Genomic DNA, 115343 nt, shown 5'->3' with positions numbered 1-115343 from the left:
GCATCCTGCAGGAACACGTCCTCGCGTCGTTGAGCCGTGCCGCCATCGGTTTCGCGTTCGGCGTGGTGATCGGAACGGCCCTGGCCGTCGTCGCCGGTCTGACGCGGTCCGGTGACGCCCTGATCGACGGGCCGATCCAGCTCAAACGTGCCATCCCGACGCTCGGCCTGATCCCACTGCTGATCCTCTGGCTCGGCATCGGCGAGACGTTCAAGATCGTGATCATCGCGCTCGGTGTCGTCGTCCACATGTACATCCAGACGCACAACTCGTTGACGTCGATCGACAACCGCTACGTCGAACTCGCCGAGGTCCTCGGGTTGTCCCGGGCCACGTTCATCCGCAAGGTCGTATTGCCGGGTGCGATGCCGGGATTCTTTCTGGGACTGCGCCTCTCGGTGACCGGTGCCTGGCTCACCCTCATCGTCGTCGAGGGAATCAACGCGGTGACCGGTCTGGGGAAGATGATGTACAACGCGCAGAACTACGGACAGTCCGACGTGATTCTCGTGGGGCTCGCGGTCTACGGCATCTTCGGTCTCCTGTCCGACTCCGTCCTCCGCTACGTCGAAAGGCGGTCGCTGTCATGGCGCAAGACGCTCGCCGGCTAGAACCCGCCGCCGTGCAGGTGCGATCCCTCGTCCGCGGATTCGGCGACAAGACCGTCCTCGACCGCCTGGACCTGGACATTCCCGAAGGCCAGTTCGTGGCCCTGCTCGGCAAGAGTGGGTCCGGCAAGAGCACGCTGCTCCGGGCGCTCGCCGGCCTCGACTACGACGTCGAGGGCCGCGACGGAACCCTCACCGTGCCCGAGGAGGTGTCGGTGGCGTTCCAGGACTCACGGTTGCTGCCGTGGCTGAGGGTGCTGGACAACGTGACGCTCGGACTGGGCCGCACCGGCACGAGCAAGGGTGCGGCGGCCCTCGCGGAGGTGGGCCTCGCCGGTCGGGAGAAGGCGTGGCCCAGCGAATTGTCCGGCGGTGAACAACAGCGTGTGGCGCTGGCGCGAGCGCTGGTCCGCGAGCCCGAACTGTTCCTGGCCGACGAGCCCTTCGGGGCCCTCGACGCGCTGACCCGGATCAAGATGCACGCCCTCTTGCAGGAGTTGATCCGTCGCCACCGCCCGACCGTCCTGCTCGTCACCCACGATGTCGACGAAGCGATCGCGCTCGCCGACCGGGTGCTCGTTCTCGACCGCGGGCAGATCGTCGTCGACGAGATCATCGACATCCCGAAGCCGAGAGCGCTCGGCGACAGCAAGTTCCACGAGTTTCGCAACACGCTGCTCGGCGCCCTCGGCGTCGAGGTAGCGGCACAGTAAGGGAGTTACACCATGAGTTCGTCCCCACAGCGCCGGCTCCATCTCAACGCATTCCTGATGGCGATCGGCCACCACGAGGCCGCCTGGCGCCTGCCCGAGAGCGATGCGAACGCCAATCTCGATATCAAGCATTACATCTCGTTGGCGCAGACCGCCGAACGCGGAAAGTTCGACTCGGTGTTCCTCGCCGACAGCCCGGTGCTGTTCAGCAATCCGGAACGCAGGCCGAGCGGCAAGCTGGAGCCGACGATCATCCTCACGGCGATCTCCGCGGCCACCGAGAAGATCGGCCTGATCGCGACCGCGTCGACCAGCTACAACGAGCCGTACAACCTGGCGCGGCGGTTCGCGTCCCTCGACTTCGTCAGCGGCGGACGCGCAGGCTGGAACATCGTCACCACGGCCGGCGCCGATGCGGCGCAGAACTTCGGGCTCGACGACACTCCCGCACACCGGAGCCGGTACGAGCGGGCCGCGGAGTTCGTGGAGGTGTCCACCAAGCTGTGGGACAGCTGGGAGGACGACGCCATCGTCGCGGACAAGGAGGTCGCGATCCATGCCGACTCCGCCAAGGTGCACGTCATCGAACACGAGGGCCGGTTCTTCAAGGTGCGGGGACCACTCAACGTGCCGCGGTCGCCGCAGGGATACCCGCTGCTCGTGCAGGCGGGATCGTCCGAGGACGGAAAGGATTTCGCCGCCCGGTACTCGGAGGCCATCTTCACCGCCCAGCCCACCCTGGACGAGGGGAAGGCGTTCTACGCGGACGTCAAGGACCGTGTCGCGAAACTGGGCCGGGACCCCGAGCAGGTGCTGATCCTGCCCGGCATCGTGCCGGTCATCGGGGACACCGAAGAGGAGGCCCGCGAACTCGAGGCCGAATTGGAAAGGTTGATCTCGCCGGAATACGCCCGCAAGCAGCTGGCGCAGCGGTTCAATCTCGAACCGGAGCAACTCCCGCTCGACGAGCAACTTCCCGAGGACTTGCCATCCGAGGACGAGATCGAGGGCGCGAAGAGCCGGTACACGCTGATCGTGGACCTCGCCCGCCGCGAAAAGCTCACGGTCCGGCAGCTGATCGGGCGACTCGGTGGTGGTCGCGGTCACCGCACGTTCGCGGGCACCCCGCTGCAGGTGGCCGACACGATCGAGTACTGGTTCCGGAACGGCGCCGCCGACGGTTTCAACATCATGCCCGCGGTCCTCCCGTCCGGGTTGGAGAAATTCGTCGACTCCGTGGTCCCGATACTGCAGGAACGCGGACTCTTCCGCACCGACTACACCGAGACCACGCTGCGCGGGCACTACGGTTTGCCGCGGCCCGCCAATCAGTTTGCGGTCGAGAAGGATTCCACGCTGGTGTCTGCGCAGTGACGACGGGAGCTCCGGGGGAGAACGCCGGCTGGCTGCGGTACCTGTTCGGATACTGTCTGCGTCAGCGGCGCAATCTTGTTCTCGCGTACGGGGCGGCGGCGGTGGCGGCCGCCGCTACCGCCACCATTCCGCTGGCCGTCCGGCACGTGATCGACAATGCCGCGGTAGACACGAATCATGCACTGGCGCCGTGGATCGCGGTGCTCATCGCCCTCGCATCGCTCCGTTTCGCCGCCGCCTACACGCGACGGTACCGGTCCGGGCAGCTGTCCCTCGGGGTGCAGTACGACCTGCGGGGCGACGCCTTCCGATCCCTGCTGCGGCTGGACGGCGTCAAGCAGGACGGACTGCAGACAGGGCAGGTGGTCAGCCGGTCGATCTCGGACATCACGCTGATCCAGATGCTCCTGCAGTTACTGCCGCACATGGCAGGGAACCTGCTGATGTTCGCGATCTCCCTGGCCGTGATGGCCGTGCTGTCGCCGATCCTCACCCTGGTCGCTCTCGCCGTCCTGCCTGCGCTGTGGTTCATCTCCATGCGTAGTCGCGTCGACCTGTTTCCCGCCAACTGGCACGCCCAGGAACAGGCAGCGATCGTGGCCGGGGGAGTCGAAGCCGCCGTCACCGGGGTGCGCGTCGTCAAGGGATTCGGCCAGGAAGGCCGCGAACTCGAAGACCTCGAGAAGCGGGCCGGCGACCTGTTCCGATCCCGGCTGCGCGTCGCACGCCTGACCAGCCGGTACAACCCTGCACTGCAGGCGGTCCCGATGCTCGGGCAGGCACTGGTCCTGGCGCTCGGAGGATGGCTCGCGCTGCACGGCACGCTGTCGCTCGGCACGTTCGTCGCCTTCACCACGTACCTGGCGTCGTTCGCCTCGCCCGTGCGACAGCTCGCGACGCTGCTGACCGTGAGCCAACAGGGCCGGGCGAGCGTCGAGCGCGTCCGCGAGGTGATCGACAACGCCCCGGCAGTCACGACCCCACCCGGCGCCGTGGACCTGCCAGATGGGCCGCTCGAGGTCGTGTTCGACGACGTGGCCTTCGGATACGATCCGTCGAACCGCCTACTCGACGGACTGTCGCTGCGGATCGCACCGGGGGAGACGGTGGCGGTCGTCGGTGCCGCCGGGTCGGGAAAGTCGACTCTGGCCATGCTCGTTCCGCGGTTGTACGACGCCGACGCGGGTGCGGTCACCGTCGGGGGGATCGACACCCGCCGGCTGTCGCTCGAATCGCTGCGCTCCGCGCTCGGCGTCGTCTTCGAAGACAGCTACCTGATGTCCGAGACAATCCGCGCCAACGTGTCCTACGGCCGGCCGGATGCCGACGAGACACTGGTGCGTGAGGCGCTCCGAGTGGTGCAGGCGGAGGAATTCGTCGACGCGCTTCCGGACGGGCTCGACACCGTCGTGGGGGAGCAGGGGGTGACGTTGTCGGGTGGTCAGCGGCAGCGGATCGCCCTCGCCCGGGCATTGGTGACCGATCCGCGGATCCTGGTGCTCGACGACGCGACATCGGCGGTCGACGCCCGTGTCGAGGCCGCCATCCACCACGAACTGTGCGTCGCGACCAGCGAACGGACCACCCTGATCATTGCGCATCGCCGGTCGACGCTCGCGTTGGCGGACCGCATCGCGGTCCTGGCGGACGGTCGCATCGTCGATGTGGGCACGAGCGCCGAACTCGACGAGCGGTGCCCGCTGTTCCGCGCGCTGCTGTCGAGCGCGGACGACGTGACCGCTCCGGACCCGTCACCCGACCCGCCGGACGTCGACGGTGTCACCGCCGAACTGTGGCGCCGGGAGGACGGCGACGAGGCATCCGGGATGTTCGACGCCAGAGCCGCAGCGGCTTTCGCGACCGCGGCCGCGGGCGCCAGTGGACCGTCGCGCGGAGGCGCGTCGGGCGGAATCCTCTCGTCGGCGCCGCCCAGCCCCGAAGTCATGGCTCGGCTCGACGACCTGCCGCCACTCACAGGCGACCCGGACGTCGCCGCGGACGAGGCCAGGGCCGCCGACCCGGCGTTCGGGCTCGGCTCGCTGCTGCGGCCGCTTCTCCTGCCGCTGGGCGCGGGCTTGGCGCTCGTCGGGCTCGACGCCGTCGCGCAGATCGCGGTGCCGGTCCTCGTCCGTACCGGGGTGGATCGGGGAGTGCTGCAAGGCGCCCGCGACCTGCTGCTGCTCGCGGCGGCCGCGACCATTCTGGTGGTGCTGCTGGACTGGGCCGTCAACATCGCCCAGGCGCGGGTGACCGGGCGGACGGGCGAACGGCTGCTGTACACGTTGCGGGTCAAGACGTTCGCGCAACTACAGCGGCTCGGTCTGCAGTACTACGAACGAGAACTGGCCGGCCGGATCATGACACGCATGACCACCGATGTCGACAGTCTGTCCAACTTCCTGCAGACGGGTCTGGCCACGGCGGTGGTCAGCGCGCTGACGATCTCCGGTGTTCTCGTGGCACTCCTGGTGATCGATGCGGAACTGGCTCTCGTGCTGGTCCTCGTGGTGCCCATCCTCGTCGCGGCCACCGTGGTGTTCCGCCGGAAGTCCGTGCCCGCCTACGCGGAGGCCCGTGATCGGGTCGGGATTGTCAACGCCTATCTGCAGGAGAATGTGACGAATATCCGCGTCACGCAGGCATTTCGGCGCGAAGACTACAACGCGGTCCAGTTCGCCCGGCGGGCCTGGGACTTCCGGGAGTCGCGGCTACGGGCCCAGCGGTACATGGCTCTGTACTTTCCGTTCGTCGAGTTCCTGTCGGTGGTCGCGACCGGGCTGGTGCTCGCGGCCGGTACGGCGCGGATCCATGCAGGGTCACTCACCGTCGGCACCCTGATTGCCTTCGTGCTCTACGTCGAACTGTTCTTCGCTCCCGTGCAACAGCTTTCGCAGGTGTTCGACGGGTATCAGCAGGCGGTGATCGGGCTGGGCCGACTGCGCGGGCTGATGAGGACACCGACCACCACCCCGCAGACGGACGATCCGATCGTCCTCGACCGCATCCAGGGCGGAATCGTGTTCGACGACGTCCACTTCGCATACGAGTCCGGCAAGGGAGAGGCCCTGCGAGGGGTAGCGCTTCGCATCGAACCGGGCGAGACGGTCGCCCTCGTCGGTCAGACCGGCGCGGGCAAGTCGACGGTGCTCAAGCTGCTCGCCCGGTTCTACGACCCGACGGAGGGCGCGGTGCGGGTGGACGGCATCGACACCCGGTCGCTCGACCTCGCGTCGTTCCGGCAGCGACTCGGTGTGGTTCCGCAGGAGCCGCATCTGTTCGGCGCCACCGTCCGCGACGCCGTCGCCTACGGGCGCCCCGACGCGTCGGACGCGCAGGTGGAGGCCGCCAGCCGAGCGGTCGGGGCGCACGAGATGGTGTCCGGGCTCGCCCTCGGATACCTGCAGCCGATCGGGGAGCACGGGCGCAACCTGTCGGCCGGACAACGCCAGCTGCTGGCACTCGCCCGCGCCGAACTGGTGGACCCCGACATCCTGCTGCTGGACGAGGCCACGGCGTCACTGGACCTGGCCACCGAGGACCGCGTCCGGCTCGCGACCGAGAACCTGTCCCGGCGGCGCACCACCGTCGTCGTGGCGCACCGGTTGAGCACCGCGGCGCGAGCCGACCGGGTGGTGGTCCTCGACGGCGGACGGGTCGCGGAAGTCGGGACGCACGAGGAGCTACTGGAACGAGGGGGCGTCTACCGCGAGCTCGGGGACGCCTATGCGGCTTCGCCGCCCGTGAGTACTTATTAACCGCCGGACGTTAATAAGTACTCACGGGGCCGGAGGCCACGGTCAGGCGCCGATCGACGCCTTCATCATCGGCAGCATGGCCCACAGCTGGTCCTGCCAGTATCCCCAGCTGTGGGTTCCCGTCGCCGGAAAGTCGTAGTGCGCGGGAATGCCGAGGGTGTCGAGCCGCACCTGGAACGCACGGTTCTGGGCCAGCGCGATGGCCTCGAGGCCCATGCCGGTTCCGACGTTGAACACGTCGATGGCTGATTGCGGCTGATCGTGCGGGCCCGGGAGGCCGGCGCCCGCCGAGATCCACATCGGTAGTCCGCGCAGCAGCGGCGCGGCGACGAACGGATCGTTGCGGAGCCACGCCGGATCCCACGGCGGACCCCACATGCAGTCGGAGTTGTAGCCGCCGGAGTCGAGCATCGCCACCCGGATCGCCTCACGCATGCCCGGCGCCGACAGGTTCAGGTACCCCGACATCGAGCCGGCGAACGTGAACTGGTCGCGGTGGTAGGCGGCGAGGATCAACGCCGCGTTGCCGCCCATCGACAGTCCGGCGATGGCGTTGCTGGTGCGGCTGATGCCGTAGTTGTTCGCCAGGAAGTCGGGCAGGTTCTGGGTGAGGAACGACTCCCACTTGTAGGTGTACGGCTGACCGTTGGTGTTGCTGGGCGCGTACCAGTCCGTATAGAAGCTGGACTGCCCGCCGACCGGTTCGACCACGGTGATCCCGTGATCGGACAGCCACGCGGCGTTGGTCTCGTGCTCCCACCCGCTGACGTCGTTGGTCGCGCGGAGGCCGTCGAGGAGGTACAGGGCCTTGTTGCTGCCGTTGTTCGCGAGCCACATGCGTACCTTGATCTGCCCGACCCCGCCGGGGGCGTCGACCCAGTGCTCGCGCAGACGGCTGTACGGGTCGGCGGACGCCGTTCCGCCGCCGACGAGGACGAACGCCAGCGGCAGGATCACCACGGCAACCATCAGCCGGACGACGCTTCTTAACCAACCATGTGACGGCTTCGTTGCAGTGACAATCACGGTTCTGCCTCCTGGTAATCGTCCCCGGCCAGGTACATACCAGCATCACGGTATTGCGCGCCCCGGAATTCCTCGGCGTTTGCGCAGAATCGTTATCTGACCCGTGAGTACTTGTTAACCGCCCGTGGTTAACAAGTACTCACGGGTCAGACGACGCGGGCGACCGACGTGATGCGGTGGAGGGTGAACCGCCGGACCGCGCCGCTCGCCGGGTCGAACGCGTCGAGCTGACCGCCGCCGACGCTCACGGGATCGACGATGCGGTGCGTCGCCACGCCCTGCGCGTCGACGTACCCGATGGTCACGCTGGTGCGTTCCCGCGCCGCCGCGTTGAGCAGGGCGATGGTCGCGGCGCTGCTGGCGCGCGACCCGTCGGACCGGATGCTGCCGGAACCCTTGGCCGACGCGGCCAGGTCACCTGCGCGGAGAGTTCGGACGACCGCGTCGAGCTGGGCATCCGTGGCGACGGCCGGGGTGCGGCCGGCGGGAGCCTTGCGCCGGGTCAGGACCCGGGCGCCGCGGGGACGCAGGTCGACCAGGGCGCCGGACGAGTCCTCGCCTGCGGGCGCGAAACCGGCAGCCCGCAGTTCGCCCAGTACTTCCCGCAGCGGTGCCTGCGACACCGCGACCGTCGGAGCCAACGCGCGCAGGGCCAAAGATGCAGCGACCGGCGACGCCAGGACTTCCGCGAGCAGCGTGGGGTCCTCGCAGCGGACGAAGGACGCCGCGACTCCCGCCCGGAGCCGGCCGTGCCGTCTCGCGACGTCGTCGATCAGATACGACAGCGACTGCGGAACGGGTGTGCGCGACCGGGTGGCGAACAGGCTGTGCAGTTCGGCTGCCGTCATCCCGACGTCGAGGGCGCGCCGGACGCTGTCTTCGCTGATCCGGTACATCGACGCCGCACCGGCGGATTCGATGTCCGCGACCAGGGTGATCTGCTCGAGCAGCTCCGGTGTCAGCGGTCCGGGGGCGACGACGGTGAGGTCGGCCTGGACGAGGACGTGGTCGACGGGTTCGGGCAGCGACGCGTGCATCTCGGCCTCGGCGTCGCCGCCGTGGAGCAGTGCGCGTCCGGGTGAGCTGAGTGCCCCGCGGGCGACGAGTCCGAGCGTCGCGGCCTCGTCGAGGGTGCGATCCACCGCGTGGACCCGCAGCCGGGCACCCCAGCGGGGGCGACGCCACGCCAGCAGTCGGCTGACCTCCGCGGGATCCGCCGAGTGTCCGCTGCCCAGCTCCGCCAGCAGTCCGAGGATCGCCTGCCGGTCGCGCGGTGCCGACGGCGCGCGCACTTCCTCGGACAGCGCGGCGACCGGTTTGTCGTTGGCGTCGCGCATGCCGATGAACCACGCCATGCGCGGCAGTTCCAGCCACGCCGCGGCCAGAGCGTGCCACCGCCGGGCGACCGGCGCCGTGAGCCAGTTGTCGACCGCGGTGGTCGGGGCCCAGTAGTTCTCCCCGCTGTCGGTCGTCGGGGCCGGGTCCGGGGTGCCGCTCGCGATCAGTCCCGCGGCCGAGAGAAGTTCGACGAGCAGGCTCAGCCTGTTCTCGTCGATGCCGGACGTCTTGGCGATCCGCCGCAGTTCGCGGACACCGAGACCACCCGCCCGCAGCGCGGGCGCCGGGACCTCGCCGAGAGCCTTGACGACGTCCTCGCAGTGGCGAACCAGTTCGAGCGCTTCACCTGCCGCGGCGGCATTGATGTCGGCCGGCTTGTGCTTGCGGCCGGTCACGGTGGGAGGGGCCAGCGAGGTGGGGTCGAAGACGGCCTCCCCGCGCAGGACCTGCCGCACCTGATAGGGCAGTTCGACGGTTTCCTCGTCGATCCACCGCAGCAGCCCGGCGGCGAGGAGCCGCTGCACGGGACGGTCGGGGGGTGTTCCGGGGGCCGCGTCCCGGGTCCGTCCGATCGAACTCGACTTCGACAGGGTCTCGAGGATGTCCCGCTCGACGCTCTGCAGTCCGGCCAGCGCGGCCGTGATCCCGGGTTCGTCGAGCGTCTCGACGGGTTCGGCGCTGCGCCCGACCCGCCACGGGATGGTGGCCACGACAGCGGGAACGATGCGCAGCGACGTCTTGTCACCCCAGACGATCCCCACGGACCGCAGGCCGTCCAGCGTGGCGTCGACGGTCTTCTTCGTCGCCCGCGACCCCACCGCGTCCTGCAGGGTGGCCCGCGGCACGGCGACCTCGTCGGCCCGTTCGAGCGCCAGGAGTTCGAGGATGCCGAAGTCCAGCGACGTCAGGTTGTCGGCCGCGCGGGCCACCGATGCCCGCTGTTCGGCGCGGCCGGCGAGGACGACGATCGTGGCCGGCGGTGGGACCGCCAGGTCGGGGCGCTTGTGGAGCAGATCCGTCAGTTCGGCGTCGCTGCGCGCGGCCAGCCAATCCGCGAGGGTCGCGGCGCCGCGGGGGGAGGCAGCGGTGCCGTTGGTGCTCGCGGTGGCGTCGTCGGTGTCGGTCATCGACTATCAGATTAGAGACCTGGGCTGTACGTCGCCGAACGCTCCTGTCAAAATGGCACCGTGGCTAACAATTCGAAGAAGCAGTACGTGGATCCAGGGTGGCCCGAAACCGCCGATGGAGATAGCGCCGTGACCGAACTGTCGTCGAGCCGTGCGGGCGGATTGTCCCCGTTCGGCGAGGACACCGAGTTCCCGCTGCCGGCGGACTCGCTGCCCTACGCGCATCCGCACACCGTGATCAACCGCTGACCCGACGACAGAAGAGGGGCCCTGCACCGGATCGGTGCAGGGCCCCTCTTCTGTGAATTGCGGGGGATTACTGCGGGAGCAGTCCCTTGTTCGCGTCGATGAGCTGCAGGATCTGGGGATCGATCGCGATGCCCTGAGCCTTGACGGCCTCGATCGCGTTGTCGACGACACCGGCGTACTGCGAGGTGCCGTTGGTGCTGGGGACGCCGCCCGTGAGGTCGGGGAGTGCCGGCGCCGCGGGGGCCTCGGGCACGGTGGCGGGGGCGTTGCGCTGGGTGGGTGCGCTGCTCAGGCCGAGGCTCGAGGAGCAGGACGGCCATGCGCCCCAACCCTGGGAGTCGAGGACCTTCTCGGCGACGACGATCTGCTCTTCACGCGAGGCCTGGTTGGCGGTGGCGGCGTACTGGGTTCCGCCGTGTGCGTTCCAGGTGCTCGGGGAGAACTGGAGTCCGCCCTGGAAGCCGTTTCCGGTGTTGATGCCCCAGTTTCCGCCGGACTCGCACTGCGCGAGGCGGTCCCAGTCGGAGTCGGGTGCCGCGTTCGCGGTGCCCGAGAAGGCTGCTCCGGCGACGCCCATGATGGCGCCGGTGACGGCGACCTTGGCGACGGTGCGGCCGGTGGTGGTGGGCTTGCGATGGCGTCCGCTCATAGTGGTCGAGATCCTCTCCACACGCGCCTGCGAGGTCAGCTGTCGGGTTCGGGCTGAGAGGTCGCCCGGCCTCGCCTCTCCTGGCTGGAGAGGGTCTGGCTTCACCCCAAGATCCGAGTGTGCGAGGCACATTCGGACCGGTGTCCGTCTGAGAACTTGCGTTCCCTGGAGGACTTTGGGTCCCCCGTCCTCGTCCCTGGAATGCTTCGTCGGGACTCCGGTACCCGCGGGACGAGGCTTGGCGCGGCGGGCCGGATGTGGCCGATGTTTCCTCGGCCGGTGACGACGGTAACGGGCCGAGGCCGCAGTGTCACCATTTGATAACGCGGAGTGTCTTCGCCTGTTGCGGGGCCTCATTGGGCGCGCAGAGACTCTTCCCAGCTAGTGGGGACAAGTCGTGCGTATCGCCGAGCCGTTGCCCTTCCGTTACCGGGCCGTTATGTGAGGAAGCTCACATCACTGGGGAGCGTCGACGATGTCCTTGCCGAGGGGCATCAGCGAGATGGGAATCATCTTGAGATTCGCGACCGCGAGCGGGATCCCGATGATCGTGATCGCCATGGCGACTGCCGTCACGACGTGCCCGATCGCGAGCCACAGACCAGCGATGACGAACCAGATGACGTTACCGATCAGCGAGGCCACACCGGCCGTCGGCTTGTCGACCACGGTCTTCCCGAACGGCCACAGTGCGTAGACGCCGACTCGGAACGACGCGATGCCGAACGGGATCGTGATGATCAGGATGCAGCAGAGGATTCCCGCGACGAAATACCCCAGCGCCAGCCACAGACCGCCGAAGATCAGCCAGATGATGTTGAGCAGAATTCTCATGATCGTCCCATCGGTCGGTGGTCGGGTGTGTCAGCGCGAGCGTCTGCCCTGCCTCAGTGCCGCGACGATTCCGAGGAGGAATCCGATCGGGCACGCGAGGGCGATGAGATAGAGAACGAGGCCCGGTTCGGAATCGGAGAGCACCGGGGTCAGGAAGATCGCCACGATCGCGACGAAGCCGATCGCGAAGAGGGCGAGCGCGACGCGCAGTAGTCCGTCGCCCCTCCGGGGCGTGTGAGGAGTGCTCGAAGGAGTCGATTCGTGGGCCACACCAGCAACGATAGTGCCTGGAAACCCGAATGCCGGAGGGGGTGTCTGCAAGGTAGACTGTGGGCACTGCGCGTCCCGCACCAGAGGTGGGGCGCGCTGTTTTGCATACCAAGTGCAACCAACTGCACTCCAAGTGATGAGCGGGTGAACGCGGTGCCGACCGGCAAGGTGAAGTGGTACGACGTCGAAAAGGGCTTCGGCTTTCTGTCGCAGGAGGAGGGGGAGGACGTCTATGTGCGTTCGTCCGCTCTTCCCGAGGGCGTCGAGGGCCTCAAGGCCGGCCAGCGTGTCGAGTTCGGCATGGCCGCCGGTCGACGCGGACCCCAGGCGCTGAGCCTGAAGGTGCTCGACCCGGCGCCGTCGCTGCGTCAGAACGCCGCGCGTAAGGAGCCGTCCGCCAAGAAGCACACGCCGGACGAACTCCACGGCATGGTCGAGGACATGATCACGCTGCTCGAGGCGAAGGTCCAACCCGACCTGCGCAAGGGCAAGTACCCGGACCGCAAGACCGCCCAGCGCATCTCCGAGGTGGTCCGCGCCGTCGCGCGCGAGCTCGACAGCTGATTCGACCGACGAACAAAGGCCCCGCGCTTCGGCGCGGGGCCTTTCTTCGTGAGGGGTCGTTCTAGGCGGTCTTGATCGACCAGGCGGCCCGGGCCTGCGTGAGCCCCTGCTCGTCGATGACGGCGGACGGCAGCTGGATCTCGACGCCCGCCAGCTGCAGGTCCTCCGAGGACGGCACGGTCACGGCGCGGGTCTCACCGGCGCGGTGAGCCTGTTCCTGGACGATGACCTGTCCCGACGCGTCCTGGTAGACGACGAGCATGCGCCACGGCGCCTCGACGATCTCCTGCGGCAACGACAGCTGCAGCGCGGATCCGGGCGGCACGTCGAGTTCGGCGAGGTCTCCGGTTGTGCAGTCCTCGAGATACAGGTTGCAGTACGCCAGCGGGGGGACCTGCTCGGCTCGGTTGTGCGCGAAGGCCGTGATCTCGGGCAGGCGGGGCGAGGAGTTGCGGACGAGTGCGTACAGGACTCCGACGAAGGCCACCAGGACCACCATCAGCCCCACTGCAATCAGTGCCAGGATCTTCTTGGTTCGCGCCTGCATTCTCACTTACTTCACATTTCCTGTCGATCGGTCGGCCCGGTGGGTCGAGTGGGGCTCGGTCACTTCTTGTTCGGCCAGGTCGGGACGTTTTCCGCCGAGCCCGGGCAGGAGGGTGCTCCCGCGGTAGGTGAGGACGGTCTGGACGAGCCCGATGGTCATGACGGCAGAGACCACGGAGAATCCGATCCAGTATTCGGTGGGCAGGAGGACGCCCAGCGCGCCGCCCACCACCCAGCTCAGCTGTAGGACCGTCTCCGATCTGCCGAATCCGGACGCGATCGATTCCTCGGGCAGGTCGTGCTGCAGCGAGGCGTCCAGCGACACCTTGGCCAGGGCGCTGGCCGCCGACGCGACGAGGGTTGCCAGGGCGGCAGTCAGCAGGTTGTCGGTGATCGCGGCGAGGACGGCGATGATCCACACGGCACCCGTGCAGCGCAGCACGATGAGGGCGGGGCGGCCGAGCTTGATCCGGGCGCCTGCGGCGTTGCCGGCGAAGTTGCCGATGCCTGCGGCGGCGCCGACCAGGCCGAGCATGGCGGCCTGCACGAGCGGCTCGTGGTCGGTTCTCGACTTCGCGACGAACGCGATGTACAGCGTGAGGAACCCGGTGAGCACGCGGATGGTGCTGTTTCCCCACAACCCGGTGATGACCGCGCGGCCGAGCGGTTGCCTGCGTTTACCGGATTTCGCGGTGGCAGGCGCCTCGGGCTGCAGCACCCGGGTGCGTCCCAAGACCTCGGTCGGGTGTTCGTCGCCGTGGTACGTGAGGGTGGCGGGGACCTCACCCTCGGTGACCTCGACCCACGACGGGATCCGCATGCTGAGGTATGCGCCGAGTGCAGTGATGACGGCCGCGAACCACAACGCGCCGACGGACCCGGTGGCCATGGCGAGACCACCCGCGAGGGCGCCGGCGCCGATGGTTCCGCCGAGAAGTCCGAACACGGTGAGCCGGGAGTTGACCCGCACCAGGTCGATCTCCGGTGGCAGCACACGTGGTGTGACCGCACTCTTGAGCACCGAGAAGGACTTGCTGAGCACCATCATTCCGAGGGCGGCCGGATACAGCACCCAGCTGTCGAAGTTGAAGACGAGAACGATCGCCAGGATCGTCCGGAGGCCGAACGACGTGGCCAGTGCGACGCGTCGGCCGTGCTGGAGCCGGTCGAGCATCGGACCGATCAGCGGAGCGATGACGGCGAACGGGGCGATGGTGATCAGAAGGTACAGCGCGACCTTCGTCTTGTCCTCGCCCGTCGCGGCCGAGAAGAAGAGGGTGTTCGCCAGGGCGACGGCGATGGCCGCGTCGGTGGCGTTGTTGGCCATCACCGCATAGGTGAGCGCGGTCAGACCCGACTTGTCCGCTCCGTCCGCCTTGGCCGCGCGATGGAACGTCGCGATGCCCTTGTTGGTCAGTTCCCGGCTGCGCATCGCCGCGACCCGGGTGACGGTGAGTTTGCGCGGCATCGGCGGCGCCTTGGGGGCGTCGGCCCGCTCCTCGTCGGAACGGGGACGCTGCCCGCCGCCGACCGGATGGAGGGGTGGGAGCGGTGTGCGTCGACCTCCCGAGCGTGCGGCCGGCGGGTATTTGTCGTAGCCGGGATGAACGGGGGGCCCGGAATTCTCGTCAGGAGCCCGACCGCCGTCAGGCTCGTAGGGTTCGCGCGGTCCGGTCACTCCCTAATTCTGTCCTAGTCGGGAGACATGCGACCACAGCAACCCCGGCCAATGCTGGTCAGATCGGCCTGTCAGGGAACGAACCGCACCTCGAACATGCGCGGCCAGTACTTTCCGGTGACGAGGAAGCGGTCCGTTCCCGGGATCTGGGCGATGCCGTTGAGGACGTCGACGTCCCGCGGGCCCGGCGGAAGCGCGTCGCGGAGGGCCGAGGCGTCGACCTCCGCGGTGACCCGCCCGTCCGAGGGATCGATGCGGACGAGGGTGTCGGTGGTCCAGACGTTCGCGTAGATCGCGCCGTCGTCCGCGCAGTCGAGTTCGTTGAGGCGGGACAGGGGGCTTCCGTCGTGCACTGCCTGCACGGTGCGCCGGGGTTCGAACGTGACCGGGTCGCGGAACGTGAGGGTGGGTGAGCCGTCACTGGTGACGAGGGCGTCGGGCAACGCGCAGATGCCCCACCCTTCGCCGTCGAACGGGACCCGCCGCTGTTCGGCGAGTGTCGCGCGATCCCGGGCGACGGCCACCCCGTCGCGCCACGTCAGCTGCCAGACCGTGCCGCCGTTCACCGTGATGCCCTCGCCGAACAGGGGCGACGGCAGGTCCGCGCGCGCCCGGACGGTGCCGCTGTCGAGGTCGGTGGCCTGTACCCAGGACTCACCGGGGCGACCGGTGCCCTCGAGCAATTCGGCGCCGTCGATCTCGAGTCCCTGGGTGAACGCATTCGGGTCGTGGTCGAGGGTGCGGAGGATCTCCACGCGAAGGTCCGCGCCGGACGCGCCCGTCGCCACGGGACTCTGCGGGGAGCACGCGGTGACCATCCACGCCACCGCGAGCAGGGCTGGGACGAGGTGCCTCCGGCCGGTCATCGGACCAGCATGACAGCCCAGGTGGGCACGCACTTGCGGTGGTGCGGCAAACTGGTGGTGTGAGTGTTGCTTCTTCCGACGAGCGCGCAGTGGCGCGTCCCGTACTGACCGACGCCGTCGAGCTCGCCCGAACCGCCTTGGTCCAACTGCAGGAAGGGGGAGTCGGCGACTACCTGGGCGTCACGTCCGAGGACGCGTGCGCCGCGACTCACCGTTTCGTTGCGGACCTTCCGGGCTACCGGGGCTGGCAGTGGGCGGTGGTGGTGGCTGCCGATCCCGAAGCGGACCACGCCACCGTCAGCGAGCTCGCCCTCCTCCCCGGACCCGATGCGCTGGTCGCACCCGAGTGGATTCCGTGGGATCAGCGCATTCGCCCCGGCGACCTGTCCGCGGGCGATCTGCTGGCACCGCCGGCCGGGGACCCCCGCCTCGTCCCGGGCTATGTGGCGACGGGTGACCCCGAGATCGACGAGGTCGCCCTCGAACTCGGCCTGGGTCGCAAGCAGGTGATGAGCCTCGAGGGTCGCGTCGACGCTGCCGAGCGCTGGCACGACGGCGACTACGGCCCCGATTCCGAGATGGCCAAGGCCGCGCCGTCGACGTGTGGGCTGTGCGGCTTCTACCTCCCGCTCGCCGGTTCGCTGCACGCGTCGTTCGGGGTGTGCGGCAACGAGATGGCCGCCGACGGGCACGTGGTCGACGCCACCTACGGTTGCGGCGCCCACTCCGACACCCTGCTGCCCTCGGGTGCCGGTTCGCCGCAATTCGCCGCCTACGACGACGGGGCCGTCGAGATGGTCGAGCGGGCCGTCGCCGAGACGGAGAACGAGCCCGAAGCCGCTGCCGAGGTCACCGAGGCCGAGGAATCCGCATCGACCAGCTAGCCGATCCTTTCGGCACCGCCGCCCTGAGGGATTCGACGCTTCTGGCGTGGCGAACGTCCCCGACCCGTCTGCGGGAGGATGCGGCGGCCGAATCCGATCTGGCGCGCGCCGGCTACCGTGACCGGCTCCTCACCGAGCTGGCGCAGAATGCGGCCGACGCCGCCGCCCGCGCCGAAGTGCCCGGCGAGCTGTCCGTGCAACTCGACGGACGTGTCCTGAGCGTGTCCAATACGGGCACCCCGCTGGACGAGCCGGGAGTCCAGGCGCTGGTCGCGTTGCGGGCGTCGAACAAGTCCGGGACGACCGTCGGCCGCTACGGCGTCGGTTTCACGGCGGTGCTGTCGGTGAGCGACGAGGTCGAACTGCGGTCGACGTCCGGTTCGGTGCTGTTCTCCGGGGAACGGACGAGGTCGGAACTCCGGGCACTCGACGGTGCGGACCCGGGAGCGGACGTGCCCGCCCTGCGGCTGGCGTGGCCGACGGAGAACCGCCCGGCCGCAGGCGCGGCGTCGGAAGTCGTGTTGACGCTGCGCGAGGACGTGGACGGTGAGTCGATGCTCGCCTACATGGCCCGCGAGGCGCCCGACCTTCTGCTCGAACTGCCGGCACTCGTCTCGATCACCGTGGGCGACAAGCAGTTCCGTCGCCGCGAACGACCACTCGATTCCGGGTTGACCGAGGTCGCGATCGGCGACGACCGCTGGTGGCTGTACGAGTCCGGGCGCGCACGCTGGCTCGTCCCGGTCCGTGACGGCGTCGTCTCACCCGTGACGGAGGACGTCCTGCGTGCGCCCACCCGGTCGGACGAGGAACTGTCGATACCCGCGATCCTCGTCGCGGACATCGCCATGCAACCCGACCGCAGGCGCATCCTGCCCGGCGCCGCGATCGCCGAGTTGGCGTCCGGATACGCCGAGTTCGTGGCCGCCGTGCCGCCCGAGCAGCGACTGTCGCTGGTTCCCGTTCCCGCATTCGCACGCAGCGAGGTGGACTCGGCGTTGCGCGACCACCTCGTCACCGAACTCCGGGAGCAGCCCTGGCTGCCGACCGTCGGCGGCACGAACAAGGCCCCGACTCGGGCGTCGGTGGTCCCCGGGCTCACCGAGGAACTCGCCGAACTCCTCGCCGAGATCGTCGACGGCCTGGTCGTCCCGGATCTGTCCGGGCCGCGCTGGGCACCCGCGCTGGCCGCCGTCGACGCCCACCGCCTCGGCCTGGCCCGCCTCACCGAACTTCTCAGCGGCATCGAACGCGCACCGTCCTGGTGGCAGCGCCTGTATGCGGCGCTCGAACCGCTGGCTGTCGACGCCCTCGCGGCGGAGGAGCTGGCGTCGATCCCGGTTCCGCTGTCCGACGGACGCACGGTGACCGGTCCGCGAACGGTGTTGCTGGGGCACGACATCGACGGTGTCCTGGGGGTCGACTGGACGCGGCTCGTCCACCCGGATGCCGCGCACCCGCTGCTGTCGAGGCTCGGCGCGAAGACCGCCACGGCCGTCGACCTGCTCTCGGATCCGGCGTTGCGGGCCGAGATCGAGGACCTCGACCCCGACGACGCGGCGGCGGCAGAAGAACTGTCGACCGCGGTGCTGGCACTCGCCGGGCGCGTCGACCCCGGCACACTGCCGTCGTGGCTCGGACAGCTGCCCCTCCCGGATGTCGACGGGGAGCTGCGCGGCGCGGACGAATTGCTGTTGCCCGGAGCGCCTCTCGCCGAGGTCCTGGTCGACGACTCACCGTTCACGGGCGTGGACGCCGCGTTCGCCGAGCGGGTGGGGGAGGACGCCCTCCGCGCGGTGGGCGTCGGCTGGGGCTTCACCGTGCTGCGCGCCGAACTCCCCACCGGCCCCGACCACGACCTCGACGACGAGGACCGCTGGTGGGACACGCTCGACGACGACCCCGACGAGATCGGGGCCGTGCGCGACCTGGATCTGGTGGACGAGGACCGCTGGCCCCGGGCACTCACGATGCTGGCCCGGGACCCGTCGGCGCGTCCGCTGCTCGCCGACCGCGCCGGGTACACGGCCTGGTGGCTCCGTCACAACGCGGAGGTGGACGGTCAGGTGCTCGGTCTGCTCCGCGATCCCGCCGACGAGACGTTCGCCGGACTGCTCGACCCCGTCGAGCACCCGGAGTCCGCCGTGTTCGCGGCGGCCCTGGCGCCGTCGACGGTCGACTCTCCCGAACTGGCACAGCTACTCCTGGATCGACTGGCCGATCCGGATCGCGAACCGAGCCCGGCGGTGATCGCGCGGGCGCACAGCCTGCTCGCCGCGGCCGCGCATTTTCTCGACCTCGAGGAAATTCACCTGCCCGAACACGTGCGCGGCCTGACGGGCGCACTCGTCGACCCCGGCGACGCCCTGGTGCTGGACGCACCGTGGCTGGCCGCCGCGGTGCCGCGCGAGCGTCTGGTGGTCGGGAGCCTGGACACCGCCGAGGCTCTCGCCGATCTGCTCGACCTCCCCCTCGCGTCCGCGGCGATCCGTGGCACCGTCACCGGCTCCGGCCGTGCATCGTCGTGGGATCGCGAACCCGCCGCGGTGCTCGCCTTCGCCGCACTGGGCCGCGACCTGCCGCACGGTCCCGTCGTCGTCCATCCCCGGCTCACGGTGAAGCTCACGGGCGCGGTCGACACCGAGATCGCGGTCCCGTGGTGGGTGGACGAGCAGGGGACCACCCATTGCTCCGAGTCGTGGGCCGAAGGCACGTGGGGCGCCGCCGGTGTCGTTTGACCAGAGCGTTCTCGACAGTGCCGTCGGGGACCGCACACCGTGGTTGATCGACGTCGTCACCGTCGTCACGCACAGCGGCGGAACGGTCGCGGCCTGGATCGTGTCCACCGTCCTGACGATCGCCCTCCTGCTCCAGGACCGTCGGCGCGAAGCAGTCCTCGTGGCCGGCGCGATGCTGTCGGGTCTGGCCGTGATGACCACGCTCAAGAATCTGTTCGAGCGGCAGCGCCCGCCTCTGCCGGATCGGCTGGTGGAGATCTCGTCGTTCTCGTTCCCGTCCGGCCACGCGATGATGACCGCGATCCTCGCGAGCGTTCTCGTCGCCGTGACCCTCCGGGTCGTGCTGGTGGGGCACGTCCGGATCGCGCTGGTCTTCCTGCTGGTGCTGTACACGCTGGCAGTGGGGCTGTCGCGCGTCTACCTCGCCGCGCACTGGATGACCGACGTCCTCGCCGGGTGGGCATTCGGTGTGCTGTGGGCGGCGTTCTGGATCCTGCTGACCCGCACCCGGCCCCGCCGCGCCCTGACCTCCAGCGAGATCTAGAGCAGTCCCTGCTGTGCCCCGCGGCTGCCGCGCCGGGCCGCCCGCCGCTGCAACGCGAACAGTCCGTAGCCGAGGAATCCGACGACGACCCCCGCTATACACGTCGGAAGCGCATCCGACCACCGGTCGCCCGTGACGATCACCACGACGATCGCGACCGCCCACGCCAGCGTTCCCAGTATCAGCGCAGGTCGCGGGTCGGCGAGGCGCTGAGTGAGGGGTGGGCGATCTGCGGATTCGTTCACCGAATGAACGCTACCCTCGCCGTGGTGCCCTAATCTCCAAGGGCGACGCGCGACTTCTGGCGATGGGGACTGAACAATGGGTGCTGCTCCGAAACTGCTCGACAACTACTTCAAGATCACCGAGCGTGGTTCGACGGTAGGCGCGGAGGTCCGCGGCGGAGTGGTGACGTTCGTCGCGATGGCATACATCGTGGTGCTGAACCCGCTCATCCTCGGCAGCTTCTCCGCCGACGACGCCGTCGCGAAGACCGACGTCCTCGGCAACATCCTCCCGGTCAACCAGGTGGCCGCGGTCACAGCCCTGGTGGCGGGACTGATGAGCATCGTGTTCGGGGTCGTCGCGAACTATCCCTTCGCGATCGCGGCGGGCCTGGGCATCAACAGTCTTCTCGCCGTCACCATCGCACCGCAGGTCACCTGGCCCGAGGCGATGGGCCTCGTGGTGATCGACGGTGTCATCATCGTCGTGTTGGCGCTCACCGGATTCCGGACGGCCGTCTTCAATGCCATTCCGGCCGAGCTCAAATCCGCCATCGCCGCCGGTATCGGCATGTTCATCGCGTTCATCGGTCTTGTCGACGCCGGGTTCGTGCGGCGCATCCCGGACGTCGCGGGCACCACCGTCCCCGTCGGCCTGGGCATCAACGGATCGATCTCCTCCTGGCCGACCGTGACGTTCGTGTTCGGTGTGCTGCTGATGGGTGTTCTGGTGGTGCGCAAGGTGCGCGGCGGTCTGCTGATCGGCATCGTCGTCACCACCGTGCTGGCCGCGATCATCGAGGCCGTCGCCGGCGTCGGACCGTCGCTGGGCGTGAACCCCCAGGGCTGGAACCTCAGCGTCCCGGCCGCTCCCGATGTGCTGGCGGAACTTCCGGATCTCAGCCTCGTCGGCGACGTCAGCATCTTCGGCGCGTTCACCCGCATCGGCGTACTCGCCGCCAGCCTGCTGGTGTTCACGCTCGTGCTCGCCAACTTCTTCGACGCCATGGGCACGATGACCGGGCTCGGCAAGGAGGCCGGTCTCACCGACGAGGACGGCAACCTGCCCAACATCGGACGGGCCCTGGTCGTCGAGGGCACCGGCGCCATCGTCGGTGGCGGCGCATCGGCGTCGTCCAACACCGTGTTCGTGGAATCCGCCTCGGGTATCGCCGAGGGCGCCCGCACCGGACTCGCGAATGTGGTGACGGGACTGCTGTTCCTGGCCGCGATGTTCCTGACCCCGCTGTACTCGGTGGTGCCGATCGAGGCCGCCGCGCCGGCGCTGGTCGTGGTGGGCGCAATGATGATCGGTCAGGTCCGCGACATCGATTTCACCCAGTTCTCGATCGCGCTGCCCGCGTTCCTCACCATCGCCGTCATGCCGTTCACGTACTCGATCGCCAACGGCATCGGCGTCGGATTCGTGTCGTGGGTCGTCCTCAATGCTGCGAGCGGTGGTATCAAGAAGATTCACCCGTTGATGTGGGTGGTGGCGCTCCTCTTCGTGGCCTACTTCGCGGTCGGTCCGATCACCGACGCAGTAACGTAAACGGCGGCCGATCGGTCCCGTATTGTCATTCCCGTGACCACGGATACGCGAGCACTCGCCAGCGACCTTTCCCTGGCTGTCGTGCGCCTCACGCGTCACCTGCGTGGGCGCCGCGTCGACGCCCAGGTATCGCTGACCCAGCTGTCGGCTCTGGCCACCCTTGCCCGCGACGGCGCCATGACGCCGGGCAATCTCGCGGCGCGTGAGAAGGTGCAGCCGCCGTCGATGACCCGGGTCATCGCTTCGCTGGTCGAACTGGGGCTGGTCGAGCGGGCACCGCATCCCACCGACGGACGGCAGATCATCGTCACGCTGTCGGACGCCGGTCATGCGCTGATCGCCGACGAGACCCACGCCCGTGAGGCGTGGATGAACGAGCGGCTGTCCGGGCTCGACGAGGCTCAGCTGAAGACCCTCCGCGACGCGGTCGGCATCATCACGTCCATCGTCGCCGACTCGGAGTAGCCCGACGCGGCTGCGCGGAAACCCCTTGCCGGAGAACGTAGCCGGCATCCGAGGTGGTCCGGCCACCGATGTCCACCCCGGGCCGGTCGATGGTGCGCCGGGTCCGGGAGCAAGATGGATGTGTGCCGCCCGAATCCGAGACCACCGACTCAGCCCAGCCGAAGACCGGCATGTTCGCCGCTCTCCGCACCCGGAACTACCGGTTGTGGGCGTCGGGGCAGATCGTCTCCCTCGTCGGCACGTGGATGCAGCGGGTGGCGCAGGACTGGCTCGTCCTGACGTTGTCGAACGGCAACGCGCTCGCGGTCGGCATCGTGATGGCGCTGCAGTTCGGCCCAACCCTGTTCCTGTCCGTGTGGGGCGGCGTCCTCGCCGACCGGTACGACAAGCGTCGCATCCTGATCGCGACGCAGGTGTCGATGGCGTTGTGCGCGCTGGTGCTCGGGCTGCTGGACGTCGGCGGGCTGGTGGCCCTGTGGCACGTCTACCTCATCGCGTTCCTGCTCGGCTGCGCGTCGGCGATCGACGCGCCGACGCGGCAGTCGTTCACCATCGAGATGGTCGGCAAGGAGTCCTTGCCCAATGCGATCGCCCTGAACTCCATGACGTTCAACACGGCTCGCATCATCGGCCCGGCGATCTCCGGTGTGCTGATCACCCTCATCGGCACGGGGTGGGTGTTCCTGCTCAACGTGGGCACGTTCACCGCGGTACTGATCGCCCTGCTGATGATGAATACCCGCGAACTGTTCACGGCGCCCCAGGCGGAACGCGGGAAAGGACAGGTCCGCGAGGGTTTCCGGTACGTGTGGGGCCGCACCGACCTGCGGGTGCTGATGGTGGCGGTGTTCATGGTGTCGACGTTCGGGCTGAACTTCCCGATCAGTCTCGCCGTTCTCGCCCGCAACACATTCGATCGCGGCGCGGACGCGTACGGACTGCTGTCCACGACCCTCGCCGTGGGCACGCTGGCCGGCGCCACGATCGCCGCGAAACGCAAGACCCCGCCGCGGCTGCGCACATTCCTCGGGGCTGCGGCCGCATTCGGCGCCTTCGAGATCCTGGTGGGACTCATGCCCACCTACGTGCTGGTCGCGATCATGCTCGTCCCGACCGGCGCGCTCACTCTGACGTTCACGACGGCGGCGATGAACATCCTGCAGATGTCCGTGCCGTCCGAGATGCGCGGCCGGGTGATGGGCATCTACATGCTCTGTTTCCTCGGCGGCACCCCGCTGGGCAGCCCCGTTCTGGGATGGCTGGCGGACGTCCTCGACCCTCGCGCCCCGCTCGTGATCGGCGGCGCGATCTCCCTGGTGAGCGGGATCGGCGCGGCCCTGTACCTGATGCGGCACCAGCGGGTGCGGGTGACGGTGCGCAGGCCGGACGCCGGCAGCTATCTCCCGGTGATCGAATTGCACAACGTTCTCGAACCGCACCCCGTGGTGGTCTGCGACGCCACCGAGCAGGCCGTGGAAGCGAGCCGCGACCCGCGGTCCTGACGGCTGCCGGAACCCTTCAGACGCCGACCGCCGTCGCCACGGCCCGCCGAGTCAGCACTCTCGCGAGGTGGCTGCGGTACTCGGCGTCGGCGTTGCCGTCGGTGACCGGGTCGGTACCCTCGGCGGCGTGCTCGGCCGCCGCCCGGATCAGCTCCGGGTCCGCGGCATTGCCGACGAGCGCGTCCTCGACGCCGCGAGCCCGCACCGGCACGGACCCCATGTTGGTCAGTGCCACCCGGGCCTGCCGGATCGTGCCGCCGTCGACCTGGATCGTCGCGGCCACCGCCACGATCGACCACGCCTCCGCGACCGTGTTGAACTTCTCGTACCGCGCCTCCCAGCCGGTGTGCTTGGGAACCCGCACGTCCACGAGGATCTCGTCCGGTCGCAGCGTCGTGGTGTAGTAGCCCTCGAAGAAGTCGGCGACCGGGATGCTCCGCCTGCCCGCGGTACCCACGGCGGTCAGGGTGGCGTCGAGTGCCAGTGCGGGGGCGCAGAGGTCGCCCGCCGGATCGGCATGCGCCAGAGCGCCACCCAGCGTGCCACGGTGCCGGATCTGCGGATCGGCGACGGTGCGGGTGGCCTCGACGAGCAGCAGTGCGTGCTCGTGGACGAGCGGGTCGCGGATCAGGTCGTAGTACGTGGTCATCGCGCCGATCACGAGGCTGTCCCCGTCGTCGCGGACACCGCGCAACTCACCGATCCGGCCCAGGTCGACGAGCGTGCTCGGCGAGGACAACCGCAGCCGCAGCACCGGCAGCAGGCTCTGGCCGCCCGCGAGTATCTTGGCGTCCTCCCCGGCCTCGGCGAGCGCGGCCACGGCCTGTTCGACGGTGGTCGGGGCCACGTAGTCGAAGGTCGACGGAATCATCGGGCACCTCCCTGAGCGGACTGGATGGCGTTCCAGACCCGCATCGGTGTACACGGCATCTCGACGTCACGCACCCCGAACTGGCGGACGGCGTCGAGGACGGCATTGACGACGGCCGGCGTGGACGCGATCGTCCCCGCTTCACCGACTCCCTTGACGCCGAGCGGATTACCGGTGGCGGGTGTCTCGGTGCGGCCCGTGGTGAACGTCGGCAGATCCGCCGCCGACGGCACGTGATATTCGGCGAAGGAACCCGACAGCAGGGTGCCGGACTCGTCGTACACCGCCTCCTCGTACAGGGCCTGCGCGATGCCCTGGGCGAGTCCGCCGTGCACCTGCCCCTCCACGATCAGCGGGTTGACCACGTGCCCGATGTCGTCGACGCACACGTAGGAGCGGATGCCGACCTTCCCGGTCTCGGTGTCCACCTCCACCGCGCACAGGTGCGTGCCGTGCGGGAACGAGAAGTTCTCCGGGTCGTACGCGGCCTCGGAATCCAGATTCGGTTCCACACCCTCGGGCAGGTCGTGCGCGGCGAACACGGCGAGCGCGACATCGGCGATGCCGACCGCCTTCTCGGTGCCCTTCACCCGGAACCGGCCCTCGGTGAACTCGAGATCGTCCTCGGCGCACTCCATCAGGTGCGCCGCGATGGGCCGGGCCTTCGCGATCACCTTCTCGGCAGCCTTCACGACGGCGATCGCGCCGACCGCCAGCGACCGGGAACCGTACGTGTCCATGCCACGCGGCGACGTCTGGGTGTCGCCGTGCAACACCTCGACGTCCTCGAACGGAACCCCGAGCTGATCCGCGACCACCTGGCTCCACGCGGTCTCGTGTCCCTGGCCGTGCGCCGAGGAACCGGTGACCACCTCGACCTTGCCGGTGGGCAGCATCCGGATCGCCGCGTGTTCCCAGCCGCCGGCCCCGTAGGCCAGGGCGCCGAGGGTGCGCGACGGCGCCAGACCGCACATCTCGGTGAACGTGGACACCCCGATGCCGAGTTGCACCGGGTCCTTCCGCTCGCGGCGCTCCGCCTGCTCGCGCCGGAGCCCGTCGTAGTCGAACAGCTCCCGCGCATGCGCGGTGGCCGCCTCGTAGTTGCCGGAGTCGTACGTCAGGCCCGCGACGGTGTCGAACGGGAACTCCTCGTGGGTGATCCAGTTCTTCGCCCGCAATTCCAGCGGATCCAGCGACAGCTCGGTCGCGAGTTCGTCCATCATCCGCTCGATCGCGAACGTCGCCTCCGGGCGCCCCGCCCCGCGGTACGCGTCGGTGGGCACCTTGTCGGTGAACACGTTGGTGCACGTGAAGTGATACGCCGGGAACTTGTAGATGCCGTTGAACATGAACGCGCCCAGGATCGGCACCCCCGACGTGACCAACCGCAGGTACGCGCCCATGTCGGCGAGCAGTTCCACCTTCATCCCGGTGACGGTGCCGTCGCGGCGGGCGGCCAGGGTCAGTTTCTGGATCTGGTCGCGCCCGTGATGGGCCGCGACCATCGATTCGCTGCGGGACTCGGTGTACTTGACCGGTTTGCCGAGTCGCCGTGCGACGAGCAGTGCGATCACTTCCTCCGGCGTCACCTGGAGCTTGCCGCCGAAACCGCCCCCGACGTCCGGGGCGACGACACGCAGCTTGTGCTCCGGGATGTCGAGCGTCATCGCCAGCATGAGCCGCAGGATGTGGGGGATCTGGGTGGCCGACCACATGGTGATCTGGGCGCCGGTCGGGTCGACCACCACCGAGCGGGGTTCCATGAACGCCGGGATCAGCCGCTGCTGCCGGAACGTCCGCTCGACGAGTACCTCGGCGTCGCGGATGGCATCCTCGACGTCACCGCCCGTGCCGGCCTCGGCGGAATCGAAGGTCCAGGTGGCGCTGACGTTCGTCCCGAGATCCGGGTGCACGAGGTCGGCGCCGTCGGCGGCCGCGGCCGCGAGATCGAGCACGACCGGCAGTTCGTCGTACTCGACGTCGATCGCCTCGAGTGCGTCGTGCGCCTCGTAGGCGCTGCGCGCCACCACGACCGCGACGGCCTCGCCGGCGAAGTTCACACGGTCGACCGCGAGCGACGGGGCGGGCGGCGACTTCATGTCCGGGGTGATCGGCCAGGCGCACGGCAGGCTGCCCTGCTCGCCGGCGAGATCGGCGCCGGTGAGGACCGCGACGACACCGGGCATCTCGCGGGCGGCGGAGGCGTCGACACCGGTGATGCGGGCGTGCGCGAACGGGCTGCGCAGGATCGCCAGATGCTGCATGCCCGGCAGCACCAGGTTGTCGGTCCAGCGGGTGCGGCCCGTGACCAGATGCTCGTCTTCCTTGCGTGTGCGGGCCTTCCCGATTTCCGGTTCGGCGGTGGCGGTCATCGCACACCTCCCTGCGCGGTGTCGGTCTTCGGTGCATCCGCCGTCGGTGTTTCCGCGGTGCCGCCGCCGCGCAACCGCTGCGCCGCGTCCTGGACCGCGCTGACGATGTTCTGGTACCCGGTGCAGCGGCACAGGTTGCCTTCCAACCCCAGCCGGACCGCCCGTTCGTCCGGGTCGGGTTCCTCGGCGAGCAGGTCGAGAGTCTGCATGATCATGCCGGGGGTGCAGTAGCCGCACTGCAGGGCGTGGTTGTCGCGGAACGCCTGCTGCACGGGGTGCAACGTCCCGTTCCGGGACAGACCTTCGACGGTGAGGACGTCGCCGCCGTCGGCCTGCACGGCGAGCACCGAGCAGGACTTGACGCTGTGACCGTTCAGGTGAACGGTGCACGCCCCGCAGTTTCCGGTGTCGCAGCCGATGACGGTGCCGACCTTGCCGAGCCGGTCCCGCAGATAATGGACGAGGAGCAGTCGCGGCTCCACCTCGTCCGTGTATGCCGTTCCGTCGACGGTGACAGTGATGCGCATCGCGCCTCCAAAGCCGGGAGCCTCAGGTGATACGTCCTACTCTGCGCCGACGGAGCGCGAACAACACCCGAAATCGTGGAACCGGTTCCGGATCGGTCACGTTCGGCGCGCGACCTCGAGCAGTTCCTGCAGTGTCGCGAGACTGTGGCCGGCGAGGAGACGATCGACGTACGGCAGCGCGGCCGCGATCCCGGACTGCACCGGCTCGTAACCGTCCGCGCCGGCGTGCGGATTCACCCACAGCACGGTGCGGGCGAGCCTGCGCAGCTGAGCCATCTGCTCGGCGAGCAGGGCCGGGTCACCGCGCTCCCAGCCGTCGGAGAAGATCACCACGACGGCCCCGCGCGCCACACCGCGCCTGCCCCAGCGGTCCAGGAACGCGCGCAGCGTCTCCCCGAGACGGGTGCCGCCCGCCCAGTCGGGCACGGCCCGGCCCGCGGCGGCGAGCGCCACTTCCGGGTCGCGGACCCGCAGCGCCCGCGAGAGCCGCGTCAGCCGAGTACCCAGGGAGAACACCTCGGTGCCTGCGGGGTTGCCGCGGGCGACGACGTGCGCGAAGCGCAGCAGCGCATCGGCGTACGGGCTCATCGACCCGGAGACGTCGATCAGCAGCACCATCCGTCGTGGCCGGGTGGCCTTGCGGTGGTGGCTCGGCCGCACCGGTTCGCCGCCCGCCGCGAGCATGCCCCGCACCGTGCGCCGCGGGTCCACGGTGCCCCGTCGGGCCGGACGCATCCGGATAGCCGGGCGGGTCGGGGGCCGCGGGCGCAGGGAGGCGATCAGCTCGGCGAGGTGCGCGCGCTCGGCCGCGGTGAGGCCGGCGATGTCCCGGTGGCGCAACACCTCGGTGTCGTCCGCGGCGACCCGCAGGTGCGGCGCGTCGCCACTGGTCTCGCCGCCGTCCGTCGTGGTCAGAGCCGCGGTCCTGGTGCGGCGAGGCTGTTCCCCCGACCGCGGCGTGCGCGCCGGGACGGTACCGCCGAACCAGCCCGCGAACGCCGAGTCGTACCGCGGGATGTCGTCGGGACCGCGGCACAGCGTCGCGCGACCCGCCCAGTACACCTGACCCGGATCGCCCACATCCACCTGGCGCAGGGCCCGCGTGAACGCGGCGACGGCATCCGACGCGACCGACAGCCCCGCCGCCGCGAGGACATGCGCGAACCCGGCGATGCCCACGAGCGGGTCGCCGATGCCCGGGGTCGTGGACATGGTTCTCACCCCGCCAGGAGCCGGTCCAGTCCGGCACGGGCCACCCGTTCGAGGTCCTCGCGGTACTTGAGGACCGCGCCGAGCGTCGCGGCGGCGGTCTCCGCGTCCAGTACGTCCCGATCGAGTTCCCGCAGTGCGCGGGCCCAGTCAAGAGACTCCGCCACCCCCGGCGGCTTGAGCAGTTCCATCTCGCGCAGGGAGCGGACGGCCCGGGCGACCTGGTCGGCGAGTTCGGCCCCGATTCCGGGAATGCGACGGCGCAGGATCGCGACCTCCCGCGCCAGATCGGGGTGTTCGAGCCAGTGGTAGAGGCAGCGGCGTTTGAGGGCGTCGTGCACCTCGCGGGTGCGGTTGGAGGTGAGCACCACCAGCGGCGGTGTCGCCGCCCGCACCTCGCCGAGTTCGGGGATGGTGACGGCATTCTCGTCGAGCACCTGCAGCAGGAACGCCTCGAACTCGTCGTCGGCGCGGTCGATCTCGTCGACGAGCAGCACACACGGGGCTTCGGTGAGGGCCCGCAGCAAGGGGCGCGCCAGCAGGAACCGCTCGGTGTACAGCGAGCGTTCGACCGTGTCGGCCTCGAGCAGTCCGTCGCTCGCCGCCTCCAGCGTCCGCAGGTGCAGCAACTGCCGCGGGAAGTCCCAGTCGTAGAGCGCCTGCGCGGCGTCGATGCCCTCGTGGCATTGCAGGCGGATCAGCGGCAGACCGAACGCCTCCGACAACGCGGCCGCGAGCGACGTCTTGCCGGTGCCGGGTTCGCCCTCGCAGAACAGCGGACGTCCCGTACGTATGGCGAGAAACGCGGCCATCGCGACGCCGTCGTCGGCGAGGTAGCCGGTGGCGTCGAGCGCCCGCGCCAGCTCCGCAGGCGAACCGACCGTCGGCGTGGAATCACTCACGCCCGCGAGCCTAGGTGAGTGCCCGCGCCCGGGTACGCGACTCGGGTCAACCGCCCGGCTCCACCCTGCCGCGGTCCTCGCTCAACCGCCGGAACATCGCGGTGGCGCCGAACCTCGCGGCCGCCCGTTCGACGAGTCCCGGCGCGATCTGCGCCAGCGCGAGCAGCGGGCGGATCGGCGCTCCACTCTCCACGATTTCGGGCCGGTCACGCCGGATCCCCCGGATCACGGCGGCCGCGACCTTGTCGGTGCTGGTCTCGCCCGTGATCCGGCCGGCCCTGATTCCGCGTTCCGTCATCCGCTGGTACATGCCGTCGCCCGCGATGAACCCGGGGCACACGACGGAGAAACCGACGGGCGAGCTCGCGTACTCCGCGCGCAGCGACTGGGTGAGACCGATCAGCCCCGCCTTCGTCGCGGCGTACGGCGCGCAGTACGCCGGACCGATCTTCGCCGCCAGCGACGAGATGAACACCACGTGACCGCGGCCGCGGCCCAGCATCCCGGGCACCACCCGGCGCGTGAGAAGCAGTGGCGCGGTGAGATTCACGTCGACCATGGCGGTGAGCTCGGCGGGGTCGAGTCGGGTGAAGGCCGAGACGTTCTCCACGCCGGCGTTGTTCACCAGCAGGTCGAGGGGACCGACCGCCGCCTCGGCGCGTTCGATCAGCGAATCGAGTTGATCGAGGCGGTTCAGGTCCGCGGGCACGGCCTCGGCGCGCACACCGAGCGCACGCAGTTCACCGACGAGTTCCGCGAGTCGGTCCTCACGCCGGCCGGACACCGCGACGGCGACACCCTCCCGCGCGAGGGCCCGGGCGACGACGCGGCCGAGACCGCCGGAGGCACCGGTCACCAGAGCCGTGCGTCCGTGCAGTTGCTTCATTCCTTCGAGCTTTCGCGCTCGGCGGAGGGGAGTCAACGCTGTGACGCCGCGCATACGGCACGATGGACCAGTGGTTCACGTCATCGACATAACAGATCCGGCCGACACCAGGCTGGACGACTTCCGCGATCTCAATTCCTCGGACCGCCGTCCCGACCTCCCCGAGGGCAAGGGCCTGGTGATCGCGGAGGGAGTGCTGGTGGCGCAGCGCCTGCTCACGTCCCGGTTCGACCCGATCGCGCTGCTCGGCGTCGACCGGCGGCTGGAGGAACTCACGGACGACCTCGCGGGCGTGGACGTGCCGTTCTACCGGACGACGGCGGACGTCATGGCCGAGGTCGTCGGGTTCCACCTCAACCGGGGTGTGCTCGCGGCGGCGCGGCGTCCCGCGCCGCTCGAACTGTCGGACGTGCTCGAGCACGCCCGGACGGTCGCGGTGCTCGAGGGCGTCAACGATCACGAGAACCTGGGCTCGATGTTCCGCAACGCGGCGGGCCTCGGCGTCGACGCCGTGGTGTTCGGCAAGGGCTGCGCCGACCCGCTGTACCGCCGGGCGGTCCGGGTGTCGATGGGGCACGTTCTCCGCGTTCCGTTCGCGCACGTGACGAAGTGGCCACACGATCTGGACGCGTTGCGGGAGCGCGGTTTCCAGCTGATCTCGCTGACCCCGAACCCCGAGGCGGTGACGCTGGCCGAGGCGATGACGGGGGAGAAGGTGGCGTTGCTGCTGGGCGCGGAAGGTCCCGGCCTCACCGAACACGCCATGCGGGCCACGGACATTCGCGCCCGCATCCCGATGGCACCCGGAACGGACTCGCTCAATGTCGCGACGGCGGCGGCGATGGCGTTCTACGAGCGCGTCCGCACGGGCCGGTGAGAATGCTGCATCCTCATTCCCCGTATCCGCCGCCGACGGGAACACCATGGTTCACCGGACTTCTCGTGGCGGGGTTCGCCGCGGCGGTGGTGGCGGTCGCGATCATCGCGTTCGGCTCGCAGCTCGCCCGGATCAACCCCGCCCTGGCGGTGTTCCTCGAACTCGTCGTGGTGGCCGGGGTCGCGCCGTCGGTGTGGCGACTACGCCGGACGCCGGTCTGGCGGTGGCTGGTGTACGGGGCCGCGGCGGGAGTTGTCGCCGGCTGGACTGCGCTGCTCGTCGGCGCCGCCTGATTCAGGCCGGAGTCGTCAGAAGCCGAAGTAGCGGCGGAGGAGTCCGCCTTTGCGAGCGGGCGGCGGCGGAGCGGGCGCGGGCACCGGGCCGGGGGCAGGGGCAGGGGCGGGCTGTTCCGCCTCGACGGGAGGCTCGGCCGCCGGACCCTCGCCGGGTGGGTGAACGGTGAAACCGTGCACCGTGAGTGTCTTCGGGTCGATCTCGGTGCCCTCGGGGGCGCCCGTGTACCGGAAGCCCAGCCATTCCCGGTTGGCGCCCTCGGCGAACTGCTGCGGGTGGAACGGCAGCGACTGCGGGTCGGGCAGGACACCCGCCGGATGTTTCAGCGGAAAGTCGCCCGCCCAGAACGGCAACTCCCACACCAGCGGGATGCCGAGGTCCTCGTGGATGTGGACCGGCGTCGCGCTGAACGACCGCGTCAGGTGCCCGTCCTCCCACATCGCGAACGAGCCCCACGCGATGTCGGGCTTGGACGCCACGTAGTACGTCTTCGCGAATTCGGTGGGCCGGACGCGTGTTTCGGGCAGGCCGGACGGTCGGGGAACGGCCAGGTCGGGCCCGCACACGACGGTGACGCCGGGGTAGGAACCGATGTGCACGGTCCCGGCGGCATCGAGGCGCGCGGCCTCGGCCAGCGGAACGGGGCCGGTGGGGGTGGCCGTCAGATCGGGATAGAGCCGGGAGGCGAGCTGCTGCGCCGCGTCGAGGTCAGGTTCCGGGTGGCCGCGCAGGACAGCGGCAGGGTCGGGGACGTCGACGTACCAGATCGTTGATACCTTGGCCCCCACGGTCATCCCTCTCTTCCGGTGTCTTCCTGAAAGAGTACGACCCCGACCGTGTCCCCGGCCTGCTCATCGGTCAGACGGTCAGCGTCCGCTGCTGCGGACACCGAGCAGGACGTCGTCCCAGGACGGGAGGGCGGGTTTGCCGCGCTTGTCCTTGTTGTTCGTCTGGTGCGGGGCGATCTTGGGCGCCGCGGGTTCTTCGGACGGGGCGGGCTCGTCCTCGGGCTCCTCGGTGACGTCGGCCTCGATGATCTCCTCGGGCTCGATCGTCGGCACCTCCACCTCGGTGGGGAACTCGGCGAGTTCGAGTTGCTCCGGCTCGTCGGACGCCACCGGCGCCAATCCGCGGAGCGGACGGCCGAAGTCGGGATCGATCAGGTCGAACGCGGTGTCGTCGAGCGCGACGATGGTGCCACCGTGCGCGTCCGGCTGGTACCGCCAGTGCGCCGCGTTGGTGGTCCGCCCGGCCTGCCACTGCAGTTGGGCGACCCAGTGATTGTCCTCGTCGCGCCACGCGTCCCACGTGGCGTCGTCGATGTTGTGCCCGCGGGCGCGGAACGCCTGCGTGACGATCTCGGCGAGCGTGGGAACGGCGGGGCCGTTGTCGCGGACCGGGTGTCCGCCCTGCGCCATCTCGGCCGCACGGGAACGCTCGAGCAGAACCGGATAGGCGAAACGCTCCACCTTCGCCAGGGGGATACCGGCCTCGTCGGCGACCTGTTCGACGGAGGCGCCGGCGCGGATGCGGGCCTGGATTTCGCGGGGCCTGAGCTGACTGTCCATTTCGATCTCAATCTGGCCGAGTCGAGCGATGTCCCCGCGGGATGCGGCGCGGAGTTTGTCATCGGCGGGAAGCCGGAATTTTTCGCCGGTACTGGCATCTGCGCACACGACGTGCGATCCATCGGGCTCGAGACCGATCACTCGAAGCTCTCGCACGTTGACCTCCTTATCGCGCCGGCTCGCGACTTTGCACCTGGGCAACTGTAATTCATTCGTGACAGCCCGCGCGGCAGGACACGCGCGGGTAAATCCCGTCCCGGCGTCGCGGCCGCGCTACGCTTCCTCGTTTCGTGATCGGTCCTTCGTGCGGGGTGTGCGCTGCCGCGTGCGGGTGGCCTCGACCGGGTCGATCGCGGGTGCAGACCAGTGTTCGGCCAGCTCGAGACTGGGTTCTCGGCCCGAGGCGACGTGCCGGAACGCGATCTCCGCGGCGCGGTCCGCGTCGCCCGCCGCGATGGCGTCGTACAACTCGGCGTGCTCGTCGCATTGCTGTCCGGGATCGCGTTCCTTGGTGAGGTGGAACAACCACTGCACGCGCGTCGCGAGGGGTTGCAGCATCGACTGCAGCAGGGGACTGCCGGACATCTCCACGATGACGGCGTGGAATGCGGCGTTCGCGGCGGCGATGGCGGGCTTGTCGTCGCGGGCGGTGGCCGAGCGTGCCGCGGCGAGTTCGTCGCGCAGTGCCGTCAGGTGGGAGTCGTCCGCTCGCTGCGCGGCGAGCCGGGCCGCGAGCACCTCGAGGCTTTCGCGGACGTCGAAGAGGTCGCGGACCTCGTCGACGCCGAACGGGGCGACGATCGCTCCGCGGCGCGGGACGATCACGACGAGTCCGTCGGTCTGAAGCTGCTGCAGGGCCTCACGCAGCGGGATGCGGGACACCTGCAGCTCCGCGGCGAGGTCGCGCTCGATCAGGCGCTGGCCCGGCGCGAGCTGCAGGTTCACGATGCGGCGGCGCAGCTCTTCGTACGCGGTCTCGCGCAGCGACTTCGGCGCCGACGCGTCGGCTGCACCGTTCACCCGGTCTCCTGTCGTCGTGGCCACGTCAGCCACCGTAGAGCGCACCCAAGCGCCGCCCTCGAGTGGATGCGGGTCCTTACGTCTGTGTAACACGGCGGAAATGACGCGCCTCCAAGATTCAAATAACGGTATACCGCTAACTGTGGCGGTTCCTGAGTCAAGGAGTCCAGCGCGTGAACACCACCCTCTCCGCCCGAGCCCGAACCCTCGTCCCCGCGCTGTGCGCGGCCGCGACTCTTGCGGCGACCCTGACGGCGTGTTCGTCGTCGGACGCAGGCACCGCCTCCGGCGACACCCTCCGCGTCGGAGTGTTCTTCCCCGGATCCGTCTCCGACACGGGCTTCATGGAATCGGGGTACCTCGGCTACCAGCGACTCGAGGAAACCCTCGGCGACCGGGTGGAACTGAGCTACGTCGAGCAGGTCGCCGCCGCCGACTACCAGCAGGCCCTGGTGCGGTTCGCGACCGCGAACGACCTCGTCGTCTCGCTCGGCGGTCAGACGGACGCCGACGTCCGCAAGGTGGCACCCCAGTTCCCCGACGTGAAGTTCGTCGAGATCGGCGGACCCGCCGACGCGTCCCCGCTGCCGAACCTCGCCTACTACGACCCGCAGCAGGCGGAGGCCGAGTTCCTCAGCGGAGCGGTCGCGGCGACGGCGTCGAAGACCCCGTCCGTGTCGTTCGTCGGCGGTGTCGAACTGCCCGCCATCGTGAACGCCGCGAAGGCCTTCGGCAATGGCGCCGAGTTCGCGCGGCCCGGCACCCAGGTGCTCACCCCGCAGTACGTGGGCGACTTCAACGACCCGGCCAAGGCGAAGCAGGCCGCGCTCGCCAACTACGGCGCAGGCGCGGGCGCCGTGGGGCAGATCGTGAACCTCGGCAAGTCCGGGCTGGAACAGGCCGCCGCGCAGTCGGGCGCGCTGATGGTGGGTGGCCCGATCCCCGGCGACTGCTCGAACCCCGCCTACGTCGGCTACGTGGACACCGACATCGGCAAGGAAGTGGAGTACGCCGTCCAGTCCACCCTGGACGGAACGTGGAAGGCCGAGAACGTGGCGTTCGGCCTCACCTCCCCGAACGACGGCACCGACTTCCGGCTCTGCAGCGCCGACCCCGCCGTCGCGGACGCACTCGCCAAGGCGAAGACCGCCCTGGCCACCGGTGCCGTCGAGCCCTACCGAGCGGGCTGACATGAGCACACCAGCACTGCACCTCACGGGAATCGGGAAGAGCTTCGGCGACGTCCGGGCCCTCCACGGTGTCGACCTGTCGGTGCTACCCGGAACGGTGCACTGCATTCTCGGGGAGAACGGGGCCGGGAAGTCGACGCTCTGCAACGTGGTCTACGGCGGTCTGCGACCGGACACCGGAACGATGACCCTCTCCGGTCGCCGATACGCGCCCGGTTCGCCCGCTGCCGCGATGGCGGACGGCGTGGCCATGGTGCACCAGCACTTCAGTCTCATCGGCACGATGAGCGTCGCCGAGAACCTGCTGCTCACCGGACGGGGGCTGCGATTGCGCCGCGCGGAACTGCGGACCCGCCTCGATCGGCTCGCCGACGACTATCACCTGCGGATCGACCCGGACGCGCTGGTCTCGGCCATGCCGATCGGTGCGCGGCAGAAGGTGGAGATCGTGAAGGCCCTGCTCACCGACCCCTCACTGATCCTGCTGGACGAGCCGACCGGGGTACTCGACCCCGACGAGATCGACGCCCTGATCGAGACGTGCCAGGCCGTCGCGGCGGCGGGCAAGGCAGTCGTCCTCGTCACCCACAAACTCGGGGAGGTGGCCCGCGTCGCGGACGCCGCCACCGTGCTGCGGGGAGGTGAAGTGGCAGGTGGGGGCCGCATGTCGGAGCTGACGATCCCCCAGCTGACGACGGCCATGGTCGGCAGGCCGGTATCCGAACTGAGCCCGGTGCTCGCCGCGGGCGTCGGCACGGAGAGCGACGGCGGCGCGATGCCCGACCGGCGGGCGACCGGCCGGGTCGTTCTCGGGCTCCGCGATGTGCGAGCCACCCGGGCGGACGGCAGCGTCGCCCTGTCCGGCGTGGGATTCGAGGTGCGGGCCGGTGAGATCGTCGGGATCGCAGGAGTCGAGGGGAACGGGCAGAGCGAACTGGTCGCCGTTCTGTCCGGGGCCACCACACCCGAGTCCGGCACGGTCACGCTCGGCGACGCCGACATCACGTCGGCGTCTCCGGCCGAACGCACCCGCCTCGGTCTCGGGGTGGTGCCGGAGGACCGGCACCGGGAGGCGATGGTGGCAGAACTGTCCCTGTCGGAGAACCTCTTCCTCGGCCGCCTGCACCACTTCCGCAGGATGGGCCTGCTCGATCGCCGCCGGATGGACGCCGCGGCCCGGGACCTGATCGAGCAGTTCTCGGTGCGGACACCCGGACCGGGAACATCCATGGGTTCGCTGTCGGGCGGCAATCAGCAGAAAGTCGTCTTGGCCCGCGAACTGTCGACGGAGAATCTGCAGTGTCTGGTCGCGGCGCAGCCCACCCGCGGACTCGACATCGGGGCGGTCGAGTTCGTCCTGAACCAACTCCGCAGCTGCGCGTCCTCGGGGAACGCTGTCCTGGTCGTGTCCAGCGAGATCCCCGAACTGCTCGCGCTCTGCGACCGCATCTTCGTCAGCTACCGCGGCGCCCTGCTCGGGCCCGTCGACGCGTCGGCGGGCACTGCGCGGCAGCACCTCGGTGAACTGATGACGGGAACGGCGGCATGACTCGACTTCGAACCTGGGCACATCACCCACTTCCGGTGGCGATCGCCGCGATCGCGGTCGCGGGACTCGCCGGAGTGCTCCTCGCCGCGGCCGCGGGCGCCACCGTGACCGAGACTGCCGAGGCGCTATCCGAAGGGATGTTCGGCAGCAGCTACGCGATCGGAGTCTCGCTCAACACTGCTGCGGTGCTGGCTCTCGTCGCGGCCGGATTCACCGTCGCACACCGGGCCGGACTGGTGAACGTCGGTGGCGAGGGCCAGCTGTGCGTCGGGGGCATCGCCGCGACCGCGGTCGGCACCACTCTGGGGGAGGGCACCCCCGCCCCGATTGCCGTCACCGCGGTTCTCCTCGCCGCGGCCGGTGCCGGGTGGGCGTGGGCCGCGATCGCCGCGTACCTGCGGGTCCGCCGGGGCACGAGCGAGATCATCACGACGCTGCTGCTGAACTTCGTCGGCCTCGCGCTGGTGCTGCTGATGGTGCACGAGCCCAGCCTCCTTCGCCAGCCCGTCACGTCCTCGGAGACACTGCCGCAGTCCTCGCCGCTGATCGAGTCCGCGCACCTGCCGCTGCTGGGGATCGAGCGCTCGCCGGGGACGATCGCGCTGTGGATCGCGGTGGTCGCGGTGCTGATCGTCGGGGTCCTTCTGCGCCGGACGGCGATCGGTGTGCGACTGCGCTCCGTCGGGCTGAATCCGGACGCGTCGGCGCGGCTGGGACTGCCGGTCGGACGGCTGCGGTTTCTCAGCCTGTCCTGTGCCGGCGCGTTCTCCGGGCTCGCCGGTGGGATCCTCGTCGCGACGGCGCCGTTCGTGCTCGTCGAAGGATTCTCCTCCGGCTACGGGTTCTCCGGGCTGGTCGTCGGGCTTCTGGCGCGCGGTTCCATGCTCGCCGTCGGCGCCGTGTCACTGCTGCTCGGATTCCTCGTGTCCGGCGGAATCAATCTCCAACTCGCAGCCGGTGTTCCGGCATCGACCGTCTCGATCGTGGAATCGCTCATGATCATCCTGATCGCGGGAGCGGTGCTGTGGACCGCGGCCGGCCGGAGATCGAGATCCGCGGCCGCGACGACCGCGAAGACCCACGACGTCCCCGACCTGGCTGGAGCGAAGCAATGATCGATACGGTCTCGGACATCGCCGTCAGCGGCGTCGGATTCGCACTCCCGATCCTGGTAGCCGCGAGCGGGGAACTGGTGAGCGAGCGGGCAGGCGTACTGAACCTCAGCCTCGAGGGGATGATGCTGACCGGCGCGTTCGCCGGCGTGCTCGGCGCCGTCACCACCGGATCCGCGGTGGGCGGTCTCGCGGCCGGACTGGCGGCCGGGTTGCTGTTCGGACTGCTGCAGGCACTGCTGAGCGTCACGCTGCGCGCCGACCAGATCGTGGTGGGCATCGCGAGCAACGCCCTCGCCCTCGGGGCCACCACCTACGGCGCCCGGCTGCTGCTCGCGGACGGCAAGGGGCAGAACGCCCCGGGGTTCGCCGCCCTCGAGATCCCGCTGCTGCACCGGATCCCGATCCTCGGACCGGCGCTCTTCTCCCAGACGGCACTCGGCTACTTCTGCTACGCGGTGGTCGGGCTGCTGGCCGTCACCCTGTCGCGCCGGACCCGCGCCGGTCTCGTCGTCGACGCGGTCGGGGAGGACGCGAAGTCGGCCGACTGGAGTGGACTGCCGGTGCGGAAGGTCCGCTACCTGTGCGTGCTCGTCGCGGGACTGACGGCGGGCTTGGCCGGGGCCCAGCTGGCGCTGTCCGAGGTGCGGTCGTTCAGCGACAACATGACCGCCGGAATCGGGTACCTGGCCGTCGTGGCCGTGATCGCGGGCAGGTGGCGCGCGCTCGGCGTGATCTGGGCGTCCGTGTTCTTCGGGATCGCGCAGGCGCTCCAGTTCGCGCTGCCCGCGCTCGGTGTCAGCGTCCCCTTCGCCCTGCTCGTCATGCTGCCCTACGTGATCGCAATCGTCGCGGTCAGTGGATTCATCCGCAACAGCCGCTCACCCGCAAACCTGACCGTCGCGTTCGCGCGCACGTCCTGATCGATCTCTCAGCGAGGAAACTCTTGTGACACTGATTCTTTCCCACTCCGACGTGGCCGGCCTCGTCGACCGCGCCGAGGTGTTCGCCGCGGTGGAACGGGCGCACGCCGCCCTGACCGCCGGGACGGCGTCCGCACCCGCCCCACCCGCAATGACCCTGCAGTCCGCGGCGTTCATCCCGATGGTCGCGGCGGCGCAGTCCGCCGGCGCGGCCGCGGTGAAGATGCTCGTCGATCTTCCCGGCAACGCCGCCCGCGGTCTGCCCGTGCAACGTTCGGCCGTGCTCGTGACGTCCGCGGACACCGGCGAGTGCGAGGCCCTGCTCGACGGCCGGCTGATCACCGCCGTGCGCACCGCCGCCGCCAGCGCCGTGGCCACGAAGCATCTCGCCCGCCGAGGCAGCCGGGTGCTGGGATTGGTGGGCGCCGGGACCCTCGCCGTCGAACACGCCCGGGCGATCACCCGGGTGTCGGACGTCGACACGGTGCTGGTGTGGTCGCGCTCGGATGCCACGATCGAGGAATTCCGCAGCCGGACAGAGGATCTCGGAATCTCGGTCAAGCCGATGGACTCGCCGGAGGCGGTCACGCGGTCTTCCGACGTCCTCTGCACACTCACGCCGTCGAGGAACCCGATCGTGCGGGGCGCCTGGTTCGGCGAAGGCTTGCACGTCAACGCCGTGGGCGCGCCCCCGCGCGCGGACCACCGGGAGATCGACGGCGACGGAATGCGACGTGCCCGCGTGGTCGTCGATTCGGTGGCCACCACGATGACCAAATCGGGGGAGACGCTGCTGGCGCTCGCCGAGGGCGCGATCACGCACGACGACGTCGCCGTGGAGTTGGGCGACGTGATCGCGGGCCGCACCGTCGCCCGCACATCCGATCGGGACATCACGCTGTACAACTCCGTCGGGATCGGCCTCCAGGACCTCGCCGCGGCGCGCATACTGATCGACAGAGCCCGGGAACGGGGCGTCGGAACAGAAGTGGATCTGAGTCGATGAGTCAGAGCGATGTCGGCGACGTGGACCTTGCGCACCTGCGGCGAGCCATCGAACTCGCCGACGAGACGGGCGACGCGGGCAACAGACCGTTCGGTGCGGTGGCGGTCGGGGCCGACGGTCACGTGATCAGCGAGGGCGCCAACTCCGTCGCGACGTCCGCCGACGTCACCGAGCACGCGGAACTCGACGCGATCACCACCGCCTGCGGTGAGGGACGAACCGGCGACCTCGTCGGCGCCACCATGTACGCCAGTGGTGAGCCGTGCCCGATGTGCAGTGCGGCGATGGTGTGGGCCGGCATCACGCGGGTGGTCTACGCGGCGTCGTCCGCGGACTTCTCCCGGATTCTCCCGGACGGTCCACGGTTCACTCTGGGCTGCTCCGACGTGCTCGAGTCCGCGAGCGTCGAGATCGAGGTCAGCGGACCGCATCTCGGCGACGAGGCGCTCGCGCCGTTCCACCGTTTCCTCGACACGGACTGACCCTCGAAACGCCGTCAGCCCCCGGCACCGAGGTGCCGGGGGCTGACGGACGTGTGCGCCGGGACTCAGCCGAGCTGCGAGACGACCCAGTCGATGCTCTTCGTGAGCTGCGAGACGTCCTCGGGATCGATCGCCGGGAACATGCCGACACGCAGCTGGTTGCGGCCCAGCTTGCGGTACGGCTCCGTGTCGACGACGCCGTTGGCGCGCAGGATCTTCGCCACCTGGGCAGCGTCGATCTTGTCGTCGAAGTCGATGGTGCCGACCACCTGCGAGCGGTGAGCGGGATCGGTGACGAACGGGGTGGCGAATTCGCTGGCCTCGGCCCACTGGTACAGCCGCGAGGACGAATCGGCGGTACGCGAGGTGGCCCAGTCGAGGCCACCCTTGCCGTTCAGCCAGTCGATCTGGTTGGCGAGCAGCAGCAGGGTGGCCAGTGCCGGGGTGTTGTACGTCTGGTCCTTGGAGCTGTTGTCGACTGCGATGGGCAGCGACAGGAAGTCGGGGGTCCATCGACCCGAATCCTTGATCTCCGCGACGCGCTCGAGCGCCTTCGGGCTCATCAGCGCGATCCACAGTCCGCCGTCGGCGGCGAAGCACTTCTGCGGGGCGAAGTAGTACACGTCGGCGTCGGCGACGTTCACCGGCAGACCGCCGGCGCCGGACGTGGCGTCGATGGCGATGAGCGCATTCTCCGAGCCCGCGGGACGCGAGACGGGAATCGCGACACCGGTGGACGTCTCGTTGTGCGCCCAGCCGATGAGGTCGACGGACGGATCCGAGACCGGCTCGGGCGCACTGCCCGGGTCGGCGGAGACGACGATCGGGTCGCCGATGAACGGGTTGTTCTTGGCGACCGACGCGAACTTGGAGCTGAACTCACCGTTCGTGAGGTGCAGCGACTTCTCCCGGATCAGGCCGAACGCGGCCGCGTCCCAGAACGCGGTGGTGCCACCGTTGCCGAGCACCACCTCGTAGCCCTCGGGCAGGGAGAACAGATCGGCGAGGCCGGACCGCACGCTGGCGACAACGTCCTTGACAGGCTTCTGGCGGTGGCTGGTGCCGAACACCGAGGAGCCCACCTCGACCAGCGACTGCAGCTGTTCGGGCCGAACCTTGGAGGGTCCGCAGCCGAAACGACCGTCGGCGGGCAGGAGGTCTGCGGGGATGATCGGTGTGGAGGTCATCGCTACTTTCTGTTCCTTACTGGTTCTGGCGGGGGAGACGGTCAGCTGGTGTGGGCGATCTGGTCCCAGCCCTCGACGGACTCGGGGGTGCGGGGTGCGGGTCCGGTGTAGATGGCGGCGGGGCGGACGAGTTTGCCGAGGCGTTTCTGTTCGAGGATGTGGGCGCACCAGCCGGCGGTGCGGCCGCAGGTGAACATCGCGGGCATCATGTGCGCGGGGACCTCGGCGAAGTCGAGGATGACCGCGGCCCAGAATTCGACGTTGGTTTCGATGGCCCGGTCGGGGCGGCGTTCGCGCAGTTCGGCGAGGGCGGCCTGTTCGAGGGCGGCGGCCGCTTCGTAGCGGGGGGCGTTCAGGCGTTGGGCGGTGGCGCGGAGCACCCGGGCGCGGGGGTCTTCGGCGCGGTAGACGCGGTGCCCGAAGCCCATCAGCTTTTCCTTGCGGTCGAGGATGCCCTTGACCAGGGTGCGGGCGTCGCCGGTCTTTTCGGTGTCCTCGATCATCGGCAGGACGCGGGCGGGGGCGCCGCCGTGCAGGGGGCCGGACATGGCGCCGATGGCCCCGGAGAGGGAGGCGGCGACGTCGGCGCCGGTGGAGGCGATGACGCGGGCGGTGAAGGTGGAGGCGTTCATGCCGTGTTCGGCGGCGGAGACCCAGTAGGCGTCGATGGCGGCGACGTGGGCGGGGTCGGGGTCGCCCTTCCAGCGGACCATGAACCGTTCGGTGACGGTTTTCGCTTCGTCGATTCGTCTCTGGGGGACGGCGGGTTGGTAGATGCCGCGGGCGGATTGGGCGACGTAGGACAGGGCCATGACGGAGGCGCGGGCGAGTTGTTCGCGGGCTGTGTCGTCGTCGATGTCGAGGAGGGGTTGGTATCCCCAGATGGGGGCGAGCATGGCCAGGCCGGCCTGGACGTCGACGCGGACGTCGCCGGTGTGCACGGGCAGGGGGAACGGTTCGGCCGGGGGCAGTCCGGGGCCGAAGCGGCCGTCGACGAGCAGGGCCCACACGTTGCCGAAGGTGACGTGCTTGGAGACGAGTTCTTCGATGTCGACGCCGCGGTAGCGCAGGGCGCCGCCGTCCTTGTCGGGTTCGGCGATGTCGCTGGTGAACGCGACCACACCTTCCAGTCCGCTGACGAAATCGTCCGGTATTGCCGCGCTAGCTGACATAGCTCGTGGACTCTCCTCGTTCGAGTGCCCCCGGTCAGAGCGGCACTGTCTCGGCGTTCGACAATTGCGCTCGGCGTGCATGCGGGATGGGCAGGCACCTTCGTCCGCGCAATCGACTTCCCTTCCCCGGGCATCGCACGATCGCGGCTGCAATCCGAGGGGACGGGTTCGGTCCCCAAAACTTTAGCCGGTGTCACCGGAGAGTTGATCAGTGCATACCCGGGAGTAGCGTTCTCGGCTGTGTCTCCAGATGCAGAACAGCCGAAACCGGTGAACAAGGACCTCGCGGCGATGCGCGTCGGTTACGCACACCAGGGCGCTGACGGACGGTACGTCGACTCCGATCTGGACGCCGACCAGCTGAGCGACGGCTGGCTTCCCCTGATGCGCCTGTGGCTCGAGGACGCCGTGGAGGCCGGGGTTCCCGAACCCAACGCGATGACCCTCGGAACCGTCGACGAGCACGGACATCCGTGCACCCGCACCGTCCTCTGCAAGGGACTGAGTGCCGACGGTGTGCTGTTCTTCACCAACTACGACTCGGACAAGGGCCGCCAGCTGGAGGCGGTGCCCTACGCGTCGGTCACGTTCACCTGGGTGCCCGTCGCCCGGCAGATCACCGTCCGCGGTCCCGTCGAGCGCGTGAGCGCCGAGGTCACGGACGAGTACTGGCACAGCAGGCCCCGCGGATCCCGACTGGGGGCGTGGGCGTCCGAACAGTCGAAGCCGATCGGTTCGCGAGCCGAACTGGACGCTGCGCTGCTGCACGCGGCGGAGCGCTTCCCCGTCGACGTCGACATCCCGGTCCGGCCGGACTGGGGCGGAATCCTGATCCGCCCCGCGGTCGTGGAGTTCTGGCAGGGCCGCGCCAACCGGATGCACAACCGCATCCGGACGTCGCTGGTCGACGGCTCGTGGACGGTGGAGCGACTGCAGCCGTGACAGCCGGGGAATAGTGAGCACGGGAAACGAGCTAAGGGAAGAATGACCGAGACCGTCACCGAGAAGAAGAAGCGACGGCTACTCGCCGACACGGCGCCGCTGCAGAACCGGGACTACCGCCGCCTGTGGGCGGCCGGGATCGTGACGGTGATCGGCGGGCAGCTCAGTGTCGTCGCCGTGCCGCAGCAGGTCTACGAGATCACCCGCAGCTCGGCGTACGTGGGTCTGACCGGTGTGTTCGCGCTGGTACCGCTGATCGTGTTCGGGTTGTGGGGCGGCGCGCTGGCCGACGTCATGGACCGGCGGAAACTGCTGACGATCACCACCGTCGGACTCGGTGCCACGTCCGTGCTGTTCTGGGTGCAGGCAGCGATGGGCCTGGACAACGTGTGGCTGGTACTCGGACTGCTGGGGTTGCAACAGGCGTTCTTCGCGGTCAACCAGCCCACCCGCAGCGCGATCATCCCGCGGCTCATTCCGGCGGAACAGCTGGCCGCCGCCAACTCGCTCAACATGACGGTCATGCAGTTCGGCGCCATCGCCGGACCGCTGCTCGCCGGTGTGATGATTCCGACGGTCGGGCTGTCGACGCTGTATCTCGTCGATTCGATCGCACTGCTGGCCACGCTGTGGGCAGTGCTCCGGCTGCCTGCCATCCCGCCGACAGGGGAGTCGCGCCGGGCGGGGCTGCGCGAGGTGTTCGACGGATTCGCCTACCTCGCGACCCAGAAGGTGCTGCTCGCGTCGTTCGTCGTCGACATCATCGCCATGGTGTTCGGCATGCCGCGGGCGTTGTTCCCGCAGATCGCGCACGACACGTTCGGCGACCCGGCATCGGGCGGTGTGGCGCTCGGCCTGCTGTTCGCGGCGATGTCCTTCGGCGCGGTGGCAGGCGGGGTGTTCTCCGGTTGGCTGCCGCGGGTCCGGCGGCAGGGCCTCGCCGTGATCGTGTGCATCGTGCTGTGGGGTCTCGCGATGGTGGGCTTCGGCGTGGTGGTGGGGGTCGCGTCGCCCGGCGGCAGCCCGGTCCTGTTGTGGATCGCTCTCGCGTTCCTCGCATTCGGTGGCGCCGTCGACATGGTCTCCGCCGCGTTCCGCAGCACCATGCTCCAGCAGGTCGCCACGGACGAGATGCGCGGACGACTTCAGGGTGTCTTCATCGTCGTCGTGGCCGGGGGTCCGCGGATCGGTGACGTCGTGCACGGCGCGGCCGCGGCGGCGGTCGGGACGAGCGTGGCTGCCGCGGGCGGCGGCATCCTCGTCGTCGTCGGTGTGGTGATCGCCGCGCTCGCGTTCCCGGCACTGGTGCGGTACAAGGTCACCCGCTAGGTTCCTGTGCGCCATCACATATTTCGTGCCCATCTCGGGCACACTGAAGTGCATGGGTGAACCGCAGTCTTCGAAGACGGACAGGCCTGCCACGGCCGGATTCGAGATCCGGGGAGGCGGCTACCGGGCCGGTATCGCGGCCACCGGCGCCGGTCTCCGGCTACTCGAATGGGATGGTCCGGAGGGGCCGATGGCGCTCACCGAGACGTGGGACCTCGGAACCCGGCCACCGTTGTCGGCCGGGTTGATCCTCGCGCCGTGGCCCAACCGGATCCGCGACGGCCAGTTCGTCTTCGACGGCATCGACCATCAGCTCGAGATCACGGAACCCACGTTCGGCAATGCCAGTCACGGATTCGTCCGGCGCCGGGACTGGCGTGTCGCGAATCACGACGACGACCGCATCGAGTTGTCGATCGACGTCGGCCTCCACAAGGGGTGGCCGTACCCGCTGCGGCTCACCGTCGCCTACGTCCTCGACGAGGACGGCCTGACCGTGACGCACACGGCCACCAACACGGGAGCCATCCCGGCACCGTTCGGGATGGGCTTCCACTCATATGTCCGCGCCGGCGACGTCCCGCTCGACGAGTGCACGCTGCACCTGTCCGCGGGCACCCGGCTGCCCCTCGACGAGCGCATGCTGCCGAGTGGGGGTTCGCAGCCCGTTGCCGGCACCGAATACGACTTCACTAGCCCGCGCACGTTGGCAGGCGTCGCTCTCGACACCCCGTTCAGTGCACTGGACGTCGACGCGGACGGCAGGTCGCGACACGAATTGCGCGCGCCGGACGGCACCGGAACCGTCCTGTGGGCGGCCCGTGAGTTCGGCTGGCTGCAGGCGTTCGTCGCGGATCCCGACGCCGGCAAGTCGTATCCGGGCCGCGGGCGGGCGCTGGCGCTCGAACCGATGACGTGCCCGCCGGATGCGTTCAACTCCGGGATCGATCAGTTGGTGCTCGCTCCGGGGCAGCAGTGGACCGGTGTGTGGGGCATGTCCGCGCTGGGGTCGTAGCGGTTCAACTTTCGAGCATCGGGTGCCCACTTGGTGAGACGGTGTAACACCGGTCGCGGTCGGGCCGATACGTCGGGCGGGGGTTCTTCTGTCGCGGCTGCGGCGCTCTGTATCACCCTCTGTTCTTCCCTTACCGCGTCGGGCGTCACGGCGTGCGTTCTCCACTGCGCTCGGCATCAGTGCAGGTAACACGGCCAGTCCAGTCTCGGGTCACTGGCCCTCACCGATTCCGCTTCCGCGCCGTGCGGGCAAATCGGACACTCGCGGATCCCGTTCGGCGACCCTTCTCCGTGGTCGCCGCGCATCCCGCGGCGGACCCGGATCACGGGCTCTGAGCGGACCCGCCTTCGGCACGCAGGCCAGAGTGGGGCTAGTTTCTACCTGAATGAAGTTGTTACTCATTGGTTTGAGCTTGAGAGGGATGCTTCGTGCCTGACAATGACACAAAGCCCACGCTTACCTACCCTGGTGGTGAGCACACGATGTCCATTGCCAGGGCAACCGAGGGCAATGACGGTATCGAACTGGGCAAGCTGCTCGCCAGCACCGGGTACACCACCCTGGACCCGGGTTTCGTCAATACCGCCTCCACCAGCTCCGCGATCACCTACATCGACGGTGAGCACGGGATTCTCCGCTACCGCGGGTACCCGATCGAGCAGCTGGCCGGGAAGTCGACCTTCATCGAGGTCAGCTATCTGCTGATCTACGGTGAGCTGCCCACCACGGCGCAGCTCGAGTCGTTCACCGACCGGATCCGGCGCCACACGCTGCTGCACGAGGACCTCAAGAGGTTCTTCGACGGATTCCCGCGGAACGCACACCCGATGCCGGTCCTGTCCAGCGCCGTCAACGCGCTGTCCGCGTACTACCAGGACTCCCTGGACCCGGCCGACCCGGAACAGGTCGAGTTGTCGACCATCCGCCTTCTCGCGAAGCTGCCGACCATCGCGGCCTACGCGTACAAGAAGTCCGTCGGGCAGCCGTTCCTGTACCCGGACAACTCCCTGAACCTGGTCGAGAACTTCCTCCGGATGACGTTCGGCTTCCCCGCGGAGCCCTACGAGATCGATCCCGAGATCGCCAAGGCTCTCGACATGCTGCTGATCCTGCACGCCGACCACGAGCAGAACTGCTCGACGTCGACGGTGCGGCTCGTCGGTTCGTCCGACGCCAACCTCTTCACCTCCATCTCCGGTGGCATCAACGCACTCTGGGGCCCGCTGCACGGCGGCGCCAACCAGGCGGTGCTGGAGATGCTCGACGAGATCAAGGCCAGCGGTAGTAATGCGGACGAGTTCGTCCGCAAGGTCAAGAACAAGGAAGACGGCGTGAAGCTCATGGGCTTCGGGCACCGCGTCTACCGCAACTACGACCCGCGCGCGGCGATCGTCAAGCAGACCGCGCACACCATCCTCGAGAAGCTCGGCGGCGACGACGAACTGCTCGACATCGCGATGGCCCTCGAAGAGGCGGCGCTGACCGACGACTACTTCGTCGAGCGCAAGCTGTACCCGAACGTCGACTTCTACACGGGTCTGATCTACCGCGCGATGGGCTTTCCCACGCGCATGTTCACCGTTCTGTTCGCCATGGGCCGCTTGCCCGGGTGGATTGCACACTGGCGCGAGATGCACGAAGATCCGGCTACGAAGATCGGCCGTCCGCGCCAGATCTACACCGGTTACACCGAGCGTGACTACAAGGACGTCACAGGTCGCTGATCGCGGATACCTGTGCCGAACGATAGAGCCCTCACCGAGGAGGACATATGACCAAGCCCGAGATCGAGTTCCAAGACGGACCCGCCCCGACCGACCTGGTCATCAAGGACGTGGTGGTCGGAGACGGCGCAGAGGCCGTCCCCGGGGGCACCGTCGAGGTGCACTACGTCGGCGTCGAATTCGAGTCCGGCGAGGAGTTCGACTCCTCCTGGAGCCGCGGCGAGTCCATCCAGTTCCCGCTGCGCGGCCTCATCAAGGGCTGGCAGGACGGCATCCCCGGCATGAAGGTGGGCGGACGTCGTCAGCTCACGATCCCGCCGGAGCTCGCCTACGGTCCCGCCGGCGCCGGACATCAGCTGTCCGGCAAGACGCTGGTCTTCATGATCGACCTGCTCGACGTGAAGGAATAGTCTCCGCAGTACCCAGAGCCCCGCATCACCTCAGGGTGACGCGGGGCTTTCTGCTGTCCGTGGTTCCGCTCTCGGTGGCTGGTGTGTGGTGTCGGTGTGGAGTTCGACGACGAGGCGTGCGCCACCGAGCGGGCTGACCTCGAAACGTGCGCTGCCGTTGTGCAGTGCCGCCTGCTGCGCAACGAGCGCGAGGCCGAGGCCCGACCCGCTCTTCGTCGCGTTGGAACCGCGGTGGAACCGTTCGAACACCGCGGCCCGTTCGGCCTCGGGCACTCCCGAGCCGTTGTCGTCGACGACGACGGTGGTGATGCCGTCGGCCGCTCTCAGCGTGATCGTCACCGCGGTGGCAGCGCCGTGCCGGACCGCGTTCTTGATGGCGTTGTCCAAGGTGAGACGCAGCCCACCGGGCATGCCCCGGACCGTCACCGGGGTCGCGTCGACGGTCACCTGCAGGCCCGGATTGTGACGCATCGCCTCCTCGGCGGCGAGGTCGCTGATGTCGACGAGGTCGCAGTCCACGAAGTCCTTGTCGGTCGACAGTTCGCCGCGGGCGAGGCGCTCGAGGTCGGACAGCGTCGATTCCACCCGGCCCTGTGAGCGGGCGAGGTCGCGGAGGATCTCGTGCTGCTGGTCCGGCGTCAGGTCGAGAGTGGTGAGGACCTCGAGGTCGGTGCGCATCGCGGTGAGCGGGGTCCGGAGTTCGTGTGCCGAGACGGCGGCGAAGTCGCGTGCGGTGGCGAGCGCGGCGGTGGTCGCGTCCTGCGCCTCCGCGACGTCGCGCAACATCGACTCCGCGGCGGAGGCCAGTTCGTCCGCCTCCCGGACACCGGAGGTCGTGGGCGTCAGCTTCGGTTCGCGGCGCACGATGCGGCCGGTCAGGTCGACCAGCGGGCGCACGGCACGACCGCCGAACAACCAGCCGAGACCGCTGGCCGCGGCGATGGCGAGCACTCCGACGAGCGCCACCTGCCGTTGCTGCTCCGACGTCACGTCTTGGGCTTCGGCGTACGGCACGGCAAGGGAGATCCGGGTGCCGAGGAGCGGCACGGTCGCGGTGTACGCCCGGTACTTCGTGTCACCCACCTCGACGGTCTGCTGGCCCGGGTCGAGTTCGGGCAGTTGGGTGGGGGTGCTGACCAGCACGGTGTTGCCGTCGGCCGAACGGATGGTGATGGCGAACGCACCCTTGTCGCCCAGTGCCCCCAGGAACAGTCCCGCGGTGGCAGCGTTGGGAACCAGGACATCCGACGCCGTCTCCAGCCGCCGGTCGAGTTGCGACAGGTTGTTCCGGTTGATCGCCAGCGACACCAGGATGCCGAGCGCCACGACGATGATCGTCGCCCCCAGTGCGGTCGCGGCGGCCACGCGGGTCCGGAGGGAGAAGGACCGTTTCACGACGGTTCCCGGAGCACGAACCCGACTCCGCGGACCGTGTGCAGGATGCGCGGCTGACCACCGACTTCGAACTTGCGACGCAGGTAGCCGACGAAGACGTCCACCACGTTGGTGTCGGCGACGAAGTCGTACCCCCACACCAGTTCGAGGAGCCGCTCACGGCTCAGCACGATGCCGACGTTGCGGGCGAGAACCTCGAGGAGTTCGAATTCCCGTTTGGTCAGCGTGATCTCCTCGCCCGCCATGAACACCCTGCGCGCGGACGTCCGGATCTCCAGGGCACCGACGCGGATCGGTGGGGTCGCGGGCGAGCCGGCAGGCGCGGCGGCCGTCGTTCCGTGCCGCCGCAGCATCGCCCGGATCCGAGCGATCAGTTCGGCGAGGACGAACGGCTTGACCAGGTAGTCGTCGGCGCCCGACTCCAGTCCGGAGATGCGGTCGTCGACGGTGTCGCGGGCGCTGAGCACGCAGATCGGGATGTCGTTGTTCATCGCGCGGAGCGCGGTGACGACACCGGTGCCGTCGATGACCGGCATGTTCATGTCGAGCACCATCGCGTCCGGGCGTTGTTCGCTGACCACCCGGAGCGCGTCGGCGCCGTCGACGGCGGTGAGGACGGTGAATCCGGACAGCCGCAGGCCGCGTTCGAGGGAAGTCCGCACGTCCTCGTCGTCGTCGACCACGAGGACACTGGCTGAGTCGGTGACGGTCACTCCTGCATTGTGCCGTGGGCGCGACCCGCGAGCGTGCGGATGGCAGTTGTGGGAGCGTGTCTCGTCCGTACACTCGTTGGAGATGTTTTCTTCGCTGCAGGCATTCGAACTGACCGAAACCAACCGTGACTGGCTGATTCACCGGCCGGCCGAGATCGCGACCTACGTCGTCCTGGCGCTCGTGCTGCGTTTCGCGTTGCACCGGATGATCGACCGGATGACGCGGCCCCGGGAGCCTTCGGACAAACCGGCCATGCTCCGTCCCCTGCGGGAACGGGCCCCGCGCGGCGTCAAGGAGGCGATGGTCAACGAGCGCCGCGCGCAACGCGCCCGGACGATCGGGTCGGTGCTCAAATCGACCGTGTCGATCGTGGTGCTCATCTGGGTGGTGCTCCAGGTCCTCGCCGTCCTCGGCGTCAACGTCGCGCCGTTCATCGCGTCCGCCGGTGTGATCGGTGTCGCACTCGGTTTCGGTGCGCAGAACCTCGTCCGGGACTTCCTGTCGGGCATCTTCATGCTGCTCGAGGACCAGTACGGTGTCGGGGACGTCGTGGACCTCGGCGAGGCCGTGGGAACTGTCGAGACGGTGGGTCTGCGGGTCACCACGATCCGCGACGTCAACGGCACTCTCTGGTACTGCCGCAACGGTGAGATCGTGCGCGTCGGCAACATGAGCCAGGGTTACGCGGTCGCGGTGGTCGATCTGCCGATCGCGCACGCCGCCAACGTGCAGCGGGCGTGCGAGGTGGCGCTGGAGGCCGTCACCGAGGCGGCCAAGGGCGACACGATCGCGGCCGACGTACTCGAACCCCCGGAACTGCTGGGCGTCAACTCGGTGACCGCGGAATCGGTCACACTGCGGATCACCGCGCGGACCAAGCCCGGCAGGCAGTGGGCGGTGCAGCGGACGTTCGCCCGCGCTGCGCTGTCGGCGTTCGAGCACTACGACATCGACGCGCCGTACCTGTCGGTGCTGTCGTCTGCTCGCTCCACCAACTGATCGTCCCGCGCTTCGCTACCGTGACAGGTATGGACACCGCACTCGTCTGGTTCCGGCGCGACCTTCGGCTCGGTGATCTGCCGACGCTTCACACGGTGGCCGAGTCGGGGGCGCGTGCGCTCGGGCTGTTCGTCCTCGACGATCGGCTGCTGACAGCATCGGGCGGTGCTCGCCGGGACTTCCTGTTCCGCAGTCTCGCCGCACTGGACGACCAACTCGACGGCCGGTTGCTGGTGGTGAAGGGCGATCCCGTCGACGTGGTTCCGAGGATCGCGGAGAAGGTGTCGGCCGAAGAAGTGCACGTGAGTGCGGACTACGGGCCCTACGGTCGCGAGCGTGATGCCGCCGTCGCCGAGCACGTCGATCTGGTGGCCACCGGTTCGCCGTACGCCGTGGCGCCCGGCCGGGTGACCAAGACGGACGGGGAGCCGTACCGCGTGTTCACCCCGTATTTCCGGCAGTGGCTCGAACACGGGTGGCGCGCGCCGATCGACACCGGGCCCGCGACGGTGGAGTGGATGGACCCGGGTGACGTGAAGACGCGGCGGGTGACGATCCCCGAACCCGAATCCGACGGGTGCCCCGCGGGTGAGGCGGCGGCGCTGCAGCGGTGGGCGGAGTTCTGTGAGGACGACCTCGCCGGGTACGAGGATGCGCGGGATCGTCCCGGTCTCGACGCGACCAGCCGGATGTCGGTGTACCTGAAGTACGGCAACATTCATCCGCGGACGATGCTCCGCGACCTCGCGCGCCGCCGCAGCAAGAGCGCCGAACAGTACCGGCGGCAGCTCGCGTGGCGGGACTTCTACGCCGACATCCTCTTCCAGCGTCCGGACAGTGCCCGCGAGAACTATGACCGCCGCTTCGACCACATCCGCTACGACAGCGGGCCCGACGCAGAGGAGGCGTACACGGCGTGGTGCGAGGGCCGGACGGGGTTCCCGATCGTCGACGCCGGGATGCGCCAGCTGAAAGCCGAAGCGTGGATGCACAATCGGGTGCGGATGATCGTCGCGTCGTTCTTCGTCAAGGATCTGCACCTGCCGTGGTGGCGGGGTGCCCGCTACTTCATGAACCAGCTCGTCGACGGGGATCTGGCGAACAACCAGCACGGCTGGCAGTGGACCGCGGGATCGGGGACGGACGCGTCGCCGTACTTCCGGGTGTTCAACCCGACGACGCAGGGCGAGAAGTTCGACCCCGACGGCGAGTACGTGCGCCGGTGGGTGCCCGAACTGCGCGGCATCTCAGGGAAGGCCGTTCACGCTCTGAAAGACGGCCGCCCCGAGGACTATCCGCCGCCGATCGTCGACCACGCCCACGAACGGCAGGAGGCCCTCGCCCGCTACGGTGAGATCAAGGCCCCGTGAGTACTTGTTAACCGCGGGCGGTTAATAAGTACTCACAGGCGCTTGCGCACGAGAAGCCCGAGGAAGGCTGCCGCGGCGAGGACGATGACGAGTCCGCCGTAGATGCGGGTGGTGTCGACGAGCCCGACCTTCCCGACGAGGTATCCGGCGATCAGTGCCGGAACGCTGTTGGCGAGGTAGGCGATCACGTAGATGCTCGACAGCAGTCCCGCGCGCTCGTGCGGTTCGGCGAGCGGCATGACGGTGCGGATGGTGCCCTGGAAGCCGGCGCCGAACCCGATGCCCGCGACCGCGGTTCCCGCGAGAATCCACAGCGCGGAGGATGTTTCGGCGCCGATCAGGGTGATGGCGACCCCGGCGACGAGGGCGGAGGCTCCGACGTACAGGATGCGCCGTGCCGCCACGTTGCGCAGCAGGAACACCGCGAGTGCGCCGGTCCCGGTGAGCGTCGCGACCATGATGGCGCCGATCAGCGACGTGTGGACGTCGAGCGCGTTGCGGGCGAGCGAAGGTCCGAGTGACAGGTAGAAGCCGCCCAGCGCCCACACGGCCACCAGGCAGGGACCCGTGAGGACGAGCATGCCCAGGGCGGTGGACGGGACCGCGAGCGCCGGCCGCATCGATGCCAGAGCCCCCTTCTGCCGGACCGCCGTTTCGGGCGCGGCCCAGATGCCGAGGATCTCGACGAGGAACAGCGCGCAGAACACCAGGAACACGGTGCTGGTGGGCCGGGGAAGGTGTTCGCTGATCAGGCTCGATCCGATGGCGCCGAGTGCGAGGCCGACGGTGGGCGCGATGCTGTTGACGGTGGCGCCGCGTCCGGGCGTGCGTTCGAGGTCGAGGAGGGTGGAACCGAGCGCGCTGATCGCGGCGCCGGTCGCGAAACCCTGCACCACCCGGGCGAACAGCAGGAGGCCGATGCCTTCGGCCGTCGCGAACATGATCATCGAGGCCGCTTCGAACACGAGTGCCGTGATCAGCACGGGTCGGCGGCCGACGTAGTCCGAGAGCGACCCGACGGTGAGCAGCGCCAGCAGCAGGCTCACGGCGTAGATGCCGAAGACCAGCGTCGACTGCAGCGACGAGAAGCCCCAGTTCGACTGGTACACCTCGTACAGCGGTGTCGGTGCGGCGGACGCGCCGAGCAGGGTGGCGATCACGACCGCGACGAGCGTGAAGGCGGCTCCGCGGCGCAGTGCGGGTCGAGACGTCGGTGGTGCTTCGGGCGCGTCAAGCGTCGTCATGGCGTACTCCCGGAGAACGTTAATGCAAAAGGTTTGCGTTAACGGACGCTACGCCGTCACCGTTCTTAATGCAACGTCTTTGCGTTAGCATGGGGGCATGAGTCCGGCTCCAGGTCCACGCCCCGGCGGTCGCAGCGCCCGCATCCAGCAGGCGGTGCACGCGTCCACGCGCAAACTTCTCGACGAGCGCGACCGAGCGGACATCACCGTCCCGATGATCGCCGCCGACGCCGGTGTCACCCCGTCGACCATCTACCGGCGCTGGGGTGACATCACCGAAGTGTTCGCGGACGTCGCGCTCGAGCGACTGCGTCCCGATGCAACCCCGCGTGAAACCGGCAGTGTGCGAGGCGACCTCGTCGCCTGGGCGCAGGACTACCTCGAGGAGATGTCCTCGCCGGTGGGGCGGGCGTCGTTGCGCGACGTCGTGATGAGCGGCGACACCGTCAGGTCCGAGGACGGCACCAATCAATTCAAGTGCGCGACGTTCTGCCGCACTCAGATCGAGGCGATCCTCGGGCGCGGCGAACCGGTCGGCTCGCCGGTGCAGGGCGTGGTCGAGCACGTGATCGACCATGTCGTGGCGCCGATCATCTACCGCATCCTGTTCGACCTCGACCCACTCGCAGCGGACCGCGTCGAGGTGCTGGTGGATCAGGCACTCGACGCGGCCGTCCGGGTGTGAGAGGTCAGCCGCCCAACTGCTTCTTCAGCGCGTCGAGGACGGCGATGTCCTCGATGGTGGAGGGCACCGTGTACTCCTCGTGGTCGGCGATCTGCCGCATCGTCTTGCGCAGGATCTTGCCCGAGCGGGTCTTGGGCAGCGCCTGCACGACCGTCACGTCGCGGAACGTGGCGACGGCGCCGATCTGCTCGCGCACCATCGCGACCAGTTCGTTGCGGAGTGTGTCCGGGTCGATCTCGACCCCGGCCTTGAGCACGACGTAGCCGCTGGGCCGCTGGCCCTTGAGTTCGTCGCGGATCCCGACCACCGCGCACTCGGCCACCGCGGGGTGTCCCGCGACCACTGCCTCCATGCTGCCCGTCGAAAGCCGATGTCCGGCAACGTTGATGACGTCGTCACTGCGGCCGAGGACGTACACGTACCCGTCCTCGTCGATGTAACCGGAGTCGCCGGTCAGGTAGTAGCCGTCGAACGTGGCGAGGTACGACCGCACGTACCGCTCCGGGTCGCGCCACAACCCGGCCAGGGTGCCCGGAGGCAGCGGCAGCCCGATCACGATGTTGCCCTCGGCCCCCGCCGGAACCGCGTTCCCCTCAGCGTCGACCACCTCGACCCGGTACCCGGGCACCGGGACGGTGGGGGAGCCCGCCTTCAGCGGCATGGGTTCGAGCCCGCGCAGGTTGGCGCAGATCGCCCAGCCGGTCTCGGTCTGCCACCAGTGGTCGACGACGGGACGGTCCAGGACGCGGGTGGCCCACGCGTACGTGTCGGGGTCGAGGCGCTCGCCTGCCGCGAACAGCGTCTTCAGGGAGGAGATGTCGTACTTCTCGATCTCCTTCGCGTCCGGATCGGCCTTGCGGACGGCGCGGATCGCGGTCGGTGCGGTGAACAGTGCGGACACACCGTGATCGGAGATCACCCGCCAGAACGCGCCCGCATCCGGGGTTCCGACCGGCTTGCCCTCGTAGAGCACGGACGTGGCACCGGCCAGCAGCGGCCCGTAGACGATGTACGAGTGCCCGACCACCCAGCCCACGTCGGACGCGGTCCACCACACGTCGCCCGGGCCGATGTCGTAGATGTTGCGCATCGACCACGTGAGCGCGACGGCGTGCCCACCGTTGTCACGGATCACGCCCTTCGGCTTCCCGGTGGTGCCGGACGTGTAGAGGATGTACAGAGGGTCCGTCGCAGCCACCGGAACCGGCTCCGCGGGTGCCGCATCCGCCATCAGGGTGTCCCAGTCGAACCACGCCGCCCCGCCGCCCTGGTAGTCGGCGGCCGAACCCGGGACCTGCGCCCGGTCCTTGACGATCACCGTGTGCGGAGGGGTGCCGGACAGCTCGAGCGCCTTCGCCACCATCGGCAGGTAGTCGACGGTGCGCCCCGGCTCGAGGCCACCCGATGCCGTCACCAGGACCACCGGTCCGGCGTCGTCGATGCGGGTCGCGAGTTCCTTCGCGGCGAAGCCGCCGAACACCACCGAGTGCACGGCACCGATGCGGGCGCAGGCCAGCATCGCGATCGCCGCTTCGGGGATCATCGGCATGTAGACGATCACCCGGTCACCGGCCACCACACCCTGGTCCTTCAGGACGCCGGCGAACCGGGACACCTCGTCGAGAAGTTCTGCGTAGGTGTAGGTGCGGGACGCATCGGGGGCCATCGCCGAGTCGTAGATCAACGCCGCCCGATCCCCGTTGCCGTCCCGCACGTGCCGGTCGAGAGCGTTGAAGCAGGTGTTCAGCGAGGCATCCGGAAACCACCGGTACATCGGGGCGGCGGAATCGTCGAGCGCCCGCGCCGGCGGCGTCTCCCATTCCACGGCCTCGGCGGCGGCGAGCCAGAAGTCCTCGGGACTGTCGGTGCTCCGGCGGTACACCTCGGCGTAGCTCTGACCATGGTTGTCGCTCGAAGGCGGAGTCCCCGGGGAGCTCATCGATGCACGTCCTCTCGTCGTCGTGTGACCCGAAACACCCTATTCGACGTCGGGTGTTCGGGACACCGTCCGGACGGCCGGGGCGGACGCCTGCGCCGGGCGGTGGTTTTTCGTCGCCCAGCGGAGTCGCGCCGTGAATCGGTCAGAGGCCGAGGGAACCGGCGATCATCGGCCAGGAGTTGTGCAGGTCGTCCTGCCAGTAGCCCCACGAGTGGGTGCCGGTGGGCCGGAAGTCGAACGTGGCCGGGATTCCCAGGGAGTTCAGCCGGTCGGCCAGCCGATGGGTGCACTCGTTGGTTCCGGCTTCGATGATGCCGCCGATGATCACCTGGTTGGCCAGCACGCCCACATCGCCGTTGATGTCCGGGCCGTTGAGGTTCTCGTGGACGCCGGGCAGGCCGGTGGCATTGCTGATGTACAAGTCGATGCCGCGCAGCTTCTCGGCGTTGACGACGGGGTCGTTGGCCACCCAATCGGGGTCGTCGGGCGGTCCCCACATGTTCTCGACGTCTCCGCCTCGGAAGCTGACGACGAAGGTGACGTAGTCCCGGCCTGGTTTGGTGCTCGTCTCGGCGCACCCGCTGAACGCGCCCACCGCGCGATACAGAGAGGGTGCGGCCTCCGCCAGGCTCAGGACGGACGTACCCGACATCGACAGGCCCGCGATGGCATTTTCACCGTTCGTTCCGAGTGTGGCGTCGACGATCGGGGGAAGTTCCTCGGTGAGGAACGTGGTCCATTTGTTCACGCCGAGGACGGGATCGGGCTTCTGCCAGTCGGTGTAGTAGCTGTACGCGCCGCCGACAGGAGTGACGACGTTGACGTTCTTGTCGGCGAAGAAGTCGACCACGTCGGTCCTCGCCTGCCAGGTTGCCGAATCCTCGCCACCACCGGCGCCGTTGAGCAGGTACAGGGTCGGCCGGGGCACGCTCGTGTCGGCGGGGCGAATCACCTCGAGGAGAATCACTTTGTCCATCGCCGCCGAGTAGACGTACATGTTCAGCTGACGGTCGTCGATCTCCTCGATGTGGTCGAGGACGGATCCGTCTGCCGACGCCGGCTTATCGGCGGGAAGGGCTCGCCACTCGTCCGCCGACGCCGCTGCCACCTGACCGAACATGGCCGACGACGCAACGACGGCGACCGCCAGGAGTGCCCGACAGTGTCCGATCGCGCTCATAGCCGCTCCTCGTGCTTGACTGCGGTGCCCGACAACCGTCCGGTGGTGCTCAGAACATTTCCCCTTCACGGTAACCGGCAAACATTCCCCGGGGCGGCCGAACGGGACACCCCACTTCGCCGCGAGGCCCGCCCTATCGTGGACGCATGACGCTGCTCGCCGAGGACCTGCTGTTACTGCTGCTGGACGACGCTTCGGGGAAGCCCGTCGTCGACGGGACCCGGATGCCGCGCGTCCTGGCAGGCGCCGTTCTTCTGGAGCTGGCGCTGGGTGACGTCGTCACCCCGGCCGGGCCCGGCGAGGACGTGAAGAAGGGGCGTCTCGTCGTCCGGGACGGAGCACGTCCGCAGGATCCGCTGCTCGTTCGGGCCGTCGATCGCATCGGCGCGTCCAAGCCGATGAAACCGGAAGCAGCCATCGAGAAGCTCGCCAAGAACCTCCGTGACGAACTCGCGAAACGAATTGTGGCCGCGGGATGGGTTCGGGAGGAGAAGGGCAAGGTGCTGGGCATCTTCCCGACCACGCGGTGGCCGGAGGTCGACGGCAGCCACGAACGCACGCTGCGGTCCGAACTGGGCGCCGCACTCCTCGACGGGGTCACACCCACGCCGCGCACCGCCGCGCTCGTCTCGCTCCTGTCCGCGGTCGACGCGGCCCCGAAGCTGTTCCCGGACGCCGATCGTCGCGCCGTGAAGAAACGGGCGAAGGAGATCGCCGAAGGGGACTGGGCGGGCAAGGCCGTGCGCAAATCGGTCGAGGCGGTCAACGCCGCAATCATCGTCGCCGCCACCGTGCCCGCCATCGTCGCGGGGAGCGGGTAGGCGGCGGCCTCTTCTTCGGGGTCTTGTGGAGCGCAAGGGATTTCGCTAGGGTAGAACACATGTTCGATACGGGGGTATTCGATCGGGGGGTTCGGGAGGAGGTCTGCGGTCTCGCCGACGGGGAATCCGATGCGGGTCTGGTCGAGTTGATGACCGACCTGCATCGCAGTGAAGCGGTGGTGGCCGAACGGAAGCTGGCGGTGATCGCCGAGCTCTTCGTGCGCCGCACCACCGAGGTCGAGTCCGACGGGGCGTGGACGTCGACCGCGCACGAAGTGGTCGAGGCCGAGATCGGTGCCGCGCTCACCATGGGCCGAGCGGCGGCGGGTCGGCTGATCGGCCTGGGTATGTCGCTACGTACCCGGTTGCACGCCACACGCGAGGCAATGGCGCGCGGTGATCTCGACCTGTACCGGGTGCGCCTGATCGAGGACGCGACGGCAAACGTCAGCGATGACCGGATCGGCGAGGTCGAACATCAACTCCTCGAACAGGTTCTGGCCCCACCGCGCTCCGGTGGAACCGGGTTGACCGGTCGCAGGCTGACGAATGCCGCCAACCGCATCATCGCAAGGCTCGACCCGGCAGGGGTGCGGGCCAAGCGGGAGAAGGCGCAGGCAGACCGGTTCGTCGGAGTCGGCGCGGCAGAGGACGGCATGTGCCGGATCCTGGGTTCCATCCCTGCGGTGCAGGGTCGCGCATTCGACGCGCGATTGCGTGAACTGGCAAACACCGTGTGCCCGAGAGACCTTCGAACGTACGAACAGAGACGAGCCGACGGATTGTCCGCGCTCATCGACGGGGCCGGGTTCGTGCACTGCGAATGTGGGCGGGTCGACTGCGGCCAGGATTCCCGCCTAGCGACGACGGCACGCAAACCTCTCGTGCACCTGATCATGCTCGACGCCACACTCGCGGGCGGCGACGAACCGGCCTACCTCGACGGCTACGGAATCGTCGACGCAGCGCACGCACGCGAGATCGCAGCCGACGCGGAAGTCGAACCGGTGCGGGCACCGAGCTCTGTCGTCCCGACCACGTACCGCCCAGGCGCCGTGCTCGACACCTGGATGCGGGTGCTGGCCGGCGGGTGTGAATGGTTGCACTGCGATGTGGCGGCCTGGAACACGGACCTCGATCATCATCGGCCGTTCGACCACTCCGATCCCGCGACCGGAGGTCCGACGGTGGCCGGGAACATGACCGCCTTCTGTCGAAATCATCACCGGCTCAAACATTCCGGACATTGGGCCGTGACCGCCGATGGTGGAATCGAGTTGGTGGCGCCCACCGGTCACCGGTACCGACCGCGGTCGTCGGGGCTTCTGGGCGTCAGACGGAGCGACGCTGCCGGACGGAGCGATGCTGCCGGAAGTGACCATGCTGCCGGAAGTGACCAGGCCGCCGGAAGTGACCAGGCCGCCGGAAGTGACCACGCTGCCGGAAGTGACCATGCGGCCGTCGCGGCCCGCCGCCGCACCCGTGCGCAGAACAGGGCTGCCCGGATCCGGGCGGAGCGCCGCCGACGGCAGGCGCACCTGGATGCGGTACGGCACAGGCGTGCGACGCCCAACCGGTCGTCCGGCACCGGCGCACCCGACGAACCCGCGCCGTTCTGACGGGCGGTGTTTCCGGGCCCACCGCCTGCGCGCCGAAAAGGGTTACCGTGGAATATAGGTGGTTAGCAAGAGTAAAGAACTGTCCATGTGATTGCTACGGTTCGGACTCGGTTGGCCGCCTCGCAACTGACCATGCGCTGAAGGAAGAGCGCCAGCGACAGCCGGAGGAACACATGTGCGGAATCGCCGGATGGATCTCGTTCGAACGCGATCTACGCGTCGAGCAGTCCACCGTGGATGCCATGGCCGAGACGATGAACTGCCGGGGGCCGGACGATCGCGGTACGTGGGTCGTCGAACACGCCGCGCTCGGGCATCGAAGGCTCGCGATCATCGATCTGCCGGGTGGGCATCAGCCGATGAGCGTGGACACTCCCGGCGGGACCGTTGCGATGGTCTACTCCGGTGAGGTGTACAACTTCGGTGAACTACGCGAAGAGCTGTACGGGCGCGGTCACCGGTTCGCCACGGAATCCGACACCGAGGTGGTGCTCCACGGATACCTGGAATGGGGAGAGGCCGTCGCGGAGCGGCTCAACGGCATGTACGCGTTCGCCATCTGGGATTCGCGGACCGACGCACTCGTGATGATCCGCGACCGGATGGGTATCAAGCCGTTCTACTACTACGAGACCCGAGACGGCGTCCTGTTCGGTTCGGAACCTAAAGCGATCCTTGCCAATCCGATCGCCGAGTCGACCGTCACGATGGACGGGATCCGGGAGTTGTTCGCGTTCGTGAAGGCACCGGGCCACGCCGTGTGGGACGGCATGCGTGAGGTGGAGCCGGGCACGGTGGTCACCGTCTCGCGCACCGGACTGCGGACGCACCGGTACTGGACCCTGCAGACCCGCCCGCACACCGACGACCGGGACACCTCCGTCGCGCACGTCCGCGAACTCCTCGACGACATCGTGCGCAGGCAACTGGTCGCCGACGTGCCGCGCTGCACCCTGCTGTCCGGTGGACTCGACTCGTCCGCGATGACCGGCATCGCCGCCGAGCAGCTTGCCGAGGTGGGCGAGACGGTTCGCACGTTCGCCGTCGACTTCGTCGGTCAGACCGAACATTTCGTCGCGGACGAACTGCGGGGCACCCCGGACACTCCGTACGTGCACGACGTGGCCCGGCGATCCGGGACCGCGCACCAGGACATCGTCCTCGACTCCGACGCACTCGCCGACCCCGCCGTGCGCGCGAAGGTCATCCGGGCACGAGACATTCCCATGGGCCTCGGCGACATGGACGCGTCGCTGTATCTGCTGTTCAAGGCGATCCGGCAGCACTCCACGGTGGCGCTGTCCGGTGAGTCGGCCGACGAGGTGTTCGGCGGGTACAAGCAGTTCTTCGACCCGAAGGCGCAGCAGGCGAACACCTTCCCGTGGCTCGTGCAGTTCGCCGAGCACTTCGGCGACGAGAGCAACATCTTCACCCCGGAGGTCACGGCGGGGCTGAACATGGACGACTACGTGCAGGACTCGTACGACGCAGCGGTGGCCGGGATCGATCGGCTGGACAGCGAATCCGACTTCGAATGGCGGATGCGCAAGATCTGCTACCTGCATCTGACGCGTTTCGTCCGGGTCCTGCTCGACCGCAAGGACCGCGCGAGCATGGCCGTCGGACTGGAGGTCCGGGTGCCGTTCTGCGATCACCGGCTGGTCGAGTACGTCTACAACACGCCGTGGTCGCTGAAGACGTTCGACGGCAAGGAGAAATCGTTGCTGCGGGCGGCGACCAGGGATGTGCTGCCGCAGTCGGTGATCGACCGGGTCAAGTCGCCGTACCCGTCCACCCAGGACCCGAAGTACGCGGTGGCGTTGCAGCAGCACGGTAAGGACCTGCTCAGCGACCCCTCGCACCCGGTGTTCGGCCTGGTCAGTGCGGACTGGTTGTCCCGGGCCGTGTCCGTCGACACCCCGCAGATCAGTCAGGTGTCGCGTCGCGGACTCGAGCGCACGCTCGACCTCGCGCTGTGGATGGACATGTACAACCCGACGATCAAACTGTCTTAGGGTATGTCTCCCAATCCCCATTCGGCGCTCCCGGCGCCCAATCGCCGCCCTGCTTCGTTGTCGTCGGCGCCGATACAACAGCGGTATCGGCTTCTCCTCCGCCTTGCCGGACGACGATTGCTTCGCCAGGCGCATCCGAGAGAGACTGGGAGACACACCCTAATCCAGGCCGAGGTTCCGGTAGCGGGCGAGCCGGGCGGCGAAGCGCTCGCTCTCGGGAACCCCGGTCAGGGCACGGAGTTCCCGGGAGATGGCCTCGCCGACCCGCTTGGAGAAATCGACGGCCTCGTCGGCGGCGTCCGGATGCTCGGGGATGATGGCGTCGATGACGCCGTCGCGCAACAGGTCGAGCGAACGGATGCCCTGCGCGGCCGCCATCTCGGGGGCGTGCGAGGTGTCGCGGTGGACGATCGCGCTGGCGCCTTCGGGGGGGAGCGGGGCCAGCCACCCGTTCTGCGCGGCGAGCACGCGGTCGGCGGGGAGGAAGGCCAGCGCCCCGCCGCCCGTGCCCTGACCGAGCAGAACGGACACGGTCGGCGTCTTCAACGTCACGAGGTCGGAGATGCATCGGGCGATCTCGGGGGCCAGTCCGCGTTCCTCCGCCTCCTGCGACAGCGCGGCACCGAGGGTGTCGATCACCAGGACCAGGGGGATCTGCAACTCCTCGGCCAACCGCATGCCGCGGCGCGCCTCGCGGAGGGCGGCGGGCCCCATCGTGTTCAGCGCCGACTGTCCGGCGCGGTCCTGGCCCAGCAGCACGCACGGCGCGCCGCGGAAACGGGCCAGCGACAGCAGCACCGTCCCCTCGGTTTCACCCTGGCCGGTGCCGCTGAGGGGCACCTGCTCGGTGGCCGCGTGCCGCAGCAGGTGCCGGATCCCGGGCCGGTCGGCGCGCCGCGACAGCATCACCGACTGCCACGCGGGCACGTCGGGGATGTCGACGGCCGGCGGCGCCGGTTCGGTGACGGCGGCCGATGTCGGCGGATCGATCAGCACCCGCAACGCCCGATGGACGAGCCGGCGCAGGCGCGTGGCGGGGACGACGCCGTCGATGACGCCGTTGCGGTACAGGTTTTCGGACGTCTGCACGCCCTCGGGGAACTTCTCGCCGTACAGCGCCTCGTAGACGCGGGGTCCGAGGAACCCCACGAGTGCGCCGGGCTCGGCCACGGTGATGTGCCCGAGGGAACCCCAGGACGCGAAGACACCGCCGGTGGTCGGGTTCCGTAGATACACGAGATAGGGGAGATGGGCGGCCTTGTGGGTGGCGACGGCCGCCGCGATCTTCACCATCTGCACGAACGCGACGGTGCCCTCCTGCATGCGCGTACCCCCCGACGTGGGCGAGGCGAGCAGGGGGAGACCCTCACGGGTGGCGCGTTCGATGGCGGAGACGATCCGCTCGGCGGCGGCCACGCCGATCGAACCGGCCAGGAACGCGAACTCGCACGCGATCACCGCGACCGGGCGCCCGCGGACGGTGCCGACGCCCGTGATCACCGATTCGTCGACACCCGACTTCTCGGCGGCCTTCTGCAGGTCGGCGCGGTACTTCTCGTTCGGCCGCGCATCGACGGGCGTGGTGTCCCAGGAGACGAAGCTGCCCGCGTCCAGTACCAGCTCGAGCACGTCGTGGGCGGAGATCTTGGCGGCCATGGCCCTGAGAGTAGCGGTCGGGCCGGGGCAGCAGATGTCTGCTACGGCGGGTGACGGTCGCCCACGCGGTCGCCTGCACGGCCGGAACACGGCAAACAGCGACCGGGTGGAACCCGGCAATCGACACCGAGACCGCCGTCGCGGTGTCTAAAGTCAGATGGGTTGACGCAGGCCGGGTACGAGAACGACGACACATTTCCCGAGTGGAGCAGTCATATGGACCTCAACACCATCACCGATGTCGTTCGGCGCCCACCCGACCGGCCGGGTGCGCAGTGGCGGGAAGGTGACGCCTGGCTGGCAGGCGGAACGTGGCTGTTCTCCGATCAGCAGCCCGACCTGCGCCGTCTCGTCGATCTCACGGCGCTCGGCTGGGACACCCTGGTGCCGAGCGACGCCGGCCTCGAGATCGGAGCGACGTGCACCATCCGTGAGTTGTATGCGCTTGCGCCACCGGATGACTGGAGAGCCGCCTCGTTGTTCGCAACGAGTTGCGAGGCGTTCCTGGCATCGTTCAAGATCTGGAATTCGGCGACGGTGGGCGGCAACATCTGCATGTCGTTGCCCGCAGGCCCGATGATCACGATGACCGTCGCGCTGGAGGCGACGTACACGCTGTGGGCGGCCGACGGGTCCGAGCGCACCGTCGACGCCGCCGACTTCGTGACGGGCAACCACGAGAACGTGCTCACGCCGGGTGAGATCCTGCGGCGCATCGACATCCCCGTCCGCGCCCTGCGCAAGCGTCACGCGCACCGCCGCTTCACGCTGACGCACCTGGGCCGGTCCACCCTGTTCATGATCGGCACCCGGTCGCCCGACGGCGACGACCTGCTGCTCACGATCACGGCGGGCACGACGCGTCCGATCCGTTTCGCGTTCGACGCCGTACCCGACGCCGAGGCGCTGCAGCAGCGCATCGACGCGCTGCCCGAGGACGTGTGGTTCGACGACCCCAACGGCAGCCCCGACCACCGTCGCCACCTGGCGAAGCATTTCGCCGAGGAGATCCGGACCGAGCTCGTGGCAGGAGACCGGCGATGACGTACACCGTGAACGGCAGGGCGTTCGACGCGGAGCCGAATCCCGGCCAGTGCCTGCGCACGTTCGTGCGCTCGCTCGGCCATCACGGCGTCAAGAAGGGTTGCGACGCAGGTGATTGCGGGGCCTGCACGGTGTGGCTCGACGGCGATCCCGTGCACAGTTGCATCACGCCCGCATTCCGCGCCGAGGGGCGGGAGGTGACGACGATCGAGGGCCTCGGTTCGCCGGACGACCTGCATCCGCTGCAGCGGCAGTTCCGGGACGCCCCCGGGTTCCAGTGCGGCTTCTGCACCGCGGGCATGATCATGACCTCGGCGACGTTCACGGACGCGCAGAAAGAGGACCTGCCGCGCGCGCTGAAAGGCAATCTCTGCCGCTGCACCGGCTATCGGGCCATCGAGGATGCCGTGAACGGTGTCGCCGGGGTGGAGGTCGCCGAACCGGGTCGCGCGGTCGGCACCAGCGTCGGGGCGCCCGCGGCCACCGATGTGGTCACCGGCCGCGCCGAGTTCACGATGGACACCGAGATCGAGGGCATGCTGCACCTCAAGGTGCTGCATTCCCCGCACGCCCACGCCCGCATCGTCTCGATCGACAAGACGGCGGCGCTCGCCGTCCCCGGCGTGCACCGCGTGTACACGTGGGAGGACGTGCCCCGGAAGCGGTTCACGACCGCGATCCACACCGATCACCTCGTCGACCCCGACGACACGTACATCCTCGACGACAGGGTCCGCTTCGCCGGCCAGCGGGTGGTCGCGGTGCTGGCGGACACGGTCGGCGCCGCGGAGGAGGGCTGTCGCAAGGTGGTCGTCGAATACGACGTGTTGCCTGCGGTGTTCGACCCTGAGGAGGCGATGGCCGACGGCGCACCACAGCTGCACGGTTCGGACGACCCGTTCGTCCGCGATCCCGTGCACAACATCCTGCTCGAACTCCACGGGGAGGTCGGCGACGTCGAGGCGGGGTTCGCCGAGGCCGACGTGATCCACGAGGGCACCTACTTCACCCCGCGCGTGCAGCACGCGCATCTCGAGACGCACGGGTCGATCGCCTGGATGGAGGATGGCCGGCTGCACGTGCGCACGAGTTCGCAGTCGCCGTCGATCGCCAAGGTCAAGCTGGCCCACCTGTTCGACCTGCGTCCCGACCAGCTGCGCGTATTCTGCATGCGTGTCGGGGGCGGTTTCGGCGGCAAGCAGGAGGTGATCTCGGAGGATCTGGTCGCGCTCGCCACCCTCGACACGGGCCGGCCCGTCTGCTTCGAGTTCACCCGGGAAGAGGAATTCACGACGGCGTCGCCGCGGCACCCGATGAAGCTGACCATCACGCTCGGCGCCCGGGCCGACGGCACACTCACGGCGTTCCAGGTGCACAACGTGTCGAACACGGGCGCGTACGGCAACCACGGGGGCGAAACATTGTTCGCCGCCGGAGCCGCCATCTCGGCCTACCAGTGTCTGAACAAGAAGTTCGATGCGTACTCCGTCTACACGAACAGCGTGCCCAGCGGAGCGCTGCGCGGGTACGGCATGACCCAGCCCGCCTTCGCGGTCGAATCCGCCATGCACGAGCTGGCGGTCGCACTCGACATCGACCCACTCGAGTTGCGGCGCCGCAACATCGTCCGCCCCGGGGACTCACTCGTGGCAATCGAGGACGGTCCCGACGACGTCGTGTTCGAGGAGGACGGGCTCGGGCAGTGCATCGATCTCGTCGACGCCGCACTGAGACGGACCGGGAACGGGCAGGTGCTGGGCGAAGACTGGCTCGTCGGCGAGGGCACCGCGAGTTCGCTCCACGAGACGGCGCCCCCGACCGAACACATCTCGGAGGCGTGGGCGACGCTCGGCGACGACGGCGTGTACGAACTCGCCGTCGGTACCGTCGAATTCGGTGAGGGAACGTCGACCGCGCACGTGCAGATCGCGGCCACCCATCTCGGTACCACGCCGTCGCGGGTGCGTCTCGTGCAGTCCGACACCGACCGGACGGGTTTCGACACGGGGGCGTTCGCGAGCGCGGGCCTCTTCGTCGCAGGCAACGCCGTGTCGCGGGCGTCGGAGGCCCTGCGCGACCGCATCCTGGCGTTCGCCGCGGCGCACACCGGGGTCGACGTGGCGTCCTGCGCGATGGACGACGACGGGGTGCTCTGCGACGGCACGCATGTGCCGCTGACCGAACTCCTCGACGCCGCCCGCCGCCGCGGCATCCGGTTCACCGAGGCGCGCAAGGCGTACGGGTCGCCGCGCAGCGTCGTCTCCAACACCCACGGTTTCCGCATCGCCGTCCACCGGGTGACGGGCGAGATCCGCATCCTCTACAGCGTCCATGCCACGGACGCCGGGGTCATCATCAACCCGGTGCAGGTCCGCGGCCAGATCGAGGGCGGCGTCGCCCAGGGCATCGGATTCGCGTTGACCGAGAACTTCCGCGTCGACGACAACGGCGTGATGATCAACCCCAACCTGCGCAACTACCGCATCCCCACCTACGCCGACATTCCCCGTACCGAAGTGCTGCTGGTCGATTCGGCGGACTCCGTCGGACCGATGCGTGCGAAGGGAATGGCGGAGTGCTGCATCAACCCGGTGGCACCTGCGCTGGCCAACGCGCTGGAAGACGCGACCGGTGTGCGTTTCCGCGCGTTGCCGCTCACCCCCGAGCGGATCTACCACCGAATCGGCGAGAACCGATCGGTTCCGACGACCTGAGCCGTGAGGAGAGGGCGATGGACACCGAAAAGCCCACCGAGAAATCCACCGGCAACGCCGCGACGGTCATCATCGGCCAGAAGGTGCGCGCCGGATCCGAGGAGGCCTTCGAGGCCTGGCAGCAGGACATGAACACCGCCGCGTCCCACTACCCGGGGTTCCTGGGCGCCGAGATCTCGGCGCCCACCGCCGTGCAACCCGACTGGGTCGTGGTGTACCGCTTCGATTCCGTCGCCCACGTGCAGGCCTGGATCAACAGCGCCACCCGGCAGGGCCGCCTGGACCAGGGGCAGCAGTACTTCGACGGTCCCGCCACCCAGCAGGTCATCAGCGGGGGGACGCGCGAGTCGGATCCGCTGGTGACGGTCGTCGTGACGCACCGTGTCGGTCCGGAGCACGTCGACGACTTCCTTGCGTGGCAGGATCGACTGCGAGTGGAAGAGAGCAAGTTCGACGGCTTCCGCGGGAGCGAACTCTTCCGCCCCATCGAGGGCGTCCAGGACGAATGGACCGCGCTGTACCGCTACGACAACGCGGCCGACCTCGACAGGTGGCTCACGTCGACGAAGCGTCAGGAACTCCTCGCCGAGGGCGAGAAGTTCCACGATTTCGAACTGCGCACCATCGACAACTCCTTCGGGAGCTGGTTCGCGTTCGACGAGAACGGCAACGAGGCGCCGCCGCCGTCCGAAACCAAGACGTCGATCGCGGTGTGGGTCGGTCTCTATCCCACCGTCGTGATTCTCACCCTCGCGCTGTCGCCGCTGAAGATGCCACTGTGGCTCGGTCTGCTCGTCGGAAACCTGCTGTCCAGCTTCATCATGAGCTTCGTGACGATGCCGTACTACGTCAACCGTGTGCTGGGGCGTTGGCTGCGACCGCCCCTGGACGTTCCGGTAGCGAAAACGAACCGTCGAGGGATCGCGATCGTCGCCGGGGTTATGGTGTTCTGGGTCATCGTCTTCTACCTGGTGACCCGCCAGTTCTGGACCCTGCCCTGAGAAGAAAGAAATGGGTGCCTCATGTCAGCTTCGGAGATCCGCGTGAGCCGAACGATCGATGCGCCCGTCGGCGCGGTCTGGGCGGTCATCACCGATCTGGACAATGCGGAATCGGTTCTGAGCGGTGTGGAGAAGCTCGAGAGGCTGGATTCGACGAAGTACGAGGTCGGTACGCGGTGGCGTGAGACCCGGGTGCTGTTCGGCAAGTCGTCGACCGAGGAAATGTGGGTCACGGAGATCGACCCGGAGAAGCGCACCGTGGTGAAGGCGTCGTCCCACGGCGCCGACTACACGACGGTGTTCACCCTGGAGCCTGCTGGTGACGGCACCACCCTGACCTTTCACTTCTCAGCGGAAGCAACTGGGCTCGGCGCATTTTCGAAGTTCATGATGAAAGTGTTCGGCTCCTTCGCGTTGAAGGCGACCACCAAGGCGATCCGGCGCGATCTCGACGACATCGCCGACGCCGCCGAGAAGCGGGCCGGCTGACCCACTGCATCTGCCGGCCGACTATCGGCCACCGAGTGGCACGGACCCTTGCGCTGCGGGGAGCGCGGGGAGGGCGCCCAACGGCAGCGGCACCAGCGTGGTGGATTGGGGTTCGGCGCGGCCCAGCCCGAACTTGCGCACCTCGGTGCCGCCGGGCCCGGAGCCGCTGACGAGCAGGTCGGCGCCGCTGGTGGTGCTGGTGGTGGCCACCTGCACGCCCGTCCCCGGAGTGCCGCCGGCGAACGGTGCGAACGACGCGATCTCAGTGAAGACGACGTCGCCGGAGTGGTGATTCGGACTCTCGAGATACATGCCCGGTTCACCGTCGAGGCGTGAACCACTCGACCACACGCGAACAGTGCCGTCGCCGCCCAGCATGCCGGTGACGATGCTCTTCGCTCCGCCTTCGGCGCCAGCCACCCATCCCGTCGAGAGTGAGACACCGCCGACGTAGCTCTCGTCGAACGCCAGGAACTCCGACGTCATCCGCGGTCCGCCGGTGTGGCCGGCGTGCTCGTCCGCGGTGCCGTCGGCCGCCGCGGCGGCGGTCGGCTCGAACAGGTCGTAGCGGAACGTCTTCACGCGAGGCGCTTCTCCCGGGCCGGGGGCGGTGACGATACTTGCCCGGCCCGAGCCGGCGTCGACCAAGCCGGTGGCGACGGTGACCCCGGACTGCGATCCGGGGTAGGGGGTGAAGCTCGAAAAGACCTCGGGTGCCACGCCCTTCTCGGTGGGCAGGGCGGACGAGAACACCTTCACCTGCGATTCGGTGCCGGGGCCCGTGCCGGCGATGATGTTGTCGGCCAGCGCGTTTCCGTCGATGTCCACACCCGCGACGTTGACGCCTCCGCGGAAGCCGTCGTCGAACGGGGCGAACCGGGTCAGCTCTGCGGTGAACGGGCCGGAGCCCACATCGTTGCCGTCGTAGGCGACGACCTCCGGCGCCACGCCCGCACCGGTCCCGGCGACGAGGTCGAGGATCATGTCGCCGTTGACGTCGGCCATCGCCACCGTCGGGGTGCCCTCGAAGGCCGGGAACGGTGTGACCGCGGCGATCACCTTGTCGCCGTTGCCGTCGTGGACCTGCACGGTCGCGGGAGTGCCCGCCGAACCTGGCACCGCCAACGCGTACGTCGACACCTCGGGAATGACGTTGACGGTGGCCATCAGACCGTTGTCCTCGTGGTTGAGGCGATGGCAGTGGATCACGAAAGTGCCTGTGTACTCCGTGAATTTCGTGCGCAGCGTCACCGATGCGGGCACGAGCGGGTTCTCGTTCGCGTCGGTGACGGGCGCCGGCACGTTGACGTTGTCCTCGCCCCACGGCTGCACCCCGGTCCGGGTACCGGCGATCGGGTCGACGATTTCCATCACCTGGAAGTCGTTGACGTGGATGTGCATCGGATGCTCGTCGTTGTTGAGGTTCGTGATCAACCATTCCTCGACCGAGTTGAGGCGCGGCTGGATCAGCGGGATGTTCGGGAACGTGTTGTCGTCGAACTCGTACGTGAAGGCCTTGGGGTCGCTGTTGCTGGCCTTCTCGTTGCCGAACCCGCCCGAGACCGTGAGGGTGCGCTTCACGTCCGGTGTCATCACCGACGTGTCCACGAAAGACGTGTACGCGTCGAGGTTCTGGCCGGGCTCGAACGGCGTGGTCCGCCCGTCCCCGCTGTCGGGTGTGACGTGCAGGAGGGTCTGGGTGGGGAAGGTGAAGAAGCCGTCGGCGTAGCTGATGACCGACGGGTCGACCGTCACCGTGCCCAGTTCGGCCGGCGGGTTGTCGGTGCCGTTGCCGGTGTAGAGAACGCCGGGGTTGGTGACGGGTTTCGCCCCGTCCAGTGGAGGCATGTCGAGCACCAGATCGCCGGTGTCCGGCATCGTCACGGCGATCGCGTACCGCGACCCCGGCGGGATGACGAGCCGGGTGCCGTCACCACCGACGGGCAGCTGCACCTGGGTGAAGGGATTGCCGTCCTGGCCGACGACGGAGAACTTCGGGTGGTTGCCCGTCGCGGTCTCGGTGAGTCTGAGCGGCATGTAGGCGAAGTCGCTGATGTTCGCCAGCGACCAGATCTCCGTCTGGCCCGGCTTCAGTTTCAGCTCCGGCTGAAACTGCCCGTTGACCGTGTACTGCACGTCGCGTTCGTTGTCCGGCAGCGACGGGTCGGCGGGGACATTCGTCGAATCACTGCTGAAACTCTGGAGATTGCCCGGCACGAACTGGTTCTGCCCGCGATGATTCGCCGGCGACAGCGGCCCGGGATACCAGTTGGTGACGTACTGGGCGCCCTCCGTGGTCTCCGAGAAATTCACGGGTGCGAGACTCGGCTCGTACGTTCCGTCGGCGAGCTCGGTCCCCTCCGGCGGCTTCAGTGTGCTCACGAACTGTGGCCAGTTGGGGTCGTTCAGCTGGTGGCCGTTGCCTTTACGGTCGAAGACGAAGTTGTACTGCAGCGCCATGTCGCGGATGGGAACGTCGTTCTGCGTCACCAGAGGAAGGTTGCCGTCGGGCCTGCCGATCTCGAGCAGTCCCGCGAGCCCCGCGTACGTCTGCTGCGCGGTCATCGTGTGACGGTGGCTGTGGTACCAGTACAGGCCGTTCGGCATGTCCCTCGGCACCGCGTAGTCGTAGACGTTGCCCATTCCGGCGGGGATGTCGAGCAGCACGTTGTCGGCGTTGCCGTCCGGGCTCACGTGCAGACCATGGGTGTGCAGGTTCAGCGGCGCCGATTCGAGTGCCGGGGGATAGATGGGGACCTCCCCGCCCGCCGGCGTGAACGCGGGGTCGTAGAAGTCCTCGATCGTCAGATTCCGGAGATCGTTGTCGTAGTGGATGATCAGGCGCTCACCCGGATCGACGCGCAATGTCGGTGCCGGGTAGAGGTCGTCGCCCGTGGTCGAGCCGTTCGAACTCGTGCCCTGCAGAACCTCGTATCCGAAGACCAGGAAGTTGGACACCGGTTCCGAGACGGTGTCGAGGTCGACCGTGCCCTGATGGGCCGACAGCCGAACCTCGAGCACCCCGTTCTCGCTCGACAGCCTCACCGGTTCCTTGAAGGCGACCGGGGTGCCGTCGGGGCCGGCGTTGCCACCGCCCGCAGTGGTCGGCTCGTCGGACGTGCACGCCGTCAGCATCAACGTCATGGACGCGACCACGGCGACGGCGAGGGCGACGATCGGCTTCCCGCGACGGACGACCATGGGTGTTCCCCGTTCCACGACGGCAGCTGAGCAGCATCGATCGACGATTCGAACACTACACAGAGAACTTGGCCGTGCGCTGGGAATTCACTACCTCCCGAGTGCTTCCCTCCACGACACGACCTTGCCGATCCGCAGGATCGAGCGCTGGTAGATCTTCGCGGCCAGCACGCTGAGCGCGGCAGTCACCGCGAGCATCAGAGCGACGGTGACGACCACCTGGACCGGGGACGCCACGCCGGCGGCGATGCGCAGCGGCATCAGGATCGCCGAGAACGGCGGAATCCAGCTGAGGACGTTGCTGAGGGTGCCGTCCGGGTTGCTCACCGAGGAGAAGGCGCTGAAGAACATGATGACGATCAGCACCATCAGCGGTGATGCGGTCGCGTTGACGTCCTCCTGCCGCGACACCATCGACCCGGCCGCGGCGTAGAGGACGGCGAAGAACGCGAATCCGAGCACGAACCAGCCGAGCGTTCCGGCCAGCACCCCGATCGCCGTCCCCGTCACGGTGAGCACGCCCGTTGCAAGTCCGGCCGCGACACCGACCACACCGTAGGCGGTCAACTGGACGAGACCGACCGCGCCGATGCCGATGACCTTGCCCCAGAGCAGTTGCAGCGGACGGAGGGTCGACAGGAGCAGTTCCACGACCCGGCTCGACTTCTCCTCGACGACACCCATCGCCACGTACATGCCGAACATCATGATCTGCATGTACAGCAGGACGACCACGGCGATGGAGAGGGCCACGCGCTGGCCCTTCTCCGGGTCGGGCGGATCGAGTGCGTCGACGGTGACCACCGCCCGGCCGGTCGCTTCGGCGAGTTGGGCGGGATCCACGCCCTGTGCCGCGAGCGCGCCGGCCTGAGCCTGCTGCACCACGGCCGCGTCGATCACGGTGCGGAGCCCGGAGCCGATCTCGGATTCGGTGACGGCCGTGACGGATCCGTCGGTGCCGGGAATCAGGGCGACGTCGAGGTCACCGCTCCCCACCTCGTCCCGCGCGGCCTGCTCGTCCGCGGCCGGGACGACGTCGACCGGTGTCCCGACCGCATCACCGGTGGCGACGAGAGCCGGCGCGAGCGACTGGTCGCCGACGAGTCCGACGGTGGCGCGTTCGTCGTCGCCGCCCGAGAACAGCGAGTACGCGACGATGCCGCCCACGATGGCCAGCAGGATGATCACGTTGCTGATGACGAAGCTCTTCTTCGCCACCTGGGTCAGGAATTCGCGGCGGGCCACGAGGCCGATCGCGCGGGCGGGGCTCAGTGGGGCACTCATGCCGTGACCACCTCTCGGAACAGATCGGTCAGGGTGGGCCGGTGCAGCGAGAATTCGTGCACCGGTCCGGTCTTCAGGGCGGTGTGCAGGATCAGCTGGTCGTCCACGTGGGCGTCGAGCGACAGCAGGGTTCGGCCGTCGAGATGACTGATAGTCGTGACGCCCTCGAGATGGTGCGCCCAGCCGACCGGCGCCTCCGGTGCGTGGACTTCGAGCTGGGCGTTGCCGCCGCCGCGCAGTTCGTCGACGGTGCCGACGGCACGCATCCGGCCGTGGCTGATGATGCCGACGCGGTGGCAGAGGCGCTGGACGAGTTCGAGCTGATGGCTCGAGAAGATCACCGGCACTCCGGTGTTCGCCTTCTCCACCAGCACGTCGCTCATGACGTCCACCGCGACGGGGTCGAGCCCCGAGAAGGGTTCGTCGAGAACCAGCACCGCCGGATCGTGGACGAGCGCAGCGGCCAGCTGGACGCGTTGCTGATTGCCGAGCGAGAGTGCGTCGACGGTGTCGCCGACACGGTCCGCGATGCCGAGGCGTTCGGTCCATCGGGCGACCGCCTCCCGCGCCGCCGAGCGGGAAATGCCGTGCAGCTCGGCGAGGTATTCGAGTTGCTTGCCCACCTTCATCTTCGGGTACAGCCCGCGTTCCTCCGGCATGTATCCGATGGTGCGCCGCACGTCCAGGTCCACCGGCTTGCCGCCGAGCCGGACCTCGCCGGAATCGGCGGACAGGACACCCAGCGCGATGCGCATGGTGGTGGTCTTGCCGGCACCGTTGCTGCCGACGAAACCGAAGATCTCGCCGGGGCGGACCTCGAAGGACAGGTCGTCGAGTGCGACGACCTCGCCGTACCGTTTGGAGATGCCGTCGATCGTGAGGGTGTGAGACATGGGTCCTTCCCGTTCTGGAGTGCGGGTGTTCCTAGGAAGCGAGGTCGTCGGGGTCGGGATCGGGTTGCGTCCAGCCGAGGATCATGGCGGGCGTGCAACCCCCGACCATCAGCGCAGTGACGACGAGCAGTCCGGCGGCGTACGGCACGTTGCCGTGATCGCCGTCCAGCGCGCCGACGAAGATCAGGTACAACGCGGGGACGAGCGTCAGCAGCTGGGTGACCGTGAGTCCGATCGACCGGGCACTGTTGCGCTGCTGGATCTCCCACTCGTCGAGAGCGTCGCGCGGAGCGTCCCCCTGCCGCCCGGACACGATCTGGAGCATCGTCCACAGGGGAAAGAACAACAGGCACGCGGGTAGCCACAGCAGCGGCCCGACGACCATGTCGAAATGGCACACGATGCCGACGGCGGTCATGAACACGAACGTGACCGCGAGGGCGACCACCAGGATTCGTCTGCGGCTGCGGGTCCGCCACCTCGGTAGCCACGTCCGGTAACGGCGTTCGTTCTGGAGGAACCTGCGCGTCCGGAACCCCTGGTACCGCTCGATCAGATTGGTCTCAGGCATGGGAACTCTCCCCGCTTCCTGTGGTGGACGGCGGTCGGTCGGTGCGGTACAGCTCGGTGGACAGGGGGCCGAACTCGGTGCGGGAGAAGATGGCCTCCACCGGCAGTTCGAACACCCACGAGATACGGAACGCCAGGTCGAGGCTGGGGTAGTGGTCGCCCCGTTCGAGCGCGCCGACGGTCTGGGGATTGACGTCGATGAGTCCCGCCAGCTGAGCCCGGCTCATCCCGCGCTCGGCGCGAAGGACGCCGATGCGGTTGTAGATGGGGAGGGCGTCCCCACGCCGTACTGGGCTCATGCAACAAAGTGTTGTGAAAACCCAACAGTTTGTCAACGGTGTACAACGGCGACGGGCGCCGAAATGACAGGTTGACCCTGGGAAATTGCGTGGCAGAGTGGAGGCGATTCGCGCAGGACGGCAGGAAAGGACAGGATTACAGACGTGACCTACACCATCGCTGAACCCTGTGTCGACGTTCTGGACAAGGCATGCATCGAAGAATGTCCTGTCGACTGCATCTACGAGGGCGGTCGGATGCTCTACATCCACCCCGACGAATGCGTCGACTGCGGCGCGTGTGAGCCGGTGTGCCCCGTCGAGGCGATCTTCTACGAGGACGACGTCCCGGACCAGTGGGTGGAGTACACCAAAGCGAACGCCGACTTCTTCGACGACCTCGGTTCCCCCGGCGGCGCGGCGAAGCTGGGCAAGGTCGACTACGACCCGCCGTTCGTCAAGGCGTTGCCACCCATGGCCGAAGGCGACTGACTACTCCTCGGACAGCCGGCCGCCGTCCATCCGCCACCGGCGGGTGCTGCGTGTCGAATCCAGCATCCGCCGGTCGTGGGTGACGAGCAGCAGCGTGCCGTCGAAGTTCTCCATGGCCTGCTCCAGCTGTTCGATCGCGGGGAGGTCCAGGTGGTTGGTGGGCTCGTCGAGCACCAGCAGGTTGACGCCCCGTGCCTGCAGCAGCGCCAGGGCGGCGCGGGTGCGTTCACCGGGTGACAGCGACGCCGCCGGCCGCAGCACGTGGTGTCCCTTGAGCCCGAACTTCGCGAGCAGCGTCCGCACGTCGGCGTCCGGCCAGTCCGGGACCTGCGCCGCGAACGCGTCCGCCACCTTCTCGCCGCCCTCGAACAGGCCGCGGGCCTGATCGATCTCGCCGATCGCCACACCCGAGCCGAGTGAGGCGGTGCCCGCGTCCAGGGCGATCTTGCCGAGCAGCACCTTCAGCAGGGTCGTCTTGCCGGAACCGTTGGCGCCGGTGATGAGGATCCGGTCACCCCAGTCCACCTGAGTGGTGACCGGGCCGAACGTGAACTCGCGGTCCCCGCCCCACGCGACGGTGGCGCCGTTCGCCGTCGCCACGACCGATCCGCTGCGTGGGGCGGTGGCGATCTCCATCCGCAGTTCCCATTCCTTGCGCGGCTCCTCGACCACCTCCAGCCGCTCGATCCGGCGCTGCGTCTGCCGGGCCTTCGCCGCCTGCTTCTCGGTGGACTCGGTGCGCAGACCCTTGCCGATCTTGTCGTTGTCCTTCGCCTTGCGCCGCGCGTTCCGGACACCGTGCTCCATCCAGTTCCGCTGCATCTGCGCGCGGTCCTCGAGGTCCGAACGGGTCCCGGCGTACTCCTCGTACGCCTCCCGGGCATGCCTGCGCGCGATCTCCCGTTCGGCGAGATACGAGTCGTAGCCGCCGTCGTAGACCGCGATCTGCTGCTGCACCAGGTCGAGCTCCACGATGCCGGTCACGGTGCGCGCCAGGAATTCCCGATCGTGACTCACCACCACCATGGCCGCCCTGCTCTCGGCGACGAAACGCTCGAGCTGCTCGAGCCCCACGAGGTCGAGGTCGTTGGTCGGCTCGTCCAGCAGCAGCACGTCGTACCGGGACAGCAGCAGCGACGCCAATCCGGCGCGCGCGGCCTGCCCACCGGACAGCGACGTCATGTACGTGTCGAGCGGCACCCCCAGCCCGAGTTCGCTCACGACCTTCTCCGCGCGCTCGGCGAGGTCGGCGCCGCCCAGTGCGAGCCAGCGTTCGAGGGCGGGGGAGTAGAGATCCTCGTCCGACTCGCCGAGCGTTTCGGCGGCCGAGTTCATGGTGTGCTCCGCCTCGGTGACGCCGGTCCTGCGACCGAGGAAGTCGAGCACCGTCTCGCCGGCGATCCGGTCGGGTTCCTGGGCGAGGTAGCCGACGGCCGCGTCGGGCGGGCTCAGCACGATGGTGCCCTCGACGTCCGCCGAGCCGACCCCCGCGAGGGCGGTCAGCAGCGTCGACTTGCCGGCACCGTTGGCCCCCACGAGTCCGGTCACGTCGCCCGGGGCGACGGTGAGGTCGAGGCCGGCGAAGAGGGTGCGCTCACCGCGCGAAGCCGACAGTTCGCTGATGCGCAGTGTTGCAGTCACCAGGCGATTATCCACTCAACGCTTGACGAGGCGGAACCAGCGGGGGTCGGCCTTCTTGAGCGGTCCCGGCATACCGGTCGTGTCGGCGTCGACGTCCGAGACGAGTTTCCACTTCTCGAACGTCCGCTCCACGTCGGAGCGGGAGACCCCTCGCGGCAGCGGGCCGCGATGCCCCGGCCCGAACGCGAACATCAGCAGGGTGGCGTGCGGTTCGCTCACGGTCGTGACGTTCTCGGCGTACGCGACCCGATCGTGGTCGCTGAGCCCGTGGTAGCACCCCACATCCAGGATCAGGTGGTACCCGCGGCCGACGGCGTGCTCGAGGTCGGTGGCGTCCGCGTGCATGAATCGCACGTCGACGCCCGCCTTCCGGGCCTTGGACCGCGCCTTGTCGAGGGCCAGCTGGACGGTGTCGATCCCCGTCACCTGCCACCCCCGCCGGGCCATCTCGATGGCATGGTCACCGGTGCCGCATCCGATGTCGAGGACCTCACCCGGTGGTGCGTCGAAGGGATCGAGCAACGTCTCGATCTGGCTTCCGAAGACGCGGCCCGCTTTCACCCAGGGCGTGATCTTGAACCGATAGGCCAATGTGTATCCGAGGCCCATGTCCGCCCCTTCCACCGGGCGCGTCACCACCTGAACGCCGATGCCGTCGGATTACCCGGTCGTACCGAAACAACACGCGAAAGTCCACATTCTGAGACGGTCGGGAACATCTGGTCCGGGTGCCCGGTTGCACAGTCTCATGGGTTTCAACAATGCACAGAGTCCTGTACCTACGGTCGCGCTCAACGACGGGAACAGCATTCCTGCCCTCGGCTTCGGCGTGTGGCAGGTGCCGGACGACGAGAGCCACGCGGCGGTCACCGAGGCGCTGAAGGCCGGGTACCGCAGCATCGACACCGCCAAGATCTACGAGAACGAGACCGGAGTGGGCCGCGCGCTCGCGGACTCCGGCATCGCCCGTGACGAGTTGTTCGTCACCACCAAGCTGTGGAACGACGACCAGGGCTACGACTCCACGCTCCGCGCGTTCGACGACAGCCTGAACCGCCTCGGGCTCGACTACGTCGACCTCTACCTCATCCACTGGCCGGTGCCGTCCGCGGACCGCTACGTGGACACGTTCAAGGCGTTCCAGAAGATCAAGGCCGATGGGCGTGCGCGGTCGATCGGCGTCTCCAACTTCACCCCGGAGACCCTCGACCGTCTGATCGCCGAGACGGGCGAGGTGCCCGCGGTCAACCAGGTGGAGCTGCACCCGCGGTTCAACCAGGCCGACCTGCGCGCCTTCCACACCGGCAAGGGTATCGCGACCGAGGCATGGAGCCCGCTGGGGCAGGGCACCGTCCTCGAGGACGAGTCCATCGCGAAGATCGCTGCGGCGCACGGCAAGACGACCGCACAGGTGATCATCCGCTGGCACCTGCAGATCGGCAACGTGGTCATTCCCAAGTCGGTGACGCCGGAGCGCATCGCCGCCAACTTCGACGTCTTCGACTTCGAGCTGACCCCCGACGAGGTCAACACCGTCGGGTCGCTGACCCGGGCCGACGGGCGCATCGGCCCCGACCCGGACACGCTGGGCGCGTAGGCGGAGGGCCTAGAGCCGGAAGTCCGCGAAGTCGAAGCCCGGGGTGACGACGCAACTGACGAGAGTCGGTTCGTCGCCCTCGGGCTTCGCTCGTTGCCAGTGCCGCGGCGGGACCAGCAGCTGTGGTTGCTGGCCCGCCGCGACGTCTGCGCCGAGGATCTGTGCGTGTGGGGACGCGGGTTCGCTTCCGTCCCCACCCAGTTCGAGCCGCAGGGGGCTGCCCCGGTGATACAGCCAGATCTCGGCGCTGCGCACGCTGTGCCATTCCGACTGCTGCCCGGGCATCAGGAGAAACAGGATCGCGGTACCGGCCGATCTCGGTCCGGGGTAGTCGCCGGGCAGGCTCCCCTCCGGAATCGTGACGTCGCTGCGCCACGTCTCGCGGTACCAGCCGCCTTCGGGGTGCGGGGCGAGGTCGAGGGTTCGAGCCCACTCCGGTAATTCCGTCATGGCCGCCATTCTGCCGCCCGGCGTGCCGACCGGGGGTGCGGTTGCACCACCCCTGGGGTGTCTTATCTCCGAGGGCCGGAGCCGCCAGAGTCGTAGGTGTTCAGAAAGCGGGGGCACGAAATCCCGCACACCAGCGACGAACAGGAGACAACATGCTCGGAATCATGCTCGGACTCGGCGGAGCCGCAATCGGACTCGGAATCGGCGTCATGGCCCTCGGGGTCGGACTCCTTCTCAGCGACGCGACGATCAAGCACGATGTCGGCGAACTCCCCGACTGACTCCATGTGGGTCGACACCCGTCGGGGGCGGGTGCGGGCGCGAACAGCGGCCCGTACCCGCCACCCGCTGGCGTGGTTTCACTCCGTCCTGACCCGCAAGCGCGGTGTTGCCGTCCAGACACCGCCTGCCAGTGCCGGCGAGGTGCTCGAACGCCTCGCCGAGATGCCGCTCAGCGTCTGGACCTACGGTTTCGATCACGAGTCGGTGCGGCACCTGGGCCCGATGGCACAGGATTTCGCGACCGCATTCGGTCTCGGTTCCCACGACCGCCGCATCGCGATGGTCGATGCGAACGGGGTGTGCATGGCGAGCATCCAGGCCCTGTACCGGCGGGTCATCGCGCTCGAAGCGGAAGTGGAACGCCTGCGGAGGTAGCGTCCCCGTCCGGTGCCGCATCCCGGCGTCCGCCGGGCCGCCACCAATTGGCGTTGCCCAGGAGATACATCGTCGCGGGCACCAGCACCATCCGCACGATCGTCGCGTCGATGAGGACCGCGGTCGCGAGGCCGACGCCCATCATCTTCACGGTCACGTCCCCGTCGAGCGCGAACCCGGCGAACACCGCGACCATGATCGCCGCGGCGCTCGTGATCACCCGGCCCGTGGATGCCAGTCCCTCGACGACGCTCCGGTGCGAGTCGCCCGTGTCGAGCCAGCGCTCACGTATCCGGGAGAGCAGGAACACCTCGTAGTCCATCGACAGTCCGAACAGGATGGTGAACATCAGGATCGGCACCCAACTCGACACGGGAAGCGCATGCGGAAGGCCGAGTAGCTGGGCGCCCCAACCCCATTGGAACACCATCACCATCACACCGTAGGCGGCGGCCACCGACAGCAGGTTCATCACGGCCGCCTTCACCGCGACCACCGGTGCGCGGAAGACGAACGTGAGCAGCACGACCGACAGCGCGACGACGAACGCGATCACGAGCCACAGCCGTTCGGCGAGGCGGGCGGAGATGTCGGCGAACGTCGCGGTGAGTCCGGTGACGTGGACGCCGTCGGCGGCGTCGGATCGGATCCGCTCCAGCAGTTCGGTGCTGCGGGGATCGCTGGGACCGGTGGTCGGCTGCACCGAGATCAGCGCGGCCGTCGAATCGGCGTTTGTCAGGACGGGCGTCACCGACGCCACCCCGGGCTCGGCTGCGAGATCACGCGCGAGAGCCGGAAGTTCGGATGCCGGAACCTTGTTCAGGTCGACCGCCACCATCAGGGGTCCGTTGGCGCCGGGCCCGAACTCGGAGTCGATCAGGTCGTACGCCTGACGGATCGTGTTGGCGGCCGGCGCGCTGCCCGCGTCCTGCGGCCACGTCCGCATGCCCAGAACCGGAGCGGCCAGGAGCAGCAGCACCCCGAGCGCCGTCAGGGCCCACAGCCACGGGCGGCGGCTCACCCGGATCGCCCACCGTTCCGTCAGCGGCGACGTCGTGCGACGTTCGGCCCGGGCACGGGACCGTTTGCCGAGCACCCGCGTGCCCGCCAGCCCGCACAGTGCGGGCACCAGCGTGACCGAGGTGAGCATCACGATCCCGACCATCGCGAACGTGGCGTAGCCGAACGACGCGTACATCGGCAGCCCGGACAGTCGCAGCCCGAACAGGGAGACGAGGACGGTGGTGCCGGCGAAGATCACCGACGTCCCGGCCGTGGAGTTGGCGGCGGCGACGGCGTCCCGCACCGACATCCCGGACCGCAGTCCCTCGGTGTACCGGGTGACGAGCAGCAGCGCGTAGTCGATTCCGACACCGATGCCGACCATCGTGGCGATGGTCGGGGCGATGGTGCTGATGCTGGTGAACCCGGCCATGATCGTGATGAGGCCCGACCCGATGCCGACGCCGACGAGCGCGACGGCCAGGGGCAGTCCGGCGGCCACCACGGAACCGAACGCGAACACCAGGATGATCAGCGCCAGGACCATGCCGACCGCCTCCGCGGTGCCCGACGGCTTGGAGATGTTCTCCGGGACCTGCCCGCCCAGTTCCACCTGCAGCCCCTGCGCCTGAGTGTCGGCGACCGCGGCGTCGAGGGCGTCGACGCCTTCGCTGCCGTGGAAGTCGGTGACCGGGATGCGGTAGTTGAGGCTGATCACGGCCGTGTCGGAATCCTGGGACAGGCGGGGCGGCGACACGGCACTCACACCGTTCACCTCCGCCAGCCTGGTGCCGAGGTCGGTGAGGACCGCGGGGGAAAGCGGGCCCGTGTCCGAGTGCACGACCACCCGGGCGTCCGCCCCCGACATCTCCGGGAATCGTTCGCTGAGCAGAGTCGTCCCCTGCTGCGACGGCAGACCGGGCACGTTGTAGTCGTCGTGGTTGGTGCCACCGAACGCGGACGCGGCGGCGAACACCAGGACGAGCAGCGTCAGCCATGTGGCGATCACCCGCCAGGGATGCGCGGCGGCGGCCGAGCCGAGGCGCGCGAGCAGGGAACTCATGGGGAAGCCTCCAGGAAAGCCGGATGGTTCTGTCGCCTCCGACTGTGCGCCCGACCGCTAGTGGCCCACTTGGAACTCGCTTGGGTGGGTGGTCACCCGGGTGCGCGCCGCCTCCACCCAGGGCGGGCAGCCGCAGCGTTCGGCCAGTTCGAGCGCCGCAACGTAATGCGTTCCCGCGTCCTCGGGCCGGTCGAGGAGCATCTCGAGGTCGCCGAGGATCGTGTCGACGGGCCCCACCGCGAACGCCGCCGTGTCGCCGCCCCCGATCTGACCGCTGTACGGGCTCAGCTCCGCGTGCACCGCGGCCGCCTCGTCCCGTTCACCCAGCCTCGCGACGACGATGCCCCGCAGCGACATCATCAGGGAGTGGAAGAAGTCGCGGCGGACCGGGCGGAGGTGACGCCGGACCTCGCGCGCCCGGTCCGGTTTGCCGTTGCCGAGAAGCGCGAGGGCATGCAGATCGGCGATCACGTCCATCGCGGCGCTGTCGACGGTCTCGATCACCGCCTCGAGTTCTCCGGCGCGTCCCTCGGTGAGCCGGAGCGTGAACTGCGCGAGAGCGAAGACACTGTCGGCGTCGAGCCCCGCCCGGGTCATCAACTCGTGGCCGCGCACGTAATGTCGTTCCGCCTCGGCCAGATCGCCGGTGAGGTGTGCGACCATGGCGCGGCTCATCTCCCGGGTCGCCTGCGCCTGCTGGAACTGATACCGGTCCGCCAGTTCCGACTGGATGCCCATGTGATGCTCGATCGCCGGGATGTCACCGTTGCCGGACGCGATCTCGGCCAGCAGGTGGTGGCCCAGCATGGTGAACACGGGGAGCTGCGTCCGGTCACCGATCCGGAGCAGCTCGTCACCGATGACGTGGCCGCCGAGCGTGCTGGTCGGCGAGCCGGTGCCGGCGTGGACGGCGCAGAGCACCAGCCCGAGCAGCACCGGATCGTCCAGATCCCGGGCCAGAGCTTCGGCCTCCCGGACCGCGGAACCGGTGCGCTCGTGGTCCTCCGCCCCGATCTCGTGGACGAGCGTGACCAGCAGCCGGCACCGCACCGCCGGCTCCAGCTCCTCGTCCCGCAGCAGCGCCTCGATCTGCAGGGCGACGGCCGTATCCACTTCGCCGTACCGCCGGTTGATCCACGGCGTCGGGGTGTCGACGAACGCGAGCACCCGGATCGCCAGGTCGGTGCGGCCCGCGTCCTCGGCGAGTTCCAGAGCCCGCTTCCGGGAACGGGCCCCGTCCAGTCCGATGCCTGCGGCGAGTTGCGTGCGACTCAGCTCGGTGAGGAGTTCGACGCGCTCGTCCACGGACGCCGCTGCGTCCGGCGGCAACCGGTCGGCCGCGCGAAGGGCGTTGTCGAGAAAGCTGATCTCCGCGTCGTGGGCGTAGCGGTCGGCGGCCTGCGCCGCGGCCGCCACGTTGTGGTCGAGTGCCTGCCGTGCGGTGGCGGCCGACAGCGCCTCGGTGAAGTGGTGGGCGAGAGCCGCGACATCGTGTGGACGCAACTCCTCGAGTGCCGTCCCGACCCGGGCGTGCCAGCGGCTCCGGCGCAGCCGGGTGAGGTCGGAGTAGAGCGTGTCGCGGACGAGGGCGTGCGTGAATCGGACGGTCCCGGCGCGCGGCTCGCCGAGAAGTCCGGCGATCACGCCCGATTCGAGTGCGTCGAACACGACGTCCTCGTCGACTTCGGCGGCACGGGTGAGGACGTCGATGTCGGATTCGCGGCCCACGACCGCGGCCAGTCGCAGGACGGACACGGTGAGCTCGGGGAGACGGGCGATCCGCCGGCGCAGGACGTCCCGGACCCCCTCGGGCACCTCTGACGTGGCTACCAGTTCGCCCTCGCTGGCCAGGAGCCGGGCGCTCTCCTGCAGGTAGAACGGGTTTCCGCCGGTCCGGTCGGCGAGCGCGCGGAGAGTGTCGGGATCGGGGTCGCGTCCCGCCACGTGCCGGATCAGCTCCGCCGAATCCTCGGGTCCGAGTCCGTCCAGGCGGATGCGTGTCGGCTGCAGCGACGCGAGATCGGCGAAGCAGCTCTCCAGGTTCGGGTCCACCTCGTCCGGGCGGAACGCGAGGAGCAGCAGGATCGGCGACCGCTGCTGCGCGAGCCGCACGAGGATCGACAGGGTGTCCTCGTCGGCGCGGTGGACGTCGTCGAGAACGACGGCCAGAGGACCGTGATCGCGGACGGTCCCGATGTAGTCGGCGACGGCACGGTGCAGCAGGAACCGTCCGCTCGGATCGTCCGGCCGCGTCGCGTGCGAACGGTCGTCGGCGAGCAGGGGTGCGAGCGCGTCCGTCGCGGCACCGGGGTCGACCGTCTCGCGCAGTGCGCGCAGGATCTCCACCCACGCCCAGGCGGGCGGGGCGCCGTCCACTTCGGGGCAGCGACCCACCGCCACCTGCCATCCCGCGGCGTGCAGTGTTCGACGGAACCGGCGCAGCAGGGACGACTTCCCGGATCCGGCGTCGCCCCCGAGGAGGACCACGGGGGCGCCGGGGTCGGTCATGAGGTCGGTCAGGGTAGCCAACTCCTCGCTGCGGCCGAGGAACCAGGCGTCCGGCGTGGTGTCGACGGGCCCGGTGGCGGGGGCGGGGTGAGACGGGACGGTGCCGGTGAGGATCTGGCGTTCGAGTTCCGTCAGGGCGGGACCGGGGTCGAGGCCGAGTTCGTTCGCCAGCCGGTCGCGGGCCTCGCGCAACGCGGCCAGGGCGTCGGCCTGTCTCCCGCTGCGGTGCATGGCCAGCGCGAGCAACCGCCATCCCTCTTCCCGGAGCGGGTGGTCCCGGGTGAGGGCCTGCGCGTCGAGCACGGCGCCGGCCGCGTCGCCGATCGCGACGGCGGCCGCGACCAGACGTTCGCGCGCCACCGCCCGCAGTTCCTCGAGCCGGGCGATCTCGGCGAGGGCCCAGTGCTCGCCGGCCACCTCGGCGAATGCCGGCCCCCGCCACAGGCTCAGCGCGTGCTCGAGATCGGCTCGCCCGGTGTCGGAGGCCGACCGGATCAGGTTCTCGAACTCCCACGCGTCGACACCGGACGGGGGCAGGGTGAGCGCGTAACCGGGGGCCCGGCTCACCAGGACGGTGGAGTCCGCCCGCGGCGCGCGGTGCGGCTCCAGTGCCCGGCGCAGATTCGAAATGTATGCCTGAAGTGCACCGACCGCCCGCGGCGGGGGAGCGCCGTGCCAGAGATCGTCGATGAGCCGATCCACCGGCACCACCTCGCCGCGCGCGACCAGCAGCAGCGCGAGCACGGCGCGCTGGCGGGGGCCGCCGAGGTCCACCGTCCCCGATTCGTCCTCCGCCTCGAGCGTCCCGAGTACTCGAATACGCAGCATCGTGCCAAGGGTAAGCACTAGTGGCCTCCAAGTGCTCTCCAAGACGCCGAACCGACCCTGAGTGCATGACTACGTCAACTGCTCACACAGTCCGGCCCGACACCCGCGAGATGGTGGTGGTCCACAACTGCTTCCGTCGCCAGTTCGCCGCGCTGCCCGCACTCGTCCGGGGTGTTCCCGCCGGCGACACCGCCCGCGCCGCGGAGGTGGTGACGTTCTTCGAGGAACTCGCCACGGCGCTGCACCACCATCACACGAGTGAGGACGACCTGCTGTGGCCGAAGCTCCTCGACCGCGCGCCCACCGACGCGGCGCTGGTGTTGCGGATGGAGGAACAGCACGCACGTCTGTCGGAACTGCTGTCGCGGGCGCAGTCGCAGGGCGCCGCGTTCACGGCGGACGCGGTGGACGGCGAACCGCTGGCGAGGACGCTGACCGCCCTGTCCGCCGCGCTCGACGAGCACCTCGGCGAGGAGGAGCAGCGCATCCTCCCGATGGCGGAGCAGTTCCTGACGCTCGCCGAGTGGCAGGAGATGGGTGATCGCGGCCGCGCGTCGATCCCCAAGGACCGGTTGCTGGTGTTCCTCGGCTTCATCCTCCAGAGTGCGACCCCCGGCGAGCGTCGAATGTTCCTGTCGGAGATGCCCTTCGCGGCCAGGATGGCATGGTCGATCCTGGGGCGGCGGGCCTTCCGCAAGGACTACAGACGGATCTACGGCACCGAACCGGCAGCCTTCTGACGCCGGATCACCTTGCGCCGCAGCCGGCCCCGGCTGGTGCGCTCCCACAAGCTCGGCGGGGTGCGTTCGGGATCCATCAGTTCGTTCTCGGCGAGCGGACTGTCCTCGTCCTCGACCGTCTCCGGCTCGAACTTCTCGAGGGTGCGGCCGCCTCCGCGTAGTGCCTCCACGGTGCCCACGAACGACGACGTCCTTGCCAGGGTGTCCTCGAACAGCCCGGCCGGGACACCGAGGTGTTCGCAGACGAGCTGACGGCGAATGCCGAGAATGGTCTGCCGCAGCTCGTCACCGTTCGCCGTGTCGGCGGTGACCTCGACCGCCAGATCACACTCGGTGTCGAACCCCATCGACCGGTTGTTGAGGTTCGACGAACCCACGCGCAGGAGACGGTCGTCCATCACCAGCACCTTGGCGTGGACGTAGATCGGCTCACCACCCGCCGTGACGGGGTAGTAGACGCCCAGCCGGTTCCCGGTATCGGCGTGCCAGAGCAGGTGCAGCAACCGGCGGCGGGCGCCGTCCATGGCCTTCTGCTCGAGCCAGCCGTCGGCGTTGCGCGGCAGCACCAGCACGACCTCCGGTCCGTCCGGTTCGCGTAGTCGCGCGGCGATCGCCTCGGCGAGGGTGCGGGAGGCCAGGTACTGACTCTCGATGTACAGCGACCGCTCGGCGCCGGCGATCGCGGCCAGATACAGGGCCTCGATCTCGCGGACCTCATCCCGATCGGACAGTTCCGGTAGCGTGCGCGCGATACCCACGTCGACCGAGCGCATCGCCGGCTTCAGCCCCTCCGGCCACGGCGTGCTGCCCGCGACCTCGTCGACCGGCGCCAGATCCTGCCCGGTCGCCGCCTTCCACCGGGTACGGGCGAGCTCGCCGATGGCCTTCGCCGCGTCCCCGTCGACGGCGGTCGTCGCGTCGTGCCACGGCCCGTATCGCTTGCCGTTCGGCTGCGTCCGGTAATGGTTGCGATCCCGATGTTCCGGGGTGTCCCACCGGTCCACGGTCATGTCGATCCCGCCGCAGAATGCGAGCGCGTCGTCGATGACGACGATCTTCTGGTGGTGGGCCGAGCCGATCGGGTGGGCGGCGTCGAGTTCGAAGTGCAGGCGGTGGTCGGTCACCCAGTTGACCACGAAGATCGGTGTCATGCCGCGCCCGATCGCGGTGAACGCCCCGATGTTCCATTTGAGCAGGTAGATGTCGAGATCCGGGCGTTCCCGGGTCAGCCAGGCCAGGAACCGGCCGAGCTGGTTGGGGCCGTCGAGCGTCTTCTCGTCCGGCTCGAACTTGATCCTCGTGTCGAAGTCCCAGCCGATGAGGATGATGCGCCTGCGAGCCTGCAGCATCGCGGACTTGGCATGGCGGAAGTAGTCCGCCGCATCGACGATGCACGCGAGACGATCGGCGTGGGCAACCTGCCAGCACGTGTCGCCGGGAGTGAGGATCGTGCCGTCGTCGCTCATGTGTTTTATGTTCTCCCGGTCTCGTTCGTCCCGCCCTCCCCTGCGGGAGGACGATTCACAGTACTGCGCCACCCCCACCCAGCTACCGTTGAGAGGTGCGGAGGTGGTGGCGCATCGTGGCGTTACTCGCACTGGTCAGCGTGCTGTGGGCACCAACTGTCGGTGCGGATCCGCTGCGGGCCGGATCGAGCCCCGGCACCGTCGTCGCCTCGTCGGAGTTGCCGGCGGAGCTCTGGCTCCGCGGAACCGGCAGTGCCTACCGGATGACATATCTGACCACCGACCGGCACGGCATCACCCCGTGCACCGGGATGCTCTTCGTGCCGCCTGGTGCACCGCCCGCCGGGGGCTGGCCCGTCATCGCCTGGGCGCACGGAACGGTCGGGGACTCCGACGCCGATGCGCCCTCCGTGACGGGGGTCGACAAGGAATCCGCGGACTACGTGAGCAGCTGGCTGCAACTCGGCTACGCCGTGGCCGCCACCGACTACGTGGGCCTGGGCACCCCCGGGGTGCCGCCCTACCTCGACGGGAAGGTCGCCGGACGCAGCGTCGTCGACTCCGTGCGCGCCGCCCGGGAGATCGATGCCGACCTCTCCGCCACATGGATGGCGGTCGGACTGTCCCAGGGCGGGCAGGCCGCGGTGTTCGCCGCACACACCGCCACGACGTACGCGCCGGAACTCGACTACCGCGGTGCCGTCGCGAACGGGGTGCCGTCGAACATCGAGATGGTGGCGAACTGGAGTGGCCCATTGTTTCCGCCGCAGGGCCTCGCCGGTCTCACCGTGTACATCTCGTACCTGATCGCCGGGGTCCGTGACGCCTACCCGCAACTGGACATCGACAGCTATCTGACCCCCGTCGGGAAGCAGTTCGTCGACGCCGCTCCCGAAGTGCCGTTCCGGCAGTTCGCGGCCATGACCCGGAACGTGTCGGTGGCGCAGATGCTGGCGCGGGCACTCGACGTCCCGGCGCTGCAGGACGCGTTGCGCGAATACCTCGAGGTCCCGGTCGCGGGTTACGACCGTCCGCTGCTGCTCGTGCAGGGGATCACCGACGCGTCGGTGCCGATCCCGCTGACGGAGAAGCTCGTCTCCGAGATGCAGAGTGCAGGAACAGATCTCGACTATCGGGTGTATTCGGGTGGTCACTTCGGCAGCATGTACCAGGCCGGTCCCGACCAGGCCGCGTTCATCGCCGCGCTGATCAGGTAGGGCGCGCTGATCCGGCAGGCACGCCGAGGTGCAGGGTGAGCTCGCGCGCCGCGGCCTGTCCGGCCCGGTTCGCGCCGATCGTCGACGACGAGGGGCCGTAGCCCACGAGATGAATCCGCGGATCCGACGCCACCTGGGTGGCCAGGCGTCCCGTCATCGTGATCCCGCCGCCCGGCCCGCGGAGCCGCAGCGGCGCGAGGTGATCGAGTGAACTGCGAAAACCCGTGCACCACAAAATCACATCGACCTTCAGTTCGCGGCCGTCGTCCCAGCGGACGCCGTCCGCGGTGATCTCGCTGAACATCGGTTGCCGCGCCAGCGCCCCGCGTTCGCGGGCGGCGCGGATCGCCGGCGTCACGGGCAGGCCCGTCACCGACACCACCGAGCCCGGCGGCAGCCCGCGACGGACCCGGTCCTCGACGAGAGCGACGGCGGCGCGGCCGATCTCGGGCGTGAACGGCTCGTCCCGGAACTCCGGTGGGCGACGCGTCACCCACGTGGTGGTCGTGACGCGGGAGATCTCGTCCAGCAACTGCACCGCCGAGATGCCGCCGCCCACGACGAGGACGTGCCGTCCCGCGAAGTCCTGCGCCGAGGTGTAGTCCTTGGTGTGCACCTGGCGGCCGGTGAACGACTCGGCGCCGGGGTACCGGGGAATGAAGGGGCGTTCCCACGTTCCGGTCGCGTTGATCAGACCGCGGGCCGATACGACGCCGCCGTCGGTCTCGATCCGCAGACGCTCGCCGCGGGCACACACCACCCGCGTGTGCACGGGACGGTGCACCGGCAGTTCGAACTGTTTCTCGTACGTCGCGAAGTACTGGGGAACCGCGCTCGCCGCATGCACCAGCGCGGCCTCCGGATCGTCCGGGTCCACGCCGATCGTGTCGGCGAAGCCGAGCCCGGGCAGGTCGTGGACACCGTTGACGGTGCTCAGTGTCAATGACGGCCACCGGAACTGCCACGCGCCGCCGGGACCCGGGGCGTGATCGAGCACCACGAAACCGGACTCCGGTTCCATCCCGAACCTGCGCAGATAGTAGGCGGCGGACAGCCCCGCCTGCCCCGCGCCGATCACGGCCACGTCCACATCGCTGTTCATGTCGGTCCTCACCTCCCCCCTCACAACTACCGGAGAGCCTCGTGTGTTCCGGTCGATTCAGCTGTGGTTGGCTGACAGACGTCCAGTCGGGTGGACAGGGGAGAATTCGTCAGTGGACTGCAATCACGAAGAAAGCGAGTGGACATGATCGGGACGAGTCGTGACGGCGACGTCTTCACCCTCGAACTGCAACGCCCCGACCGTCGCAATGCGTTGAACACCGAGATCTGCGAACTCCTGCGGGAGGAAACCGAGAAGTCGGTCACCGACGGCGCGCGGGTGATCGTCCTCACAGGGCAGGGCAGCGCGTTCTGCGCCGGCGCCGACCTGTCGGGCGACGTGTACGCCGACGGATTCACGGACACCCTGCTCGAGATGCTGCACACCATCGACTCGGTGCCCGTCCCCGTCATCGCCGCGATCAACGGCCCCGCGATCGGCGCGGGCAGCCAGCTGGCGCTCGCCGCGGACCTGCGCGTGGTCGCTCCCGAGGCGCGCTTCGCCATCCCCGCGGCCAAGCTCGGGATCTCCGTGGACCGGTGGACGGTGCACCGTCTGGCCGCCCTGATCGGCGGCGGACCGGCACGAACGATCCTGCTCGGCGCGGAAGAGGTCGGCGCCGACGAGGCGCTCGCGCACGGCCTCGCCAACAAGCGCGGCGACCTCGCCGTCGCGCAGCAGTGGGCACACTCGATCGCGCGCCTGGCGCCGCTGTCGCTGCAACATCTCAAGATGGTGCTCAACGACGACGGCACCCAGAGCCCGCCGCCGCCCGAGCAGCTTGCGGCGCTGCATGCGGCGTGGAAGAGCTACGACGCGCAGGAAGCGCGCACGGCGCGCGCCGAGAAGCGTCCGCCGGTGTTCCGGGGCCAGTAGCCGCTCGCCGCACCTTTCCCGCACGCGTGGTTACAGTTGTCGGGGTGAAAGCGAAGAGCGCTGTGACGACTGTTCTGGCCACCGCCGCCCTCGGGTGGCTGACGCGGGCTGCGTGGGGGCTTCCGTCTCAGATCGGCGCGTCGCGTGCCAAGGTGCGCCCGTACGCCGCGACGTCGCCGCGGTACCGCGACCGCCAGTTCCACAACACCGATCCGAGCAGCATGATGCTGCCCGGATCGGAGACCGGGATCGTCAAGGCACTGATCACGCGGGGCAGCGCGGGACGCCCGCGCAGGCCGATCCCGCTGGCCACACCCCTCGCGCCTGTCGAGGCCGCCGATGCAGCCGTCACCTGGTACGGCCATTCGAGCGTGCTCGTCGAGGTCGACGGGTACCGGGTGCTGGCCGACCCGGTGTGGAGTCACCGGGTGTCGCCATCCGCGATTCTCGGTCCGTCCCGCATGCACCCGACCCCGGTCCCGCTGGCCGACCTGCCCGTTCTGGACGCGATCGTCATTTCGCACGACCACTACGACCACCTCGACATGGCCACCGTGCAGCAACTCGCCGCCACCCAGAAGGCGCCGTTCGTCGTTCCGGTCGGGCTCGGTGCGCACCTGCGGCAGTGGCGGGTGCCGGAGGAGCGGATCGTGGAACTCGACTGGGACGAGTCGACCACGCTCGGCGAACTCACGCTCACGTGCACCGAGGCTCGGCACTTCTCGGGCCGCGGGCTGGTACGCAACACCACCCAGTGGGCGTCGTGGGTGCTGGCCGGACCGAACCGGAAGGTGTTCTTCGGCGGCGACAGCGGGTACACGCCGCGGTTCGCCGACCTGGGCCGCCGGTACGGTCCGTTCGATCTCACGTTGCTGCCCGTCGGCGCCTACGACACGCGGTGGGCCGACATCCACATGAACCCGGAGGAGGCGGTGCAGACCCACGCCGACCTCAACGGCGGCGACGCCGGCCGCGGACTGCTGGTGCCGGTGCACTGGGCCACGTTCAACCTCGCGTTCCATTCGTGGTCCGAGCCGATCGTCCGGTTGCTCGCCGCCGCGCAGGAGAAGGGCACCCCGGTGGCCGTGCCGATGCCCGGACAGCGGATCGACGCGTTGAAGCCGACGGCCCAGACACCGTGGTGGTCCGCGCTCGGCTGAGTCCGGCGCGCATCCCCTCGGAGCCGAGCCTCGTTGCGTAGCCTTTGACCATGGCATACGACGAAACGGGCACCGACAGCGTTGCAGTCGTCGCAGTGGAGGGGTTGACGGCCGCCCAGGTGGCGGAGCGGGTGGCGGCAGGCAAGACCAACGACGTTCCCGATCGAGCCAGCCGATCCGTGCGCGACATCGTGCGCGCCAACGTGTTCACCCGGATCAACGCGATCCTCGGTGTCCTCCTGATCATCGTGCTGGCCTCCGGTTCGATCGTCGACGGGATGTTCGGCCTCTTGATCATCGCCAACAGCGGGATCGGCATCATCCAGGAAGTGCGGGCCAAGCGGACCCTCGACAAGCTCGCGATCGTCAGCCAGACCAAACCGGTGGTGCGCCGTGACGGTGCCGCGGTCGCGATGGCACCCCGGGAGGTCGTGCTCGACGACATCATCGAGCTCGGCGCCGGCGACCAGATCGTCGTCGACGGTGTCGTGGTGGAGGCGATGTCACTCGACGTCGACGAGTCTCTCCTCACCGGTGAGGCCGACCCCGTGCACAAGGACGCCGGCCAGCAGGTGTTGTCGGGAAGCTTCGTCGCCTCCGGCAGCGGCTGCTACCGTGCCACGAAGGTCGGAAGCGACGCGTACGCCGCCAAACTCGCGGACGAGGCCAGCAAGTTCACGCTCGTGCACTCGGAGTTGCGCAGCGGCATCGACAAGATCCTGAAATTCATCACATACCTGATGATTCCGGCGGGTCTGCTGATCATCTACAACCAGTTGTTCTCCAGCGGCGAGTCGATCCGGCCGGCGCTGAGCGGGATGGTGGCGGCGCTGGTCCCGATGGTGCCCGAAGGTCTGGTGCTGATGACGTCGATCGCGTTCGCGGTCGGGGTGGTCCGGCTCGGTCAGCGGCAGTGCCTCGTGCAGGAGCTGCCCGCCATCGAAGGTCTCGCGCGCGTCGACGTGGTGTGCGCCGACAAGACCGGAACGCTCACCGAGAACGGCATGCGGCTGTCCGAACTGCGCTGCGCCGACACCGCCGACACCGAACCGTCCCGTGCGGCACTCGCCGCGATGGCGGCGTCCGACCCTCGGCCGAACGCCAGCGTCCTCGCGATCAAGGAGGCGTTTCCCGACGACCCCGGGTGGGGTGACGTCACCGCGGAGGCGCCGTTCTCCTCGGCCAAGAAGTGGAGCGGACAGTCGTACGGAGCCCACGGCAACTGGGTCCTCGGTGCGCCGGACGTGCTGCTCGACCCCGGCAGCGACATGGCCCGGCAGGCCGAGGACGCGGGATCCTCGGGACTGCGCGTGCTCCTGCTCGGCAGTTGCGACGTCCCGGTCGACCACCCCGCGGCGCCGGGTGCGATCACGCCGCGGGCACTCGTGATCCTGGAGCAGCGGGTGCGTCCCGACGCCCGCGGCACCCTCGAGTACTTCGCGAGTCAGAACGTCACGGTGAAGGTCATCTCGGGGGACAACGCCGTGTCGGTCGGTGCGGTGGCCGGATCGCTCGGACTGCCCGGCGGCGACCGTCCCGTCGACGCCCGCGAACTGCCCGACGACCGCGACGCCCTCGCCGAGACCCTGGAAACGTCCACCACATTCGGCCGCGTGCGCCCCGATCAGAAGCGGGAGATGGTGGGGGCCCTGCAGTCTCGCGGGCACACTGTCGCGATGACGGGCGACGGTGTCAACGACGTCCTGGCCCTCAAGGACGCCGACATCGGGGTGTCGATGGGCTCGGGCAGCCCCGCAACCCGCGCGGTGGCGCAGATCGTGTTGCTGGACAACAAGTTCGCCACTTTGCCCTACGTGGTGGGTGAGGGCCGCCGGGTGATCGGCAACATCGAACGCGTCTCGAACCTGTTCCTCACCAAGACCGTGTACTCGGTGTTGCTGGCGTTCCTGATCGGTCTGTCCGGTGTGCTGTCGCAGATCTTCCACTTCGAGCCCATCCCGTACCCGTTCCTGCCCCGGCACGTGACGATCGCCGCCTGGTTCACCATCGGCATACCCGCGTTCATCCTGTCGCTGGCCCCCAACAACGAGCGGGCGCGCTCCGGTTTCGTGCCGCGCGTGATGCGTCTCGCCGTGCCGTCGGGTGTGATCATCGGTGTCACGACGTTCATTTCGTATCTTCTCGTCTACGCCGGCCCGGATCAGACGGAGACGCAGAAAATCCAGGCGGGCACGTCGGCACTGATCACGCTCATCATGATCGCGCTGTGGGTGCTGGCCGTGGTCGCGCGGCCGTACGTGTGGTGGAAGCTGGTGCTGATCTTCGGATCCGTAGCGGGATATCTCATCCTGTTCGCGTTGCCGTTCACGCGGGAGTTCTTCAAACTCGATCCGACCAACGTCGGCGCCACCACCTCCGCTCTCGTGTGCGGCCTGGTCGGAGTGGTTCTCGTCGAGATCGGATGGTGGGTGACGGGCCGCCTGCACGGTGAGCATCGCCGCCTCTTCGCGGTGCCGGAAGACCTGCCGGGCGTGCACTGACGCGACTACCGCTCGCGACGATTCGAACGGTTGGCGTCGCCGAGTCAATGCTGTGAGACTGGGTGCACGGCGAGTGATCGAACTCGGTCGGAATGCGTGCGCATGCACCGGAGGAGGAAGAACGATGAGTTTCGTCGACACACTGAAGGGCCTGCTGGGCAAGGGGAGGGAAGCCGCTTCGCAGAACGCGGACAAGGTTCACGGCGCCATCGACAAGGCCGCCGACGTCGCGGACAGCAAGACCGGCGGCAAGTACAGCGACAAGATCGACAAGGCCGCCGACGCGGCGAAGAAGGCTGTTCCTCCGAAGGAGTGAACACCTCGCACACCGACGCGCGTGGGCCCCGGTTCTCGGACCGGGGCCCACGCGCGTCTTCGGAGATGACCCGCGCACGGCGGGCGGGCGCGGCAGAATCGGTGTCGTGAACGGCGTCCTCGTGCTCCTCGTCATCATCGCGGCCATCGCCGTGACGAGTTTCGCGAAGCGCCGGGACCTCCAGGCGCCGCTGGTGCTCGTCACCATCGGGTCGGTGGCGTCGTTCATCCCCGGGATGCCGCGCCTCGAACTCGACCCGGAGGCCATCCTCGGTGTGGTGCTGCCGCCGCTGCTGTACTCCGCGGCGCTCAAGTTCTCGGTGGCCACGTTCCGGCGCCACCTCGCACCGATTCTCCGGCTGGGGATCTTCACCGTCCTGGCGACCGCGGTGGGGGTGGCCTTCTTCGCCAACTGGCTGGTCCCCGAATTCACGCTCGGCGCCGCGCTGGTCCTCGGCGCCGTGGTCGCGCCGACGGACGCGGTCAGTGCCGTCGCGGTCGGCCGCAGGCTCGGCCTGCCGAACCGGGTGATCGCGATCCTCACCGGTGAGGGACTCGTCAACGACGCCACCGCGCTGACCCTGTTCACCGTCGCCGTCTCCGCCGTCGTCGGGGCGAAGATCCCGGTCCATCCCGTGGTGTTCTTCGGCTACGAGGTGGTCGGCGGGGTCCTGATCGGACTGGTCCTCGCGAAGATCGTCGAGTGGGTGCGCCACCGCATGTACGACTCCCCGCTGGAAACGGTGCTGGGGCTGATGCTCCCGTTCGCCGCGTATCTCGCCGCCGAGGAGGTGCACGCGTCCGGTGTGCTGTCGGTGGTGGCCGCGGGGTTCCTGATGGGGCACAAGGCCACCGACGCCTCCGTGGCCACCCGCATCCAGGAGCGGTCGCTGTGGGAGAGCGTCGACCTCCTGCTCGAGATGTTCGTGTTCGCCTACATGGGACTGCAACTGAAGTTCGTCATCGACGACGTCCGCGACCAGGGTCTGCCGGTGCACCACGTCTTCTTCTACGGCTTCGCGGTCCTCGCCGTGGTCATGGCGATACGGCCGGCGTGGATCCTGCTGCACTGGCTCCGCCGCCGGTTCGGGCTGGCGATCGAGGCGCCGGGCGGCTCGGTGGAACTCGGGTGGCGGGAGAGCCTCGTCGTGTCCTGGGCGGGCATGCGCGGGGTCGTCACGCTCGCCGCCGCGTCCGGCGTGCCCGTGGTGATCGCGAGCGGGCAGCCGTTTCCGGGGCGCGAGGTGATCCAGGCGATCGCGTTCGTCGTGGCCGTCGGCACGCTGCTGATCCAGGGTGCCACCATGCCGCTGCTGATCCGGAAACTCGATCTGGCGGATCCCGGCGAACGTGAGCGCGAGGAGGACCAGGTGAACCTGGCCCGCGCGATCTCCCGCGAATCCGGCGAACGGGCCCTCGTCGAATTCGCCGAACACCCGCCGGAGGGAATCAACCGAGCCGACCTGATCGACATCCTCGACCGGGTGCGGCGGTCGATGCGGGCCAGGCTCCAGGCCGAGGAGGCGGAGGACGCCGCGGAGAAGCAGCGGGCCGGCGCACTGTTCGACCACTACCGGCGCGCCGCCCTGCGCGCGCAGCGCGAGGCGATCATCGCCGCCCGTGACGCGGGAACGCTCGACGACGAGGTGATGCGTAGCGTGTTGGAAGGCCTCGATGTGGAGGAGGCAGCAGCCGAGGAGCGGGTGCGGAGACGTCGCGAATGAGGTGCGAGGTGGGTGTGCGTCCGGTGCGAACCGCCGTGGTCGCCCTTGCCGGTGTCGTGGCGCTGACCGCCTGCACCACGGACGAGGCGTCCCCGAGCCCGTCTCCCACCACCTCGGTGGCCGCACCCTCCGCCCCTACCGTTCCGTCGGCGCCGACCGGCGATCAGCGTGGCGCGCTGACCAGCCGGGAGCCGGTGCCCGACATCGATCCGGCGATCACCGCCCTCGGCGCGACGGCCACCCGGGTCGTCTACCGGTCGACGTCCGGTGTCGACGGCGGCGGCTCGGAGGTCGTGGGCACGGTCTTCACTCCCGCCGGCCCCGCACCGGACGGCGGCAGGCCCGTCGTCACGGTCGGGCACGGCACCACGGGCGTCACCGACGAATGCGCCCCCTCGTCGTCACCGACCCTGCTGGGCACGACGAACCTCGTCCGCCCGCTGCTGCAGCGCGGGTACGTCGTGACCGTCACCGACTACCAAGGGCTCGGCACGGACGGCCCGCATCCCTACCTCGAACCCGACACCGCCGCCTACGACCTGATCGACGCGGTCCGGGCGGCGCGCAACGTGGAGCCGGGCGCGTCGACGCGCTGGGCGGCGATCGGGGTCTCACAGGGCGGTCAGGCGTCGTGGTCCGCGGCCGAGCACGCGGACGACTACGGCGACGGGCTCGAGTTCGTCGGTTCGGCGAATCTGTCACCCGCTGCCGATCTGTCGGGGATCGTCGCCGACGGGGCCGTCGAACCACTGTCGTTGCCGCAGAAGATGTTCCTTCCCTATCTCCTCGAGGGACTGAAGGTGATGCACCCCGAACTGAATCCGGACGACTACATGCGCGGCGCGCTCGCCGCCACGCCCGACGTCACGCTGTCGTGCGTCGTCGCGAAACTCCCCGAGAAGTGGACGGTGGCAACCCAACTCACCCCGGCCGACACGGGTCCGCGGACGGAGGCCGACGCCGAGCGCATGCGCGGGTGGCTCGAGGACATCGCCCTGCCCCGGAACGGCGCGGGCGGGCCGATGCTGGTCGTGGTCGGGGACCGGGACAACCTCATTCTGCCGCAATGGACTTCGCAGGCCGTCGATCACGCGTGCGCACTCGGGGACGTCGTCGAGTTCGACTCCCGGCCCGGGGAAGGGCACGCGGACGGGCGCTCCGTTCCCGGGGCGGTGCAGTGGATCGCCGACCGCTTCGCCGGTGTGCCCGCACCCGACACGTGTCCCGAGGGAGGAACACCGTGAAGAAGGCCGATCTCGCACGGCTGCGTGCGCTGTGCCTCGCTCTGCCCGAAGCGACGGAACGGGTCAGTCACGGCGAACCGGCGTGGTTCGTTCGCAAGGCGCCACAGTTCGCGACGCTCGCCGACCGCCACCACGACGACCGGGTGTCGTTCTGGGCGGCGGCTCCGCCGGGGGCGCAGCAGGATTGGGTGCAGCGTGACCCCGGCAGGTTCTTCGTCCCGCCGTACGTCGGGGGACGCGGGTGGATCGGCGTCTATCTCGACGTCCCGCAGGACTGGGACGACGTCGCCGACATCGTCGAGGACGCCTACCGCGCCGTCGCCCCGAAGACCCTGATCGCCCGACTGGACGACGGCGAATGACGGGAACCGTCGTCGCCGTCGTCGCGTTGCTCGTCCTCATTCCCGTCGTCGCGTTCACCGCCGTGTGGCTGCGCGCCCGGCGTGAGCTGACGACACCCACCGAACGGGCCGTTCACACCACCCTGCACACGGCGTCGCTGGCGGCGCGCCCGTTGCGGCGGGGGCTCGACGAGACGTCGGCGGAGGAGGCCGCACCGCACCTGCGCCAGCTGACCGGCGCGCAGGCGCTGGGCGTCTTCGACGCCGCCGGTGACCTCCTCGCATGGAGCGGACCGCACGAGGCCATGACCGAACAACTGCACGACGCGGCCGCTCGCGCCGTCGACGGGGAACGCCGGGTGCTCGTCGCCTACGGCGGCCTCGTCCGGGGCGCGGGCGACAACGCGGTGCGGGCACTGATCGCCCAGCCCCTGCTCATCGAGGCCACCGGCGTGGTCGGGGTGCTCGGCATCGTCACCACGGAAGACCCCGGCCCGGGCATGCTCGGCGCCGTCACGGAGGTTGCCCGGTACGCGTGCAGCCAGATCGAACTCGCCGACCTCGACGCGTCCCGCGCCCGACTCGACCGCGCCGAGGTCCGGGCGCTGCGCGCACAGATCAGCCCCCATTTCATCTACAACGCGCTGAACACGGTGGCGTCGTTCGTCCGCACCGACCCGGATCGCGCCCGGGAACTGATCCTCGAGTTCGCCGACTTCACGCGGTACTCGTTCCGTACGGCAGGGGAGTTCACCCTGCTCGCCGACGAACTGCGCAACATCGACCGGTACCTCACCCTCGAACGCGCCCGGTTCGGCGACGCCCTCGCGGTGAAATTGCAGGTGGCGCCGGAGGTGCTGAACGTGGTGCTGCCGTTCCTCGCGCTGCAACCGCTGGTCGAGAACGCGGTGCGGCACGGAATCGCCGCCAAACCGGACGGCGGCACCGTCAGCATCGTCGCCGCCGACGAGGGCACCGACTGCGTGATCAGCGTCGAGGACGACGGGGTCGGCATGGATCCCGAACTGCTGCGGTCGGGGTCACTGGACTCGGTGGCCGAGACGTCGGGGGTGAAGGAGGCGGCGCACGTCGGGCTCGCCAACGTCGACGACCGCCTGCGCGCCGCGTTCGGCAACGACTACGGACTCGTGGTGGAGACCGCGCCCGGTGCGGGCACCAAGGTGAGCATGCGCGTCCCGAAGTTCCGGCGGGGGATCTCGACATGAACGGGGAGGGTCCGTGCGACGATTGCTGTCGTTGTGAACCACACTGACGACAAGTCTCCGGACGCACCCCTCACCGTGCTGGCCGTCGACGACGAGAAACCCGCCCTCGACGAGCTGGCGTTCCTGCTGCGCGCCCAGGACGCGGTCGGGGACATCCGGACCGCGGGCGATGCCACCACGGCGCTGCGCATCCTCCGGGACGGGGAGATCGACGCCGTCTTCCTCGACATCAACATGCCCGGACTCGACGGTCTCGAGCTGGCCGGGATCCTCGCGAACTTCGCATCCCCGCCGCAGGTGGTGTTCGTGACCGCCCACGACGACCGGGCCGTCGCCGCATTCGACCTCGGCGCCGTCGACTATCTCCTCAAACCCCTGCGCGAGGAACGGCTGGCGGAATCCGTGCGCCGCATCGTCGAAGGGCGCCGCAGGCGGGTCGACGCGGGACCGGCCGCCCCCACCGACGAGGTGATCCCGGTCGAACTCGGCGGCATCACCACGCTCGTGCACCGGTCCTCCGTCGAGTGGGTCGAAGCGGACGGCGACTACGCCCGCCTGCACACCGCGGACGCCTCCCACCTCGTCCGCATCCCCATCTCGGCACTGGAGACGCGCTGGGCGGACGCCGGGTTCCTGCGGGTCCACCGCTCGTACCTCGTCGCGTTGCCGCGGGTCACCGGAATCCGGACCGTCGGCAACGGTCTCGTCGTGTGCCTCCGCGCGCACGGCGACCACCCGCCCGTCGAACTGCCGGTCAGCCGCAGGCACACCCGGATGCTCAAGGACCGGCTGGTCCGGGCGCCGAAACAAACGTGGACCGCGCGATGAGCTCGCCGGAGCGGGTGCGGGTCGTCCTCGCCCAGCGCCGGGGTGCGCGGATCGTCCGCACCCGTGTCGAGGTGCAGGAACAGACCGCGGTCGGGGACGCGATGATCCGGGGGCTCGTGCGCACCCAGCTCGTGCTGGCCATCCGGCTCGCGCTCCTCGCGGCGTGCCTGCTGTGCGCGGTGCCGCTCGTGATGTTCCTGTTCCCGGCGTTGTCGGACGTGGCGGTGCTGGGGATCCGGCTGCCCTGGGTGGTGCTCGGGGCGCTCGTGTACCCGGTGCTCCTGACCACCGGCTGGATCTATGTGCGGCAGGCCGAGCGCAACGAACAGGAATTCGCCGACCTGGTGGACGACTGAGCATCCCGTGACCCCCGACCAACCCATTCCCTGGCTGACCTTGGCCGGTCTCGCCGCGGCCGCCATCGCGACGGTGGCCATCGGCATCTACGGAGTGCGGTTGGCGCGCACCACCTCCGACTTCCTCGTCGCGTCCCGCAGCGTCGGACCGCGGTGGAACGCCGCCGCCATCTCCGGCGAGTACCTCTCGGCCGCATCCTTTCTCGGCGTCGCCGGCCTGATCGCGAAATACGGCGCGGACGCCCTCTGGTACCCGATCGGCTTCACGGCCGGCTACCTCGGGCTGCTGCTGTTCGTCGCCGCACCGCTGCGACGCTCCGGCGCGTACACGGTCCCGGACTTCGCCGAGTTCCGGCTCGGCTCCCGTCGCCTCCGCACCCTGGCGATGCTCGTCGTCGCCGCCGTCTGCGCGCTGTACCTCGTGCCGCAACTCCAGGGCGCGGGGCTGACCCTGAACATCCTGCTCGGGGTGCCGACCTGGGTCGGGGCCGTCGTCGTCGGGCTCATCGTCATCGCCAACGTGGTGGGCGGCGGCATGCGGTCCATCACATTCGTCCAGGCCTTCCAGTACTGGCTCAAACTCACCGCGGTCGCGATCCCGGCGCTGGTGCTGTCGGTGTACTTCTTCGGCGACCACCACGAACTGGGCGCCGCCGCACCACCCACCGTGAGCGAGCAGACCACCGTCGACATCACCACCGACGTCGTCGTGCAGGTGTCCGAACCGGTGACGGTCGGCGGGTCGGGGACGATCGACGGGGTAGAGGCGACCGGCGACGTTCGCCTCGAGCCTGGGGAGCACCACCTCGGCGAGGGCACGTCGATGACCCTCGAGGCGGGCGCACCGGTGCCGGTGGTGGCGGGCGCGCCCGCCGACAACTCCGACTGGATCGCCCCGGGCTGGGGATTCGGCGGCGACCACCCGATGTACCAGGTGTACTCGCTGATCCTCGCCACGTTCCTCGGCACGCTCGGGCTGCCACACGTGCTGGTCCGGTTCTACACGAACCCCGACGGGCGGGCCGCGCGGCTGACGTCGCTGGCCGTGGTCGGGCTGCTCGGAGTGTTCTACCTGTTCCCGACACTGCTCGGGGTGTTCGCGCGGCTGTACGTCCCGCAGCTGCTGATCACCGGCACGTCCGACGCCGCGGTCCTGCTGCTGCCCGGTTCCGTGATCTCCGGGTGGGCCGGGCAACTGCTCGCCGCGCTGGTGGCGTCCGGGGCCATCGCGGCGTTCCTGTCCACGTCGTCCGGCCTGCTCGTCAGCATCGCCGGAGTGCTCAGCACCGACGTCCTGCGCGGGCGGATCCGGGACTTCCGGCTCGCCGCCGTGCTGGCCGGAGCGGTGCCGCTGGTGCTGTCACTGGCGGTGACGTCGCTGGACCTGTCGCGCACGGTGGGGCTGGTGTTCGCGGTCGCGGCGTCGACCCTCTGCCCGCTGCTCGTGCTCGGCATCTGGTGGCGTGGTCTGACCGCCGCCGGAGCGGGTGCCGGGATGGTCGCAGGCGGACTCGTCGCCGGCTGTGCGGCCGGGGTGTCGGTGCTCGGCGGCTTCACCGCCGACGCCTGGAACGGGTGGCCCGCGGCGATGGTCGCGTACCCGGCCGCCGTCAGCGTTCCGCTGGCCTTCGTCACGATGGTGCTGGTCAGCAAGGTGACGAAGCGCCAGATTCCCGCTGACCTCAGCAGGATCTTCACCCGCATGCACGCCCCCGAACGCCTCGATGTGGGCTCCGACCGCGAGAGGGAGCTCCGCTCCCCGTGAGTGCTTGACGAGTCTCTGCACTCCTCGAGCACGCACGGGCGGCGAAGCCGCTCGTCGCGGTCGGGTGACCGTTCGACGCACAGTCCGGCAGCTCACCGTGTGACAGACACCACAACCTATTTCTGTGACTCAACTCTCACTAACGTCGGCAACCAGTTCACTTCACACGACCAAGGAGTCTGCAGTGACCACAGCCGATCTCAGTGAGGGCGCACCGCAGAAGCGGCGTGCCCCTGATGCGCAAGCCTTCGTAGACATGCAGGCGAGCCCGGAGTTCCAGGAGTTGCGACACCGCCTGCGGAGTTTCGTCTTCCCGATGACGGCGTTCTTCCTCGCCTGGTACGCGGCGTACGTCCTGCTGGCCACGTACGCGCCCGAGTTCATGGCCACCAAGGTGATCGGGAACATCAACCTGGGCATCATCCTCGGTCTCGGCCAGTTCGTGACCACGTTCGTGATCACCGCGCTGTACGTCAAGTTCGCCAACCGGGAACTCGACCCGCGCTCCGCCGCGATCCGCGACGAGCTGGAAGGACCCCTCAAGTGATCACCACGCTCGCAGTCGGCACCGACGTCGGGAACCCGCTCCTCAACATCGCCATCTTCGTGGCGTTCGTCGTGATCACGATGACCATCGTGATCCGGGCGAGCCGCACCACCAAGAAGGCCTCGGACTTCTACACCGGCGGCGGTCAGTTCTCCGGACCGCAGAACGGTTTCGCCATCGCCGGCGACTACCTGTCGGCGGCGTCGTTCCTCGGCATCGCCGGCGCCATCGCGGTGTACGGCTACGACGGCTTCCTGTACTCGGTCGGCTTCCTCGTCGCCTGGCTGGTGGCCCTGCTGCTGGTCGCGGAACTGCTGCGCAACACCGGCCGGTTCACGATGGCGGACGTGCTGAGCTTCCGGCTCAAGCAGCGTCCCGTGCGGATGGCCGCGGCGCTGTCCACGCTGGTGGTCTCGCTGTTCTACCTGCTCGCGCAGATGGCGGGCGCCGGCGGACTCGTCGCTCTGCTGCTGAACATCGACGGCAAGGTCGGTCAGGGCGTCGTCGTCGCGGTCGTCGGCGTGCTGATGATCGTGTACGTGCTCGTCGGCGGTATGAAGGGCACCACCTACGTCCAGATGGTCAAGGCGGTGCTGCTGGTCGCCGGCGCAGGCATCATGTTCTTCCTCGTCCTGTTCGCGGTGCGCGGCAACTTCTCCCAGCTGCTCGCCGACGCCCAGGCGACGGTCGCCGGCTCGACGAACGAGGCGATCGCGGGCCGCGACATCCTCGCTCCCGGCGCCAAGTACGGCATCAGCTCGATGAGCAAGCTCGACTTCATCTCGCTCGGTATCGCCCTGGTCCTGGGCACCGCGGGCCTGCCGCACGTGCTGATGCGGTTCTACACCGTCCCCACCGCCAAGGAAGCCCGCCGCTCGGTCACCTGGGCGATCGGACTGATCGGCGCGTTCTACCTGTTCACGCTCGTCCTCGGCTACGGTGCCGCCAAGATGGTCGGCCCCGACGTCATCCTCGCAGCGCCCGGCAAGGAGAACGCGGCGGCGCCGCTGCTCGCGTTCGAACTGGGCGGCACCATCTTCCTGGCCATCATCTCCGCGGTCGCGTTCGCAACGATCCTCGCGGTGGTGGCGGGGCTGGCGATCACAGCGTCCGCGTCGTTCGCTCACGACATCTACGCCAGCGTCATCAAGCGCGGACACGCGTCGGAGGAGTCCCAGGTGCGGGTTTCCCGGATCACGGTCGTCGTGATCGGTCTCGTGTCGATCGTCCTGGGAATCATGGCCATGGGCCAGAACATCGCGTTCCTGGTGGCGCTCGCCTTCGCGGTGGCCGCCTCGGCCAACCTGCCGACGCTGCTCTACTCGCTGTTCTGGAAGAAGTTCAACACCACCGGCGCCCTGTTCAGCATCTACGGTGGCCTCGTCAGCTGCCTGCTGCTGATCGCGTTCTCGCCGGCGGTGTCCGGCAAGCCGTCGTCGATGTTCCCCAACGCCGACTTCGACTACTTCCCGCTCGCCAACCCGGGCATCGTCTCCATCCCGCTGGCGTTCCTGCTCGGTGTCGTCGGCACCTACGTCGGCCGCGGCAAGGCCGAAGATCCCGCCAAGCAGGCCGAGATGGAGGTCCGCTCTCTCACCGGTGTCGGTGTCGAGAAGGCCGTCTCCCACTGATGCCTTCGGCCTGTGAGTACTTATTAACCGCCCGCGGTTAATAAGTACTCACAGGCCGTTAGGCTGCACCAATGGCGAAACTCACGGTCAAGACCGATGTTCCCCTCAGCCCTCAGGACACCTGGGACAAGGCCTCGAATCTGCAGGACTTCGACAAGTGGTTCGTCGTCCACGACGGCTGGCGCGGCGAACTTCCCGAGACGCTTACGGCCGGAACCGAGATCAGTTCCGTCGTCACGGTCAAGGGACTCCGCAACCGCGTGAAGTGGACGATCAAGGAATACGACGCCCCGAACCGCATCGTTCTCAAGGGCGACGGCAAGGGTGGCGTGAAGCTCGGAATGGTGCTCGACGTCAAGGCGAAGGGCGACGCGTCGGAGGTGGCGTTCACCATCGAACTCGGTGGCGCACCGCTGTTCGGGCCCATCGGCTCGGGTGTCGCGAAGGCGCTGAAGGGCGACATCGAGAAGTCCCTGAAGACGTTCGTCGAGCTGTACGCCTGATTCAATCGAGGACGTGCGCGCCGCCGGTGTCGGTGATCCACTCGGCGGCAAGGGCGTCCAGCGTCCCGTCGGCGTAGAGCGAATCGACGGCCGCCGAGACGCACGCGGTGAGCGGGCTGTTCTTCTCCAGCACGAGGCCGAAGAATTCGGTGACGGCGTTCGGGCGCGGGAACTGCCCGACGAGAACACTGTCCTTCACTTCGTTGGCGGTGATCTGAAACCCGGTCGGGATGTCCACCACCAATGCGTCGATGTCGCCCGCGGCCAGGGCGGCCTTGGCGTCGTCGGTGGTGGTGAAACTGACCGGTGCCTGGCGGGGCTGCACGGTCTGGGTGATGGCGTCGAAACTCGTGGACCCCACCTGTGCCCCGAGGCGGAACGGCGCGAGGTCGGCGAGGGATTTGGCTCTCGCAGCGGGAGAATTCTTCAGCGCCAGCACCGACTGCGTGACGGCGTAATAGGGCGAACTGAAATCGACCGTCTCGCGCCGGGTGTCGACGATCGTGAACTGGTCGATGGCGAAATCGAAGTTCTTCTCGCCGGGCGCCAGCGCGTCGTTGAATGCGACGGTCTCGAATTGCACCTGGTCCGGACCGTATCCCAGCTTCTCGACCACTTCCCGGGCGACGGCGCCCTCGTAGCCTTTGCCGTTGGACGGGTCACCGTCGACGAACCACGGCTGGTACGACGGACTGTCGGTGGCGATGGTGACCACGCCGTCCCGCGAGGTGACGCCGCTGCCGGGGGCACAGTCGCCGACCGCGCGGGTGGACGGAAGTTTGGTGAACGCTTCGGGAATCGTCGAGGCTTCGGCCCGGGCGTCGACCTCCGACGCGGTGTCGGTGGAGCAGGATCCGGCGAGCAATGTCAGTGCAGCGGATATGGCGGCGACGGCTGTCTTGGGTCCTCGGTGCACCCCGCCATCTTGCCTGGCGGGTAGCGATCCGGCCAGCGCAGCGGCCGCGCGGCGCACAATATGTATGTATTGGCGGAGGGAGGTGCGCGTGGCCACGGCGGGAACCCGGCAACTGACGGTCGACGGACATCGCCTGTCCCTGACCAATCTCGGCAAGGTCCTCTACCCGGAGTCGGACACGACGAAGGGTGAGGTCATCGACTACTACACGCGGATCGCGCCCGCCATGCTCCCGCACGTCGTCGACCGTCCCGCCACCCGTAAACGCTGGCCCAACGGGGTGGACAGCGAGCCGTTCTTCGAGAAGAACCTCGCGGCCTCCGCGCCGGCGTGGTTGGAGCGCCGCGCGATCGAGCACTCGGATCGGTCCGTGCACTATCCGCTCCTGAACTCGGTCGCGGCGCTGGCGTGGGCGGGGCAGCAGGCCGCACTCGAACTGCACGTGCCGCAGTGGCGGTTCGACGGCCCTCATCGGGGTCCCGCCACCCGGATCGTCTTCGACCTCGACCCCGGTCCCGGTGTGGGCCTGGCCGAATGCGCGGAGGTGGCACGGGCCGTGCGCGACCTGGTCGCGAACCTCGGCTGGACCGCGTACCCGGTCACCAGCGGCAGCAAGGGGATTCACCTGTACGTGCCGCTCGACCGGAAGCTGGACGGTTCGGGCGCGTCGACCGTCGCGAAACAGGTGGCGACGGGACTGGAGAAGCTGCGGCCCGAACTCGTCACCGCCACCATGGCCAAGGCGGTGCGCGCGGGAAAGGTGTTCGTCGACTGGAGCCAGAACAATCCGTCCAAGACCACCATCGCGCCGTATTCGCTGCGGGGACGCTCCCAGCCGTATGTCGCGGCGCCGCGGAGCTGGGACGAACTCGACGACCCCGACCTGCGACAGTTGCGGTTCGAGGAGGTGCTCGCACGGTGGGAGTCGGACGGCGACCTGCTCGCCGGACTCGATCCGCCGATCGAGGACGACGCCGCCCTCGCCGAGTACCGCCGCAAGCGCGATCCGGGACGGACTCCCGAGCCGATGCCGGACGCGGTGCGGCCGGGGGAGGGCAACAGCTTCGTCATCCAGGAACATCACGCCCGGCGTCTGCATTACGACCTGCGGCTCGAACGAGACGGGGTGCTCGTGTCGTGGGCGGTGCCGAAGAACGTGCCGACGACGACGGGGGAGAACCGGCTCGCCGTGCACACCGAGGATCACCCGCTCGAATACCTCACGTTCTCCGGGACCATCCCGAAGGGCGAGTACGGCGGCGGCGAGATGACCATCTGGGACACGGGAACATACGACACCGAGAAGTGGCGCGACGACGAGGTGATCGTCCAGTTGCACGGCGAGCAGGTGGAGGGCCGGTTCGCGCTGATCCGCACGAAGGGCGACCAGTGGCTGATGCATCTGATGAAGGATCAGACACCGGGTGGCTCGCACACGTCCGCACTGCCGCGCGGACTGTCGCCGATGCTCGCGAGCCCCGGCACCCTCGACGGGCTGGACGCCGACGAGTGGGCCTTCGAAGGGAAGTGGGACGGGATCAGGGTGATCGCCGAGATCAGTGGCGGTGAGCTGAAGCTGACGAGCCGGGCGGGCAACGACAAGACCCGCGACTATGCGCGATTGGGGTGGCTGGCAGACGCTCTCGGCGACCACGAGGTGGTCCTCGACGGTGAAGTCGTCGCGTTCGACGAGCGCGGTGTCGCGAACTTCGGCCTGCTGCAGCAGGGCAACGAGCCGCACTTCCTCGCGTTCGACGTGCTGTACCTCGACGGGGTGTCGTTGCTGCGCAAGAAGTACACCGACCGGCGCCGCGTCCTCGAAGCCCTGGCAGCCAAGGTGGACGACCTCGTCGTTCCGCCGCAACTGCACGGGTCCGCGCAGGACGCTCTGGACGAGAGCCGCGGCAAGGGGTGGGAGGGTGTCGTGGCGAAACGCCGCGAATCCGTGTATCTGCCGGGCAAGCGGGGGTCGAGTTGGATCAAGGTGAAGAACTGGCGCACACAGGAAGCCGTGATCGGCGGGTGGCGCCGCGGTCAGGGTGGGCGGTCCACGGGAATCGGGTCGATACTGCTCGGCGTCCCCGAGGACGACGGTCTGCGCTACATCGGGCGCGTCGGAACCGGCTTCACCGAACGGGATCTGCAGGAACTCGCGTCCACCCTGGGGCCGCTCGAAACCGATACCAGCCCGTTCGTCGAAGACCTGCCGACCGCCGACCGCAAGGGGGCCGTGTGGGTGACGCCCACGCTGGTCGCGGAGGTGCGCTTCATGGATTGGACCGGCTCGAAGAGGTTGCGGCACCCCAGTTGGCGTGGGCTCAGGGACGACAAGGCACCCGAGGACGTCGAAGTGGAGGTCTCGTGATGGCCGGTATCCGATTCCAATCGACCCCGGAGAATGAGATCCCCGTCTCCGTGCCGGTCGACACGGTGCTGGCCCGCACCGAGTCGCTCGTGCTGTGGCTGACCGACGTTCACGTGTACAGCTGTGGTGTCGAATTCACGATCCAGGCACGCAGATCCGAGTCCACGGTGCTGCTCGACATGTTCGGCTTCGGCAAACCCGCGTCGCCGAAGAGCAGCGGGCCGTTTCTGTTCGGGGTCGAGTACGCGGACGGCAGTGTGTTCACGAACCTTCCCGGCGCCCGCATGGTTGACGGCCTGCACGGCGGGGCAGGCCGCGGTGGACCGCTCACCGCGGACAAGACGTACTTCCTCCAACCTCTCCCGCCGCCGAAACGCTGGTCGATGATCACGGCGTGGCCGTATTTCGGTGTCCCGGAGTCTCGGACCGACCTCGATTCCGCCGTGTTCGCCGACGCCGCGGAGCGGGTGGAGACACTGTGGCCGGAACCGGTCCACGCGCTCGTCGAGGCGCCGGACGGCCGACAGCAGCAGCCGGCGCTCGAGTTACCGCCAGGGGGCTGGTTCGAATGGGCCCACCGACTCGGTGTCGAATGATCCGGGCGGTTCCTGCGTCGGGGTGTGCAGCGCCGGGGGCGTGAAGACCGGCAGGGGTGCGGACGTACTCGTGTTCTCCTCGTGATGTTGCTCGGAGACACTCACGTCGGCGATCGGTGACGCCGTGCCGCTCGCGACGGCGATCCCGGCGGCGCCGACGACCGAGAGGACGAAGGCCGCGCCGGACCCGATCGCGATGCGGGACTTGGTGTGGGACATGGTGTGACTTTCCTCCGGTGATCAGGGGCCGACGACGGTTCCGCCGTCGACGGCGCCGGCTCCGCCGGGCGACTGCGGGGCTGCGGGCGGGGCAGGCTTCGGGCCTCCGCCGACGGGGAAGGGATTGGTTTCGGGTTCGAGAACGCCCGGCTCGACCTGGCCCGGTCCTTCGAACGGACCCTTCGGCGGGTGAACGGGGTCGACGACCACGGGCGGATCGACGACGACAGGCGGGTCCACCACGACGGGCGGCTGAGCGATGGGCGGTTGAGCGATGGGCGGTTGGGCAACCGGCGGCTGGGCGATCGGTGCTCGGACGATGGGCGGTGCCGCCACGATGGGCGGAACGACACCCGGTCCCGGTGCCACCGTTTCGGTGTCGGCCGAATAGCCGGGCGCCGAGTACCCGGGATTCACCGAGTAGCCGGGGTCTGCGACGACCCGGCCCGGGGTCGGCGCGATCGCCGGAGCCGGCTGCTGCTGCGAGATGGCCCCCTCCGAGCTCGGGGTCGGAGCCCCGTCGGTATGTCCACCGGCAAGAACGATCACTGCGGCTCCTGCGAGGGAGAACGTGAGGGCGGCGGTTGCGCCGATCGCGATGCGGGTTGCGGTGTGGACGATGGGGTGCCTCCAGTGGATTGGGGTGTCTAGCTGGGCTGATAGACCAAGCTTGCGCCGGACGCGAGCCTTTCGACAGGCACCCCAGGGTGCGCATCTCCCACCCCGCGGCGGAACCGCGGGCAATCCTGCACAGAATCTTCACAAGCTCTGACGGGGATCCGCACGTCCGCCCAATACAGTCGGGGAGCCAGCGAAGAGTGCTCGTCGTCGACGACGAGGCGACGATCTGCGACGCGGTCGCGGCGCGGTTGCGTGCGGAGGGCTTCGACGTCGTGACGGCGCCGGACGGCCCCTCCGCCGTCGCGGAGTGCGACTCGTCACCCGACGTGCTGGTACTGGACGTGATGCTGCCGGGGTTTCGACGGTCTCGAGGTCTGCAGGCGTGTCCAGGCGTCGCGGCCCGTGCCGGTGCTGATGCTCACCGCGCGCGCCGACGAGACGGACATGCTGATCGGTCTCGGCGTGGGCGCCGACGACTACCTGAGCAAGCCGTTCAGCATGCGCGTGCTGGTGGCGCGGGTGCACGCGCTGCTGCGGCGGGCCGATCGTGCCCACGAGATCGTGCCTGCCGAGCGGGACGGGTCCGTCGACGCCGTTCCCGCTCTCGATCGGCTGCCCGAACCGGAACGGTCGTGCGCCCTGTACCGACTCGACCGGCAGGTGAGGGGTGAGTCGGAGTGGTACGAGTACAACGTGGCACGCAGCCGCGCGAAGGAGTTGCTGGCCGCGCATTCCGTCGGCTCGTGTGAGCGGGTGAGGTCGTAGCGCCTCCCGCGCAGTTGCCGACGGATTTGCCGGAATCACAGGCAATTGCGTGGGAATCCGGCCAATGTCTTTGCAACTGTGGCGCGGGCCAGCTACCCACTCACGACAGGTCGCGGAAGGTCATGACGAAGCCGGTCGTGGCGGCGAGCACGGCCAGGACGTAGACCGGTACCTGCACCCAGACGGGTGCGGTGCGGTTCGCGATCATCGCCGCCGCCAGTGCGACGACGATGAGCACCACACCGTAGAACGGGGTGCGCTGAGGGTGGTCGCCTCGTGCCATGCCCACCAGTGTGCACCGCGTCGGCGGCTATCCGACCGCCTCGGGCACCCGCGTCTGCGCGACCCACCGGCCGCGTTGCCGGGTGATCTCGATCGGGTGGTCGAAGCATTCGCTGATGGTGCCGGTGGTGAGGACGTCCGCGACGGGGCCCTGTGCGATCACCCGGCCGTCGCGGATGAGGACGGCGTGGGTGGTGGTGGTCGGGATTTCCTCGAGGTGGTGGGTGACGAGGATGCTGGCGAGGCTCGGGTACGTGACGCGCAGTTCGTCGAGTGCGGTGAGGAGTTGTTCTCGCGCAGCCAGATCCAGGCCGGTGGCGGGCTCGTCGAGCAGGAGGAGTTGCGGCTCGGAAATGAGCGCCCGCGCGATCAGGGCCCGTCCGCGTTCTCCCTGGGACAGGTTGGGCCACAAGGCATCCGCGTGCTTCTGCATGCCGAGGGATGCGATCAGTTCGTCGGCTCGGGCGACCTGGCCGGCGGTCGGTGACCACCTCGGCACGAATTCGGGTGTGTTGGTGAGACCGGTCAGCACGACGTCGCGCACCGTCAGCGGCGCGTCGATCCGGTGTCGCGGGTTCACGTGCCCGATGTGGGCGCGCAACTCACGCATGTCGACCCGGCCCAGCTGATGGCCGAGGACGTGGACGGTGCCGTGGGTCGGGTGCGCGAAAGCGCCGAGCATGCTCAGCAGGGTGCTCTTTCCCGCACCGTTCGCACCGAGCAGCACCCAGTGCTGTCCGCGTTCGATGTGGAGGGTGATGTCGCTGAGCAGATACCGTCCGCTCCGCACGAGGTCGACGTGCTCGGTGCTGACGACCGAGTTCGGGGTGGTCACTGATGTTCGCCTTTCCGCAGTATCGACATGGTCGGATCGAGGTTGGCGGCGGTGGCGGCGACAGCCGCCTCGGCATCGCCCGCTTCCAGCGCGCGCACCAGATCGTCGTGTGCGCAGCTGGTGTCGGGTCTGCCCGGTTCGTGGTCGACGAGTTCGGCCAGCGCTTCGACGAGCAGCGGCCGGATCGAATCGAACAGGGCGGACAGGATCGAGTTGCCTGCGATCTCCAGGATCGAGGCGTGGAAGTCGAGGTCGGCCGCGACGAAGACGGCGGTCGACTCGGTGGTGCTGCCGTGTCGGGCCGACAGCTGCTCTCGTAGTCGCCGAAGATCCTCGGGGCGTGCGCGTTCCGCGGCGAGCCGGGCGGCCTCGATCTCGAGGGCGCGCCGTACCTCGTATACCTCGAGCAGGCGGGCGCGGCGCAGCAGCTTCTCGAGTCCCGCACCGCCCGTGGGTGGCTCAGTGACGAACGTGCCGACGCCGTGCCGCACGTCGAGCAGGCCGTCGCGGGCGAGCAGCCGGACGGCCTCGCGCACGGAGGAGCGGCCGACGCCGAGTTCGGTGGCCAGTTCGGCCTCGCTGGGGATGCGGCTGCCGAGGGCCCATTTGCCTTCACGGATCCGGGCGGTGAGGAGTTCCTCGAGCTGGGGAACCAGCGGTCCGCTGCGGAGGGTGTGACGTCCGGCCATTCGGCGACGCTAGCACAGTCCTCAGACGTCTGAGGACTGTGGCGGAGCTTATGGTGAACCGGAGAGAACCAACGCAGCAGAGGAGAGGTGCACCATGGCCATCGCCACCGCCGACCGTGTCACGCGGGAAGAGTTGCTCGACTTCGTCCGTCCGCGCCATCGCAGCGTGCTGATCACCCGGAAGCGCTCCGGCGGCCTGCAGATCTCCCCGGTCACGTCGGGACTCGACTCGGAAGGCCGGATCGTCGTCGCCACCTACCCGCAGCGCGCCAAGGCGGCGAACGTGCGACACGACCCCGCCGTGAGCGTGTGCGTGCTCTCCGACGAGTTCAACGGCGCCTACGTGCAGATCGACGGCACGGCCGAGGTGCTGGACATGCCCGACGCGCTCGAGCCGCTGGTGGAGTACTTCCGCGGCATCTCCGGCGAGCATCCCGACTGGGACGAGTACCGGGACGCCATGCGGAAGCAGAACAAGAGCCTGATCCGGATCGCGATCGACGAGTGGGGACCCATCGCGACCGGCGGCTTCCCGCCGGACGCCGATCGCGGATAGGTCCCCGTCACCTACTCGACGGCACCCGCCGAGCGCAGGTGCTCGATCCCCGACGGGTCGTAACCGGCCTGCGCGAGGATCGCATCGGTGTCCTGCCCGGGCCGCGGGGCCGGGCGGGGAACGGGCGCCGGGGTGCGGCTGAAGCGCGGTGCCGGTGCGGGCTGGCGGATGCCCCCCACCTCGACGAACGTCTCCCGTTCCTTGTTGTGGGGGTGCTCGTGCGCTTCCCACGGCGAGAGGACGGGCGACAGGCACGCGTCGGAATCGGCGAAGACGGCCGCCCAGTCGTCCCGCGGCCGGGTCGCGAACACGTCGGCGAGGCGCTTCTTCAGTTCCGGCGCCGCATCGAGGTCGTACTGCGACGGCAGATCCTCGCCGCTCAACCCCAGCACGTCGAGGAGTTCACCGTAGAAGTGCGGTTCGACGCACCCGACCGCCACGTGCAGACCGTCGGCGCACGCGTAGGTGTCGTAGAACGCGGCGGCCCCGTCGAGGACGTTCTGCCCGCGACCTTCCTGCCACAGCCCGGCGGCGTTCATGCCGTGGACGAACGCCGTCAGCAGTGCCGCGCCGTCGACCATCGACGCGTCCACCACCTGCCCACGGCCCGACCGGGAACGCTCGTGCAGCGCGGCCAGGATCCCCATCGCCAGCATCAGGCCGCCACCGCCGAAGTCGCCCAACAGGTTCAGCGGCGGCACCGGCCGCTCGCCGGCGCGCCCGATGGGTTCGAGCGCGCCGGCGAGCGCGATGTAGTTGATGTCGTGCCCGGCCCGCGGTGCGAGGGGTCCGTCCTGGCCCCAGCCGGTCATCCGCCCGTAGATCAGGCCGGGGTTGCGGGACAGGCAGTCGTCGGGGCCGATGCCCAGGCGTTCCGCGACGCCGGGCCGGAAACCCTCGACGAGGATGTCGGCTGTTTCGACGAGTCTCAGAACGGCCCCCAGCCCCTCCGGGGTCCGCAGGTTCACCGCGATCGACCGCCGTCCGCGGTCGAGCACCCCCGACGGCGCCATCAGCCCGCTGCCGCCGTCGCCGGCCCGTTCGACGCGGATCACGTCCGCGCCGAGGTCGGCGAGGATCATGCACCCGAACGGGGCGGGCGCGAGGCTCGCGATCTCGACGACGGTCAGCCCGCTCAGCGGCCCGCCGGTCACGACACCCCCTGCGCGTCGCGGGGCAGTCCGAGCATGCGTTCCCCGATCACGTTGAGCTGCACCTCGGTGGTGCCGCCGTAGATGGTGGTGGCGCGGCCGGCGATCAGCTGCTCCATCGCCTTGTCGCTCGGCTCCCCGGGAATGCTCACGGCGCCCGCCGCCCCCAGTTCGGCGACGACGAATTCGGCGATCGACTGCCCGAGCCCCATGCCCAGCAGTTTCCCGACGCTCGACGTGGTGCTCACGTCCGCCCCCGACAGTTGCTTCAGCACGATCCGTGAACCGATCAGATCGATGGCCTGGCTCTCGGCCACCAATTCGCCGACACGGAAGCGTGCCAGCGGGCCGAGGTCACGGCCGCGGGCGAACAGCAGCAGATCCTTGTCGGTGGCGTAGGCCTCCATCTTCTGACTCAGGGCCACCCGCTCGCCCGCGAGGGTCGTGCGGGCCACGTTCCACCCGTCGTTCACGGTCCCGACCACGTTCTCGTCTGGGATGAACACGTCGTCGAGGAAGACCTCGTTGAACAGGGCCGACCCGGTCATCTCGCGCAGCGGCCGGACGGTCACCCCCGGCGTCGACATGTCCAGCACGAAGTACGTGATGCCCTCGTGTTTCGGCCTGGACGGGTCGGTGCGGGCGATCAGCATCGCCCAGTCGGAGAACTGCGCCACCGTGGTCCAGATCTTCTGGCCGGTCACCGTCCAACCGCCGTCGACCTTCTCCGCCTTGGTGGTCAGCGACGCCAGGTCGGAACCGGCCCCGGGTTCGCTGAACAGCTGGCACCACACGAGATCTCCGCGCAGCGTGGGGACGGCGAGATCCCGTTTCTGCGCGTCCGTGCCGTGGGCGACGACGGCCTGCACCGCCCAGCCGCCCATCAGCAGCTGCGGCATCGGAATTCCCGCCGCCGTGATCTCCTGGGCGATGACGATCTGCTCGAGCGGGGACGCGCTGCGCCCGTACGGCTTCGGCAGGTGCGGCTGCACCCAGCCGCCGTCGCCGAGGGCGATCAACTGGTCGTCCTCGTCGAGGCCCACCAGCGGGGCGAGTTCCGCCCGCACCAGGGTGCGGATCGCCTCGGCGTCGTCCGGCAGTTCCAATTCGGAGGTGCGGGCGGTGCCTGCGAGGGACTGGTCGGCCACCCGAGTGGCCCGCTCCTCGCGGGTGCCGAGCAGCCCCCGGATGGCCAGCGCCCGGCGGTAGTACAGGTGTGCGTCGTGCTCCCAGGTGAATCCGATGCCGCCGTGGACCTGGATGCAGTCCTGTGCGCACTGCACTGCGGCATCGGGGACGACGACGGCGGCGATGTCCGCGGCGAAATCGGCGGTGTCGTCGCCGTTGTCGAGGGCGGACGCGGCGTCCCACAGCACCGCGCGCG

Annotated in this window: 103 protein-coding genes, 2 pseudogenes and 1 riboswitch (2 of these 106 running past the window's edge); of the genes and pseudogenes, 59 read left to right on the top strand and 46 right to left on the bottom strand. The window is 69.0% G+C overall.

Annotated features, from left to right (window positions below; genetic code table 11):
- The 4 genes in view from WKC72_RS35750 to WKC72_RS35735 are tightly spaced (at most 12 nt apart) and all read left to right on the top strand, a layout consistent with a single transcriptional unit that may run on beyond the window.
- On the top strand, positions 1-611 hold the 3' portion of the coding sequence (locus tag WKC72_RS35750; protein ID WP_112301162.1) for an ABC transporter permease. It extends 259 nt beyond the left edge of the window; only the last 611 of its 870 coding nucleotides appear in the window; the start codon falls outside the window, past its left edge; its stop codon occupies positions 609-611.
- Positions 587-1321: an ABC transporter ATP-binding protein gene (locus WKC72_RS35745; RefSeq protein WP_370181141.1), complete on the top strand. Its 735-nt coding sequence runs from the start codon at positions 587-589 to the stop codon at positions 1319-1321. Before WKC72_RS35750 ends, WKC72_RS35745 begins: the two co-directional genes overlap by 25 nt.
- Before the next feature lie 12 nt (positions 1322-1333).
- Positions 1334-2695, top strand: a complete 1362-nt coding sequence (locus tag WKC72_RS35740; RefSeq protein ID WP_037234576.1) for an LLM class flavin-dependent oxidoreductase — start codon at positions 1334-1336, stop codon at positions 2693-2695.
- Positions 2692-6450 (top strand): ABC transporter ATP-binding protein, encoded by a 3759-nt coding sequence (locus tag WKC72_RS35735; RefSeq protein WP_370181140.1) that lies wholly within the window; start codon positions 2692-2694, stop codon positions 6448-6450. The genes WKC72_RS35740 and WKC72_RS35735 overlap by 4 nt, the downstream gene beginning before the upstream one ends.
- A 42-nt stretch (positions 6451-6492) precedes the next feature.
- Here WKC72_RS35735 and WKC72_RS35730 read toward each other — a convergent pair whose 3' ends face one another.
- Both WKC72_RS35730 and WKC72_RS35725 read right to left on the bottom strand, forming a co-directional pair.
- Positions 6493-7476, bottom strand: a complete 984-nt coding sequence (locus WKC72_RS35730) for an alpha/beta hydrolase family protein (protein ID WP_245973359.1) — start codon at positions 7474-7476, stop codon at positions 6493-6495.
- Between the two features lie 146 nt (positions 7477-7622).
- Entirely contained in the window at positions 7623-9941 is a 2319-nt protein-coding gene (locus WKC72_RS35725) for a helicase-associated domain-containing protein (protein WP_370181139.1), read from the bottom strand.
- 60 nt (positions 9942-10001) lie between these two features.
- On the opposite strand from WKC72_RS35725, the gene WKC72_RS35720 reads away from it, so the two are divergent.
- Positions 10002-10190, top strand: a complete 189-nt coding sequence (locus tag WKC72_RS35720) for a hypothetical protein (RefSeq protein ID WP_025431899.1) — start codon at positions 10002-10004, stop codon at positions 10188-10190.
- 67 nt (positions 10191-10257) lie between these two features.
- On the opposite strand, the gene WKC72_RS35715 is transcribed toward WKC72_RS35720, so the two are convergent.
- The 3 genes from WKC72_RS35715 to WKC72_RS35705 form a co-directional block, all read right to left on the bottom strand.
- Complete coding sequence (locus WKC72_RS35715) at positions 10258-10839, bottom strand: transglycosylase family protein (RefSeq protein WP_037234566.1); 582 nt, start codon at positions 10837-10839, stop codon at positions 10258-10260.
- An 8-nt stretch (positions 10840-10847) separates the two neighbouring features.
- Positions 10848-11061, bottom strand: a riboswitch (cyclic di-AMP (ydaO/yuaA leader).
- A 234-nt stretch (positions 11062-11295) separates the two neighbouring features.
- Complete coding sequence (locus WKC72_RS35710) at positions 11296-11673, bottom strand: YccF domain-containing protein (protein ID WP_370181138.1); 378 nt, start codon at positions 11671-11673, stop codon at positions 11296-11298.
- Positions 11674-11703: 30 nt separating this feature from the next.
- Entirely contained in the window at positions 11704-11943 is a 240-nt protein-coding gene (locus WKC72_RS35705; RefSeq protein ID WP_072944834.1) for a hypothetical protein, read from the bottom strand.
- Between the two features lie 153 nt (positions 11944-12096).
- Here WKC72_RS35705 and WKC72_RS35700 point away from each other — a divergent pair, with 153 nt between their 5' ends.
- Entirely contained in the window at positions 12097-12507 is a 411-nt protein-coding gene (locus tag WKC72_RS35700) for a cold-shock protein (protein ID WP_005255275.1), read from the top strand.
- A 61-nt stretch (positions 12508-12568) separates the two neighbouring features.
- Here the strand turns inward: WKC72_RS35700 and WKC72_RS35695 are convergent, their stop codons facing one another.
- The 3 genes from WKC72_RS35695 to WKC72_RS35685 form a co-directional block, all read right to left on the bottom strand.
- A complete protein-coding gene (locus tag WKC72_RS35695; RefSeq protein WP_037234561.1) occupies positions 12569-13054 on the bottom strand; it encodes a DUF2771 domain-containing protein in 486 nt (161 codons plus the stop codon).
- A 6-nt stretch (positions 13055-13060) separates the two neighbouring features.
- Positions 13061-14731, bottom strand: a complete 1671-nt coding sequence (locus tag WKC72_RS35690) for an MFS transporter (RefSeq protein ID WP_037234560.1) — start codon at positions 14729-14731, stop codon at positions 13061-13063.
- A 71-nt stretch (positions 14732-14802) separates the two neighbouring features.
- Positions 14803-15597 carry a glutaminyl-peptide cyclotransferase gene (locus WKC72_RS35685; protein ID WP_370181137.1) on the bottom strand — a complete coding sequence of 265 codons (795 nt, stop codon included), beginning with the start codon at positions 15595-15597 and terminating at the stop codon, positions 14803-14805.
- A gap of 38 nt (positions 15598-15635) precedes the next feature.
- On the opposite strand from WKC72_RS35685, the gene WKC72_RS35680 reads away from it, so the two are divergent.
- The 3 genes from WKC72_RS35680 (at position 15636) to WKC72_RS35670 (ending at position 19763) form a co-directional block, all read left to right on the top strand.
- Positions 15636-16481 (top strand): DUF3027 domain-containing protein, encoded by an 846-nt coding sequence (locus tag WKC72_RS35680; RefSeq protein WP_370181136.1) that lies wholly within the window; start codon positions 15636-15638, stop codon positions 16479-16481.
- Between the two features lie 176 nt (positions 16482-16657).
- On the top strand, positions 16658-19219 hold the full coding sequence (locus WKC72_RS35675; RefSeq protein WP_370181135.1) for an ATP-binding protein: 2562 nt from the start codon (positions 16658-16660) through the stop codon (positions 19217-19219).
- Positions 19209-19763, top strand: a complete 555-nt coding sequence (locus WKC72_RS35670) for a phosphatase PAP2 family protein (protein WP_037234549.1) — start codon at positions 19209-19211, stop codon at positions 19761-19763. The genes WKC72_RS35675 and WKC72_RS35670 overlap by 11 nt, the downstream gene beginning before the upstream one ends.
- Here the strand turns inward: WKC72_RS35670 and WKC72_RS35665 are convergent.
- On the bottom strand, positions 19760-20008 hold the full coding sequence (locus tag WKC72_RS35665) for a DUF2530 domain-containing protein (protein ID WP_009478020.1): 249 nt from the start codon (positions 20006-20008) through the stop codon (positions 19760-19762). The genes WKC72_RS35670 and WKC72_RS35665 overlap by 4 nt on opposite strands.
- Positions 20009-20084: 76 nt before the next feature.
- Here WKC72_RS35665 and WKC72_RS35660 point away from each other — a divergent pair, with 76 nt between their 5' ends.
- The 3 genes from WKC72_RS35660 (at position 20085) to WKC72_RS35650 (ending at position 23506) form a co-directional block, all read left to right on the top strand.
- Complete coding sequence (locus WKC72_RS35660; protein ID WP_268791528.1) at positions 20085-21539, top strand: NCS2 family permease; 1455 nt, start codon at positions 20085-20087, stop codon at positions 21537-21539.
- 33 nt (positions 21540-21572) lie between these two features.
- Positions 21573-22004, top strand: a complete 432-nt coding sequence (locus WKC72_RS35655) for a MarR family winged helix-turn-helix transcriptional regulator (RefSeq protein ID WP_005244136.1) — start codon at positions 21573-21575, stop codon at positions 22002-22004.
- A 170-nt stretch (positions 22005-22174) separates the two neighbouring features.
- Positions 22175-23506, top strand: coding sequence for an MFS transporter (locus tag WKC72_RS35650; protein ID WP_037234670.1), 1332 nt, complete (start codon positions 22175-22177; stop codon positions 23504-23506).
- 16 nt (positions 23507-23522) lie between these two features.
- Here WKC72_RS35650 and WKC72_RS35645 read toward each other — a convergent pair whose 3' ends face one another.
- The 6 genes from WKC72_RS35645 to WKC72_RS35620 form a co-directional block, all read right to left on the bottom strand.
- On the bottom strand, positions 23523-24377 hold the full coding sequence (locus tag WKC72_RS35645; RefSeq protein WP_037234543.1) for a xanthine dehydrogenase family protein subunit M: 855 nt from the start codon (positions 24375-24377) through the stop codon (positions 23523-23525).
- The gene (locus tag WKC72_RS35640; RefSeq protein ID WP_370181134.1) at positions 24374-26749 is read right to left on the bottom strand and encodes a xanthine dehydrogenase family protein molybdopterin-binding subunit; all 2376 of its coding nucleotides are present in this window, start codon (positions 26747-26749) and stop codon (positions 24374-24376) included. The genes WKC72_RS35645 and WKC72_RS35640 overlap by 4 nt, the downstream gene beginning before the upstream one ends.
- On the bottom strand, positions 26746-27276 hold the full coding sequence (locus WKC72_RS35635; RefSeq protein ID WP_128639861.1) for a (2Fe-2S)-binding protein: 531 nt from the start codon (positions 27274-27276) through the stop codon (positions 26746-26748). The genes WKC72_RS35640 and WKC72_RS35635 overlap by 4 nt, the downstream gene beginning before the upstream one ends.
- Before the next feature lie 96 nt (positions 27277-27372).
- Positions 27373-28488, bottom strand: coding sequence for a VWA domain-containing protein (locus tag WKC72_RS35630; protein WP_370181133.1), 1116 nt, complete (start codon positions 28486-28488; stop codon positions 27373-27375).
- Positions 28489-28493: 5 nt separating this feature from the next.
- On the bottom strand, positions 28494-29387 hold the full coding sequence (locus WKC72_RS35625) for an AAA family ATPase (protein ID WP_370181132.1): 894 nt from the start codon (positions 29385-29387) through the stop codon (positions 28494-28496).
- Positions 29388-29433: 46 nt separating this feature from the next.
- A complete protein-coding gene (locus tag WKC72_RS35620) occupies positions 29434-30273 on the bottom strand; it encodes an SDR family NAD(P)-dependent oxidoreductase (RefSeq protein WP_370181131.1) in 840 nt (279 codons plus the stop codon).
- A 70-nt stretch (positions 30274-30343) separates the two neighbouring features.
- On the opposite strand from WKC72_RS35620, the gene WKC72_RS35615 reads away from it, so the two are divergent.
- The gene (locus tag WKC72_RS35615) at positions 30344-31150 is read left to right on the top strand and encodes an RNA methyltransferase (RefSeq protein ID WP_025431907.1); all 807 of its coding nucleotides are present in this window, start codon (positions 30344-30346) and stop codon (positions 31148-31150) included.
- Between the two features lie 2 nt (positions 31151-31152).
- The gene (locus tag WKC72_RS35610; protein ID WP_037234531.1) at positions 31153-31443 is read left to right on the top strand and encodes a DUF2537 domain-containing protein; all 291 of its coding nucleotides are present in this window, start codon (positions 31153-31155) and stop codon (positions 31441-31443) included.
- Positions 31444-31458: 15 nt separating this feature from the next.
- Here WKC72_RS35610 and WKC72_RS35605 read toward each other — a convergent pair whose 3' ends face one another.
- The 3 genes from WKC72_RS35605 to WKC72_RS35595 all read right to left on the bottom strand — a co-directional run bounded on the left by WKC72_RS35605 (position 31459) and on the right by WKC72_RS35595 (position 34032).
- The gene (locus WKC72_RS35605; protein WP_128639857.1) at positions 31459-32238 is read right to left on the bottom strand and encodes a hypothetical protein; all 780 of its coding nucleotides are present in this window, start codon (positions 32236-32238) and stop codon (positions 31459-31461) included.
- A gap of 72 nt (positions 32239-32310) precedes the next feature.
- Positions 32311-33168 (bottom strand): septation protein SepH, encoded by an 858-nt coding sequence (sepH, locus tag WKC72_RS35600; RefSeq protein WP_009478031.1) that lies wholly within the window; start codon positions 33166-33168, stop codon positions 32311-32313.
- Between the two features lie 117 nt (positions 33169-33285).
- Positions 33286-34032 (bottom strand): GntR family transcriptional regulator, encoded by a 747-nt coding sequence (locus tag WKC72_RS35595; protein ID WP_037234529.1) that lies wholly within the window; start codon positions 34030-34032, stop codon positions 33286-33288.
- A 173-nt stretch (positions 34033-34205) separates the two neighbouring features.
- Between WKC72_RS35595 and WKC72_RS35590 the strand changes: the two genes are divergently transcribed.
- Genes WKC72_RS35590 through WKC72_RS35565 form a run of 6 tightly spaced genes read left to right on the top strand, consistent with a single transcriptional unit; the run spans position 34206 to position 40294 of the window.
- Positions 34206-35222: a BMP family protein gene (locus tag WKC72_RS35590; RefSeq protein WP_370181130.1), complete on the top strand. Its 1017-nt coding sequence runs from the start codon at positions 34206-34208 to the stop codon at positions 35220-35222.
- Position 35223: 1 nt separating this feature from the next.
- Complete coding sequence (locus WKC72_RS35585; protein WP_128639856.1) at positions 35224-36771, top strand: ABC transporter ATP-binding protein; 1548 nt, start codon at positions 35224-35226, stop codon at positions 36769-36771.
- Positions 36768-37886 carry an ABC transporter permease gene (locus WKC72_RS35580; protein ID WP_128639855.1) on the top strand — a complete coding sequence of 373 codons (1119 nt, stop codon included), beginning with the start codon at positions 36768-36770 and terminating at the stop codon, positions 37884-37886. The genes WKC72_RS35585 and WKC72_RS35580 overlap by 4 nt, the downstream gene beginning before the upstream one ends.
- Positions 37883-38806, top strand: a complete 924-nt coding sequence (locus WKC72_RS35575) for an ABC transporter permease (RefSeq protein WP_370181129.1) — start codon at positions 37883-37885, stop codon at positions 38804-38806. The genes WKC72_RS35580 and WKC72_RS35575 overlap by 4 nt, the downstream gene beginning before the upstream one ends.
- 25 nt (positions 38807-38831) lie before the next feature.
- A complete protein-coding gene (locus WKC72_RS35570; protein ID WP_370181128.1) occupies positions 38832-39812 on the top strand; it encodes an ornithine cyclodeaminase family protein in 981 nt (326 codons plus the stop codon).
- The gene (locus WKC72_RS35565) at positions 39809-40294 is read left to right on the top strand and encodes a nucleoside deaminase (protein ID WP_005244099.1); all 486 of its coding nucleotides are present in this window, start codon (positions 39809-39811) and stop codon (positions 40292-40294) included. The genes WKC72_RS35570 and WKC72_RS35565 overlap by 4 nt, the downstream gene beginning before the upstream one ends.
- A gap of 65 nt (positions 40295-40359) precedes the next feature.
- Here WKC72_RS35565 and serC read toward each other — a convergent pair whose 3' ends face one another.
- Together serC and WKC72_RS35555 are read right to left on the bottom strand one after the other, a co-directional pair.
- Positions 40360-41481, bottom strand: coding sequence for a phosphoserine transaminase (gene serC, locus WKC72_RS35560; protein WP_128639853.1), 1122 nt, complete (start codon positions 41479-41481; stop codon positions 40360-40362).
- A gap of 41 nt (positions 41482-41522) precedes the next feature.
- Positions 41523-42653 carry a citrate synthase 2 gene (locus WKC72_RS35555; protein ID WP_268791523.1) on the bottom strand — a complete coding sequence of 377 codons (1131 nt, stop codon included), beginning with the start codon at positions 42651-42653 and terminating at the stop codon, positions 41523-41525.
- Positions 42654-42923: 270 nt separating this feature from the next.
- On the opposite strand from WKC72_RS35555, the gene pdxH reads away from it, so the two are divergent.
- The 5 genes from pdxH (at position 42924) to WKC72_RS35530 (ending at position 48073) form a co-directional block, all read left to right on the top strand.
- Positions 42924-43595: a pyridoxamine 5'-phosphate oxidase gene (gene pdxH / locus WKC72_RS35550; protein WP_037234511.1), complete on the top strand. Its 672-nt coding sequence runs from the start codon at positions 42924-42926 to the stop codon at positions 43593-43595.
- A 42-nt stretch (positions 43596-43637) separates the two neighbouring features.
- Complete coding sequence (locus tag WKC72_RS35545; RefSeq protein ID WP_128639852.1) at positions 43638-44924, top strand: MFS transporter; 1287 nt, start codon at positions 43638-43640, stop codon at positions 44922-44924.
- Between the two features lie 52 nt (positions 44925-44976).
- The gene (locus WKC72_RS35540; RefSeq protein ID WP_128639851.1) at positions 44977-45939 is read left to right on the top strand and encodes an aldose 1-epimerase family protein; all 963 of its coding nucleotides are present in this window, start codon (positions 44977-44979) and stop codon (positions 45937-45939) included.
- A gap of 428 nt (positions 45940-46367) precedes the next feature.
- Positions 46368-47663, top strand: a complete 1296-nt coding sequence (locus WKC72_RS35535) for a citrate synthase (protein ID WP_037234502.1) — start codon at positions 46368-46370, stop codon at positions 47661-47663.
- Positions 47664-47710: 47 nt separating this feature from the next.
- Complete coding sequence (locus tag WKC72_RS35530; RefSeq protein WP_005244090.1) at positions 47711-48073, top strand: FKBP-type peptidyl-prolyl cis-trans isomerase; 363 nt, start codon at positions 47711-47713, stop codon at positions 48071-48073.
- A gap of 30 nt (positions 48074-48103) precedes the next feature.
- Here WKC72_RS35530 and WKC72_RS35525 read toward each other — a convergent pair whose 3' ends face one another.
- Together WKC72_RS35525 and WKC72_RS35520 are read right to left on the bottom strand one after the other, a co-directional pair.
- Positions 48104-49468, bottom strand: coding sequence for a HAMP domain-containing sensor histidine kinase (locus tag WKC72_RS35525; protein WP_037234500.1), 1365 nt, complete (start codon positions 49466-49468; stop codon positions 48104-48106).
- Positions 49465-50181 (bottom strand): response regulator transcription factor, encoded by a 717-nt coding sequence (locus WKC72_RS35520; protein WP_037234498.1) that lies wholly within the window; start codon positions 50179-50181, stop codon positions 49465-49467. Before WKC72_RS35520 ends, WKC72_RS35525 begins: the two co-directional genes overlap by 4 nt.
- An 82-nt stretch (positions 50182-50263) precedes the next feature.
- On the opposite strand from WKC72_RS35520, the gene WKC72_RS35515 reads away from it, so the two are divergent.
- On the top strand, positions 50264-51181 hold the full coding sequence (locus tag WKC72_RS35515; RefSeq protein ID WP_037234496.1) for a mechanosensitive ion channel family protein: 918 nt from the start codon (positions 50264-50266) through the stop codon (positions 51179-51181).
- Between the two features lie 29 nt (positions 51182-51210).
- A complete protein-coding gene (locus WKC72_RS35510; RefSeq protein WP_268791522.1) occupies positions 51211-52551 on the top strand; it encodes a deoxyribodipyrimidine photo-lyase in 1341 nt (446 codons plus the stop codon).
- Between the two features lie 21 nt (positions 52552-52572).
- Here the strand turns inward: WKC72_RS35510 and WKC72_RS35505 are convergent.
- Positions 52573-53795 (bottom strand): annotated as a pseudogene (locus WKC72_RS35505) (MFS transporter).
- A gap of 97 nt (positions 53796-53892) precedes the next feature.
- On the opposite strand from WKC72_RS35505, the gene WKC72_RS35500 reads away from it, so the two are divergent.
- Complete coding sequence (locus tag WKC72_RS35500; RefSeq protein WP_112301135.1) at positions 53893-54480, top strand: TetR/AcrR family transcriptional regulator; 588 nt, start codon at positions 53893-53895, stop codon at positions 54478-54480.
- A 4-nt stretch (positions 54481-54484) separates the two neighbouring features.
- Here the strand turns inward: WKC72_RS35500 and WKC72_RS35495 are convergent, their stop codons facing one another.
- Together WKC72_RS35495 and WKC72_RS35490 are read right to left on the bottom strand one after the other, a co-directional pair.
- Positions 54485-56419, bottom strand: coding sequence for a propionyl-CoA synthetase (locus WKC72_RS35495; RefSeq protein WP_370181127.1), 1935 nt, complete (start codon positions 56417-56419; stop codon positions 54485-54487).
- A 142-nt stretch (positions 56420-56561) separates the two neighbouring features.
- Positions 56562-57599, bottom strand: a complete 1038-nt coding sequence (locus WKC72_RS35490; protein ID WP_037234484.1) for an alpha/beta hydrolase family protein — start codon at positions 57597-57599, stop codon at positions 56562-56564.
- Positions 57600-57745: 146 nt separating this feature from the next.
- Between WKC72_RS35490 and WKC72_RS35485 the strand changes: the two genes are divergently transcribed.
- From WKC72_RS35485 to asnB, 3 genes are all read left to right on the top strand, one after another.
- Complete coding sequence (locus WKC72_RS35485) at positions 57746-58420, top strand: GPP34 family phosphoprotein (protein ID WP_370181126.1); 675 nt, start codon at positions 57746-57748, stop codon at positions 58418-58420.
- Positions 58421-58479: 59 nt separating this feature from the next.
- Positions 58480-60039: a DUF222 domain-containing protein gene (locus WKC72_RS35480; RefSeq protein WP_370181125.1), complete on the top strand. Its 1560-nt coding sequence runs from the start codon at positions 58480-58482 to the stop codon at positions 60037-60039.
- 173 nt (positions 60040-60212) lie between these two features.
- Positions 60213-62054 carry an asparagine synthase (glutamine-hydrolyzing) gene (gene asnB, locus WKC72_RS35475; RefSeq protein ID WP_370181124.1) on the top strand — a complete coding sequence of 614 codons (1842 nt, stop codon included), beginning with the start codon at positions 60213-60215 and terminating at the stop codon, positions 62052-62054.
- A gap of 159 nt (positions 62055-62213) precedes the next feature.
- On the opposite strand, the gene WKC72_RS35470 is transcribed toward asnB, so the two are convergent.
- Positions 62214-63710: a carboxyl transferase domain-containing protein gene (locus WKC72_RS35470; RefSeq protein ID WP_370181123.1), complete on the bottom strand. Its 1497-nt coding sequence runs from the start codon at positions 63708-63710 to the stop codon at positions 62214-62216.
- A 216-nt stretch (positions 63711-63926) separates the two neighbouring features.
- On the opposite strand from WKC72_RS35470, the gene WKC72_RS35465 reads away from it, so the two are divergent.
- The 4 genes from WKC72_RS35465 to WKC72_RS35450 are packed head-to-tail and all read left to right on the top strand — an operon-like array spanning position 63927 to position 68958.
- A complete protein-coding gene (locus tag WKC72_RS35465) occupies positions 63927-64754 on the top strand; it encodes a xanthine dehydrogenase family protein subunit M (RefSeq protein ID WP_370181122.1) in 828 nt (275 codons plus the stop codon).
- Positions 64751-67468 (top strand): molybdopterin-dependent oxidoreductase, encoded by a 2718-nt coding sequence (locus tag WKC72_RS35460; RefSeq protein WP_370181121.1) that lies wholly within the window; start codon positions 64751-64753, stop codon positions 67466-67468. The genes WKC72_RS35465 and WKC72_RS35460 overlap by 4 nt, the downstream gene beginning before the upstream one ends.
- Before the next feature lie 17 nt (positions 67469-67485).
- On the top strand, positions 67486-68469 hold the full coding sequence (locus WKC72_RS35455; protein WP_037234465.1) for an antibiotic biosynthesis monooxygenase: 984 nt from the start codon (positions 67486-67488) through the stop codon (positions 68467-68469).
- A gap of 21 nt (positions 68470-68490) precedes the next feature.
- A complete protein-coding gene (locus tag WKC72_RS35450; RefSeq protein WP_037234464.1) occupies positions 68491-68958 on the top strand; it encodes an SRPBCC family protein in 468 nt (155 codons plus the stop codon).
- A 21-nt stretch (positions 68959-68979) separates the two neighbouring features.
- Here WKC72_RS35450 and WKC72_RS35445 read toward each other — a convergent pair whose 3' ends face one another.
- From WKC72_RS35445 to WKC72_RS35425, 5 genes are all read right to left on the bottom strand, one after another.
- Positions 68980-72159, bottom strand: a complete 3180-nt coding sequence (locus WKC72_RS35445) for a multicopper oxidase family protein (protein WP_370181120.1) — start codon at positions 72157-72159, stop codon at positions 68980-68982.
- Between the two features lie 90 nt (positions 72160-72249).
- A complete protein-coding gene (locus WKC72_RS35440; RefSeq protein WP_128639839.1) occupies positions 72250-73443 on the bottom strand; it encodes an ABC transporter permease in 1194 nt (397 codons plus the stop codon).
- Complete coding sequence (locus tag WKC72_RS35435) at positions 73440-74336, bottom strand: ABC transporter ATP-binding protein (RefSeq protein ID WP_037234455.1); 897 nt, start codon at positions 74334-74336, stop codon at positions 73440-73442. Before WKC72_RS35435 ends, WKC72_RS35440 begins: the two co-directional genes overlap by 4 nt.
- A 31-nt stretch (positions 74337-74367) precedes the next feature.
- Positions 74368-74907, bottom strand: a complete 540-nt coding sequence (locus tag WKC72_RS35430; protein ID WP_037234452.1) for a hypothetical protein — start codon at positions 74905-74907, stop codon at positions 74368-74370.
- Entirely contained in the window at positions 74900-75205 is a 306-nt protein-coding gene (locus tag WKC72_RS35425) for a helix-turn-helix transcriptional regulator (RefSeq protein ID WP_037234450.1), read from the bottom strand. The genes WKC72_RS35430 and WKC72_RS35425 overlap by 8 nt, the downstream gene beginning before the upstream one ends.
- A gap of 144 nt (positions 75206-75349) precedes the next feature.
- Between WKC72_RS35425 and fdxA the strand changes: the two genes are divergently transcribed.
- Complete coding sequence (gene fdxA, locus WKC72_RS35420; RefSeq protein WP_005244047.1) at positions 75350-75676, top strand: ferredoxin; 327 nt, start codon at positions 75350-75352, stop codon at positions 75674-75676.
- On the opposite strand, the gene WKC72_RS35415 is transcribed toward fdxA, so the two are convergent.
- Together WKC72_RS35415 and WKC72_RS35410 are read right to left on the bottom strand one after the other, a co-directional pair.
- Positions 75677-77317: an ABC-F family ATP-binding cassette domain-containing protein gene (locus WKC72_RS35415; RefSeq protein WP_370181119.1), complete on the bottom strand. Its 1641-nt coding sequence runs from the start codon at positions 77315-77317 to the stop codon at positions 75677-75679. It abuts the gene before it with no gap.
- A 15-nt stretch (positions 77318-77332) separates the two neighbouring features.
- The gene (locus WKC72_RS35410) at positions 77333-77926 is read right to left on the bottom strand and encodes a class I SAM-dependent methyltransferase (protein ID WP_005260540.1); all 594 of its coding nucleotides are present in this window, start codon (positions 77924-77926) and stop codon (positions 77333-77335) included.
- A gap of 139 nt (positions 77927-78065) precedes the next feature.
- On the opposite strand from WKC72_RS35410, the gene WKC72_RS35405 reads away from it, so the two are divergent.
- Entirely contained in the window at positions 78066-78914 is an 849-nt protein-coding gene (locus tag WKC72_RS35405) for an aldo/keto reductase (protein WP_370181118.1), read from the top strand.
- 9 nt (positions 78915-78923) lie between these two features.
- Here the strand turns inward: WKC72_RS35405 and WKC72_RS35400 are convergent, their stop codons facing one another.
- Positions 78924-79364: a cupin domain-containing protein gene (locus WKC72_RS35400; protein ID WP_128639836.1), complete on the bottom strand. Its 441-nt coding sequence runs from the start codon at positions 79362-79364 to the stop codon at positions 78924-78926.
- Positions 79365-79516: 152 nt separating this feature from the next.
- Between WKC72_RS35400 and WKC72_RS35395 the strand changes: the two genes are divergently transcribed.
- Together WKC72_RS35395 and WKC72_RS35390 are read left to right on the top strand one after the other, a co-directional pair.
- Positions 79517-79645, top strand: coding sequence for a hypothetical protein (locus tag WKC72_RS35395; RefSeq protein ID WP_009478066.1), 129 nt, complete (start codon positions 79517-79519; stop codon positions 79643-79645).
- Between the two features lie 4 nt (positions 79646-79649).
- Complete coding sequence (locus WKC72_RS35390; RefSeq protein WP_037234439.1) at positions 79650-80021, top strand: hypothetical protein; 372 nt, start codon at positions 79650-79652, stop codon at positions 80019-80021.
- Here WKC72_RS35390 and WKC72_RS35385 read toward each other — a convergent pair.
- Positions 79981-82086 (bottom strand): MMPL family transporter, encoded by a 2106-nt coding sequence (locus WKC72_RS35385; protein ID WP_370181117.1) that lies wholly within the window; start codon positions 82084-82086, stop codon positions 79981-79983. The genes WKC72_RS35390 and WKC72_RS35385 overlap by 41 nt on opposite strands.
- Positions 82087-82143: 57 nt before the next feature.
- Positions 82144-85422: a BTAD domain-containing putative transcriptional regulator gene (locus tag WKC72_RS35380; RefSeq protein ID WP_370181116.1), complete on the bottom strand. Its 3279-nt coding sequence runs from the start codon at positions 85420-85422 to the stop codon at positions 82144-82146.
- A 65-nt stretch (positions 85423-85487) separates the two neighbouring features.
- Here WKC72_RS35380 and WKC72_RS35375 point away from each other — a divergent pair, with 65 nt between their 5' ends.
- A complete protein-coding gene (locus WKC72_RS35375) occupies positions 85488-86162 on the top strand; it encodes a hemerythrin domain-containing protein (protein ID WP_370181115.1) in 675 nt (224 codons plus the stop codon).
- On the opposite strand, the gene WKC72_RS35370 is transcribed toward WKC72_RS35375, so the two are convergent.
- Entirely contained in the window at positions 86135-87628 is a 1494-nt protein-coding gene (locus tag WKC72_RS35370; protein WP_037234431.1) for a phospholipase D-like domain-containing protein, read from the bottom strand. The two genes, WKC72_RS35375 and WKC72_RS35370, sit on opposite strands and share 28 nt — an antisense overlap.
- 116 nt (positions 87629-87744) lie before the next feature.
- Between WKC72_RS35370 and WKC72_RS35365 the strand changes: the two genes are divergently transcribed.
- Complete coding sequence (locus WKC72_RS35365; RefSeq protein WP_037234428.1) at positions 87745-88845, top strand: lipase family protein; 1101 nt, start codon at positions 87745-87747, stop codon at positions 88843-88845.
- Here the strand turns inward: WKC72_RS35365 and WKC72_RS35360 are convergent.
- Entirely contained in the window at positions 88838-89947 is a 1110-nt protein-coding gene (locus tag WKC72_RS35360; RefSeq protein WP_037234665.1) for an NAD(P)-binding domain-containing protein, read from the bottom strand. The two genes, WKC72_RS35365 and WKC72_RS35360, sit on opposite strands and share 8 nt — an antisense overlap.
- A 144-nt stretch (positions 89948-90091) precedes the next feature.
- Between WKC72_RS35360 and WKC72_RS35355 the strand changes: the two genes are divergently transcribed.
- The 14 genes from WKC72_RS35355 to WKC72_RS35290 all read left to right on the top strand — a co-directional run bounded on the left by WKC72_RS35355 (position 90092) and on the right by WKC72_RS35290 (position 104964).
- A complete protein-coding gene (locus tag WKC72_RS35355; protein ID WP_037234663.1) occupies positions 90092-90823 on the top strand; it encodes an enoyl-CoA hydratase in 732 nt (243 codons plus the stop codon).
- A gap of 44 nt (positions 90824-90867) precedes the next feature.
- Complete coding sequence (locus WKC72_RS35350) at positions 90868-91983, top strand: MBL fold metallo-hydrolase (RefSeq protein ID WP_370181114.1); 1116 nt, start codon at positions 90868-90870, stop codon at positions 91981-91983.
- Positions 91984-92033: 50 nt separating this feature from the next.
- The gene (locus tag WKC72_RS35345; RefSeq protein WP_370181113.1) at positions 92034-94484 is read left to right on the top strand and encodes a cation-translocating P-type ATPase; all 2451 of its coding nucleotides are present in this window, start codon (positions 92034-92036) and stop codon (positions 94482-94484) included.
- A 124-nt stretch (positions 94485-94608) separates the two neighbouring features.
- On the top strand, positions 94609-94800 hold the full coding sequence (locus WKC72_RS35340; protein WP_005244012.1) for an antitoxin: 192 nt from the start codon (positions 94609-94611) through the stop codon (positions 94798-94800).
- Between the two features lie 106 nt (positions 94801-94906).
- On the top strand, positions 94907-96523 hold the full coding sequence (locus WKC72_RS35335; protein ID WP_037234420.1) for a Na+/H+ antiporter: 1617 nt from the start codon (positions 94907-94909) through the stop codon (positions 96521-96523).
- Positions 96520-97767, top strand: a complete 1248-nt coding sequence (locus WKC72_RS35330) for a lipase family protein (protein WP_370181112.1) — start codon at positions 96520-96522, stop codon at positions 97765-97767. Before WKC72_RS35335 ends, WKC72_RS35330 begins: the two co-directional genes overlap by 4 nt.
- Complete coding sequence (locus WKC72_RS35325; protein ID WP_370181111.1) at positions 97764-98129, top strand: MmcQ/YjbR family DNA-binding protein; 366 nt, start codon at positions 97764-97766, stop codon at positions 98127-98129. The genes WKC72_RS35330 and WKC72_RS35325 overlap by 4 nt, the downstream gene beginning before the upstream one ends.
- Positions 98126-99334, top strand: a complete 1209-nt coding sequence (locus WKC72_RS35320; protein ID WP_037234410.1) for a histidine kinase — start codon at positions 98126-98128, stop codon at positions 99332-99334. The genes WKC72_RS35325 and WKC72_RS35320 overlap by 4 nt, the downstream gene beginning before the upstream one ends.
- Positions 99335-99367: 33 nt before the next feature.
- A complete protein-coding gene (locus WKC72_RS35315) occupies positions 99368-100162 on the top strand; it encodes a LytTR family DNA-binding domain-containing protein (protein ID WP_037234407.1) in 795 nt (264 codons plus the stop codon).
- Positions 100159-100518: a hypothetical protein gene (locus WKC72_RS35310; RefSeq protein ID WP_011597296.1), complete on the top strand. Its 360-nt coding sequence runs from the start codon at positions 100159-100161 to the stop codon at positions 100516-100518. Before WKC72_RS35315 ends, WKC72_RS35310 begins: the two co-directional genes overlap by 4 nt.
- A 7-nt stretch (positions 100519-100525) precedes the next feature.
- Positions 100526-102283: a cation acetate symporter gene (locus tag WKC72_RS35305; RefSeq protein WP_112301111.1), complete on the top strand. Its 1758-nt coding sequence runs from the start codon at positions 100526-100528 to the stop codon at positions 102281-102283.
- A 184-nt stretch (positions 102284-102467) separates the two neighbouring features.
- Complete coding sequence (locus tag WKC72_RS35300) at positions 102468-102830, top strand: DUF485 domain-containing protein (RefSeq protein WP_005260521.1); 363 nt, start codon at positions 102468-102470, stop codon at positions 102828-102830.
- A complete protein-coding gene (locus tag WKC72_RS35295) occupies positions 102827-104461 on the top strand; it encodes a cation acetate symporter (protein WP_268791499.1) in 1635 nt (544 codons plus the stop codon). The genes WKC72_RS35300 and WKC72_RS35295 overlap by 4 nt, the downstream gene beginning before the upstream one ends.
- A gap of 71 nt (positions 104462-104532) precedes the next feature.
- Positions 104533-104964, top strand: coding sequence for an SRPBCC family protein (locus tag WKC72_RS35290; protein WP_009478084.1), 432 nt, complete (start codon positions 104533-104535; stop codon positions 104962-104964).
- A gap of 1 nt (position 104965) precedes the next feature.
- On the opposite strand, the gene WKC72_RS35285 is transcribed toward WKC72_RS35290, so the two are convergent.
- Positions 104966-105880: a transporter substrate-binding domain-containing protein gene (locus WKC72_RS35285; RefSeq protein ID WP_370181110.1), complete on the bottom strand. Its 915-nt coding sequence runs from the start codon at positions 105878-105880 to the stop codon at positions 104966-104968.
- A 64-nt stretch (positions 105881-105944) separates the two neighbouring features.
- Between WKC72_RS35285 and WKC72_RS35280 the strand changes: the two genes are divergently transcribed.
- Both WKC72_RS35280 and WKC72_RS35275 read left to right on the top strand, forming a co-directional pair.
- Complete coding sequence (locus WKC72_RS35280; RefSeq protein ID WP_370181109.1) at positions 105945-108245, top strand: ATP-dependent DNA ligase; 2301 nt, start codon at positions 105945-105947, stop codon at positions 108243-108245.
- Positions 108245-108841, top strand: coding sequence for a hypothetical protein (locus WKC72_RS35275; protein WP_112301108.1), 597 nt, complete (start codon positions 108245-108247; stop codon positions 108839-108841). Before WKC72_RS35280 ends, WKC72_RS35275 begins: the two co-directional genes overlap by 1 nt.
- Here the strand turns inward: WKC72_RS35275 and WKC72_RS35270 are convergent.
- A complete protein-coding gene (locus tag WKC72_RS35270; protein WP_037234391.1) occupies positions 108791-109060 on the bottom strand; it encodes a hypothetical protein in 270 nt (89 codons plus the stop codon). The genes WKC72_RS35275 and WKC72_RS35270 overlap by 51 nt on opposite strands.
- A gap of 21 nt (positions 109061-109081) precedes the next feature.
- On the bottom strand, positions 109082-109609 hold the full coding sequence (locus WKC72_RS35265; RefSeq protein WP_370181108.1) for a hypothetical protein: 528 nt from the start codon (positions 109607-109609) through the stop codon (positions 109082-109084).
- A gap of 158 nt (positions 109610-109767) precedes the next feature.
- Between WKC72_RS35265 and WKC72_RS35260 the strand changes: the two are divergent.
- Positions 109768-110446: pseudogene (locus WKC72_RS35260) on the top strand (response regulator transcription factor).
- 100 nt (positions 110447-110546) lie between these two features.
- On the opposite strand, the gene WKC72_RS35255 reads toward WKC72_RS35260, so the two are convergent.
- Genes WKC72_RS35255 through WKC72_RS35245 form a run of 3 tightly spaced genes read right to left on the bottom strand, consistent with a single transcriptional unit; the run spans position 110547 to position 112252 of the window.
- Positions 110547-110729 carry a hypothetical protein gene (locus tag WKC72_RS35255; RefSeq protein ID WP_370181107.1) on the bottom strand — a complete coding sequence of 61 codons (183 nt, stop codon included), beginning with the start codon at positions 110727-110729 and terminating at the stop codon, positions 110547-110549.
- A gap of 27 nt (positions 110730-110756) precedes the next feature.
- The gene (locus WKC72_RS35250) at positions 110757-111563 is read right to left on the bottom strand and encodes an ABC transporter ATP-binding protein (protein WP_037240963.1); all 807 of its coding nucleotides are present in this window, start codon (positions 111561-111563) and stop codon (positions 110757-110759) included.
- Entirely contained in the window at positions 111560-112252 is a 693-nt protein-coding gene (locus tag WKC72_RS35245) for a FadR/GntR family transcriptional regulator (protein ID WP_370181106.1), read from the bottom strand. Before WKC72_RS35245 ends, WKC72_RS35250 begins: the two co-directional genes overlap by 4 nt.
- A gap of 94 nt (positions 112253-112346) precedes the next feature.
- On the opposite strand from WKC72_RS35245, the gene WKC72_RS35240 reads away from it, so the two are divergent.
- Complete coding sequence (locus WKC72_RS35240; protein WP_370181105.1) at positions 112347-112808, top strand: PPOX class F420-dependent oxidoreductase; 462 nt, start codon at positions 112347-112349, stop codon at positions 112806-112808.
- A gap of 11 nt (positions 112809-112819) precedes the next feature.
- On the opposite strand, the gene WKC72_RS35235 is transcribed toward WKC72_RS35240, so the two are convergent.
- Positions 112820-113962, bottom strand: coding sequence for a CaiB/BaiF CoA transferase family protein (locus WKC72_RS35235; RefSeq protein ID WP_370181104.1), 1143 nt, complete (start codon positions 113960-113962; stop codon positions 112820-112822).
- Positions 113959-115343: the 3' portion of an acyl-CoA dehydrogenase gene (locus WKC72_RS35230; RefSeq protein ID WP_370181103.1), read on the bottom strand. The gene runs 829 nt beyond the window's last position; only the last 1385 of its 2214 coding nucleotides appear in the window; the start codon falls outside the window, past its right edge; it ends in the stop codon at positions 113959-113961. Before WKC72_RS35230 ends, WKC72_RS35235 begins: the two co-directional genes overlap by 4 nt.

Source organism: Rhodococcus wratislaviensis, from assembly GCF_041228765.1.
Taxonomy (GTDB): Bacteria; Actinomycetota; Actinomycetes; order Mycobacteriales; family Mycobacteriaceae; genus Rhodococcus_F; species Rhodococcus_F wratislaviensis.
This window is presented reverse-complemented; position numbering and strand designations above follow the sequence as displayed.

Excerpts from the sequence above, each read along its gene's own strand:
- WKC72_RS35745 (WP_370181141.1), top strand. The coding sequence starts at position 587 with ATGGCGCAAGACGCTCGCCGGCTAGAACCCGCCGCCGTGCAGGTGCGA.
- WKC72_RS35740 (WP_037234576.1), top strand. The coding sequence starts at position 1,334 with ATGAGTTCGTCCCCACAGCGCCGGCTCCATCTCAACGCATTCCTGATG.
- WKC72_RS35725 (WP_370181139.1), bottom strand. The coding sequence starts at position 9,941 with ATGACCGACACCGACGACGCCACCGCGAGCACCAACGGCACCGCTGCC.
- WKC72_RS35715 (WP_037234566.1), bottom strand. The coding sequence starts at position 10,839 with ATGAGCGGACGCCATCGCAAGCCCACCACCACCGGCCGCACCGTCGCC.
- WKC72_RS35710 (WP_370181138.1), bottom strand. The coding sequence starts at position 11,673 with ATGAGAATTCTGCTCAACATCATCTGGCTGATCTTCGGCGGTCTGTGG.
- WKC72_RS35695 (WP_037234561.1), bottom strand. The coding sequence starts at position 13,054 with ATGCAGGCGCGAACCAAGAAGATCCTGGCACTGATTGCAGTGGGGCTG.
- WKC72_RS35685 (WP_370181137.1), bottom strand. The coding sequence starts at position 15,597 with ATGACCGGCCGGAGGCACCTCGTCCCAGCCCTGCTCGCGGTGGCGTGG.
- WKC72_RS35660 (WP_268791528.1), top strand. The coding sequence starts at position 20,085 with ATGGGTGCTGCTCCGAAACTGCTCGACAACTACTTCAAGATCACCGAG.
- WKC72_RS35650 (WP_037234670.1), top strand. The coding sequence starts at position 22,175 with ATGTTCGCCGCTCTCCGCACCCGGAACTACCGGTTGTGGGCGTCGGGG.
- WKC72_RS35645 (WP_037234543.1), bottom strand. The coding sequence starts at position 24,377 with ATGATTCCGTCGACCTTCGACTACGTGGCCCCGACCACCGTCGAACAG.
- WKC72_RS35640 (WP_370181134.1), bottom strand. The coding sequence starts at position 26,749 with ATGACCGCCACCGCCGAACCGGAAATCGGGAAGGCCCGCACACGCAAG.
- WKC72_RS35635 (WP_128639861.1), bottom strand. The coding sequence starts at position 27,276 with ATGCGCATCACTGTCACCGTCGACGGAACGGCATACACGGACGAGGTG.
- WKC72_RS35630 (WP_370181133.1), bottom strand. The coding sequence starts at position 28,488 with ATGTCCACGACCCCGGGCATCGGCGACCCGCTCGTGGGCATCGCCGGG.
- WKC72_RS35620 (WP_370181131.1), bottom strand. The coding sequence starts at position 30,273 with ATGAAGCAACTGCACGGACGCACGGCTCTGGTGACCGGTGCCTCCGGC.
- WKC72_RS35610 (WP_037234531.1), top strand. The coding sequence starts at position 31,153 with ATGCTGCATCCTCATTCCCCGTATCCGCCGCCGACGGGAACACCATGG.
- WKC72_RS35605 (WP_128639857.1), bottom strand. The coding sequence starts at position 32,238 with ATGACCGTGGGGGCCAAGGTATCAACGATCTGGTACGTCGACGTCCCC.
- WKC72_RS35585 (WP_128639856.1), top strand. The coding sequence starts at position 35,224 with ATGAGCACACCAGCACTGCACCTCACGGGAATCGGGAAGAGCTTCGGC.
- WKC72_RS35580 (WP_128639855.1), top strand. The coding sequence starts at position 36,768 with ATGACTCGACTTCGAACCTGGGCACATCACCCACTTCCGGTGGCGATC.
- WKC72_RS35575 (WP_370181129.1), top strand. The coding sequence starts at position 37,883 with ATGATCGATACGGTCTCGGACATCGCCGTCAGCGGCGTCGGATTCGCA.
- WKC72_RS35565 (WP_005244099.1), top strand. The coding sequence starts at position 39,809 with ATGAGTCAGAGCGATGTCGGCGACGTGGACCTTGCGCACCTGCGGCGA.
- serC (WP_128639853.1), bottom strand. The coding sequence starts at position 41,481 with ATGACCTCCACACCGATCATCCCCGCAGACCTCCTGCCCGCCGACGGT.
- WKC72_RS35555 (WP_268791523.1), bottom strand. The coding sequence starts at position 42,653 with ATGTCAGCTAGCGCGGCAATACCGGACGATTTCGTCAGCGGACTGGAA.
- WKC72_RS35545 (WP_128639852.1), top strand. The coding sequence starts at position 43,638 with ATGACCGAGACCGTCACCGAGAAGAAGAAGCGACGGCTACTCGCCGAC.
- WKC72_RS35540 (WP_128639851.1), top strand. The coding sequence starts at position 44,977 with ATGGGTGAACCGCAGTCTTCGAAGACGGACAGGCCTGCCACGGCCGGA.
- WKC72_RS35530 (WP_005244090.1), top strand. The coding sequence starts at position 47,711 with ATGACCAAGCCCGAGATCGAGTTCCAAGACGGACCCGCCCCGACCGAC.
- WKC72_RS35515 (WP_037234496.1), top strand. The coding sequence starts at position 50,264 with ATGTTTTCTTCGCTGCAGGCATTCGAACTGACCGAAACCAACCGTGAC.
- WKC72_RS35510 (WP_268791522.1), top strand. The coding sequence starts at position 51,211 with ATGGACACCGCACTCGTCTGGTTCCGGCGCGACCTTCGGCTCGGTGAT.
- WKC72_RS35500 (WP_112301135.1), top strand. The coding sequence starts at position 53,893 with ATGAGTCCGGCTCCAGGTCCACGCCCCGGCGGTCGCAGCGCCCGCATC.
- WKC72_RS35495 (WP_370181127.1), bottom strand. The coding sequence starts at position 56,419 with ATGAGCTCCCCGGGGACTCCGCCTTCGAGCGACAACCATGGTCAGAGC.
- WKC72_RS35490 (WP_037234484.1), bottom strand. The coding sequence starts at position 57,599 with ATGAGCGCGATCGGACACTGTCGGGCACTCCTGGCGGTCGCCGTCGTT.
- WKC72_RS35485 (WP_370181126.1), top strand. The coding sequence starts at position 57,746 with ATGACGCTGCTCGCCGAGGACCTGCTGTTACTGCTGCTGGACGACGCT.
- WKC72_RS35480 (WP_370181125.1), top strand. The coding sequence starts at position 58,480 with ATGTTCGATACGGGGGTATTCGATCGGGGGGTTCGGGAGGAGGTCTGC.
- asnB (WP_370181124.1), top strand. The coding sequence starts at position 60,213 with ATGTGCGGAATCGCCGGATGGATCTCGTTCGAACGCGATCTACGCGTC.
- WKC72_RS35470 (WP_370181123.1), bottom strand. The coding sequence starts at position 63,710 with ATGGCCGCCAAGATCTCCGCCCACGACGTGCTCGAGCTGGTACTGGAC.
- WKC72_RS35465 (WP_370181122.1), top strand. The coding sequence starts at position 63,927 with ATGGACCTCAACACCATCACCGATGTCGTTCGGCGCCCACCCGACCGG.
- WKC72_RS35460 (WP_370181121.1), top strand. The coding sequence starts at position 64,751 with ATGACGTACACCGTGAACGGCAGGGCGTTCGACGCGGAGCCGAATCCC.
- WKC72_RS35455 (WP_037234465.1), top strand. The coding sequence starts at position 67,486 with ATGGACACCGAAAAGCCCACCGAGAAATCCACCGGCAACGCCGCGACG.
- WKC72_RS35450 (WP_037234464.1), top strand. The coding sequence starts at position 68,491 with ATGTCAGCTTCGGAGATCCGCGTGAGCCGAACGATCGATGCGCCCGTC.
- WKC72_RS35445 (WP_370181120.1), bottom strand. The coding sequence starts at position 72,159 with ATGGTCGTCCGTCGCGGGAAGCCGATCGTCGCCCTCGCCGTCGCCGTG.
- WKC72_RS35440 (WP_128639839.1), bottom strand. The coding sequence starts at position 73,443 with ATGAGTGCCCCACTGAGCCCCGCCCGCGCGATCGGCCTCGTGGCCCGC.
- WKC72_RS35435 (WP_037234455.1), bottom strand. The coding sequence starts at position 74,336 with ATGTCTCACACCCTCACGATCGACGGCATCTCCAAACGGTACGGCGAG.
- WKC72_RS35430 (WP_037234452.1), bottom strand. The coding sequence starts at position 74,907 with ATGCCTGAGACCAATCTGATCGAGCGGTACCAGGGGTTCCGGACGCGC.
- WKC72_RS35425 (WP_037234450.1), bottom strand. The coding sequence starts at position 75,205 with ATGAGCCCAGTACGGCGTGGGGACGCCCTCCCCATCTACAACCGCATC.
- WKC72_RS35410 (WP_005260540.1), bottom strand. The coding sequence starts at position 77,926 with ATGGGCCTCGGATACACATTGGCCTATCGGTTCAAGATCACGCCCTGG.
- WKC72_RS35405 (WP_370181118.1), top strand. The coding sequence starts at position 78,066 with ATGGGTTTCAACAATGCACAGAGTCCTGTACCTACGGTCGCGCTCAAC.
- WKC72_RS35400 (WP_128639836.1), bottom strand. The coding sequence starts at position 79,364 with ATGACGGAATTACCGGAGTGGGCTCGAACCCTCGACCTCGCCCCGCAC.
- WKC72_RS35395 (WP_009478066.1), top strand. The coding sequence starts at position 79,517 with ATGCTCGGAATCATGCTCGGACTCGGCGGAGCCGCAATCGGACTCGGA.
- WKC72_RS35390 (WP_037234439.1), top strand. The coding sequence starts at position 79,650 with ATGTGGGTCGACACCCGTCGGGGGCGGGTGCGGGCGCGAACAGCGGCC.
- WKC72_RS35385 (WP_370181117.1), bottom strand. The coding sequence starts at position 82,086 with ATGAGTTCCCTGCTCGCGCGCCTCGGCTCGGCCGCCGCCGCGCATCCC.
- WKC72_RS35380 (WP_370181116.1), bottom strand. The coding sequence starts at position 85,422 with ATGCTGCGTATTCGAGTACTCGGGACGCTCGAGGCGGAGGACGAATCG.
- WKC72_RS35375 (WP_370181115.1), top strand. The coding sequence starts at position 85,488 with ATGACTACGTCAACTGCTCACACAGTCCGGCCCGACACCCGCGAGATG.
- WKC72_RS35370 (WP_037234431.1), bottom strand. The coding sequence starts at position 87,628 with ATGAGCGACGACGGCACGATCCTCACTCCCGGCGACACGTGCTGGCAG.
- WKC72_RS35360 (WP_037234665.1), bottom strand. The coding sequence starts at position 89,947 with ATGAACAGCGATGTGGACGTGGCCGTGATCGGCGCGGGGCAGGCGGGG.
- WKC72_RS35355 (WP_037234663.1), top strand. The coding sequence starts at position 90,092 with ATGATCGGGACGAGTCGTGACGGCGACGTCTTCACCCTCGAACTGCAA.
- WKC72_RS35345 (WP_370181113.1), top strand. The coding sequence starts at position 92,034 with ATGGCATACGACGAAACGGGCACCGACAGCGTTGCAGTCGTCGCAGTG.
- WKC72_RS35340 (WP_005244012.1), top strand. The coding sequence starts at position 94,609 with ATGAGTTTCGTCGACACACTGAAGGGCCTGCTGGGCAAGGGGAGGGAA.
- WKC72_RS35330 (WP_370181112.1), top strand. The coding sequence starts at position 96,520 with ATGAGGTGCGAGGTGGGTGTGCGTCCGGTGCGAACCGCCGTGGTCGCC.
- WKC72_RS35320 (WP_037234410.1), top strand. The coding sequence starts at position 98,126 with ATGACGGGAACCGTCGTCGCCGTCGTCGCGTTGCTCGTCCTCATTCCC.
- WKC72_RS35310 (WP_011597296.1), top strand. The coding sequence starts at position 100,159 with ATGAGCTCGCCGGAGCGGGTGCGGGTCGTCCTCGCCCAGCGCCGGGGT.
- WKC72_RS35290 (WP_009478084.1), top strand. The coding sequence starts at position 104,533 with ATGGCGAAACTCACGGTCAAGACCGATGTTCCCCTCAGCCCTCAGGAC.
- WKC72_RS35280 (WP_370181109.1), top strand. The coding sequence starts at position 105,945 with ATGTATTGGCGGAGGGAGGTGCGCGTGGCCACGGCGGGAACCCGGCAA.
- WKC72_RS35275 (WP_112301108.1), top strand. The coding sequence starts at position 108,245 with ATGGCCGGTATCCGATTCCAATCGACCCCGGAGAATGAGATCCCCGTC.
- WKC72_RS35270 (WP_037234391.1), bottom strand. The coding sequence starts at position 109,060 with ATGTCCCACACCAAGTCCCGCATCGCGATCGGGTCCGGCGCGGCCTTC.
- WKC72_RS35255 (WP_370181107.1), bottom strand. The coding sequence starts at position 110,729 with ATGGCACGAGGCGACCACCCTCAGCGCACCCCGTTCTACGGTGTGGTG.
- WKC72_RS35245 (WP_370181106.1), bottom strand. The coding sequence starts at position 112,252 with ATGGCCGGACGTCACACCCTCCGCAGCGGACCGCTGGTTCCCCAGCTC.
- WKC72_RS35240 (WP_370181105.1), top strand. The coding sequence starts at position 112,347 with ATGGCCATCGCCACCGCCGACCGTGTCACGCGGGAAGAGTTGCTCGAC.